Here is a 113673-nt window from a genome sequence, read left to right as displayed (position 1 = left end):
GCACTGGCGATCCTCGGCAGCTCGTCCTCCTACCTCTGATCGCCGCCGCACGGGCGGTATCCGACCGGGCAGAGGCGGGCCGGCGCCCTACGTGGTGACGCGTCACGGCGCTGCGCCAGGTGGGAACCGCTCTCATCGCTCCTTCACTCGCCTCGGCGTTGCGACATCGGCCGCGCCATCCGGGTTTCGGAGCAGGCCCGCGCGGGCCGACGAAAAAGGCGGTGAACCCTAGGGTTCACCGCCTGTCCTCGATCTCTTCTCGCCTTTCCGGTCAGCGGACGCGGATGACGGCGCCGCTGTCGCGGTCGATGTCGACCCTGATCCGATGGCCACGGCGGTCGGTGCCCGCCACGCGGTAGGTCTGCCGGGTCTTCGTCACCGCTCCGACGTCGCGCATTCCCTGGCGGCGGGCGATGCGGATCGCCTCGCGTTCGGAGACGCCCTCGCGCACGTCGCGGCGATGGTCCCGGCGATAATAGTCGTCGCGGTCGCCGCGGCGCCGCATGTCTTCCTGCGGAACGATCCTGACGCCGTCACGGCCGATCTGGATCTGCTGTGACAGTGCCGGCGTCGCCATCGCGAGAGCCGATGCCACGATCACGCCGTGGGCCCAATAAGATCTGCGCATGCTCAGTCTCCTCCGCCGACGGTCCAGTCGGCTCACGATGGATGAAAGTGGAGGATAAACTGCTGATTTTGCGAATGGTTCCGCTGCGAAATGTCGCATGACAGCCACAGTTTCGCGGTCGTGCCGGCAGGATCGGAATTCTCCGTCGCGGGTCGCAGGAGGAGGCGCAGGCGGCATCGGACGAACCCGGGGGCGACCGGTTGAAACTGGGGCCGGACTGCGATGGGCCTGATCTCTCCCCTCGCGGGGGAGATGCCGGCAGGCAGAGGGGTGCGAATCCGCACCAAACGGTTCGAAGATGGCGCGTCACCCCCCTCTGGGTTGCCACCCATCTCCCCCGCAAAGGGGGAGATCGAAGCGTCGCCGAGGGCGCTTCCTTCAAGCGCTTACCCTGCGGACGAGACGGCACCGCCTGCGCCGGGCTTCAGGCCAGATACTGTCCGCCGTTTGCCGACAGCGTCGCGCCGGTGATGAAGCCGGCGTCGTCCGAGACGAGGAAGACGACGCAGCGCGCGATCTCCTCCGGCTCGCCGAGTCGTCCGACCGGGATGTTGGCGACGATCTGCTTTTCCATGACGTCGGGCGGAATCGTCGCCATCATGTCGGTGTTGATGTAGCCGGGGCAGATGGCGTTGACGGTGATGTTCTTGCGCGCGCCTTCCTGGGCCAAGGCCTTGGTGAAGCCGATGTCGCCGGCCTTGGCGGCGGAATAGTTCGCCTGGCCCATCTGGCCCTTCTGGCCGTTGATCGAGGAGATGTTGACGATCCGGCCGAAGGAGCGGGCGCGCATCCCCTCCCAGACCGGCCGCGTCATGTTGAAGAGGCCGTTGAGATTGGTGTTGATCACCGCCTGCCAGTGGTCCGGCGTCATCTTGTGGAACATCGCGTCGCGGGTGATGCCGGCGTTGTTCACCAGGATGTCGACGGGGCCGAGATGTGCCTCGACCTTGGCGATGCCTTCGACGCAGGCGTCGTAGGACGCGACGTCCCACTTGTAGACCGAAATGCCGGTCTCCTCCTTGAAGGCGTTCGCCCGCTCGTCGTTGCCGGCATAGGTGGCGGCGACGTTGTGGCCGGCGGCCTTCAGAGCCTTCGAGATTGCCGCGCCGATGCCGCGCGAACCACCCGTGACGATTGCAGTTCTGGCCATTGGTCCTCCCTTTCGATGGACCCGCCGGGCGATTGATCGATGCCGACGGTAACCTTCGTGGGAGAGACTAGGGGCGACGAGCGGCCGTGGCTAGCCGCAATTCGCGGGATTTGCGCGCATGGTCCGGGAATCGGCCGCAACCAGATGAGCGGTCGCGCCGAAGGCTTGGCGAAACGCCTTTCCGTCCTCGACGCCCGCGTCCCAGGTGGCGAGGATCTTGCCGTGATCGGTGAAATCGATCTTGTCCGCCGGCACGGCCCGGGACGGCTCGACATAGACGCGGTGCGGATGCTCCGGCATGTTGCGGAACTTGCGGGTGAGGAGCACGAGCGTGCGACCGCGATTGCCGCTCGGCATCGGCGCCTTCGACGTCATGCCCCCGTCGATCACCTTCCGGCCGTTCCAGCCTTGCAGGTTGAACACCGGCGGGATGACGGCGGCGTTGCAGATGAGGTCGATCAGCATGCCGTCGCGGGCCGCCTGCCGCGCGTCGACGAGTTCCTGATGGGCGCCGAGCTTTTCGGGAAAGACCACATGCGGGGTCGAGCGGATGGCGAGATCGGCGAGATAGGCCGCCATCATCGGGAAGGTGGTCAGTTTCGGAAAGCCGCTGTGCGGCGGATGGGCGAGCAGCACCTCGAAACAGGGGCCGTCGGCGATCCGTGCCACCGCCTCGTCGTCGAGGGTCTCGCGCACCACTTCGCGATACATCTGCTGGTGTGGCGTGAGACCGTTCTTCTCAAACTCGTTCCAGTCGATCGAGACGTTGGAGTCGCGCTCGTCGAAGGCGGCGCCCATCACCTCCAGCAGCTTTTCGTCCCGGTCGCCGATGAAGCAGGCGGCCGACAACGCGCCGCCGGAAACGCCCGCGATGCGCTCCGGCTTCAGATCAAGCGGCCGGCGCACCGTTTCCAGGAAGCCGCCATGCCAGAAGCATCGCGTGCCGCCGCCGGAAAAGACGAGCTGTTCGAAGGGGGCTTCGAGCAGATCAGCACTCCTTTCAAGTTTCTCTGCCGGCGACCTGGCGCCAGATCACACCCTCTCGAAGCACATGGCGACACCCATGCCGCCGCCGATGCAGAGCGTCGCGAGGCCCTTCTTGGCGTTGCGGCGCTGCATCTCGAAGAGCAGGGTGTTGAGGATGCGGTTGCCGGAGGCGCCGATCGGGTGGCCGATGGCGATGGCGCCGCCATTGACGTTGACGATGTCCGGGTTCCAGCCGAGATCCTTGTTGACCGCGCAGGCCTGGGCCGCGAAGGCTTCGTTCGCCTCGACGAGATCGAGGTCGTCGACCGACCAGCCGGCCTTTTCCAGGGCCTTCTTCGAGGCCGGGATCGGGCCGGTGCCCATGATCGCCGGGTCGACGCCGGCGGTCGCCCAGGAAACGATGCGGACCATCGGGGTCAGGCCGCGCTTTTCGGCCTCGGCTTCGCTCATCAGCACGGTTGCGGCGGCGCCGTCATTGATGCCCGAGGCGTTGGCGGCGGTCACCGAGCCTTCCTTGTCGAAGGCGGGGCGCAGCTTGCCGACCGAATCCATCGTCACGCCGTGCTTGATGTATTCGTCCTTGTCGACGACGGTGTCGCCCTTGCGGCCCTTGACCGTGAAGGGGACGATCTCGTCCTGGAACTTGCCCGCCTTCTGGGCGGCCTCGGCCTTGTTCTGGCTCTTCACCGCGAACTCGTCCTGGATCTCGCGGGTGAGCTGCCACTGGCGGGCGACGTTTTCCGCCGTGTTGCCCATGTGATAGCCGTTGAAGGCGTCGATCAGACCGTCCTTCAGCATGGTGTCGACCATCTTCAGGTCGCCCATCTTCTGCCCGGCCCGGAGATAGGCGGCGTGGGGCGCCATCGACATCGATTCCTGGCCGCCGGCGACGATCACCTTGGCATCGCCCATGGCAATCTGCTGCATGCCGATGGCGACGGTGCGAAGGCCCGAGCCGCAGAGCTGGTTGAGCGCCCAAGCGGTGGTCTCCTTGGGGCAGCCGGCAGCCATCGCCGCCTGACGGGCCGGATTCTGGCCCTCGGCGGCGGTGAGGATCTGGCCCATGATGACCTCGTCCACCTCGCCCGCGTCGACCTTGGCCCGCGACAGCGCTTCCTTGATGGCGGCCGCGCCGAGTTCGTGGGCGGGAACCTGCGCGAAGGCGCCGTTGAACGAACCGACCGGCGTACGCGCGGCGCCGACGATCACCACGGATTGCGTATTGCTCATTGTCATTTCCTCCGCCGTTCGCGTCTTCGCCCTTCAGATAGGGCTCGGCCACGAAGGCAAAAGGGGCTGCATTCGTCAAGCCGGGGTCGGAAGGGCGACGCGCGTCGCTCGTGCCGCAATCCCTCCGGGGGCCGGTCCGGGGCGGGCGAAGCCTCGTCCGTCCGGCCATTCGCCCTTTCGAGCCCACGGCAAGGCTCGACTGCCCTTCCGACAGGGGACCGCTCTCCGGAGAGCCGTTGCGGCAGGGCTCGGCGGTTTCGCGTCTGCGAAGCAGCCGCGAACCATAGAACCATTTGGAATATACGCCGAATTGTGCCTATCATTTATGCGGCGCACATGAGCGTCCGCACAAAAGCGCGGCGCTTTGCGAAGTCGGCGGGTTCGAAGGAGTTGCCAATGGCCAGAAGCGACGAAGTGACGGTCATCAAGAAATACGCCAACCGGCGGCTCTACAACACCGGAACCAGCACCTACGTGACCCTCGAAAACCTGGCCGTCATGGTCAAGAACAACGAGGACTTCGTCGTTCAGGACGCCAAGACCGGCGAGGACATCACCCGCTCGGTGCTGACCCAGATCATCTTCGAGCAGGAGAACAAGGGCGGCCAGAACATGATGCCGATCGCCTTCCTCCGGCAGCTGATCCGCTTTTACGGCGACCAGATGCAGATGGTCATCCCCGGCTATCTCGAACACTCGATGTCGGCCTTCGCCAAGGAGCAGGAGGCGTTTCGCGATCAGATGTCCGGCGCCATGACCCAGACGCCGATGAAGATCATGGAAGCGCAGGTCCGGCGGAACACCGAGATGTTCCGCAAGGCGATGACGATGTTCAACCCCTTCGTCGCCAGCGCGATGGGCGAGCCCGAGCCTGGAACGGGCGAGCACAGCGCCAACGGCCTCGGCGGTCAGACCCGCGACGACGATCTCAAGGCGATGCGCGAGCAGCTCCAGCGCATGCAGGAGCGGCTCGAGGCGCTGGACGACAAGAAGGACGCCTGAGGCCCGGGCGGCGCCTCCCGAGAGCTTGCCGGCGGGTCGCGCTCGGACCCGCTCAGGGCCCTTCCTCCGCGAAGGCCTTGATGAGATGATGGGCGATGGCGTAGGGCTTCGGCACCATCAGCCCGTCCGGATGGGCGCCTGAAAGCATCGCCCGGACCTCGTCGCGGGAGAACCAGCGGCAGGCCTCGAGTTCCGTCGTGTCGAAGGTGATGTCGCGGCTGGTCGCCAGCCCCAGGCAACCGATCATCAGATTGCTCGGAAACGGCCAGGGCTGCGAGGCGAGGAAGGTGATCTCGCCGACGGCGACGCCTGCCTCTTCCATGGTCTCGCGGCGCACCGCGTCCTCCAGCGTTTCGCCCGGTTCGACGAAGCCGGCGAGGCAGGACCAGAAGTTTTCCGCAAAGCGCGGCTGGCGGCCGAGGATGCAGCGGCCGGCGCCGTCGTGGACGAGCATGATCGTCACCGGGTCGGTGCGCGGGAAGACGACGTTGTCGCAGGCCGTGCATTCGCGCCGATAACCTGCCGCGGCCGAACGCGTCGGCCGTCCGCAGACGCCGCAGAATTGGGTCTTGGCGTGCCAGCCGATGAGATGGGCTGCCTGCGCGAGCCGGCCTTCCGTGTCGGGATCGAGCCGCCCTTCCATGGCGATGCCGCGAAGGTCCATGGCCGCGATGCCGGCCCCGTCCTCGTCGGCGGTGGCTGCGACGAGCGCGGCGAGGGCCGGTCGGCCGGCCGCATCGAAGCCGAGCAGGATCGCCTCGTTGAGGTCCGCGGCGAGCGCCTGCGCCTCGGAAACCGAAAATCGCGCGTCGAGTGCCGGCCCTTCGGTCTTCACCAGCCATTTACCGCCGGCCGAGAGGTAAAGGCCGGCCCCGTCGTCGGCGAGGGCGGCGGCAAGGCTCTCCGCCGTCCGCAACTCGCCGTCCCGGCGCAGCGAATTGCGGGAAAAGCCGGTCCGCGTGCTGATCTCCGAAACGGCGGATTGTCCTTCGTTCTCGCTCATCCGTGGTCTCCGCTCGTGGCGTGAATGCGTCATGTGATACCGTCCGCGACATCCAGCGGCTGGAAGGCCGAATTCGGCGTGACGACGGAAATCGTCTCGTCGGGATGCCGTTCCGGCGTTCGGGCGGCTGCTTGGCAGCGGAAATCCCATGCCGGAGCGAATCGCGATGCTGTCCCGTGCCGCTGCTATCGGCTCGAAAGCACCGTCTCCGCAAGCCCGTCGCGCATCGTCGCGAGCGCCTGGTCGTCATAGGGCTCGGCCTGCCCGAAGCCCCAGACGGGGCCGGGCCAGCCCGGATCCCCGGCGCGTCTGGCGATCACGTGGACGTGCAGCATCGACACCATGTTGCCGAGCGAGCCGACGTTGATCTTGTCGGCGCCGGCGTAGCCTTTCAACGCCTTGGCGACCATGCAGGTCTCGAAGGTCAGCGTCGTCTGGTCGAGGGGCGTGAGATCGTGCAGTTCGCTGACGCCGCTCCGTTGCGGAACGAGGATCAGCCACGGCCAGCGGCGATCCTTCATCAGGCGGACCGTGCAGAGGCCGAGCGTGGCGACCTCCACGGTATCGGCCGCAAGTCGCGGGTCGAGTTGGAACTGGTGCATCGGGTCGGTTGCCTCCCGTCGGTCCTTTTCGGTAGCCCCGCTTGCAATTAGGCGTCTTTTCGCCGATATGGAGCCCCGGGAGGTTGGTGGTGGACGAGCCACTCGCCAACCGGGTCAGGTCCGGAAGGAAGCAGCCCCAACGAGCTATGGCACGGGTCATCGTGCCAGCCTCCCACCTTCTTTTCCAGCCGCGATCTATTCCTCTGCGCCGACGGTCCGTCCTTCGCCGTGCAGAGGCGCGGCGGGTCAGGTTCGGTTGGGAGCGATCGAAGCCTCGCGGTCTATTTCGTTCTATCCCGTTCTTCCCCACCCGATCGCTGCAGGAATGGCCGAGCCACGACGCCATTGCTTTCGACTGACAAAGACCAGTCCGAACCTTCAAAATCCCCGCCCTCGTTCGAACTTCAGGAGATGCCGGTCGCTCGCCGGGCCGCTCTCGCGACGCCAAAATTCCCCAGTCGCGGCGCAGCGGTCGACCCGGGCGCAATCTTCGCGTAAGTTTGGCGGCGCAGGAGAAGCCGCTCATGGCGTGCGGCGCGACGAAGATGCGGCATGCGGCAGTTTCGGCGCCCTGTCGGACGGCTCCGAACGGATCGCCTCCGGCCGTGAAAGGGCCTATCTCCCGAAGAGGGTGTGAGCCCTTCAACATCTGGCACGAAGAAGCGGATCACACGATGTACACTCGCCTCACCGTCCTGACGATTCTGATCGCGCTGTTCGGTCTCGGCATGAGCTACCTCGCCCAGCGGACGACCCAGGCAACCTCCACCAGTTTCGTCGCCTCGGTCTCGGGCGGCACCTGCGACTATTCCTCGGGAACGCTCTGCCGCATCAATCGCGCGGGACCCGGCGCCCAGGCGAAATTTTGAGGCATCCGCCGTCTTACCGGCGCCATCGACCGGCATTACAACTCGGGCCATGACAGCCTTCGACACTCCGACCGAACATTTCCCCATCGTATCCCCCGAAGTGGCGCCCCCGCGACCGTTCGCCAACGCCGACGACGCGGTGGCGGAGCTGCGGCGTCTCTACGATCGGTCGGTCGCCTTCCTTGCGAAAAGCTTCGACGACGTTCTGGCGAGCGCCAGCGCTTCGCGGCGCTACAGGGCCTTCTATCCGGAAGTCTCCGTGACCACCCGCACCCATGCCCGGGTGGATTCGCGGCTCGCCTTCGGCCACGTGCCGCTGCCGGGCGACTATGCCGCGACGATCACCCGGCCCGATCTCTTCGATCGCTATCTCGTCGAGCAACTCGATCTCATCCTGAAGAACCACGGCCAGCCCGTGCATGTCGGCGATTCGTCGACGCCGATCCCTTTGCATTTCGCCTTGCCGGAAGGTGCCTATGTCGACGGCGGCATGGCCGAGAAGCTCGATCACCCCTTGCGGGACGTCTTCGACGTTCCCGATCTCGGCGCCACCGACGACCGGATCGTCAACGGCACCTTCGAACCGTATCCCGGCGAACGTCTGCCGCTCGCCCCCTTCACGGCCCAGCGCGTCGACTATTCGCTGCACCGCCTCGCCCACTACACCGCGACGCGGCCGCGGCATTTCCAGAACTTCGTCCTGTTCACCAACTACCAGTTCTATGTCGACGAGTTCTGCCTGCGGGCGCGCGAGATGATGCGCGGCGGTGGCGAGGGCTATCAGGAGTTCGTCGAGCCCGGCGACGTCGTGACGCCGGCCGGCTTCGAGCTGCCGGTATCGGGAACCGCGCCGCTCCGCCTGCCGCAGATGCCGGCCTACCATCTCAAGCGCGCCGACGGCCACGGCATCACCATGATCAACATCGGCGTCGGGCCGTCCAACGCCAAGACCATCACCGATCACGTCGCGGTGCTGCGCCCGCATGCCTGGCTGATGCTCGGCCACTGTGCCGGCCTCAGGAACAGCCAGGCGCTCGGCGACTACGTCCTCGCCCATGCCTATGTGCGCGAGGATCACGTCCTCGATGCCGACCTGCCGCTCTGGGTGCCGATCCCGGCGCTGGCCGAGGTGCAGGTGGCGCTGGAAAAGGCGGTGGAGGAGGTGACCGGCCTGTCGGGATATGATCTGAAGAAGATCATGCGCACGGGCACCGTCGCCACCATCGACAACCGCAACTGGGAGCTTCGCGACCAGCGCGAGCCGGTGCAGCGGCTGTCGCAGTCGCGGGCGATCGCCCTCGACATGGAATCGGCGACGATCGCCGCCAACGGCTTCCGCTTCCGCGTTCCCTACGGCACGCTGCTCTGCGTTTCCGACAAGCCGCTGCATGGCGAGCTGAAGCTGCCCGGCATGGCGACGGAGTTCTACAAGCGGCAGGTCGCCCAGCATCTGGAGATCGGCATGCGGGCGCTGGAACTGATGAGCGAGCTGCCGTCGGAGCGGGTGCATTCGCGCAAGCTGCGCTCCTTCTTCGAGACGGCGTTCCAATGACGGTGGATCGACCCCGTTGACGACGTCGCTGTCCCGCATCACGACCAGCCTCCTCCTCGGCGCGTCGCTGATCGTCGCGGCCGCGCTCGTCGCCGGCTTCTTCGGCAGGGCGGTGCCGTTCTTCGATTCGCTCGCCCAGTTCCGGGCTCATCTGACCGTCGCACTGTTCGGGCTCGCCCTTTGCCTGATCGTCCTCAGGAGCGTCGCGGCGGCGACGATCGCGGCCATCGTGGCGGCCTATGCGGCGGTCTCCGTTTCGCCCTTCCTGGTGCCGCGGCCGGCGGCCGAGCCGGCTCGGCCGGGGCCCGACGAAACGGCGCTGGTCGGGCGCGGCCCGCTGAAGCTCCTGCAGATGAACCTTCGCTACGACGCCGACCCCGTTCGCGCGGTGACCACCATCGCGCGGCTCGATCCGGACGTCCTGACGCTGCAGGAGATCAACCGGCGGTGGGTCGAGGCGCTGGAGCCGCTGCGCTCCGGCTATCCCTACAGCGCCTTCTGCGGCGTCACCGGGGCCGCCGGCGGGCTCGCGATCCTGTCGCGCATCCCGTTCGCCCGGGAGGATGCGGTCTGCCGCGACGGCGACGGCTTCCTCGCCCGCCGCCTCGATCTCGGCAACGGCGCCGGGCTCACGGTCGTTTCGGAGCATCTCGAGTGGCCGTGGCCGTTCCGCCAGGGTCGGCAGGTCGCGGCCCTCGGAACGGAGGTGCTGCCGAAACTCCGGATGCCGGTGCTCATCGCCGGGGACTTCAACGCCGCGCCGTGGAGCGCCACGGTTCAGCGTTACGCCGAGGCGTCGCGCACGAGGCCCGCGACCGGCATCGGCCCGACCTGGCTGACGGGCGCACTGCCCGATCCGCTGCGGCCACTCGTCGGGCTGCCGCTCGACAACGTCCTCGCCTCGCACGGCGTGCGCCTCCTCTCCCTGACGCGCCAGGAGGCGACCGCCTCCGACCATCTTCCCATCCTCGTCGCCTTCGACGTCCCGGCAGCGTCTGGCGGCGACGTCGCTCCGGCGCGTTTCGTCGGTCGGGACGCCGCCCGCTGAGGGGGCGCCACCTTTCGCCGGGCCTTCCGCGGCGCACAACGAAAGGCCACTGGACACCATTTGTCATATAATAGTATTCATGCCCGTCCGGTGAGGAGGCCGGCTGTTTTCGGGAGGAATTCATGACGTTGTTCAAGACGCTTGCCGGTGCCGTGGCGATCGCCGGCCTCATGGCAGGTTCGGCATCGGCCGCCGACATGACGGTCGGCTTCTCGCAGATCGGATCGGAATCGGGCTGGCGCGCCGCCGAGACGACGCTGACCAAGGAGCAGGCCGAAAAGCGCGGCATCGACCTCAAATTCGCCGACGCCCAGCAGAAGCAGGAAAACCAGATCAAGGCGATCCGCTCCTTCGTCGCGCAAGGGGTGGACGCGATCCTGCTCGCGCCGGTCGTCGCGACCGGTTGGGACCAGGTGCTGGAAGAGGCCAAGGACGCCGAGATCCCGGTGGTGCTGCTCGACCGCCAGGTGGATTCGTCGGACGATCTCTACCTCACCGCCGTCGGCTCGGATCTCGAGCATGAGGGCGAGGTCGCGGGCGACTGGCTGGTGAAGGAGGTCGGCGACAAGGATTGCAACGTCGTCGAGCTGCAGGGCACCACCGGTTCCTCGCCGGCGATCAAGCGCAAGGCGGGCTTCGAAAAGGCGATCTCCGGCCACGACAACGTCAAGATCGTCCGCTCGCAGACCGGCGACTTCACCCGCACCAAGGGCAAGGAAGTCATGGAAAGCTTCCTGAAGGCGGAGAACGGCGGCAAGGACATCTGCGCCCTCTACGCCCACAACGACGACATGGCCGTCGGCGCGATCCAGGCGATCAAGGAAGCCGGCTTGAAGCCGGGCTCCGACATTCTCGTCGTCTCGATCGACGCGGTGCCGGACATCTTCCTCGCCATGGCGAACGGCGAGGCCAACGCCACGGTCGAGCTGACCCCGAACATGGCGGGCCCGGCCTTCGACGCGCTGGAAGCCTACAAGAAGGACGGCAAGGAGCCGCCGAAGTTCATCCAGACGGAATCGAAGCTCTACACCCAGTCCGACGATCCGAAGGCCATCTACGAAGAGAAGAAGAACCAGGGCTACTGAGCCGGAATCGGTTCCGTCGGCCGGCCGGCTTTCTGGACATAGGCCGGTCGACGTCTTTTCTCGGCGCGTTTCCGGGCGGAAGCCGGTTTTGCGGGCTCCGGCCGGAAGCGCGGATATTGCAGCGGGCGCTCCGCCACCGCCGGTCATGACGCGGGAACGATCCGAATTCCGGAAAATCGTGTCCGCCGAGGTTCGCCGCATCCATCATGACGGGATCGGCCCGACCGAACCCTGGATGCGGCGATCCGGGTGGTGGAGTACCGCTTCCTCACATCCGCGTTGGGACAGGCTGATGATCGGACGCGAGCCACTGCTGAGGGCAGACGGCGTCACCAAGGAGTTCTTCGGCGTCACCGCGCTGTCGAACGTCGATTTCGAACTCGCCGCCGGCGAAATCCACGCCCTCGTCGGCGAAAACGGCGCCGGCAAGTCGACCCTCATCAAGATCCTGACCGGCGCCTATCGTCGCGATCGCGGCAGAATCGCGCTCGAAGGCGAGTCCATCGATCCCGCCGACGTCATGGACGCGCAGAAGCTCGGCATCGGCACCGTCTATCAGGAGGTCAACCTCCTGCCCAATCTGACCGTCGCCGAGAACCTGTTTCTCGGCCGCGAGCCGAAGCGCTTCGGCCTGACGAGCCCCCGCGAGGCGAACCGCCGCTCGCGGGAGATCCTTTCGCAATACGGGCTCGACATCGACGTGACCGCGGTGCTCGCGACCTATTCCGTCGCGGTTCGCCAGATCGTCGCCATCGCGCGGGCGGTCGATCTGTCCGGAAAGGTGCTGATCCTCGACGAGCCGACGGCCAGCCTCGACGCGGCCGAGGTGTCGCGGCTGTTTTCGATTCTCGAAGACCTGAAGGCGCGCGGTCTCGGCATCGTCTTCATCACCCACTTCTTCGACCAGGTCTACCGCATCGCCGACCGCGTCACGATCCTCAGAAACGGCCAGAAGGTGGCGACGCGCCCGATCGCCGGCCTGGAGCGGATCGAACTCGTCTCGATGATGCTCGGCCGGGAACTGCAGGAGCAGGAAGCGCACGGCGCCGAACCGGTGGACTATTCCAAAAAGCCGGTCGTCGCCTCCTTCGAGGGCGTCGGCAAGCGGGGGCGGATCGCGCCCTTCGATCTGACGATGCACGCCGGCGAGGTGGTCGGGGTGGCGGGCCTGCTCGGTTCGGGTCGCACCGAGACGGCCGAGCTGATGTTCGGCATCGCCCAGCCGGACGAGGGCCGCATCGCGGTGGACGGACGCCCGGCAAGCTTTTCCTCCCCCCGCGAGGCCATCCACCACGGCTTCGGCTTCTGCCCGGAAGACCGCAAGCTGGACGGGATCGTCGACGACCTGTCGGTCCGCGAGAACGTCATCCTCGCCCTGCAGGCCCGGCGCGGCTGGGCGAAGCCGCTCTCGCGCAAGGAGCAGGAAGAGATCGCCGATCGCTACATCGCCGCCCTCGACATCCGCACGAGCGATCGGGAAAAGCCGATCAAGTTCCTCTCCGGCGGCAACCAGCAGAAGGTCATTCTCGCCCGCTGGCTCGCCACCGACCCGCGGCTCCTGATCCTCGACGAGCCGACGCGCGGCATCGACGTCGGCGCCCATGCCGAGATCATCCGTCTGATCGGGGAACTGCGCGAACGGGGCATGTCGCTGCTGGTCATCTCCTCCGAACTCGAGGAACTCGTGGCCTATGCGACGCGGGTACGGGTGCTCGCCGACCGCCGCCATACCGGCGAACTCGAGGCCGGCGCGATCACTCCCGACACGATCATGCGGGCGATCGCCGCCGGGGAGGATGAGACGCCGGGCGATCGGGGCGGTAAGGGCCGCGCCGCCGAAATCCTCGCGGAGGGCGCCGCGTGACCATGCCCGCCACCATCAAGCGGGTGCTGCCGCAGCTCGCCGCCCTCGTCGTCATCCTGGCGCTCAACACCGCGATCGCCCCCGGTTTCCTCGACATCGCCTATGCCAACGGCCGGCTCTACGGCAGCCTGATCGACATTCTCAACCGCGGCGCGCCGGTGGCGCTGCTCGCCATCGGCATGACCCTCGTCATCGCCACCCGCGGCATCGACCTGTCGGTCGGCGCGGTCATGGCGATCTGCGGCGCGGTCGCCGCGGCGCTGATTACCGGCGACCATTCGCTGGCCGCGACGATCCTCATGACGCTCGGCGTCGGCATTCTGTGCGGCCTGTGGAACGGCGCACTGGTCGCGTTCCTCGGCATTCAGCCGATCATCGCGACGCTGATCCTGATGGTCGCCGGCCGCGGCATCGCCCAGCTGATCACCGAAGGGGTCATCCTCACCTTCAACGACCCGGGGCTGATCTTCGTCGGCTCGGGCTCGGTCTTCGGCATGCCCTTTCCGGTGATCCTGTGGATCGTCATCGGCATCGCCGCCTCGCTCATCTTCCGCACCACCGCTCTGGGGCTGCTGGTCGAGGCGATCGGCATCAACCGCCGGGCCTCCGCGCTCGCCGGCATCGGCACCTCGGCGCTGCTTCTCGCCGTCTACGCCGCCTCCGGCCTCTGCGCCGCGGTTGCCGGCATCGTCGCGGCCGCCGACATCCGCGGCGCCGACGCCAACAATGCCGGCCTGTGGCTGGAACTCGACGCCATCCTCGCCGTCGTCGTCGGCGGAAATTCGCTGATGGGCGGGCGGTTCTCGATCGCCGGATCGCTGATCGGCGCGATGATCATCCAGTCGGTCAATACCGGCATCCTGCTCGCCGGCTTTCCGCCGGAGTTCAACCTCGTCATCAAGGCGGCGATCATCGTCGTCATCCTCGTCGTCCAGTCGCCGGCGAGCCACACGCTCTTTGCCTTCTTCAAGCACCGGCCCGGCAGGGCAGCCGAGACGCCGGCCGGCGCCGCCAAGCCCGAAGAGGGGGGCGCGCGATGACCTCGTCGAGACTGTTTCCGCTGGCGACGACCTTCGTCATCTTCCTCATCGCCTACGGCCTGTGCATCGCCGAATTCCCCAACATGCTGTCGACGCGGGTGGTGGGCAATCTCCTCACCGACAACGCGTTTCTCGGCATCGCCGCGGTCGGCATGACCTTCGTCATCCTGTCCGGCGGCATCGACCTGTCGATCGGCTCGGTGATCGCCTTCACCGGCGTGTTCCTCGCCGTCGCGATGGGCGACTGGGGCGTGCCGCCGGTGCTGGCGCTGGTGATCGTCCTCGCGCTGACCACCGCCTTCGGCGCGCTGATGGGGGCGATGATCCACTATCTCGCCATGCCGCCCTTCATCGTGACGCTGGCGGGCATGTTCTTCGCCAGAGGGATGGCCTTCCTGATCTCGATCGATTCCGTGCCGATCACCGCCGATCTCTACGACACGCTGCAGGGCCTCTATTACCGCATGCCGGGCGGCGGCAGGCTGACCTTCATCGGCGTCGCGATGCTCGCCGTCGTCCTCCTCGGCATCGTCCTCGCCCACTTCACCTCCTTCGGGCGCAACGTCTACGCCATCGGCGGCAACCGGCAGTCGGCGGAGCTGATGGGCGTGCCGATCGCCCGCACCACCATCCTCATCTATGCGCTGTCGAGCTTCCTCGCCGGTCTCGCCGGGATCGCCTTCTCGCTCTATACGTCGGCCGGGTATTCGCTGGCCGCGGTCGGCGTCGAACTCGACGCGATTGCCGCCGTCGTCATCGGCGGGACGCTTCTGACGGGCGGGTCGGGTTATGTCGCCGGGACGCTTCTGGGGATTTTGATCATGGGCCTGATCCAGACCTACATCGTCTTCGACGGGACGCTTTCGAGCTGGTGGACGAAGATCGTCATCGGCCTGCTGCTGTTCAGCTTCATCGCGCTGCAGCGCGGCCTCGTCTGGCTCAGCGCGCGGCGCCGCGGCGCGGCGATGCCGGCATGACCGGGCTGCTCGCCATTCCCGATGCCGGGCGGACCATCCGTTCGAGCCACGGCCATGTGGTGGCGACGCTCGGCCGCGAGATCGTCGGCGGCCGCTTTCCGCCGGGCCAGATCCTGCCGGGCGACAAGGAACTCGGCGAGATCTTCGGCGTCTCGCGCACCGTGTTGCGCGAAGCGATGAAGACGCTTGCCGCAAAACGTCTCATCGAGGCCAAGACCCGGGTCGGCACGCGCGTGCTCGAACGCGAGCAGTGGAACCTTCTCGATCCGGACGTCCTGCGCTGGCGGGTGGAGACCGGCCTCGACGCCCGCTTCATCGAGGATCTGGCGACGATGCGTCTCGCCTTCGAGCCCGAGGCGGCGGCGCTCGCCTGCCGAAGGGCGGGGCCGGCGGACGTCGAACGACTCGGGCGGATCGTCGAGGAACTCGGCGACCCCGGTCACGACCGCACCTCGATCGCCCAGGTGGATCTGAAATTCCACCTCGCCGTCGCCGACATTGCGCAGAACCCCTTCATGCGGGCGACGAGCGGCCTGATCGAGGCGGCGCTCGCCTGCGTGCTGCGGCTGTCCTCGCCCGCCGAGGATGCCGAGATGATCCGCGAATGCGCCGACAATCACCGCCTGATCGTCGACGCCATCGCCTCGGGTGACGAGGACCGCGCCCGCGCGACGATGCGGGCCGTCATCGAACTCGGCGCGACGCGAACGCAGGCGGCGCTGGGGGATGGGGTGAGGTGAGGGGGGAGAGTGGACGTGATTGCCGGATGCTTAGTTGTTTTTTTCCGGCTCACTGCGATGGAATGAAGGCGCGCATACAGTAAAGCCTCGTCATCCTCGGGCTCGTCCCGAGGATCTGTTGCGGTTTGAGTGTCGGGCTCTCCGCGGGCGGAAGGGCATCCGGTAAGGCTTTTGGTGCGGCGACGGCAGTCGATCCTCGGGACAAGCCCGAGGATGACGCGATTTCAACGGGTTCGGCTGATTCTCGTCCGCCGGTTTGAGCGAAAACGGGCGATCCGGCGGAGTTCCTTTATCCCGATAGGCAAATCCCGTCGGGGATGAGCCCTCAAAGGAAGCCGCCTCAGGGTCGCCCACCATACCCCAGCCCCGCGATCACCCCGCGCAGCTCCGCGAGGCCCTTCAGCCGGCCGATCGCCGGATAGCCCGGCTGCGCCTTTCGCGACAGGTCGTCGAGAATGTCCTGGCCGTGGTCCGGCCGGAACGGGATCGAGACGTCCGCTCGTCCCGCCGCCTTACGCTTCGCCTCTTCCTTCAGAGCCGCGGCGACGAGCGCCACCATGTCGGTGTCGCCGGCAAGATGCTCGGCCTCGTAGAAGGAGGCGGGCAGGGCCTCGCCTTCGCGGATGGTGTTGCGCAGGTGGAGGAAATGCACCCGGTCTCCCAGCCGTTCCATCATGCCGGGCAGGTCGTTGTCGGGCCGAACGCCGAGCGAGCCGGAGCACAGGGTGATGCCGTTCGCTGGAACGTCGACCGCGTCCATGATCGTCCGGTAATGGGCTTCCGTCGACATGATGCGCGGCAGGCCGAGGAGCGGGAAGGGCGGATCGTCGGGATGGCAGCAGAGCCGGATGCCGAGTTCCTCGGCCATCGGCGCGACCTCGGACAGGAAGTCGACGAAATGCCGCCGAAGGCCCTCCTCGCCGATGGGCCCGTATTCGGCGAGATGGTCGCGCACGTCGGCGAGGGTGAAATGCTCCGCCGCGCCGGGCAGGCCGAAGACGACGTTCTCGGCGAGCCTGGCCTTGCGGGCCTCGTCCATCGCCGCGAAGCGCTCTTCGGCCTTCGCCGCGACCTCTTCGGAAAAGCTCTCGCGGGCGCCGGAACGCTCCAGGATGAAGATGTCGAAGGCGGCGAAGTCGACGAGGTCGAAGCGCATCGCCGTGCCGCCGTGGGCAACCCGGTAGGCGAGGTCGGTGCGGGTCCAGTCGAGGACGGGCATGAAGTTGTAGCAGACCACCTCGATGCCGGCGGCCTTCAGGTGCTTCAGGCTGGTCTTGTAATTCTCGACATGGGCGCGAAAATCGCCGGTCTGCTTCTTGATGGCCTCGGAGACGGGCAGGCTCTCGACGACTTCCCAGGCGATGCCGGACGGGGTTCCGTCCCGGCGCGTCGCGATTTCGCGCTGGCGCATCTCGATCGCCTCCGGCGTCCAGACGTCGCCGGTGGGGACGTGGTGGAGCGCCGAGACGACGCCCTCGACGCCGGCCTGCAGCATGTCGTCGACGGTCACGAGATCGCCGGGGCCGAACCAACGCCAGGTCTGCCGCATCTTTTCTCCTCATTCGGGTCGGGTTGAAAGCCGAAATTCAGCCGGCTTACATCAGAAGGTTCGGCAGCAGAAGCACGAGCCCGGGCAGCAAGGCGAGGATCACCACGACGAGGAGGATGGCCGCCACGAAGGGCAGCGATTCCTTGACGTAGTCCTCGATCGGGCAGTCGAGGATCGAGCAGACGGCATACATGGCGACGCCGACCGGCGGGGTCATGCCGCCGAGGGTGACGATGGTCATCATCAGGATGCCGAAATGCACCGGATCGACGCCGAGCGGCTGGACGATCGGCAGGACGATCGGGGTCAGCAGCAGGACCAGCACCGTCGCCTCGATGAACAGGCCGCAGAGGAAGACGAAGACGAGGATCAGGAAGACGACGACGATCGGCTCGCTCGACAGGCCGAGAAGCAGTTCGGCGATCGTCTGGGGCGCGCGCTCGAAGACGATGGCATAGCCGACCATGCCGGAGAACAGGATGATGAGCGTGATGACGCCGACGTCGACGACGGTCTCGCCCAGGGCCTCCTGGAAGCCCTCCCAGGTCAGCTCGCGATGGAGAAGGACGCCGACGACGACGGCATAGACGACGGCGAAGGCGCCGACCTCGGACGCGGTGAAGACGCCGCTGCGGATCGAGACGAGCAGGGCGACCGGAAAGAGCAGCGCCCAGATCGCGTCCCTCAGCGTCGCGAGGACGGTGCGCCAGCTCGGCAGTTCCTTCGTCTTGGCGCCGTAGCCTCTCTTGCGGGCGACGATCCAGACGGTCGTCATCAGCGCGACCATCATCATCAGGCCGGGGATGACGCCGGCGAGAAACAGGCGGCCGATCGAGACGTTGCCGACGAAGCCGTAGAGGATGAGGCCGAGGCTCGGCGGGATCGTCGCGGTGATCAGCGAGCCGACGGCGATGGTGGCGGCGGTGAAGCCCTTGGCGTAGCCCGAGCGGATCATTTCCGGCCCGAGGATGCGCGCTTCCATCGCCGCGTCCGCGACGGCGGAACCGGAGACCCCGCCCATGAAGGTCGAGAGCAGGATGCAGACCTGGGCGAGGCCGCCGGCCATCCATGAGACGAGGGCGTTCGAGCAGCCGATCAGCCGGCGGGTGATGCCGGTCTTGTTCATCATGTGGCCGGCGAGCAGGAAGAGCGGCACGGCGAGCAGCGGAAAGCTCTGCGAGGCCGTGGCGACCTGCTGGATGCCGATCGAGACCGGGATGAACTGGCTGGTCAGGAAGAACGAGAAGCCCGCGATGCCGATCGCGAAGGCGATCGGCATGCCGAGGAGCATCAGCGCGAAGAACAGGATGGTCGGCAGAAGCATCGGTCGTCGCTCACAGTTCGCCGGCGGTGCGAACGCCCGGGGCGGGATCGCCATCCGGCGTTTCGCCGCGCGGCTCGGGCGAGTAGACGAGGCCGCCGGAGCGGAGCGCCCGGACGAGCTGGGCGAGAAGGATGAGGGCGAGGGCGAGGCAGCCTGCGGGCACGGCGGCGGTCACCCAGGCGTAGGAGATGCCGCTGTCGCCGAAGATGCGCGCCGTGTTGAGCAGCGTCAGCTTGATGCCGAACCAGCCCATGGTGGCGAGGAAGGCGAGAACGAGGGCGGCGAGCAGGATCTCGATCGTGCGGCGGGCGGCGACGGGCAGCTTGGCGACGAAATAGTCGACGCCGATATGGGCCTTGCGGCGCATCGCCTTCAGCGCCCCGAAGAAGCACAGCCAGACGAAGGCGGCCTGGGCCATGTCCACCGACCAGATGATCGGATGCCCGACGAAGCGCGACGCCGCGCCGGTGAAGACGAGGACGACGACGGCGGCGAGAAGGATGCGGCCGACGGCATCTTCCAGGCGGGGGACGATTGCGGACATGGAAATGGACATTCGCCGGTTCGGTGAAGGCGGTCCGGCGCCGTCGAAGACGCCGCCGGACCGGACGCTGCTGTGCGGCTCAGTTGCCGGCGAGAACCGCGTCGACCTGCTTCTTCAGATCGCCATAGCCGAGCGTCTCGTAGACGCCGGCCGTCGCTTCCTTGAAGGGCGCGACGTCGATCTCGTCGATCGACATGCCGGCCTTCTCCATCTCCGCGTCGACCCTGGAGATGGCGTCCTCCGTGCCCTTCGAAGCCACGTCGCCGGCGGCGAGCGCCTCTTCGGAGACGATGGTCTTCAGGTCGTCGGGCAGCGAATCGAACCACTGGCCGGACGTCACGAGGCCGGTGAGCAGGCCGATATGGCCGGTCTTGGTCAGATGCTTGGCGACTTCGAACAGCTTGGCGCCGTAGACTGCGGTATCCTGCGCCTCGGCAGCGTCGATGGCGTTCTGCTGCAGTGCCGGATAGACCTCGGTCCAGCCGAGCGGGGTCGGCGTCGCGCCCATTGCCTTGATCGTCTCGATCCAGACCGGCGCGCCGGGGGTTCGCATGCGCACGCCGGCGAGATCGGCGGGTTTCGACACGGGATTCTGGGTGACGAGATGGCGGGCGCCCTGCCACCAGTTGAAGGAGAGAACCTTGAGGCCCGCCGTCGAGTTCAGCTCCTCGGCCCAGCCCTCGAAGAGATCGGAGGTGGTAATCTTGCGATACTGATCGAAGCCGTCGGCGAGATAGGGCCCGCCGAGGACGCCGATGTCCTTGACGAAGACCGCCAGCCGACCCGGATCGACGAGCACGGCGACGTTGGCCCCGGCGCGGGCCTGTTCGAGCACGTCTTCGTCCTTGCCGAGCTGCGAACTCGGGAAGATGCGGATCTCGACCTTGCCGTCCGTGCGTTCCTTGACCTTGTCGCGGAACGTCTCAAGACCCTTGTAGATCGGGTCCTCCTGGGTCAGCGCGGTGTTGACGTTGAGCTGGTAGTCCTGGGCGCGGGCGCTCTGCCCGGCGCCGACGATGAGGCAGCCGGCGAGGGCCGCGGCGGCGAAAGCCGTTCGAAACATGGTGAGAACCTCCCGATTCGAGGCAGCGGCGGACTTCTCCCATCCGGTCGCTTGCCTGATCTGGCTAGTATGGTAGTGTGATGCATGCATTTGCAAGTGGAATTTTCGCCATGCTGAAGATCGACGAGAGGGCGGCCGTCGCGCCGCAGATCTACGGCGCGCTCCGCCAGGCGATCATCACCATGGCCCTGAAGCCGGGCCAGGCGCTATCGGAAAAGGAAATCGCGGCGAGCTTCGGCTCCAGCCGGCAGCCGGCGCGCGAGGCGTTCATCAAGCTCGCCGAGGCCGGCCTCGTGCGCGTCCTGCCGCAGCGCGGCACCTTCGTCGTCAAGGTCTCGCCGCGCCAGGTGGCCGATGCGCGCTTCGTGCGCGAGGCGGTCGAGGTGGCGGTGGCAAGGCACTGCTGCCTGTCCGCCAGCCCGGAGGCGCTCGAAGCGCTGGATCAGGTGATCGGGGGCCAGGAGGAGGCAGCGGCGATAAACGACCACGCCGGCTTTCTCGCCCTCGACGAGAAGTTCCACAAGGGTCTGGCCGAGGCGATCGGCTGCAGCGAGGCCTGGCGGGTGATCGAGATGGGCAAGGCGCAGATGGACCGGGTGCGCTACCTCTCGCTTCCCGAGGCCTCGCCGATGTCGCTGCTGATCGACCAGCATCGCGACATTCTTCGCGCCATCCGGGCGGGGGATGCGGATGCGGCGGCGGCGGCCGTCCGGGTGCATCTGCGCGAGATCCTGCTCGCCCTGCCGCGGCTCGCCAGGGCCTTTCCCGAACTGTTCGAGGACGAAGAGCTGCCGGGCCATGCAGCCGACCTGCAGCCCGGACTGAGGGTCGGGGCGGCGGAAACGCCCTGAAATCCGACGACGGCGGCGGCCCATGGGCCGCCCGGTCAGTCGGCCGGCCGGACCCGTCGTTTCGGCGCCGAGGCGATCGCTTCGTGGCCGCGTATCCGGATCATGCGCCGAGTGCGGCCTCGCAGGGCTCGCCGAGGGTGATCGATCCGGCGGCGCGGCGGCGCAGGGGCCTTGCGACCGGATCGCGATCGCTTCCGCCGAAGACGCGCACGGTTCCCCGGCCCACGGCTTTGGCCGCGTAGAGTGCGGCGTCGGCCCGGCCGTAGAGCGTATCGCCCGACCCGCCGGTGGAAAAGGCGATCCCGACGGAGGCACCGAGCGGGATGCTCCGGCCGGCGACGCGGTGCGATCGCCGCATCAGCCGTACCACCATCGCGCCCAGACGCAGCACCGTCTCCTTCGGCGTCTGCGGATCGAAGACGGCGGCAAACTCGTCGCCGCCGATGCGTGCGACGCATTTGCTCCAGGGGGCGAGCAGGGAGAGCCGGCGCCCGACGTCCTTCAGGCAATCGTCTCCGACCAGATGTCCGTGGTCGTCGTTGATTTCCTTGAACCGGTCGAGATCGATCAGCATCACCGCGCCGACGGGCGACGGCGCGCTCCCGTCCGCGGCTTCGCCGGCGATCAGCGCCTGGAAGCGGCTGCGATTGGCGAGGCCGGTGAGCGAATCGATTTCCGCCATGGTGCGCAGACGCAGCGTCGCGGTCTTCTCGGCCGTGATGTCCTGCTTCATGCCGAAGATGCGGACGGGTTCTTTGTCGACGCATTCGACCGTGGCGGTGATGCGGATCCAGCGTTTGGTGCCGCGTGCCGTGACGATCTCGGCATCGAGGGAGAAGCCGGTCCGTTCGGCGATCGCCTTCGCGCGGATTTCACTCAGTTCGCGGCGCGTCGCTTCCGGATAGAGCTCCAGGATCTTTTCCCGTTCCAGCGGGAAATCCCGATCGAGTTCGAAGATGTCGTAGACGACGTCGCTCCAGCGCAGGCTCGAATCGTGCAGCCGGCACTCCCACACCCCGATCTGCGCAGCAGCGGAGGCCTGTTCGAAGGTCCTTCGGCTGTGGGCGACTTCCGCCTCGAGTTGCCGGATCACGGCATCCTGCTCGGCAATCCTGGCTTCCAGCCGGGCGATTTGCGGGTCGGCATGCGCAGCCGCCGGCGGGCCGGCTCCGGCCGCCTCTGCGTCCCTTATCTGCTGGTCGGTGTGGTTGGGCACGGCAAGCTTTCGTTTTGGACGAAACGAGCGGCAGAACTTTAGGAAGCGCGGGTTGCCGGAGCGTAAACGTCGCCCGACAACCGCGCTGAGCGTCCGACCGCCGTCATCGGGTGGCTCCGTCGCCGTCGCGGCCAAGGGCTGGTTCGAGGGGGCTTGGGGCCGGAGGAAGCAGCCGGAGCCGTGCCGCATCGGCATTCACACCGGGGCTTCGGCGCATCGCCAGATGTTTTCGAAGAATTCTAAAACTGTTGCAAATCTGCCGCATCCCAATTGCGGCTCAAAAACGGCGGACAGGATTTGTTGACTCCCTTGGTCATGATAAATAGCAGTGACCCCGAATAGCCGTTCGGGTGGGCCCCATCTCATTGGAATGCCTGTAAAAACGGCCACTGCTTTCATCCATGGCCCAGCCGTCCCCGCCATCGCGGATGGCGATCGGCCGTCGCCGTCAATGGGCCGTCACCATGCGTTTCATCGCCCCGACCCTTCGCCTTGCCCTGTCCCGGTCGTCCGCCCTCGCGGCCCTTGCCGTAGGCGCGATGGCGGCACCGGCCGCCGCCCAGGAGGAAGGGGAGACGATCTCGCTCGAGACCGTGGTCATCACCGGCTCGCGGGCGCCGCAGCGCATCTCTGAAATCGCCAACACGATCACCGTCGTCGACGAGGCGACGATCCAGGACGAGGCGCGGGCCGGCCTTTCGCTGAAGGACATTCTGGGCCAGGAAGTGCCGGCCTTCGACCCCGGCAGCCGTGGCACCCGCACCAATTACGGCCAGAATCTCCGCGGCCGCAGCGCTCTGGTGCTCATCGACGGCGTCTCGCTGAATTCGGCCCGGGCGATCAGCCGCCAGCTGGATTCGATCGACCCGTTCAACATCGCCCGCATCGAGGTGCTTTCCGGCGCGACGTCGCTCTATGGCGGCAATGCCTCGGGCGGCATCATCAACATCATCACCAAGAAGGGCAGGGACGCCGGGCCCGGCCTGCACGGCGAGGTCCGGGCGGGCATCGGCTCCGGCTTCAATTCCAGCGAGGACCGCGACCTCAACGGCGCGGCGGCCGTGACCTACAACGACGAGACCTGGGACATGCGCCTGTCGATCGCCGGGGCCGATACCAAGGCCTTCTTCGACGGCGATGGCGACATGATCGTCCCCGACATCACCCAGACCTCGACCCAGTTCAACACCGTCGTCGACGTCTTCGGCAATGTCGGCCTGCAGATCGACGCCAACCAGCGGCTGGAACTGACGGCGCAATATTACGATAGCCAGCAGGACAGCCCCTACGGCCTCTATTTCGGCACCAACTATTCCGGCCTCACCGGCAATCCGGGCGACATCGAGATCCGCGACGGCTACGCTTCCGACGTCGATCCGGCGACCGAGCGCAAGATGGTGACGGCGAATTATTCCAACGAGGATCTGTTCGGCCAGCAGCTCATCCTGCAGGGTTTCTGGCGCTCCGAAACCCTCGACTTCAACCCGTTTCCGGATTCGAGCGCCCGCTTCTTCTCCGCATCCAGTCAGGAGACCGATTTCTACGGCTACAAGGCGGCGCTCGTCACCCAGCCGCTCGACGGGCTGAAGCTGACCTTCGGCACCGACGGCGACGTCGACGACTTCTTCGCCGGCCAGACGATCTTCGATCCGGTCCTCTCGGCCTCCACCGGCGCGATGGAACTCGAAGAGTTCGCCTCGATCGGCCGCTATCCCGGCATCGAGGTCTCGACGCTGTCGGGCTTCGCCCAGGCGAGCTGGGAGGCGACGGACTGGCTGACGATCTCCGGCGGCTATCGCCATCAATACGCCAAGACGAAGGTCGACGACTTCGTCGCCACCACCCAGCAGGCCGCGATCGCGCTCGGTCTCGCCACCGGCGCCGACAGCATTCCGGGCGGATCGGTCGACTATTCCGCCGATCTCTTCAACATCGGCGCGACCGTCGACGTCGGCGGCGGCAGCCAAGTCTACGGCAATTTCAGCCAAGGCTTCGAGTTGCCGGACCCGGCGAAGTATTACGGCCAGGGCAGATATGCCCTTTCCGGCGGCCGCTACGTCCTCCTGTCGTCGGTGAACGTCGACGAATCCGCCCTCGGCGCGATTAAGACCGACTCCTACGAACTCGGCTACCGCTACGGCGACGAGACGATCGACGCCCAGATCGCCGGCTATTATTCGCTCTCCGACAAGACAGTCGAATACGACAGGACTTCGCTGCTGATCTCGCTCGCCGATCGGGATCGCCGGGTCTACGGCGTCGAAGGCAAGCTCGACGTCGAGCTGCCCCACGGCTTCGATGCCGGCGTCCTCGGCCACTATGTCCGTTCCGAAGTGAAGGACGGCGGCGACTGGGTCGCTTCGGCGGTGACCGACGCCAGCACCTCGACGCTCGGCGGTCACGTCGGCTGGTCGAACGAGATCTTCAAGGTCGCCCTCAACGGCCAGCACGTCTTCGACTACGAGGACGACGACGGCCTCGAACTGGAAGGCTATACGCTGTTCGACCTCGTCGGCTCCTACGAATACGAGCCGGCGGACCTCACCGTGAACTTCGGCGTCCTCAACCTCTTCGACAAGGACTACACGACGATCTGGGGCCAGCGGGCCAAGATCTTCTACGGCGCCTACGCCAGCGAGGAGGTCTTCGACTACAAGGGCCGCGGCCGCACCTTCACCGTCTCGATGACGAAGGAGTTCTGACCGGAAATGGCCATTGCTCCCATCGGTGGCGGCGCGGCGCTCGCGGGGCCTCCAGCCGCGGGCGCCGCGCTGTTCGCGTTGAAGGCGGTCGGCTACGCCGTCGGCGGCACGCGAATTCTCTCGCCCCTCGATCTGGAGATTCCGGCCGGGCGCTTCGTCGCCCTTCTCGGCCACAACGGGTCGGGCAAGTCGACGCTCCTGTCGCTCCTGGCCCGCCAGCTCGCGCCGAGCGAAGGAGAACTGGTCTTTGCCGGCGCGCCGGCTGCGAGCTACGGGACGCGGGATTTCGCCCGCCGTGTCGGCTGGCTGCCGCAGCATCCGCCCGAGGCGGCGAACATGACGGTCGCCGAGGTCGCCCGGCTCGGCCGCTATCCCTGGCGAGGCGCCTTCGCCCGGCATCGCGACGACGATCGCCGCGCCGTCGCCGATGCCTTCGAACAGGTCGGCCTCGCCCACATGGCCGAACGGGCGATGGCCAGCCTGTCCGGCGGCGAGCGCCAGCGCGCCTGGCTCGCCATGCTGCTTGCCCAGGAGCCGTCCTGCCTTTTGCTCGACGAGCCGACCGCCGCCCTCGACCTGAGGCACCAGATCGAGGTGCTGCGACTGCTCCGGGCCCTGAAGGAGCGGCGCCGGCTGACCATCGTCATGGCGATCCACGACGTCGGCATGGCGATCCGCTTCGCCGACCATCTGATCGCGCTGAAACATGGCCGGGCGGCCTTCGCCGGCCCGCCCGAGGATCTCCTCGAGCCTGGCATCCTCTCCGACATCTTCGACCTTCCGATCGCGACGGTCCGCCCGCAGGAAAGCGGGCCGACCGTCGTCTATCCGCTTTAGCCACGGCTGGACCCGACCATCATGCTCTTTCTGCCTTCGATCCGCCGCACCGTCCTCGCCCTCTTCGTCGCGGCCCTCGCCGCCGCGCCCGTTGCCGCCGGCGCTCAGGAACCAGCGACCGGCACGGCATCTTCGCAAAGGATCGTCGTCATGGAGTGGGCCGCGCTCGAAACGCTGCTCGCCCTCGGCCGTCCGCCGGTCGGCGCCGCCGATGCTGAGGGCTACCGCGAATGGGTGGGCGAACCTGCCCTTCCCGAGACCGTCGCCGGCGTCGGCTCGCGGCAGGAACCCAATCTGGAGGAGATCGCCCGGCTGAAGCCCGATCTCGTCCTCTCCCACGCGCATCTGAGGCCGTTGAAGGAGAAGCTCGCGGCGCTCGCCCCGGTGGAAGAGATCACGTTCAACGGCACCGGCGGCGACGCCTATGCGACCGTCGTCGAATGCACCCGCAGGATAGGCGATCTGCTCGGCGAAACCGGCAAGGCCGAGGCGTTGATCGCCTCCGCCGACGAGACCTTCGGGCAAGAGGCGAAGGCGCTGCAGTCGGCCGGGCTTGCGGGGCGCCACGTCTATTTCGTCCGGATCATCGGGCCGAACGCCCTTCGCGTCCATGGCAAGGGCTCGATCGCCGACACCGTGCTCTCCCGGCTCGGCCTGACCAACGCCTATCCCGGCGACGTCAACGAATGGGGCTTCGCCCTGACCGAGCCGAGCGTGCTCGCCGAGGACCCGGATGCCGCCATCGTCGTCGCCGGGCCGGTGACCGACGAAGCGATGGCCTCGGTCTTCGCCACGCCGCTCGGCAAGGCCCTGCCGGCGGTCCGGGCGGGCAGGGTGCACGCCTTGCCGATCACCTGGACCTTCGGCGGCATCGATTCGGCGAAAACCATGGCACATGCGATCGCCGCGGCACTGACGGGGACGGACCGCTGACGACCTCCGTCTCCTCCGCGCCTGCGGCAAGGCTCACCGGCGTCGCCCTGGCGCTGGCGTTGCTGGGCGCGGCGACGCTGGCGGCCGGCTGGGACCCGCGACTGACGTTTCACGTCGTGCGGCTCGGCCTGTTCGACCCGCCGGGGGACGTCTTCGCGGCGGTGATGTTCCACTATGCGACGCTGCCGCGGCTCGTCGTCTCGCTGCTCGCCGGTGCTTCGCTCGGGCTCGCCGGCGCGGCGATGCAGACGGTGCTGCGGAACCCGCTGGCGTCGCCGACGACGCTCGGCGTTGCGACCGGCGCGCAGTTCGCGCTGGCGCTCGCCGCGCTCGCAGGGCCCTCGGCGGCGTTCCTGCCGCGCGAGGCCTGGAGCTTTCTCGGCGCCCTCGGTGCGGCCGGCCTCGTCCATCTGATCGGCAAGCGGCACGATTTCGAGCCGGCGAAACTCGCCCTTGCCGGCATGGCGATCAGCCTGTTTCTCTCGGCGGCCTCCGCCGCGCTCGTCCTGTTCAACGAGCAGCAGCTCGCCTTTCTGTTCCTCTGGGGTTCAGGCCACCTCGCCCAGTCGGACTGGACGGGCGCCGTCGTCCTCAGTCTCGCCTTCGTCGTCGCAGCCGCTGTCCTCGTGGCTTCGGCCCGGGTGATCGGATTGCTCGCCGTCGGCGACGGCCTCGCCGAGAGCCTCGGGCTCAGGACCGAGACCGCGCGCGTGGCGGTCCTTCTCGTCGCCGTCGCGCTGACCGCCGCGGTCGTCGCGCGGGTCGGCATCGTCGGCTTCGTCGGCCTTGCGATCCCGGCGGTCGTGCGGCTCTGCCGGCCGCGCTCGGTCGCCGTGACGCTGCTCGCTTCGGCCGGCCTCGGCGCGCTCGCTCTGTTCGCCGCCGACGCACTCGCCCAGCTTCTGTCCGGGGCGAGCGGCAGGCTCGTCCCCGCCGGCGCGGTGACGGCGCTGTTCGGCGCGCCGGTCCTGTTCCTGCTTTTGGCACGCACGCGTCTTCAGACCCGCCCGAAGCCGTCGGCGCTTCGCTCCGCCGGGACCTTCGAAGATGCCGGTCCCGGCCTGTTCCTGAAGCTCGGCCTCCTCCTCGGTCTCGTCGCCGCGGCCGCCCTGACGATCGGGCGGACCGGCGCCGGCTGGGAGCTGCTCGATCCGGCCGGAGACGGGACGCTGCTTCTCGCCCGGCTGCCGCGGGTGCTCGGTGCGGGCCTCGCCGGCGCTGCGATCGCGCTCTCCGGCCTGCTCGTCCAGAAGATCGTCGGCAACGACCTTGCGAGCCCCGAGCTTCTGGGCATCAGCAACGGCGCGGCCGCCGCCATCGTGCTGGTCGCCCTGATCTTCGGCGTCGTCTCGCGGACGCTGCTGCTCCTTTCCGGTTTTCTCGGTGCGATCGGCGCCACCCTGATCGTCCTGTGGTTCGCCCGTCGGCACCGGGACCAGATCGCCGCCGTGCTCCTCGCCGGCATCGCGCTCGGCGTGTTTCTCGATTCCATCGTCCGGATCGCGCTGGCCAACGCCTCGATGCAGGCGGCGACGCTGCTGACCTGGCTGTCCGGCTCGACGGTGCTCGTCTCGCTGCCGGAAACGCTCTGGCTCGCCGTCTTCCTCGCTGCCTCCCTCGGCCTCGTCCTGGCCTGCCGCCGGCCGATCGGGCTGCTCGATCTCGGCGCCGAACTGCCGCAGGCCCTCGGCCTGAAAGTCCGCGCGGTCCAGGCGGCGACGCTGTTTCTCGCCGCGCTCCTTGCCAGTGCGGCGACGATGATCATCGGACCGCTCAGCTTCGTCGGGCTCATCGCGCCGCATCTGGCGCGGCTGTTCGGGACCCGGCTGCTCGCCGCGCATGTCGCCGCGACGGCACTCTTCGGCGCCGTCGTCATGGTCGCGTCCGACTTCGTCGGCCGTGTCGCGATGAGCCCGTGGCAGCTGCCGGGGGGCCTCGTCGCCGGGCTTTTCGGCAGCCTCGGCTTCATCCTTCTCACCGGGCGCCGCCGCAGCGGAGCGGGCGCCGCATGAGCCGATCTCGTGACTTGAAACCGGACCCGGCACCTTTGAAGACGCTTGCGTCGGGCCGCGCCGATGTTCGAAGGAAGAGCAGATGACGTTTTCCGCCCATGCCACAGGCCTCGCGACGCGGCCCTTCGCCGACACCCTGATCGCCGATCTGGCCGACGAAATCGCCGGGCACGGCTATCCCGTCACCCGGCAGGAGAATGCCCTTGCGGTCGCCTTGCCGGTCGGGTGGATCGAAGCCAAGATCGCCGGCGAAGGCTTCGCCGTCACGATCGCGGCCCGCGACGTCGGCAAGATCCACGAGATGCGCGAGGCGCTCCTGCATCTCCTCGACCATGTCGCTCCGCAGCTCTCCGACCGCATGTCGTGGCAAGGTGATCTGCCGACCAGCGGCATCTTCCCGCCGAACTTCCGCCTGGCGCGTTTCATCTCCAGAGAGCGGATCTCGCCGAATTTCCTGCGGCTGACGCTCGGTTGCGAAGCCGCGTCAAGCCTTCTGGAGGGCGGCATGCATTTCCGGCTCGCGATCCCGCCCGAGGGCCGTACGCCCGTCTGGCCGCGCCTCGACGCGAGCGGCCGAAGCATCTGGCCGAAGGGCGAGGATGCGCTGCACCGGCCTGCCTACACCTTCGTCGAGGTCGACCCGGAGAAGGGCCGCTTCTCCTTCGATCTCTATCTTCACGAAGGCGGGCTCGCGACGACATGGGCGGCGTCCGTCCGGCCGGGCGAGGAGGTCGGCGTCGCCGGACCGGGCGGCGGCGAGCTGCCGCCGGGCGCGTTTATGGTGATCGCCGGGGACGAGACGGCGCTGCCGGCGATCCGCCGCATCGTCGAGACGTCGCGGCCCGACCGGCGCGGGCATGCCTTCATCGAACTCGGCGATCCGGCCGACAGGGTCGAGATGGCCGCGCCGGCCGGCATGACGGTGACGTGGCTGATCCGCGGCGAGGGGCCGGGCCTGTGGGACGCGATCCTCTCGGTTCCGTTTCCCCCGGCGGGAGAGAGCCGCTTCGTCTGGATCGCCGCCGAGCGGGACCTCGCGCGCGAGGCGCGCAAGCATTTCCGCGACGGGCTCGGCGTCTCTCTCGAGGAAACCTACATCTCGGCCTACTGGACCCGGTGAGCGGGGCCGGCGAACCCGCCAGCCTCACTGCATGAATTGCAGGAGGACGTGCGAGATCTCCGGGAACGCGGCGATTATCGCCAGGCCGACGAGGCTGGTGAGAAGGAAGGGCAGGGCGCCGAGCGCGATCTTCTCCAGCGACAGACGGGTGATGTTCGCCGCGACGAAGAGGTTGATCCCGACCGGCGGCGTGAACAGGCCGATGGCGAGATTGACCATCAGGGCGACGCCGAACCAGACCGGGTCCCAGCCGAGTTCGCGCACCACCGGCAGGAAGATCGGCAGGGCGATGAACATGATCGTGATCGCGTCCATGAACATGCCGGCGATCAGCACCACCACCATGATGACGGCGAGGATGACCCACTGGTTGTCGCTCATCGCCAGGAGGGCGCCGGAATATTTGCCGACGAGATCGTCGACCGTCACCACCCAGCCGAACAGGCTGGCGAAGGTGACGACCAGCATGACGACGGCCGAGGAGGCGCTCGCCTCGACCAGCGCCAAATAGAGCGTCTTCACCGTCAGGCTGCGATAGATGACGAGCCCGACGAACAGGGCGTATACGGTCGCGACGATCGCCGCTTCGGTGGGCGTGAAGACGCCGGCATAGATGCCGCCGAGGATCACCACGGGGGTGAGCAGGCCCCAGAAGGCGTCGACGAAGGCGCGGCCGAGCCGGGCGGGGTAGGAAAACCCCGCATAGGGCTTTGGCGCGAGCGCGGCGAGGCCGCCGCCGGAAGCCGCCGTCGCGGCGGCATGCCGCGCCTTGCCGGCAAAGGGCAGCGTCGCGATCATCAAAAGACCCATGACGAGGCCGGGAATGATCGCAGCGATGAAGAGCTGGGCGATCGAGGTTTCGGCGATGACGCCGTAGATGACGAGACCGATCGACGGCGGAATGACGATGGACAAGGCCGCCCCGGTGCAGACGAGGGCGGCGGCGAAGGGCTTCGGATAGCCGTCCTCTTCCATGCCGCGGATGATCAGCGGGCCGATCGCCGCCACCGAGGCCGGGCCGGAGCCGGACACGGCGCCCCAGAAGAGGCACACCACGGTGCCCACGACGCCCATGCCGCCGGGCAAATCGCCGACCAGCACCCGGAAGAAGCGGATCATCCGTTCGGCGATGCCGACCGTGCCCATCAGCGCCCCGGCGAGGATGAAGAACGGGATGGCGAGCAGCGAGAACTTGGCGATGCCGCTCGACAGGAGGTCGCCGACGAGATCGAGGCCGAAACCGATCTGCCACATGGCGTAGAGCGAGGAGAGGCCGAGGGCAAAGGCGACCGGCACGCGCAGGGCCAGCAGCACGAAGAACAGGACGACCATCGCCGTGCCGGGATCGAGATCGAGCATGGTCAGATCTCTCCCTTGCCGTCACCGCGTCCGTATTCGCCGGCGGCGCCCGCCGCCCGCCATTCGGCGATCCCGGCCTGGACCAGGCGGATGGCGATCAGCGCGAAGCCGACCGGCAGGCCGAGCGACACGTACCATTCGGGGATCTGCATGCCCGAGGAGGTGACGCCGCTCTGGAACTGGTTCTGGACGAGATCGAACGTGTACCAGGCCGACAAGGCGAGGAGCAGGATCGACAGCGCCGCCGAAAAGGCCACCGCCACCCGCCGGCCGCCCGGGGGCAGAAGGTCGGTGACGAGCGTCACCGCGAGATGCTCGCCGCGCCGCGCCGCGATCGCCGCGCCGAAGACGGTGAGAAGCAGGAAGCCGTCGAGCAGCAGCTCCTGCGTCGCGGCGAAGGAATAGCTCGTCAGATAGCGCACCACGACATTGACGAATCCGAGCGCCGTCATGGCGAGGAAGATGACGGCGCAGACGATCTTTTCCGCCTCGTCGAGGAGGTGACGCATGATGCTTCTCGGGTTGATGGAATGTCGCCCTGCCGGCCGCCGATGGGCGTCGGCGCGGGCCATCGGGCCGCGATGGCCGAAGGGACGGCGGCCGGACCGCCGCCCCGCCCGGCGTCAGTTCGCGGGCTTCTCGCCGGCCGAAATCGTCTCCTGGAAGAGCGAGACGAGATCCGGACCGACCTTTTCGGCCCAGGTGTCGAAGGCGGGCTTGGTCGCCTGGCGGAACGCGTCGATCTCCTCGGCGCTCGGCTCGTAGACTTCCATGCCCTTTTCCTTGAGGAATTCGAGGCCCTTGGCGGTGTCCTCGCGGGTGATCTGCTTCTGGTAGGTCATCGCCTGCTCGGCCGCGTCGCGCACCATCGCCTGCTTCTCGGCGTCCCAGGAATCCCACAGCTTCTGGCTGACGCCGATGAAGATCGGGTCGTAGGAATAGTGCCAGGGGGTGATGTACTTCTGCACTTCGTAAACGCGCTGCGGGATGATCACCGCGCCGATCGGGTTTTCCTGGCCGTCGACGACGCCCTGCTGCAGGGCCGAGAAGGTCTCCGTCCACTGCATCTGCTGCGGATTGGCGCCGAGAGCGTTCATCACGTCGATGTACATCGGCCCGGCGACGCGCATCTTCAGGCCCTTCAGATCGGCCGGCGCCTTGATCGGATGGACGTTGTTGGTGACCTCGCGAAAGCCGTTCTCGCCCCAGGCGAGGACGACGATCCCCTTCTTCGCCAGGATCTCGGTCATGCGCTCGCCCGGCTTGCCGGAGGTGGTCGCATCGACGTCGTCGTAGTCCGTGTAGAGATAGGGCAGCGAGAACACCGCCATCTCGGGCACCAGCGGGGTGACGTTGATCGCCGAGGTGACGACGAAGTCGAGAGCGCCGCGGCCGACCATCTCGGCCTGCTTCATCTGATCGCCGCCGGTCAGCTGGGCGTTCGGGAAGATGCGAACCTCCATCTCGTCGTTCGAGCCCGCTTTCAGCAACTCGTTGAACTTCTCGGCGCCCTTCTGCCAGGTCGTGGTGTCGTTGGTGTTGTGGGACAGGCGGAACGTCTCGGCGTTCGCCGGCGTCAATGCGGTGGCCGCGACGGCGGCGACGAAGGCCGCTGCGGTGGCGAGATGCTTCAGTTTCATGGTGCTTCCTCCCAGATTGATCCCCGGCGTGAACGAGGCCCCGCCGGCCCGGATGCGGATTGCGGGTCCGGCTAGCTCCCTCCCGAGGTCCACATTGTGGATGGCCTCACCCGCCAAGGAGGCGCAAGGTGCCATCACGGCTCGGTGCTTGCAAGTTCATTTCGGTTCCGCGACAATGATCTCGACGAATGGATGTCCACAATCTGGACGGTGAAGGCTTGGATACGCTGGAAAAGGCCACGGCGGAAAACGGTGGAGCGCAGAGCGTCGACCGGGCGCTGACGTTGCTCTCGCTGATCGGCCGCCACTGCGAGAAGGGCGCGACGCTGGCCGCCATCGTCGAGGAGAGCGGCCTGAACCGTCCGACGGCGCGCCGGCTCGTGCTCGCCTTGATCCGCTCGCGCCTCGTCGAGCAGGATCCGGTCACCCGGCGCTATTTCCTCGGCGAGGAGGCCTATGTCCTCGGCGTTCTGGCGTCCCACCGCTTCGGCTTTCTCGACTGCGCGCTGGAAAGCCTCGCAACCCTGTCGAGGATCAGCGGCGACACGAGCTTCGCCTGCGTCCGCCGCGGCGACTTTTCGGTCTGCCTGCACCGCGAGGAAGGCGCCTTTCCAATCCGCACCCATGCGCTTCTGCCCGGGCAGCGGCATCCGCTGGGTGTCGGCGCCGGGGCCATGGCGATGCTGGCGGCGCTTTCCGACGCCGAGATCGAGCGCATCCTCGCAGCCAATGCCGCAGCGCTCGCCGAGCGCTATCCCGCCTATACGCCGGAGGCGATTTCGGCGGACGTCGCCTTCGCCCGGGACCGCGGCTATGCCCTCAATCCGGGGCGGGTCCTGACGAATTCCTGGGCGATCGGCATGGCCGTCCGTTATCCCGACGGCCACGTCGCCGGCGCCCTGTCCATCGCCGCGATCGACGGGCGGATGGGCGAGCCGCGCCAGGATGAACTCTTTCGGCATCTTTCGGCCGAGGCCGCCAAGGTCGAGACGCGGCTGCGACGGCGCTTTACCGCGCCTGCGGCGAGCGGCCGGCCGGTGGCCGGGATCACCCCCGCCGAGGCGCCCCGCCAAACCGTTTTTCTGGGAGGTATCGGATCATGAGCAAGGCACGCATCGTCGGCTGGTCGCACGGCCGTTTCGGCAAGGTCGAGGCCCCCTCGACCCAGGCCCTGATGGGCGAGGTCGTCGGCCCCGCCATCGCCCATGCCGGCATCGAGACGAGCGACGTCGACGGCATCTTCGTCGGCGTCATGAACAACGGCTTTTCCAAGCAGGACTTCCAGGGCGCTCTCGTCGGCATGGCCCATGACGGGCTCGGCCAGGTGCCGGCGGTCCGCATGGAAAACGCCTGCGCCACCGGCTCGGCCGCTCTCTACACGGCGATGGACTTCATCGAATCCGGCCGCGGCCGGATCGCCCTCGTCGTCGGCGCCGAGAAGATGACCGCGATCCCGACCGTCGAGGTCGGCGACATCCTCCTCGGCGCCAGCTACCGCGAGGAAGAGGCGGAGGTCGAGGGCGGCTTTGCCGGCATCTTCGGCCGCATCGCCCAGACCTATTTCCAGAAGTTCGGCGACCGCTCGGAGGAACTCGCGATGATCGCCGCGAAGAACCATTCCAACGGCATGGCGAACCCCTTCGCCCACATGCGCAAGGATTTCGGCTTCGACTTCTGCAACACCGTCTCCGACAAGAACCCCTATGTCGCGGGGCCGCTGAGGCGCACCGACTGTTCGCTGGTCTCCGACGGGGCGGCGGCGATCGTCCTCGCCGACGAGGAGACCGCCGAGACGCTGGAGCGGGCGATCGCCTTCCGGGCGCGCCAGCACGCCAACGACGTCCTCGCCATCTCGCGGCGCGACCCGACCGAATTCGCCGGCGCCCGCACGGCCTGGGCGAAGGCGCTGGAAGAGGCGGGGCTGACCCTCGACGATCTCGACTTCGTCGAGACCCACGACTGCTTCACCATCGCCGAGATGATCGAATACGAGGCGATGGGGCTGGCAAAGCGGGGCGAAGGCTACAAGGTCGTGCGCGAGGGACTGACGCGCAAGGACGGCAAGCTGCCGGTGAACCCGTCCGGGGGCCTCAAGTCCAAGGGCCATCCGATCGGCGCGACCGGCGTCTCCATGCATGTCATGGCCGCGATGCAGCTCATGGACGAGGCCGGCGACATGCAGATCGAGGGCGCCAGGATCGCCGGCGTGTTCAACATGGGCGGCGCCGCCGTCGCCAACTACGTGTCGATCCTCGAGCGGGTGAAGTAATGGCCGAGGCTCCAGGGGCCGGCGCGCCGAAGGGAGGCGTCGCGCCGCAATCGACCCGCGTCTCCAACCTCGCCCATCTCGTCACCCGGGCGGCGCGCCGGCTGGGCGATCGGCCGGCCCTCGTATGGGGCGAGCGCCGCTGGAGCTGGCGGGACTTCGACGCCCGCGTCGGCGCCATGGCGGCTGCCCTGAGGGATCGATTCGGCGTGACGAAGGGCGACCGGATCCTCGTCCAGTCGCAGAACTGCAACCAGATGTTCGAGGCGATGTTCGCCTGCTTCCGGCTGGGGGCGGTCTATGTGCCGACCAATTTCCGCCAGACGCCGGAGGAAGTCGCCTATCTCCTTGCCGCCAGCGGGGCGAGCGGCCTGATCTGCAATGCCAGCTTTCCGGCTCATGCCGAGACCTGCCAGCGTTCGGAGCGCGCGCCGGATTTCACCATCGCCATCGGCGAGGCAGCGTTCGGCGAGGATTACGACGCGCTGGTCGAGGCCCATCTCGGGCAAGACGTCGCCAATGTCGACGTCGACCGGGACGATCCCTGCTGGTTCTTCTTCACCTCCGGTACCACGGGGCGGCCCAAGGCGGCGGTGCTGACCCATGGCCAGATGGCCTTCGTCGCCGTCAATCATCTCAACGACCTGATGCCGGGCACCGGGTCGGACGATGTCTCGCTGGTCGTCGCGCCGCTGTCCCACGGGGCGGGCGTCCACCAGCTCACCCAGGTGGCGGCGGGGGCGACGACCGTGCTACTGCCGTCGGAGCGCTTCGACGTTGCAGAGGCCTGGGGGCTCGTCGAGCGCTACAAGGTCTCCAACATGTTCACCGTGCCGACCATCGTGAAGCGGCTGGTCGAGCATCCGGCGGTGGACGATTTCGATCACTCCTCCCTGCGTTACGTCATCTATGCCGGCGCGCCGATGTACCGGGCGGACCAGAAGCGGGCGCTGGAAAAGCTCGGCCCCGTCATCGTCCAGTATTTCGGCCTCGGCGAGGTGACCGGCAACATCACCGTCCTGCCGCCGGCCGAGCACAGCCTCGACGACGAAACGGCAAGGGTCGGCACATGCGGCTACGAGCGCACGGGCATCGAGATTTCGATCCAGGACGAGGCCGGCAACGAGCTGCCGCTCGGCCAGTCGGGCGAGATCTGCGTTGCCGGGCCGGCGGTCTTTGCCGGCTATTACGACAACCCGGAGGCGAATCTAAAGGCCTTCCGCAATGGCTGGTTCTGCACCGGCGATCTCGGACACCGGGACGCGGCGGGCTATCTCTACATCACCGGCCGAGCCTCCGACATGTACATTTCCGGCGGCTCGAACGTCTATCCGCGGGAGATCGAGGAGAAGATCCTCGCCCATCCGAAGATCTCGGAAGCCGCGATCGTCGGCGTGCCGGATCCCGACTGGGGCGAGGTCGGCATCGCCGTCCTCGTCGCGGTCTCGGGCGAGACGGTCACGGAGGCCGAGGTCGGCGCATTCCTCGCCGACAAGATCTCCCGCTACAAGATGCCGAAGCGCTTCGTCTTTTTCGACGAGATGCCGAAATCGGCCTATGGCAAGATCACCAAGAAGCTGGTGCGCCAGGCGCTGGAAGAGCGCGGCGTCCTGACCGCGGGGGCGGCCGCCTGAGATGGCCGGGGCGATGCGAACGATCCGCCATCCGGGCCCGGCCGCGGCGACCCGTCATGCGAAGGCCTGGGGCGAGGCGGTGGCGCTCGACTTCGTCGTCGAGCCTGGCGAAGCCATGGAGGCGGGTCTCGGCCGCGGCGTCGCGGAGGCCGGTTGCGATGCCGCCTATGTGAGCCTTGCCGGCGCGAAGCTCATGCCGTTCCGCTATGTCATGCCGGCGGGTTCTCCGAGGCCGAGCCATGCGGCGTGGTATTCCGAGACCTTCGCACCGCAGGGCGTGGTGACCGTGGAAGAGGCCGGCGCCATCGTCGGTCGGCGCGACGGCGCGCCCTTCGTCCATTGCCACGGAGCTTGGCGGCCGGCGGGCGGAGCGCTCGCCATGGGGCACATGCTGCCGCCCGACAGCTTCGCCGCCGAGCCGGTTCGGGTGACGGGAATCGGCCTGCGTGGGGCGGCATTCGAGTCGCGCGAGGACCCGGAGACGAATTTCCGCCTGTTCGCCGCCGAGCCGCTCAAACGCAAGCCGAACAACGCCGCTCGCCCGGCCTCGGACGCTCCCCAAGGCCTTGCTCTGACGCTCAGGCCGAACCAGGACGTCTGCCTCGCGATCGAGGCCGTCTGCCGGGACGAGGGCATCACCCGGGCCCGCATCCACGGTATCGGCAGCCTCAACGAGGCGCGGTTCGAGGAAGGACCGCCGATGAATTCATACGCATCCGAACTGCTGATCCGCGACGGGCGACTGGATGACGGACGCGTGCGGCTCGACGTCGCCGTCGTCGCCATGGACGGCACGATATTCGAGGGCGTGCTGGTGCGCGGCGACAATCCGGTCTGCGTGACGTTCGAGCTGGTGGTGGTGCCGGAGGGATAAGGGCGTCGTTGCCGCAAGACCGGTTGGCGGCGTGCCGTGGCACCCCCCTTTGGCTTGCCAGCCATCTTTCCCTCAAGGGGGGAGATTGGCAGCTTCGCCCTTGGCAAACCGCAGTCAAGGCTGCTGGCCGTTGGCGTGAGGATTGGATGCGCGGACATGCCGTGTCCGACAAACGCGTTCGATCTCCCCCCTTGCGGGGGAGATGCCGGCAGGCAGAGGGGGGTAGCCGGATGCGCGACGCGTCCGGACTGCTATCAAACGACGGAGAACGAAACGAATGACCGAACAGCAGAAGGTCGCGCTGGTCACCGGCGCGGCGCGGGGCATCGGCCTCGCGACGGCGAAGCGTTTTCTGGAGGAGGGCTGGCGGGTCGCGCTGCTCGACGTCGACGGCGCGGCGCAGGAGGCGGCCGTCGCGGCGCTGGAACGGCCCGACGATACCTTGGCAATCACCGCCGACGTCGCCGATCCCGGTGCCGTGATGCGCTCGGTCGCAGCGGTCGAGGCGTCGTTCGGGCGGCTGGATGCGCTGGTCAACAATGCCGGCACCGCCGTCTTCAAGCCTCTGCTCGAGACCACCCACGACGAGTGGCAGCGGGTGCTCGCCGTCAATCTCGGGGGGCCGTTCCTGATGACAAACGCTTGTGCGCCTGTGATGGCCAAGACCGGCGGCGGGGCGATCGTCAACATCACCTCGATCTCCGGCTTCCGCGCCTCCACCCTGCGCGTCGCCTACGGCACCTCCAAGGCCGGTCTGAAGCACCTGACCAAGCAGCAGGCGGTGGAGCTCGCCCATCTCGGTATCCGCGTCAACGCCGTCGCGCCCGGCCCGGTCGAGACGGCGATGGCGAAAGCGGTCCACAGCGACGCCATCCGCGCCGACTATCGCGATACGATCCCGCTGGAACGCTACGGCCTCGAAGAGGAGCTCGCCGACGCGATCTTCTATCTCTGCTCGCCGCGCGCGAGCTACGTCACCGGCCAGATCCTCGGCGTGGACGGCGGCTTCGATGCCGCCGGCATCGGCCTGCCGACCATGCGGCGCGAAATGCGGGGCGCCTGACCCGCGGGGGGCGGGATGCGCCGCTCCTTGCGCCTACGGTGATCACGTCAGCGACGTCTTTCGCTCCGTCTGCGGCAGGATCGACGACGCAGAAGTTGCGAAGCCGGATGTTGCGCGTCATGAATTGGGCGAGGGCAGAAGCAGCGCCGCGTCCCAGCCCGCGGACCGCGGAGGATGAGCCACCGCGGCCGAGGCAACGGCTTTGCCCTCGAAGGAGTGACGGATATGTGGATGATTCCGCTGACCGTCGTGCTTAGGGTCGAGAGGACCCGGACCGGCTGGGCTGTCGAGATCCGGGTCCAACTTCTCCACTAAGCACAGGGGGTCGGAGTTAGCGCTCCGGCTCCCGCTCCCCGAATATAATCCAACTCTGCCGGATCGACAACTCGGGGTTCGCCTTCAGCTTGCACTTGGGGTCGCTTCCCGTGCGGACGATCGCGCAGCGACGCCCCACGCGACGAGCGCCTGCCGCATTCTTCTGATAGTCTCGCCCGATGACCGACGCATCTTCCGACGGCTCGCCGGAGCCGGAATTCACCACCGCCTTCGACCCCCGATATGGCCGCGCCGTCGAGGTTTCGCCCGGCATCCTGCGGGTGACGGCGAACAATCCCTCGCCTTTCACCTTCGCCGGGACGAACAGCTATGTCGTCGGGGACGATGGCCGCTGCTTCGTCGTCGATCCGGGGCCGCCGGACGATGCGCATCTCGCCGCTTTGATCGCCGCCGTCGGTGGCAGGCCGGTCGATGCCGTCGTGCTCACCCACGCCCATGCCGACCATTCGGCGCTGGCGAACGAATTCTCCTCGCGGGTCTCCGCGCCGCTCTACGGCGCGCGGCCGGCCGCCGTCGCCGAGGACGGTGCGGTCACCCGTGTCGATGCGCCTGTCGAAGGCGGCATCGCCTATCGCCGCCATCTCGAAGACGGCGAGACGCTGCGCCTCGGCGGCTTTGACGTCGAGGTCGTGGCGACGCCCGGACACGCCTCGGATCACGTGGCGCTGGCGCTCACCGGCTCGGACGTCCTCCTGTCAGGCGATCACGTCATGGCCTGGTCGACCAGCGTCGTCGCGCCGCCGGACGGGGCGATGGGCGACTACATGGCCTCCCTGCAGAAGCTGCTCGGCCGGCCGGAGAGCCGGTATCTGCCGGGGCATGGCGGGCCGGTGGAGCGGCCGGGCCGGTTCGTCCGGGGGCTGATCCACCATCGGCGCATGCGCGAGGCGGCGATCGTCGGACGGCTCGAGGCCGGCGACGAGACGATCCCGGCCATCGTCGCGGCGATTTATCCCGGCCTGGATGCGCGGCTGTCCGGCGCCGCCAGCCTGTCGGTGCTGGCGCATCTCATGGAACTCGAAAGGCAGGGGACGGTGAGGGAAGACACTGCCGGCCCGGGCGCAGCAGGCGAGCGCGTCTACCGTCTCGCCGCCGGGGAATGACGAAGCCGCCCGAACGCGTGACGTGCTCGAAGGGTCCGTGCGCCGGCGCCTTGCCCGGCATGGCCGGAGCTGCCTGGTTCAGGGGGAGGTCGACACCTGGCCGGTGAGGGCCTCGTCGAGATCGGCGAACAGGCCTTCCAGGAAGCGGCGGTTCTGGCCGAAGTCGACCTCCATCTCCCGCGACGTCGAGCGGGCGTCGACAAAGGTCTCGTTGCCGTCCTCGACCACGCGGATGGTCACCGTGCTCGGCAGGCCGAGGAGGAAATCGCGCGCCGTCGCCTCGATCGTGTACTGGTCGCTGTCGCGCGTTCCGACGAGATCGGCGGCGCTGAGCTGCTCGGCCTGTTCGCGGAAGGTCGGGAGCGGCACGTCCACCGTCCCGCTGACGCCGAGATCGCCGGTTTCCTTCACGCTTTCCTGGTCGTTCGGATCACCGAGGGCGACGTCGTCGACCTTCCACTTCTTGTCGGCGAGGACGAGGCGGACGGCCTTGTAGATTTCCGGCGCGGCGGCGAGATAGCGCCGGCCTGTGACGACGCTCGGCGGATCCTCGGCGCTGATCGCCCGCTGCCAGCGCGGCGCCGGGTGGCTCGGCGAATTGATCACGCCGGCGACGGCGTCGGGTTCCATGCCCTCCGTATAGGCGAGATTGGCCCGGGGATTTTCGGCCGCGAGCCAGGCGGCGAGGGCGAAGGGCGCGAGGGCGACGAGCGAGAGCGCGAAGGCCGCGATCGCCCGGCCGCCGCCGATAAGACCCGAGAACCAGACCCGCACGAGGCCGTAGACGGCGATCAGGAAGGCTGCCGCCGCCATCACGGCCGCGACGAGCAGGAGGCCCGCCAGGCCCTGCGGGTCGATGCCGCCGAGGCGGAAGACGGCAAAGCCGGCGGCGACGACGACGATCGCGAGCAGCGCCAGCCAGCGGGCGAAGCCAGCCAGCTTCAGCCGCTTGTGGAGATAATGGCCGCTGACCGGCAGATTGCCGAATGCCATCGTCATCGGATGAGCCCGTCGAATTTCATGACGGCCATCTTAGGGCATGATCCCGATCGGTGGGAACCGGTTTTTCCGTCGCGGCTGCGCGCCGATGCCGAGACGGTTCCGGCGACGATGCGGCCTCGTCCGGCCGGGTGCCGCCGGAACCCTCGAAGCGACCGGCCAACCGGCATCACGAGACCCGGCTCGCCGAAGCTCAGGCGGTCGGCAGGACGTAGTTCCGGAAGTCTTCCCGGAGCGCCGTCTTGCGGATCTTGCCGGCCGCCGTGTGGGGGATCTCGTCGACGAAGACGACGTCGTCCGGCATCCACCATTTGGCGATCTTGCCGTCGAGAAAGCCGAGCACGTCGTCCCTCGTCGGGTCGCGGCCCTCCCGCCTGACGCAGACGAGCAGCGGCCGCTCGTCCCATTTGGGGTGGGACAGGCCGATGACCGCCGCCTCGGCGACGTCCGGATGGCCGACGGCGACGTTCTCGATCTCGATCGAGGAGATCCACTCGCCGCCGGACTTGATGACGTCCTTCGCCCGGTCGGTGATCTTCATGTAGCCGTGCTGGTCGATATGGGCGACGTCGCCGGTGTCGAACCACCCTTCGCCGTCGAAGAGTTCGGCCCCCTGGTCCTTGTAGTAGGCCTTCGCCACGGCGGGGCCGCGCACCTTCAGCCGGCCGAAGGTCTTGCCGTCGCGCGGCAGCGTCCGGTTCTCGTCGTCGGTCACCTTCATCTCGACGCCGAAAGGCGGGAAGCCCTGCGTCTCCTCGACGGCGAGGAGATCGTCGCCGGTGAGGTCGGCATATTCGGGCTTGATGGCACAGAGCGTTCCGAGCGGGCTCATCTCGGTCATGCCCCAGGCGTGGACCACCTGCGCGCCATAGCGGTTCTGGAAGGCCTCGATCACCCGGCGCGGGCAGGCCGAGCCGCCGATGATGACGCGCTGAAGGTCCGGCAGTTCGCCCCCGTGTGCCTCGAGATGCTGGAGCAGCATCAGCCAGACGGTCGGCACCGCCGCGGTGCAGGTCACCCGCTCTTCTGTGAGCAGCTGATAGACCGAGGCGCCATCCATCCTCGGGCCGGGCATGACCAGAGCCGCGCCGGTCATCGGCGTCGTCAGGGCGATGCCCCAGCCATTGGCATGGAAGAACGGCACGATCGGCAGCATGCGCGAGGCGGAGGCGATGTTCATCGCGTCCGGCGCCTGGGCCATCATCGAATGCAGGACGTTGGAGCGATGAGAATAGACGACGCCCTTCGGATTGCCCGTCGTGCCGGAGGTGTAGCACATGCCGGCGGCGGTGTTCTCGTCGAACTCCTTCCAGGCGAAGTCGCCGTCGGCCTCCTTCAGCCATTCCTCGTAGGCGACGGCCCCGGGAAGCTTCGTCTCGGGCATGTGCTCGGCATCGGTGAGAACGACGACCTTCTTCAGGCTCGGAACGTTCGGCGCCAGCGCCTCGACCAGCGGCAGGAAGGTCAGGTCGACGAAGAGCAGCCTGTCCTCGGCATCGTTCATGATCCAGGCGAGCTGCTCCGGGAAAAGGCGCGGATTGAGGGTGTGATAGATCGCGCCGACGCCCATGATGCCGTACCAGCATTCCAGATGGCGCCAGGTGTTCCAGGCCATGGTGGCGATGCGGTCGCCGAGGCCGTAGCCTTCGCGCTCCAGCAACTGGGCGATCTTCAGCGCCCGCTGGCGCACCTCGCGATAGTTGGTCCGGTGCATCGGCCCTTCGACCGAGCGGCTGACGACCTCGCGCAGCGGATGCTCGTTCGCCGCATGGTCGATCACCTTCGAGCAGAGGAGCGGCCAGTCCTGCATCAGTCCGCGCATCCGTAAGTCCTCCCCGTTCGGTGCGGGGCTCTCCCGGCCCCGCTTCTCCTTCCGGCAGAGTGGGGGCAATTGCAGCGCCTTGTAAAGTCGCGCTCCGGTGGACAAAGTTTGGACACCTCCCGCCGTCACAACCGCGTCAAGGGTCGAAAAACACGAGGGGTTCGACATGCAGATGAATCAAGCCGTCGAGACCGATCCGTTCGAGGCCGGCGAAGGCGTCGAGGCGGTCGAGTTCGAGCTGGCACTCGGGACGAGCGACCTCGGCGAGGTCGCATTTGCCGACTGCGTCCGGCAAGCCGCGGAGATGATCGGCGGCGAATTCCTCTTCGCCATGCCGACGGACGGGTCCTTCGAGGACGCCATCGAGATCGCCGCGATCCACATGGGCGAGGCGGGCGAAAGCCGGGGGCGGGTGTTCTTCGCCGTGCTCAACGCCGAAGGCGACGCGATCCGGGTGGCCGATCGCGAGGAAGTCGGCGATCGCTTCCACGGCTTCGCGCGGGCCTTCGTCGGCGTCCTGTCGCGCATCCGCGACGAGATGCCGTCCTTCGGCCAGATGGAGCCGGAAGGCGAGGCCTGAGGCGAGCTGGTCGTTCCGGGCGGCGATTGCCGTCCGGCGACGCTACCAGCGCAGGAGCCGGCTGCCGACGCCGGCCCCGCCGACGACGAGGATCGCCGTCGCCAGCGGATACCAGACGGCGACGAAGAGTGGCGAATCGTCGGGACAGTGGGCGGCGTAGAAGATGGCGGAAATCCCTGCGGCAGCGAGTCCGGCGACGGCGCCAGAGAGGGCCGGCCGGGTCGGCGCCTGATCAGAGAGCGCATACAGGAACAGGGCGAGGACGGGCGCTCCCATCGTCGGAATGGCGATCAGACAGTTCCGCGCATTCTGGCCGACGGCTCGCTCCGCCCATGCGGCTTCGGGCACCACGAGAAGTTCGACGACGACCGCGGCGAGAAGCATCAGCGTCGGCAATGCCAGCCACTTCAGCCGGTACGCGACCGGGCGTGCCGGCCGGGCGAGGGCGGCGAGAAGGGCGAGCGCGGTCACCGCGAGAAGCCCCGTCACGACGAACTTCATGTCGAAGCGGACCGTCGCGAGCGATGCCACGAAATTCGCCCGCGGGCCGAGCATCGGCATGAAGACCGCAAGGGCGACGAACGGTGCCAGCGCGACCGCGAGCCAGAGCGGCAACGTGAATTGGTTTTTGGGGCGGGTCGCCTGGCTCGCCAGATCCGCGATCAACTGATCCGTCTGCATCAATCTCTTCCGAATTTCCTGGCGATCGCCGAGAGCCCCCGGTGAAACGCCACCCTGACCGCCCCCTCGCTCATATCGAGTTCGCGGGCGGTCTGGCTGATCGACTTGCCCTCGACCGACAGTGCCGAGACCACAGCCCGCTGCCGTCCGCCGAGCGAGGCGACCGCCCGGCTGACGTCCTGGGCGATCGCGGTCGGCGCGCCAGCGGGATCCTCGAACACGTCGCCCATCCCGGCGATGTCGATCTCGATCCGCTTGCCCCGCCGCCGATAGGCGTCGATCGCCTTGTAACGCGCGATGGCGAAGAGCCACGGTCCCACCGGCTCGCCCGGTCGCCAGGTGTGGCGCTTGGCGTGGACCGCCAGGAGGATCTCCTGGACGAGATCTTCCAGGTCGAAACCCGCCGAATGGCGCGGCATGCGCTGCGCCGCAAAGCGGCGGACGATCGTCGCCGCATCGGTCAGGAAGGCTCGATAGGCACGCTCGTCACCCGCCAGCGCGCGCCGCAGGAGGTCGTCGAGCCCCTGAAGCTTTGACGGAGAGGCAGGCTGCATGGGGTTTCTTTCGAAGCAGTCCGGGTCTTCGTTTCAACCATGCAGAAATTTTTTCGCCGCGACATCTCGGCGCGTTCACATGGGCGTGAGTTCGCGCGGCGTCGCAGGCGCCGTGCCGAACCGGGGTGCCACAGCCGTCGCGGGCCGGCGGAAACCGACCGCGCGAACGACCGACGGCTCGACCCGGCCGCCGGGCTGCGCCGGCGGCCCGTGAGAGATGGTTTTCAGAGAAGCTTCTTCGGATCCCAGCCGACGGCCTCGAGGCTGCTCTTTGCCGGGGTCGGATCCGACGTGAGCATCAGTCCGTGCAGATCGGCGGTGACGTCGGCCTTGCCGCGGCCGAGGGCGGCAATCACCTTGTCGTCCTTGACGTAGAAGGCGGTGTAGCTGCCCGCCGCCAGATCCCCCTCGATGTGGCATTCGTCGTAGACCTTGGCGTGGCCGACATAGTGGATCGGGCCGTATTGCGCGGACCAGAAGAACGGCACGCCGGTGAAGGGGGTGGTGTCGCCCAGCATCGCGCGGGCGGCGTGGCGCCCGTGCTGCTCGGCGACCCGCCAATGTTCGATCCGGGTGGCATAGCCCCGCCCGTGCAGCGGGACCTTCGCGACGTCCCCGCCGGCGAAGAGGCTCGCATCGACGGACAGGTCTGGGCCGACCTCGACGCCGCCCGCGGCCTCTGCCGCCTCGCCGAAGATCGACAGCCGCGGCCTGGCGCCGACGGCGATCAGCACCATGTCGGCCGGCACTTCCTCGCCGCTCGAAAGATGCACCGCGCTCACATGGCCGCGCTTTTCCTCGATCGCCGCGACGCCGGTGTTGGTCTTGACGGTGACGCCCTTGGCGCGGTGCTGGCCGACGATCTGCCCGGCGACGGCCTCGCCCCACTTGCTCTCGAAGGGCAGCGTCTCCTGCGAGACGACCGTCACGGTCTTGCCGTTCGAAACGAAGCCGGCGGCCGCTTCCATGCCGATGAAGCCCGAGCCGACGATGACGACGTTCTGCGCGGCTTCGGCCGCCTTCTTCAACCGCCTGGCATCGTCGTGGGTGCGCAGCGTATGGACGTTCGGTAGATCGGCGTTGTCGAGGGGAAGAGTGGCGGAGGCGCTGCCCGGCGCGGCGAAGCAGCGGTCGTAGACGAGGCCCTCGCCGACGCCGTCCTTGCCGGCAAAATGGATCGTCCGGTTCGCCGCATCGATCCGCTCGACCCGTTCGGTGATCCGCTCGACGCCGATCGCATCGAGGCCGCCGGCGCCGACGAGGGGAAGATCGTCGTCGGAGGTCTTGCCCGCCAGATAGGTCTTCGACAGGGCCGTGCGGTCGTAGGGCGTCTCGCCGTCGTCGGAAAACATCACGATGCGCCCGTCGAAGCCTCGGCGCACCAGTTCCTGCGCACAGGCGAGCCCGGCCGCGCCGCCGCCGACGATGGCGAAGATCCGGTTGCCGCCCGCCTTGCGCGCTGCCGGCTCGACCTCCGGCCGGTGTTCGCCGGCCCCTTCCGGCAGTTCCACGAGGACGCGGCCATCGACGACGGCGGTTTCGAAGCGGGCGAGGCAGCCCTGACCGGGCGGTTCGATGTGATCGCCCGTCGACAGATCGAAATTGGCGTGATGCCAGGGACAGATGATGCGGTTTCCGATGCGCGTGCCGTTCTTGAGCGGCGCGCCCTTGTGGGTGCAGTGGGCCCCGGTGGCGAGCACCCGGTCGCCATCGCGGGCGAGGAGGATCTTCAGCCCTCCGGCCTCGACCTCGTGAAGGCCGTTCTCGGAAAGGTCGGAAAAAGCGGCGACGTCGTGTTGCATCGAACCGGTCCTGTCTGTCTGGAATGGTTCGAAGCCAACGGCGCCGATGCAAGGGAGTTCCACCGACCGGGATGCACCGCGGCGCATGAAAAAGGCGAGCCGCCGAAGCCACTCGCCTTTCGGTCTCGACCTTCGAATGTGCCTCAGACGTAGGCGCCCGCGCGCACCAGCACCGGGGTGCCGACCTTGACCCGACCGTAGAGGTCGATGATGTCCTGATTCATGAAGCGGATGCAGCCCGACGAATCGTTGGTGCCGATCGTCCAGTATTCCGGCGATCCGTGCAGGCGGTAGAGGGTGTCGCGATTGCCCTGATAGAGATACATCGCCCGCGCGCCGAGCGGGTTCATGATGCCGCCGGGCATGCCGCCGGCATATTCCGCGAGATCGGGCTTTCGTTCGATCATCTCGCGCGGCGGGGTCCAGGTCGGCCAGATCTTCTTGGCCCGGACGTCCGCGCGGCCGCTCCAGCCGAAGCCCTCGCGACCGACGCCGACGCCGTAGCGCATCGCACGCCCGCCGGGCATCACGTAGTAGGCGAATTTCGCGTCGGTATCGACGACGATCGTGCCGGGCTTTTCGCCGGTCGGATCGGCGACTTCGCGGCGGAGAAACTGTTCGGGAACGCGGTTGAGGTTGACGGCCGGGATCACCTCGCCATTGTCGACCATCTGGCCGTACATGGTCCTGTAATGCGGGCTTCCGTAGCTACCGCCACCCGAAAATGCGGTGAGAGATGCGATGCGGGCCCTCGATGAACTCGAACAGCCGGAGGCCGCGGCCAGTGCCCCGACGCCGGCGATCGAAAGGAAGCCGCGCCGCGACAGGGCACGATCGTTGTTTGCGCTCATTCTTCCAGCCTGATTCTTCTTGTTGGGATCTCGGCCATCGTAGGACCGAGCCGTTAGGAATTCATTGTACACCAACGGTCGTCGAGCCGGGGCGGTTCCACGATCACAGACCGTTGAAATCGCAGGCTTTGGCGCAGTGTGGCATGAATGCCATGACGGCGGGCAGGGTCGGCATCCGCAGGACCGACGACGCGCCTTCCGGAGCGAGTGGAACGCGCTGCTTTCGCTCGCAGCATCAGATCCGGGCGGACAGGGTTTTGAGGTCGGGCAGGATCGCGTCGGGCGCAAGGTCGAGATATTCGTCCGGCTCGCCCCTGCGGTTGATCCAGACGCTGTGGAAGCCGAAGCGTCTCGCGCCGGCGACGTCCCAGCGGTTCGACGACTGGAACGAGACGGCATCCGGATAGATGCGGAAATGCGTCGTCACCATCTCGTAGACGGCGGGCGCCGTCTTGTAGGTGCCGCAGTCCTCGGCCGAGAATATCTCGTCGACCAGGGTTTCGAGCCCGGCGGAGCGGACCGCCCTCGACAGCATGTCGCGCGAACCGTTGGAGAGGATCGCGACGCGCGCCTCGCGTTCCTTCAGCGCCCGCAGCGTCGCGGGGACTTCCTCGTAGCAGTCGAGATCGCGATAGGCCTCGATGAGCGGCTCGCGAAGTTTCGGATCGACCCCGGCGACCTTTTCGAACGCGTAGTCGAGGGCGTCCTCGGTCAGCTGCCAGAAATTCCGGCTGTCGTCGCCCATCAGCCCACGGACCCAGGAATATTCGAGCTGCTTGCGCCGCCACACCTCGGCGAGCTCTCTGCCGGCCGGGCCGATGCGCCCGGCATGCTTGGCGACGGCCGCGCCGGTGTCGAACAGGGTTCCGTAGGCATCGAAGACATAGACCGAATGCAAGGCGACGTCCCTTTTCGGGGTGGCGGCGGGAGATACGGCCCGAAAGATGGTGCAGGCGCCGCCCGTCGCCTAGGCATCGTGATTGAAAAGTCTCGCCGCCGGCGCTAGGCCGGGCCATGGCCCCGGCGCCCATCGTCGCCGACGCGGTCTTGCGCGCGACGCCTTCTCGACGTTAGCGCCGCCGCGTGATGGGCCGAGAGGAGAAATTTCGATGTCGCATGCGTCCAACGCCGCGGAGCTTCGCACCCGCACCTTCGTCGACGGTACATGGCACGAGGGCAGCCCGGCGCTGGTCGGGCCGAAGAGCCACGTCATGTGGATGGCCTCTTCGGTGTTCGACGGGGCCCGCTGGTTCGACGGCGTCGCCCCCGATCTCGACCGGCATTGCCGGCGCGTCAACCGTTCGGCCGAGGCGCTCGGCCTCAAGGCCACGGTCGCGGCCGAGGAGATCGAGGCGCTGGCGCGGCAGGGTCTCGAAGGCTTTTCCGGCGAGACGGCGGTCTACATCCGGCCGATGTACTGGGCCGAGGCCGGCGGCTACATGGGCGTCTCCGCCGATCCGGAGTCGACGCGCTTCTGCCTCTGCCTCTACGAGACGCCGATGCTCGAGCCGGCCGGCTTTTCGGTCACCGTCTCGCCGTTCCGCCGGCCGACGCCGGAGACGATGCCGACCCTCGCCAAGGCCGGCTGCCTCTACCCGAACAACGCCCGGGCGATCCTCGAAGCCAGGGATCGCGGTTTCGACAATGCCCTCGTACTCGACATGCTCGGCAACGTCGCCGAGACCGGCACGTCGAACGTCTTCTGCGTCAAGGACGGCATCGTTTATACTCCCGTCCCGAACGGCTGCTTCCTGAACGGCATCACCCGCCAGCGGGTGATCGCGCTGCTGCGCGAGGCCGGCCGCGAGGTGGTCGAGAAAAGCCTCAGCGTCGCCGAGTTCATGGCCGCCGACGAAATCTTCTCGACGGGCAATCATTCCAAGGTCGTGCCGATCAGCCGCATCGAGGGCCGCGAACTGCAGCCCGGGTCGGTCTATCGGCAAGCACGCGAGGCCTACATGGCCTTTGCGCGCAAAGGCGCCTGAAGCGTTTGCGGGCGGACGTCCGGTCCTCGACGACGCGACGTCCGAAGTGCTCACGGCCGGCCGGTGGGCGGTGGACGGACAGGCATCGCCACCTATGTTTTCCTTCAAAGCGGATGGCCGTCGGCGACGGTGCTCCGCCAGGACCAATCACATCAGAAGGAGACGACGATGGCTTTCGAATTGCCCGAGCTTCCCTATGCCTATGACGCGCTGGGCCCGTACATGTCGAAGGAAACTCTCGAGTTCCACCACGACAAGCATCACCAGGCCTATGTCACGAAGGGCAACGAGCTGGCGGAAAAGGCCGGCATGGCCGATCTTCCGCTGGAGGAGATCGTCAAGAAGTCCTACGGCACCGACCAGGCGCTGTTCAACAACGCCGGCCAGCACTACAACCACATCCACTTCTGGAAGTGGATGAAGCCGAATGGCGGCGGCAAGAGCCTGCCCGGCAAGCTGCAGACCGCCTTCGACAGCGATCTCGGCGGCTACGACAAGTTCAAGGCGGATTTCGAGGCGGCCGGGGCCGGCCAGTTCGGCTCGGGCTGGGCCTGGGTCGCGGTCAAGAACGGCAAGCTCGAAATCATGAAGACGCCGAACGGCGAAAACCCGCTCGTCCACGGGGCGACGCCCATCCTCGGCGTCGACGTGTGGGAGCACTCCTATTACATCGACTATCGCAACGCCCGTCCGAAGTACCTGTCGGCCTTCGTCGACAGTCTCGTCAACTGGGACTATGTCCTCGAATGCTACGAGAAGGCGGCCGGCTGACCGGCGCCCTCGGCCCTTCCCGCGGCGCCAGCCGCTGCGGGGACGCGAAATGCGATGAGACCCGATCCGCCCCGGCAGCCGTGCCGGGGCGGTTTTCGTTCGTCCCGCTGATAAAACGGCTCTCTGATAAACCTGTTTGTGACCGTCGGATCGTCGTCAGGCCGTTGCCCGAGACTGGAACTGTTCCAGCTTCAACCGGGTCCGCGCCGATTGCGGCGATCTATCAAGGAGCCTCCACATGACCGACTGCCGCCCCTTGGGCCTTGCCGTTCTCGCCCTTTGTGGCGCAGCACTCGTCGCCGGGCCCGCCCTTGCCCAGAATCTCGAGGCGATCAAGGCGCGCCAGGAGCTGATGGAAGACAACGGCAAGGCCGCCAAGGCCGCCGGCGCGATCCTCAAGGGCGAGGCGGAATTCTCGGCCGAAAAGGCGACCGAGATCTTCACGCAGATGCACGAGGTCTCGGTGAAATTCGGTGACTACTTCCCCGAGGATTCCAAGACCGGCGGCAAGACCGAGGCGGCCCCCGCCATCTGGGAGAAGCCGGATGAGTTCGAGGCCGCCCTCGCCAAGTATCAGGAAGACACGAAAGCCGCGATGGACGCGGCTCCGCAAGACGTCGACGCCTTCAAGCAGGCCTTCGGCAAGGTCGCCCAGAACTGCAAGGGCTGCCACGAGGACTTCCGCATCGACGACGATTGAGGTCGAGACCCTCTGCGCGGAAGCCCCTCTTCGGGCCGGTCATCAGCCGGCCCGCTTTCGTCTCGATGACCCTTGCCCGTGGGGGGGCGACCTTCGGCCGCCCGGTCCGGTGTGCAAACACCACTCGTGGCTGGCCCCGCGCCTCTCGTCGACGGACTCAGCCGCAGCGGACGCCGGTGATCCGGTTCTCGGCGTTGGTCATGAGATTCAGCCGCCCGGCGACGAATTCCTGGGTGATCGGCTGGTTGGGGAAAAGGACGCGAACTTCCTCGGCGCCCGTCGCTTCCTTGGCCTGATCCGATGCGACGCTGGTGGCGAGCTGGCCGACCACGAAGCTGGCGGCCGAGGCGTTGCAGCTGCCGCCGGTGCCGGCCACCGGGGTGCCCACGCCGGGCTGCGGTCCCGCCGGCGTCAGACTCGGTTGTCCGCCGAGCGTCCCGACGCCGGCCGCAGGCAGCGCCGTTCCCGCCGCCGGCAGCGGCGTCGGTCGCCGCTCCGTGCTCGTGCAGGCGCCGCCCGCAAGGGCGATCGTGATGATGGCGGCGGTGGCAAGTGGTTTCGGCATGATGCCTCTCCTGTCGCGTCGCTTTCGGGTCGTATGGGTCTCTATCCGTTTCGTCTCGCGTCCGGCGACAGCAGGATCTGCGGCGCCGGCAGCGGTGCTTCGCCGTCATCTTCCAGGCGGAGCGGCGTCCGCCGGCGATAGGTCGCCTGGCCGTTGACCATCCTGACCTCGCCGTCGAGCACCATCTTCAGAGCGTGCGGATAAAGCCGGTGCTCGGCCCGCAGCAGCCGCTCGGCGAGCTTCTCCGCGGTATCCCCCGGCTCGACGGCGATCGCCGCCTGGGCGATGATCGGCCCCTCATCCATGCGCTCGGTGACGTAGTGAACCGTGCAGCCATGGATGCGCATGCCGGCGGAAAGCGCCCGCGCGTGGGTGTCGAGACCTGGAAACAGCGGCAGCAGGGACGGGTGGATGTTGATCATCCGGCCCTCGAAACGGCGCACGAAGTCGTCGGTCAGGAGCCGCATGTAGCCAGCGAGGCAGACGACGTCCGGCTGCGCCGCCTCGAGCACGTCGAGGACGGCCCGCTCGTGGGCTTCGCGGCTGTCATAGGCCTTCTGGTCGATGGCGTGGGCGGGGATGCCGTAGCGCCTCGCCGTCTCGAGGCCCGCGGCGTCCGGCCGGTTGGCGATCACCAGCTTCACCTCGCCGGGAAAATCCGGATCCATGCAGGCGGCGATGATCGCCCCCATGTTGGAACCGCGCCCCGAGATCAGCACCGCGATGCGTTTGCGCCCGGCCCGGCTCATCGTGCTGACGGCTCGCCGACGAAGGTGACGCCCTCGCCATGGCGCGGCACGAGGCGGCCGAGCGAGACGAGGCTCTCGCCCGCGCTTTGCAGCATGGCGGCGACGGAGGCCGCGTCGGCCTCGGCGACGACGACGATCATGCCGACGCCGCAATTGAAGGTGCGCAGCATCTCCGGCGTCGCGATGCCGCCGGTTCGCTGCAGCCAGGAAAACACCGGCGGCAGGGCGAGGGCGGAAAGATCGATTTCCGCGGCGAGATGATCGGGCAGGACGCGCGGGATGTTTTCGGGGAAGCCGCCGCCGGTGATGTGGGCGAGGGCCTTGATGCCGGCACCGCCGCGGATCGCCTGGAGCAGCGGCTTGACGTAGATCCGGGTGGGCTCGAGCAGCGCCTCGCCGAGGCTGCGACCGTCCTCGAAGGGAGCCGGATCGTCATAGGACAGGCCCGAGGTCTCGACGATGCGCCGGACCAGCGAGTAGCCGTTGGAGTGAACGCCGGAGGAGGCGAGGCCGAGGATCACGTCGCCGGCAGCCAGCAGCTCCGTCTGCGGCAGCAGGCCGCCGCGCTCGGCGGCGCCGACGGCAAAGCCGGCGAGATCGTAGTCGCCTTTCGCGTAGAGCCCCGGCATCTCCGCCGTCTCGCCGCCCAGAAGCGCGCAGCCGGCGATCCGGCAGCCCTCCGCGATACCTTTCACGACCGCCGCGCCCTCGGCCGGATCGAGATGGCCGGTGGCGTAATAGTCGAGGAACAGCAGCGGTTCGGCCCCCTGGACGACCAGGTCGTTCACGCACATGGCGACGAGATCGATGCCGATCGTCTCGTGCCGGCCGGTCTCGATGGCGATCTTCACCTTGGTGCCGACGCCGTCGTTCGCCGCCACGAGGATCGGATCCGAAAAGCCCGCCGCCCGAAGGTCGAACAGTCCGCCGAACCCGCCGATCTCGCCGTCCGCGCCGGACCGCGCCGTCGAACGCACGAGGGGTTTGATCCGCCGGACCATGTCGTTGCCCGCATCGATGTCGACGCCGGCGTCGCGATAGGTCAATGAATTGCGCTCGTCTGCCATCTCGTTCCGCGCCCCTTTCGACGGGAGTTGACACGATCGAAAGCTGCGAGCAAGACCCGCAGAATGGTCCAGGCATTCGCAAGCGGCGTTTCGGCAGCGGCCCATGGGGCCCGCTTCATGTCCCGGGGAGCGGAAAAGCTCGATCCGAAGGGGCGTCCGGCCTTCCCGTCGGCGATCGGTCGGGAGGCGGGAGGCGGGCGGTTTTCCCGGCGCGCCCGATGACCATCCCGAACCTCATCTCGATCGCCCGGCTGTTCGCCGTCCCGGTGATGATCTGGGCGCTGATCGACGGACGATTCGGCCTCGCCTTCGCGATTTTCGTCGTCGCCGGCATATCCGACGCGATCGACGGCGCGATCGCCCGGCATTTCGACCAGCAGTCGACGCTCGGCCTCTATCTCGATCCGATCGCCGACAAGGCCCTGCTCGCCGCCGTCTTCATCAGCCTCGGCGTCCTCGGGCGGCTGCCGGACTGGCTGGCGATCGCGGTCGTCAGCCGCGACGTCCTCATCGTCTCGGCCTTTCTGCTCTCCTACGTCATGGGATGGCCGATGGAGGTGCGCCCGCTCTTCGTCTCGAAGGCGACCACGGCGGCGCAGATCGTGCTCGCCGCGACCGTTCTCGGGGAAGCGGCGTTCGGGCTCGACCTCGGACTTGTCACCGATATTCTCCTCGCCGTGACGGTGATCTTGACCGTCGCCTCCGCGGCTGCCTATCTCCTCGACTGGCTCAGGCACATGGCCTCGCCGGGCGGGCCGGAGCGCCGGGACGGCTAGCGGGTCGGATGCGGCGTTCGCCGCGATCGCGAGGCAAGGCCGGGAGACGACCCTCGACTTCGAAAGCCGTGCCCGATTTCATACCCGGCGGATGTCCTCGGCATCGGACGTTCGCCGATCGGCGCATCCACTCCTTTGACGAACCCGAGCAGGACACGAGGGCCCATGACCGACCAGAGCGCGCTGATCAAGCGTCAGGTTCTGTTCTGGAGTATCGCGGCCTTCGTGGCGGTGCTGCTGCTCTGGCTGTTCTCCGGCATTCTCCTGCCCTTCGTCCTCGGCATGGTGATCGCCTATTTCCTCGATCCGGTGGCCGACTGGCTGGAGCGGCGGGGCTTCTCCCGGCTCTGGGCCTCGGTGCTCATCCTCGGCCTCTTCGCCGTGATCTTCGTCGGCGTCCTCGTCATTCTCGTGCCGGTCATCGCCGATCAGATCGGCGGCCTCGCCAGCCGCGTTCCCGAATATGTCGACCGGATCCAGTCGATCGTCGAGGGCGTCCGCTCCAGTTCGATCGGCTGGCTCCTGCCGCAGGGCGAGGCGAATCTGAAGCAGGATCTCGGAAAGCTGGTGAGCGAGGGATCGGGGATCATCACGTCCTTCATTTCCTCGCTCTGGTCGTCGTCGCTCGCCGTCGTCAATTTCGTCTCGCTCTTCGTCGTTACACCGGTCGTCGCCTTCTACATGCTGCTCGACTGGGACCGGATGGTCGAAAAGATCGACGACTGGGTGCCGCGCCAGCATGTCGGCACGGTGCGGCGGCTCTTCCGCGACATCGACCGCTCGGTCGCCGGTTTCCTGCGGGGGCAGGGGAGTCTCTGCCTCATCCTCGGCACCTTCTACGGCGTCGGCCTGTCGCTCGTCGGGCTGAATTTCGGCCTGCTCATCGGCCTTTTCGCCGGTCTCGTCTCCTTCATTCCCTATATCGGCTCGATCTCGGGACTGCTGCTTTCGGTCGGTGTCGCGCTGGTTCAGTTCTGGCCCGACTGGCCGTGGATCGTCGCCGTCGCGGCGATCTTCTTCATCGGCCAGTTTATCGAGGGCAACATCCTGCAGCCCAAGCTCGTCGGCGCCTCCGTCGGGCTGCATCCGGTCTGGCTGATGTTCGCACTTCTCGCCTTCGGCGCGATGTTCGGTTTCGTCGGACTGCTGATCGCGGTTCCCTCGGCCGCCGCCGTCGGCGTCCTCGTCCGTTTCGCACTCACCCAGTATCTGCAGAGCGCGATGTATTTCGGCCGCGAACCGACCCATGAGGAGGCCGTGATGATCGACAACGACATCGTGCCGCCGGCGCTTCCCCCGAGGCCGGGGCCCGGCGGAGCGGTTCGAGGCGGGTGATGGCGAGGCAGCTGCCGCTCGATCTTCCGCACCGCCCGTCCCATTCGCGGGACGACCTCGTCGTCTCGGGGGCGAACCGCCTGGCGGTCGAGGCGGTGGATGCCTGGCCCTCATGGCCCCACCCGGTGCTCTTCGTCTCGGGTCCGCCGGGGTCGGGCAAGAGCCATCTCGCCGCGGTCTGGGCGGGGCAGGCGGGCGCCGTCCGGGCGGACCGCGTCGGCGTCGGGTCGATCCTTTCGGAAAGCGGCTTTCGCGCCGTCGTCGACGACGCCGATCGCGGCGCCCTCGACGAACCCGCGCTGTTCGCTCTGGTTAACGCCGCCCGGCTCGGCGGCGGGTCGCTGCTCCTGACCGGCCGGATCGCGCCCGCGGCGATCCCCTTCGCGACGCCGGACCTGCGCTCGCGCCTTGCCGCCGCGACGACCGTCAGCCTCGGGGCGCCCGACGACGCGCTGCTCACCGGCGTTTTGGCAAAGCTCTTCGCCGACCGGCAGATCGAGGTCGAGGCGGCGGCGCTCGGCTACCTGGTCGCCCGGATGGAGCGCTCGCTCGACGCGGCCCGGCGCATCGTCGCGGCGATCGACCGGGAGGCGCTGGCCGAAAAGCGGCGGGTCTCGCGGCCGCTGCTTCGCCGCGTTCTGGGCGAGGAGGGCTGGCTTTCGGATTGAAGATCCCATGTCATCATGATGTCTTTCGCCGTCGCTAGGCGAGGAAGGTATCACGGAGACGAGGCGATGAACGAACACGGCGGTAGCGGGACGTCCGGCGGCAAGGCGGCGGCCGGCAACGGCAACGGCGGCGCCCCGGCGCAGGCGGCGCCGGCGAACGGCGCCGCCGCGGCCGATGTGGTGGACACAGCCGAGGCCCTCGTCGCCGAGGCGGCGATGATCCTCGCCGACGTTCCGCCGAGCGATCAGCCTGCACGTATCACCGAGGTGGCTCCGGACCTGCCGGCCGACCGCTACATCAACCGCGAACTCTCCTGGCTGCAGTTCAACCGCCGCGTTCTCGAGGAATCGCAGAACGAGAACCATCCGCTGCTGGAGCGCGTGCGGTTCCTGTCGATCTCGGCCGACAATCTCGACGAATTCTTCATGGTGCGCGTCGCCGGCCTCGCCGGCCAGGTGCGCGAAAAACTGCCCGTGCGCTCGATCGACGGGCTGACGCCGCAGGAACAGCTCGATCGCATCCTGGAGGAGGTCAGCCGGCTGCAGAGCGAGCAGCAGGCCTCGCTGGCGGATCTGGTGAAGGCGCTGCGGACCGAGAAGATCATGATCGTCGGCGCCGGCGATCTGAAGGGCAAGGATCGCGCCTGGCTGCAGAAGCTCTTCGAGGAGCGGATCTTCCCCATCCTGACCCCGCTGTCGGTCGATCCGGCCCATCCGTTTCCCTTCATCCCGAATCTCGGCTTCTCGATCGCCCTGTCTCTGGTGCGCGAACGCGATTCCGCCGGCATGAACGCATTGTTGCGCCTGCCGGTCGCCCTGCAGCGCTTCATCGAGATGCCGGTGACGGATGCGGGCGTCGCGCGGCTCGTGCCAATCGAGAGCGTCGTCGCCCTGTTCATCGGCAAGCTCTTCCCCGGTTACCGGGTGAAGGGATCCGGCACCTTCCGCATCATCCGCGACAGCGACATCGAGGTCGAGGAAGAGGCCGAAGATCTCGTCCGGCTGTTCGAGAGCGCCCTGAAGCGGCGCCGGCGCGGCTCGGTGATCCGCATCGAGTTCGATTCGGTGATGCCGGAGACCCTGCGCAATTTCGTCGCCGCCGAGCTGGAGGTGCCGGAATCACGTATCTCGGTGATGGACGGCATGCTCGCCCTCGATTCGATGTCGCAGCTCACCAAGCTGCCGCGCGACGATCTGAAGTTCTCCCCATACATTCCGCGCTTTCCCGAACGGATACGGGAGCACAACGGCGACTGCTTCGCGGCGATCCGGGAAAAGGACATCATCGTCCACCACCCCTACGAGTCCTTCGACGTGGTGGTCCAGTTCGTGCGCCAGGCGGCGGCCGATCCCAACGTCATCGCCATCAAGCAGACGCTCTACCGCACCTCGAACGACTCGCCGATCGTGCGCGCCCTGATCGACGCGGCGGAGGCCGGCAAGTCGGTGACGGCGCTGATCGAACTGAAGGCGCGCTTCGACGAGGAGGCGAACATCCGCTGGGCCCGCGACATGGAACGGGCGGGCGTGCAGGTGGTGTTCGGCTTCATCGAGAAGAAGACCCACGCCAAGCTGTCGCTGATCATCCGCCGGGAAGAAGGCCGGCTGGTCAGCTTCTGCCACATCGGCACCGGCAACTACCATCCGATCACCGCGAAGATCTACACGGACCTGTCCTACTTCACCGCCGACCCGGCGATCGCCCACGACGTCGGCCTCGTCTTCAACTACATCACCGGCTATGCCGAGCCGTCCGAGGTGAAGCGGCTCGCCGTCTCGCCGGTGACGATGCGCTCGAAGATCGTCGGCCACATCGAGGACGAGATCGCCCATGTGAAGGCCGGGCGGCCCGGCCAGATCTGGATGAAGATGAACTCGCTGGTCGACGGCGCGGTGATCGACGCGCTCTATCGGGCGAGCCAGGCGGGCGTCGAGATCGATCTCGTGGTGCGCGGCATCTGCTGCCTGATGCCGCGGGTGCCCGGCCTTTCGGACAACATCCGCGTCAAGTCGATCGTCGGCCGCTTTCTGGAGCACAGCCGGATCTTCTGCTACGGCAACGGCCACGGCCTGCCGTCGGAGCAGGCGATCGTCTATCTCGGCTCGGCCGACATGATGCCGCGCAATCTCGATCGGCGCGTCGAGGTGCTCGTGCCGATCACCAACGCGACCGTCCACAGCCAGGTCCTTTCGCAGATCATGCTGGGCAATATTCTTGACAACCAGCAGAGCTGGTCGGTAGCTGCGGACGGGTCTTCGCGTCGCATCGTCGCGTCGCCGGGGGAACACCCTTTCAATGCCCAACGTTACTTCATGACCAACCCCAGCTTGTCGGGCCGGGGCAAAGCGCTGAAGACGGATGCTCCAAGACTCATCGCAAGACAAAAGGCCGAGCACGGCCGCTTCGACTGAGCTTCCCGCTCTCGGCCGCCTGCCTGGAGCAAAGCCCGTCGCCGTCATCGACATCGGTTCGAATTCGGTTCGTCTGGTGATCTACGAGGGCCTGGCGCGTTCGCTCACCGTGCTGTTCAACGAGAAGGTCCTGAGCGGTCTCGGCAAGGGGCTGGCCCAGACCGGCCGGCTCGACGGCCCGGCGGTGGAGAGCGCGCTGGCGGCGTTGCGCCGCTTCGCCCTCCTCGCCAAGCAGGCGGGGGTGGAGGACGTCTATCCCATCGCCACGGCTGCCGCCCGCGAAGCGCAGAACGGGCCGGAGTTCATCCGGGCCGCCGAGGCCGCGCTCGGCCGCGAAATCACCATCCTTTCGGGATCCGACGAGGCCAATGGGGCGGCACACGGGGTGCTCGCCGGCTTCCACAGGCCGGAAGGCATCGTCGGCGATCTCGGCGGCGGCAGCCTCGAACTGATCGAGTTGACGGGCGGGGGGCTCGGCGTCGGCATCACCACGCCGCTCGGCGGGCTCCGTCTGCGCGACCTCTCCGGCGGCGATCTCGCCAAGGCCCAGAGCATCGCCGACAGCCACGTCTCCTCCTCGAGCCTTGCCGGCAGAGGAGAGGGCAAGCCGTTCTACGCCGTCGGCGGCACCTGGCGGAACCTCGCCAAGCTGCACATGGAGCAGCAGGGCTATCCGCTGCACGTGATGCACGCCTACGAGATCCCGACCGCGGGGCTCGACGGCTTCCTCGATGCCGTCGTGAAATCCGATCCGGAAAAGCTGCCCGGCATCGCGGCGGTGTCGAAATCCCGGCGGGCGCTCCTCGCCTTCGGCGCCGTGGCCCTGCGAAGCGTCGTCCGCTTCGTCAAGCCGGAGAAGATCGTGCTGTCGGCTCTCGGCCTGCGGGAAGGCTTTCTCTACGACAAGCTGAGCGACGAGGAGCGCGCCAAGGATCCGCTGCTGGAAAGCGCCCTCGAACTCGCGATCCTGCGCTCGCGCTCGCCCCAGCATGCGCGCGAGATGGTCGACTGGAGCCGCCGCAGCTTCGAGGCGCTCGGCATCGACGAGACGCCGGAGGAGGAGCGCCTGCGCGTCGCCGCTTGCCTTCTCGCCGACATCGGCTGGCGCGCCCATCCGGACTATCGCGGCAAACAGGCGCTGTCGATCATCGCCCATGCGGCGATGCCGGCGGTGGACCACCGGGGCCGGGCCTTTCTCGGCCTCACCAATTTCTACCGCCACGAGGGCAGCCTCGAACAGCAGCACATCCCCGAGCTCGAAAGCCTCGCCGGCGAACGCCTGCTCAAGCGCGCCCAGATCCTCGCACTCCTGTTCCGCGTGACCTACCTTCTGACCGCGTCGATGCCGGGCGTCCTCGATCAGTTCAAATGGCTGCAGGATCCGCGCGGCGGCTTCACCCTGGCGATCCCGGCGGCTCTCGCCGATCTCATCGGCGAACGGCCGGAGGGCCGGCTGCAGCAGTTCGCCAAGGTCGTCGGCCAGGCGCTGCGCATCGAGGCGCGGTGACGCCGAGCGTCTGCGCGGGCGCCGGGCGGGCACGGGAACGAAAGGCGATGCCATGAAGACGATCGAGCTGTCCCCGACGGACACGATCCCCAACGGCCCGCTGCCGCTTCTCGTCCTGCCGGGGGCGATCGCGGCAGACGAGACCGAGCCCGACGCGGTGATGGCGCGGCTCGAGGCGAACGGCTGGCAGGGCACCTGGGTCTACACGGTCTTCGACTACTGGCACTATCACGTCGAGGGCCACGAGGTTCTCGCCTGCGTTTCGGGCGAGGCGACGGTCGGCTTCGGCGGCGAGGGTGGGGCGGAGATCGCGATGAAGCCCGGCGACGTCGTGATCATTCCGGCCGGCGTCGGCCACAAGCGGCTTTCCGGCGATGCCGGTTTTCAGGTCGTCGGCGCCTATCCTCCCGGTCAGAACGGCGCCGTCACCAGGGCGGGCGACATGGCGATCGACGCGGCCGAGCGGGCGATCGCCCGCCTGTCGCTGCCCGACCGCGACCCCGTCAGCGGCGAGGCGCCGGGCGCGATTGCCGCCTGGCGGGGCTGAGGGCCGGACGCAGGAGGGTGGGCGGGCCGAGAGCGGCGCTGCCGGCAAGGTCTCGCTCGTTCGGCAAAAGGCGCGATGGTGCGTCCGCCTTCGCGGCATCGCGCGCCGCGACTGTCCGGTCGGGAAAAAACATGCGGGAGAAGGGCAGTTTTTGCCGCTTCGCCCTTCCGCTCGGCAGCGAAGAGTGAAATAGAAGGGGCCTTCCCGAACTCCCAGCCGTAAAGTCAGTCCAGTCCATGTCCGTCGTCGATCCGTCCGTTTCTTCCGCTGCGACCACCGCATCGGAGGCGGAGGCGCCGCCGGAACGGGAAGTGACTCTGAAGGTCATGCTGGTTCTGGCGCTCGTCGTCGGCATCGTCGCCGGCATCGGCGCGATCTTCTTCAAATATCTGATCGCCGTCATCTACAACCTCGCCTTCTACGGCATCTTCACCCTCCATCTCGATCCGAACGCCTACGGCCCGCCGAGCCCCTGGGGTGCCGGCATCGTCCTCGTTCCGGTGATCGGCGGGCTCGTCGTCGTCTGGCTGGTGCGCAGCTTCGCGCCGGAGGCCAAGGGGCACGGCGTGCCGGAGGTGATGTTCGCCATCTATCACCAGAACGGCAACGTCCGCGGCATCGTCGCCTTGGTGAAGTCGTTGGCCTCGGCGATCTCGATCGGTACCGGCGCCTCCGTCGGGCGCGAGGGGCCGATCATCCAGATCGGCTCGTCCTTCGGCTCGACCTTCGCGCGCGCGCTGCGGCTGGTGCAGCACCAGAAGATCACGCTGCTTTCGGCCGGCGCCGGCGCCGGCATCGCGGCGACCTTCAACACGCCGCTCGGCGGCGTCTTGTTCGCCTCGGAAGTGCTGCTTCCGGAAGTCTCCACCCGCACCTTCCTGCCCGTCGTGGTGGCCACCGCGACGTCCACCTACGTCTATCGCGCGGTGATGGGCGTCGAATCGGCCTTCGTCGTGCCCTTCGACGGGCTCGCCCAGGGGCATGTCGTCAATGGCGCGGAACTCATTCTCGCGGCGCTTCTCGGCGTCCTGATGGGGCTGGCGGCCTGGGCCTTCGTGAAGGCGCTCGCCAGGGCCGAGGACCTGTTCGAGGAATCGGGCATCAATCCCTATCTGCAGAACGTCATGGGCATGCTCTCCGTCGGGCTTCTCGGCTACGGCTTCATGCTCTTCACCGGCCACTACCACGTCTACAGCGTCGGCTATTCCACCATCCAGGACGTCCTCAACGGCGGCCTGACGACGGCCGGGCTGCTGCTTCTGCTGTTCGCCGGCAAGCTCATCGCCACCTGCGTCAGCCTTGGCGCCGGCGCGTCCGGCGGCATCTTCTCGCCCAGCCTGTTCATGGGCGCGACGCTCGGCGGCGCCGTCGGGGTGATCGGCGAGGCGCTGTTTCCGGGCGCCGGCATCACGCCGACGACCTTCGCCATCATCGGTATGGGCGCCATGGTCGGCGGCGCCACCTCGGCGGCGATGACGGCGATCGTGATGATCTTCGAAATGACCCGCGACTACGAGATCATCCTGCCGCTGGTCCTGTCCGTCGCGCTGGCGATCGGCGTGCGCCGGGCGCTGACCACCGCCGACATCTACACGATCAAGCTGCGCAATCGCGGCAAGCCCATCCCGGTCGACCGGACCACCAACATGTTTCTGGTGCGTCAGGCTAGCGAGGTGATGTATCGCGACTTCGTCGTTCTGCCGGGCTCGATGACCGTCACGGACGCGCTGAAGCAGATCGAGGTGCACAAGACCCGCGTCATCACCACCGACGGCAACCGCATCACCGGCTACGTCCGCTTCGGCACGATCCCCTACCAGGCCGACCGCTTCGCCAAGCAGACGCTCGGCGACATCGCCTCGACCGAGTACATCATCGCGTCCAACGGCAACAACCTCAACACGGTGATCACCCGGATGAACCGCCGCAACCGCACCTATGCGATCGTCGTCCGCGAGACCCGCGGCCTGCCGCGGCCGGAGGACATCGTCGGGATCATCGGTCGCGAGGAGATCGCCAACGCGCTGGTGCGCAACCATTACGGTTGACGGCGGCAGAGCCCGAAACGGCAGGTGCCGGTTTCGGGACCGGCGAAACGTCGCTGACGCCTGCATCGAAAAGGCCCCGGAGATCGTCGCCGATCTTCGGGGCCTTTTCATTTTCATCGCCGGGAACGAAGCCGATCTTTTGCATCGCGCCGCAGCCGGGCGGGGGGAGGCGGTGAGACGGTCGGCCGGCGCTTTCCCGGCGACGTCTACCGACTCCGGAGCGTCATTTCCGGCGCAGCGTTCCGTAGACGATGTTGCGGTTCTCGCCGTACCAGACGTCGCAATCGAACTGGTTGCGATCGACGCTCATGTTGATGATCTCCCACATGTCGTCGGCCGAGCGCAGGATCAGCTGCCAGTCCATGAAGGTTTCCATGTAGCCGTCGGAGGCGACCTCGTCGCTGAAGTTGGCGAACAGGAACTGGCCGCCCGGGCGCAGGAATTCCGTCAGGCGTTGCACGAGCTTCACCGCGATCTTCTGCTGCAGGTAGTCGTAGAGCCCGGAGGCGTAGACGAGATCGAACTGGCCGAGATCGTATGATCGCTTGAGCAGGCCGAGCACCGAGCCGATCATCGGATCGACGACCGATCCGCCGAGGTCGCGGGTCATCATGCCGACGCTGACCGGATCCTGATCGAGCGCCACCCACCGCTTGATCCGATTGGCCGGAAGGCTCTTGCAGATCTGCGCTTCGCGCAGATGGCCGGCGGCGACCGCCAGGATCTCGGCGGTTCCGTCCGTGCGCTCGGCGGTCTCGTCGACGGTACGGGCGAGGATCTCGCAGCGCTCGCGGCCGGCCGCGCAGGCCGGATCGTTAACCGTGCAGTCATAGATCTGCTTGCCGAGCGCCGACGCTTCGCTCACATGCTCGTTCATGCTCGGATGCTTGTAGTAGATGTCGAGAAGGCTGGCGTCTCCGGAATAGCCCCGCGGCTTGGTGAACGACCAGTGGGTCAAGGGGTCCTGGAACAGGAATCGGCCGACGGCGTGATTTTGGACGAATGGCACCAGCTTCTGCCAAACTGCCGTAGAGGAGGACCCGCGGACGCGGTGCAAATCGGCGACGAGTTTGGGGACGATTTTCGCGGCCGGAACGTTGTTTTCGAAGTTTTGACGAGCGACTTCAAGAATAATCTGAAGTTGTCCTGCCGTCTCGCGAAGTTCAGCATCCCCGGCGGAGTCGACTGCATCAAGGGAATGTCGGTTGAAAAGCTCGTTTGTAATGAGGCTGTGTTCGTCGATATTGATCAGGGACCTGGTTGCGGTCATGGCGGCTCTCCAAAGCGACAACGCGCCATCGATTAAAACTTAAATTGTATATTTAAGGAAGCATTAAGATCGAGAATGGTTAAAATCTTACGAATCGAGCCAAAAACCGACCCTGCCGTTCAACGGTCGGTAAGGTTCGCTGGTTATGGTCGGCCGGGACTGGTGACAGTCGTCGCTCGCGCGGGCGGTCGCGCCGATATCGGCCTTTGCGACTTTCCTCAATGGAAGACAAAAGGCGATCTTATGGTCCAGGATCAGGAGGAACTTCGCAGCCGAGTGGAATTGGCTCTCTCACATCGGCGGTGGGGGCGGGCCCATCCGATCCTCTATCGGGAGTTCGAGGAGAGCAACGACCTCGTCGACCGCAAATCCGTCCGGTTCGGCATGCGGGCGGCCGTCGCCTGCTTCTTTTTGTTCGGCTGTTTCGATTTATGGCTGTTCCCGGACGTCGGTCTCTACGGCGTCCTGACGCGGATCGCCGTCGGTCTGCTGTTTCTGGCCATCGTCGAGTGGCAAGTCTCGCACGAGTGCAGCATGCGCGTCATCAACGCGACCTGCGCGTTGAGTCTCGCGGTCGCGGCGTTGTGCTGGTTGCTGGTCGTCAGTCACACCCGCTATCAGACGAACTTTGCGACGTTCATGATATTCGGCACGGTGTTCGTCCTCAGTTCCAGCTTGTTCTTCCGCATCCGCTTCTCCGTCGGTGCCTCGAGTTCGACCCTGATCACCCTGATGTTCGCCTATGCGGCGGTCGATGCCAATGTCGACATCAGGTTCAAAGTCATTCTCGTCGTATTCTTCTTCAGTTTCCTCGGGCTTGCCCTCTATCTTTCCTGGCAGCTGGCAGCCGAGCGTTACGTCACGTTCCTCAATGCGACGCGCGCGCAACTCAACGAGATGGCCGACCGCGAGAAGGGGCTGCAGCTCGCCCGCATCGCCAATACCGATCATCTAACGGGGCTGAAGAACCGTCGTGCCGCCGTCGAGGAATACGACGCGTTCCGCGAACGCTGGCTGCGGGACGGCAAGGCGATCGGCGTGCTCCTCATCGACGTCGATCACTTCAAGGCCTACAACGACCATTACGGCCACCAGTCGGGCGACCGCTGTCTGATCGACGTCGGCCACGCTCTGCAGGCCGCGGCCTCCAACGCGGGCGGCATTCTCGGGCGCTACGGCGGCGAAGAGTTCCTCGCCTTCACCCATGTTGCCGATCCGGATGCGCTGTATCGCTTCGCCGAGTCGCTTCGCAAAGCCGTCGAGGCGCTCGCCCTGCCGCATTCCCAGCGTCGCGACAGCAGCAGCGTCGTGACCGTCAGCATCGGTGCGAGCATTACCCGCAGCGACGCCAATTCCCATCTCGACCGGATGTGCAGCGAGGCCGACAATGCGCTCTACACGGCCAAGGCGAATGGTCGGAACGGCACCCACGTCTTCGATGCGCAGGCCTCGCTGACCGACAATGAGGATCGCAATCTGGCGGTCATTCTCGAACAGGCGGTGGAGCGCGATCACCTCTCGCTCGTCTACCAGCCGATCGTCGACGTCGAACGGGGCGGCGTGCACGCGTTGGAAACGTTGATGCGGTTGCGTGGCCCCGATGGGGTGGCGATCTCGCCGGCGATCTTCATCCCCGTCGCCGAGCGGACAGGCGCGATCATTCAGCTTGGTCGCTGGGCGATCCGTACCGCCTGTTCAGAAATCCTCGCGGCGGGGGTCGCCAAGAAAGTCTCGGTGAACGTCTCGCCCGTCCAGCTTCGCGAGGCGAGCTTCGCCCTGTTCGTCGCCGGCGTGCTCAGCGAAATGAAGCTCGCCCCCTCGGCTCTCGCTCTCGAGATCACCGAAGGCTTCGACATCTCGTCCGATTCGAAGGTCCTGCAAACCGTGTCGGCGCTGCAGAAGATCGGCATCGAGATCTGGTTGGACGACTTCGGCACCGGCTATGCGGGCCTGTCGTGGCTGCAGGCGGTCGAATTCACCCTGGTGAAGATCGACCAGCGCTTCCTGCACAATTGCGAGACCGAGGAGGGCGCCAAGTTCCTGCAGGACATTCTGCAGCTCGTCAGGAATCGGGGCCTTTCCGTCGTCCTCGAGGGCGTCGAGACGTCGGAGCAGATGGATTTCCTGAAGAAGGCGCACGTTCCCCTGGCTCAAGGGTTCTACCTCGGCCGGCCGGCACCCGTCGCCACCGCGCGCGAAGCCGCGGCAGCCGCCCGCTCGACCAAGGTGGGCTGACCGGTATCGGCTTCACGATTTCGGCGGCTGCACCGACGAGCACCGAGGCGAAGACTATCGGGGCGCAGACCACCGCTGCGCCCGCAGCATGGCATCGGTGTCGATACCTCCCTGGACCATTCCGTCCGAAGCCCGAGAGCTGGGCATGCGCTCCTGCGGGGAACGGGATTTCGCACGGCGGGAAAGACCGGGGCAGAGCCCGGGGGCGCCCGGTTTGCTGTGGCCCGGATACGTCGCGAGGTTCGCCGACGGGCCTGCGGTTCGACGAGATCGGACCTTGAAAAAGGGCGGAGGCTTTCGGTGTGTCGCGGGAGACGCTGCCCTCCGGCGGCGGCGAGCGGAACGCCGGGCCTCCATGCACGATCGCCGCGCCGACCGAAACGGTCTTCGATCACGTCGCGGCGGACGAAGCGGATCCTCGAATTCGTCAGCGCGAAGCGACGCCTCCGCCAGTCGGGAAGGAGGCGCCGCCGCCATTCCTCGTTAGGTCAGGAACCGGAAACGCGTCAGAACGCTTCCCAGCTCTCCTCGTCGTTGGCCGGGGCCGGGGCTGCTGCCTTGGCCGAAGTGCCGCTGCGGATCTGGGCGACGGCCTTCGGCTTCGTGGCGGGCGACCCGCGAACGGCATCCGAGGTTCGGTCGTCACGGATCTGGAACTTCGCGACGATCGCCACGAGCCTGTCGGTGTCGCTCCCGAGCGACCGACAGGCCGCCGTCGCCTGTTCGACCATCGCGGCGTTCTGCTGGGTGATCTTGTCCATCTGGTCGGCCGCCGACGAGACCTCCTTGAGGCTCGTCGCCTGCTCGCCGGCGCTCGCCGCGATGTCGGCGATGATGCGGCTGACGGCGGCGACCTCGGCCACGATCTCGTCCAAGGACCGTCCGGAAGCCGTTACCAGCTTGACGCCCCGATCCACTTGTTCCGACGAGGCGTTGATCAGCCCCTTGATCTCCTTGGCAGCCTCCGCCGAACGCTGGGCCAGCGCCCGCACCTCCTGGGCGACGACGGCAAAGCCCTTGCCGGCCTCGCCCGCCCGCGCCGCCTCGACGCCGGCGTTCAGGGCGAGGAGGTTGGTCTGGAAGGCGATCTCGTCGATCACGCCGATGATCTGGTTGATCTGCTGCGAGGAGCCCTCGATGGCGCTCATCGCGGTGATCGCCTCGGCGACGACGGCGCCGCCGGTCTGCGCCTTCTGGCGCGCCGTCTCGGCCGTCTTTCGGGCATGGCTGGCACCGTCGGCCGTATGGTTGACGGCGCCCGTCACTTCGCCGAGGGCGGCGACGGTCTCCTCCAGGCTCGCGGCCTGCTGTTCGGTCCGTTGAGCGATGTCGTTGGTCGCGACGATCATTTCGGCGATGCCGGTGCGGTTGGACGCGATCAGCCGCATGACCTCCTCGAAGGCCGCTTCGAGAGCGGCGGCACTGTCGTTGAAGAGCTTGCGGACGCCCTCGTAGTCGACGGAGAAGGCCTTGTCGAGGCGAACCGTGAGGTCGCCGCCGGCAAGCCTGCCGAAGCCCGCCTTGATTTCCGACATGAAGAATTCGTGCGCCTTGACGTATTCTTCGCCCATCTCGTCCTGGCGGCGGCGTTCGATCTCCTTCTGCGCGGCCGCGTCGATCGCATCCTGCCTGAGGGCCTGCTGGTCGATGACGGCGTGGCGCAGCCTTTCCACCGAGCGAGCCATCTTGCCGATCTCGTCGCTCCGCTCCAGACCTTCGACAGGCCCTTCCGTGCGTCCCTCGGCGACGTCGGTGATGGTTCCTTCGAGGCTCTGGAGCGGCTTGAACATACGGCGGGAGAGGACGAGAGCCAGAAGGCCGACGACCATCGCGACGAGAACGGCGATCAGGCCGAAGCGCAGCTGCAAGGCGTCGACCGACGAGAGGAATTCGGCCTTCGGAACACCGACGTAGAGAATGCCGATGGTCGCGCCATCCTTGTCCTTGATCGGGTCGTAGGCGGTGAAGAACGGTGTTCCGAGGATGTCGGCTTCACCGCGATAGGGCTTTCCCTCGGTGATGACGGTATCGTAGACCGGACCTCTCGCCAGCGTCGTCCCGATCGCGCGGCCGCCGTCGGGTTTCGTGACGTTCGTCGCCACGCGCGTGTCGCCCATGAAGATCGTCGCCGTTCCGCCGACGAGTTCCTTGATCCTGTCGACGGGGGTGTTGAAGTCGTTCAGCGGCTGAAAGCCCGCATAGAGCGTCTGTCCGTCGACCTTGAAGAAGCTTCCGTAGCGGCCGATCACGTCCCAGGCGACGCGCATGTTGGCTTCCTGCCGCTCGGCCGCTCGCTGCAACCCGTCGTTACGCACCTCCATCAGGGCGACGATCGAGAGAATCGTGGCAACGATCGCGATGGCGCCGAGAACCATGGCGGAGACTTTCGCCGAGAGGCTGGATTTGAACATTGCGGAAACCTGTCGACCGGATGAGACGATTGCGAGCGGGGTTTTTCATGCTTCTGCCACGTCACGTTGAGCGCCGCCGCGGCAGATGATCCCTGTAACGTTTGCCTACAGGACTAAATATTTCGTTTCTTTCCGTTCACTGTGGGTTCCCTCGATGAAAAGCACCACGCGATGCGCAAAACGAATATGATTGTATCTGCAACCAGTCACGTATTCTTCGCTTGGCAGTATTCGTTTGCCGCCGCCCCTCGGTGAAACCGATCGCATCTCCGTCTCTTTTCCGGATGCGATGCCGATGCGGTGGGAGGCATGCGGCCTCCGGCAATGCAGGATTGTGCGGACGTTTCGGTCCGCCTGGTCCGAAACTGGGCGTCGAAGCCGCGTCACCGGCTGCTTGCCGCTAGCGAGGTTGCGGGTGAAGAGCCTCGTCCCGGGAGGAGTCGACATGCGCCAGGCCGGCCGCGGCCGGAATTCGGATGTCAAGTTCGATCCACTAGCGTATCCAAGGCGACGAAACAGCCAGAGCCAGCGGGGAAGAATTCCATGAGCGCCAATCGCAGCGGCAACCGGGCCGAGCCATTCGAGGTCGTCGCGCCGAGGCTGGTGGACGTCGCCATGGGCCGCGCCCCGGCGGATCTCGTGCTGCGCAATGCCCGCTGGGTGAACGTCCACTCCGGCGAGATCATCCCCGAGACCGACATCGCCGTCGTCGCCGGTCGCTTCGCCTATTGCGGGCCGGACGCTTCCCACGCGATCGGGGCCGGCACCGAGGTCGTCGATGTGGCGGGGCGCTACGTCGTGCCGGGGCTCTGCGACGCGCACATGCATGTCGAGAGCGGCATGGTGACGGTGACCGAGTTCTGCCGGGCGGTGATCCCCCACGGCACGACGTCGATGTTCGTCGACCCGCACGAGATCGCCAACGTGCTCGGCCTCGAAGGGGTGCGGCTGATGCATGACGAGGCGCTGGAGCAGCCGGTCAACGTCTTCGTGCAGATGCCCTCCTGCGTGCCCTCGGCGCCGGGTCTGGAGGAGGGCGGGGCGGTGCTCGGGCCGGCCGAGGTCGCCGAGGCGATGACCTGGCCGCTGATCGTCGGCCTCGGCGAGGTGATGAATTTCCCAGGCGTCGCCGCCAACGACCCGACCATGGTCGGCGAGATCGCCGCGACCAGGGCGGCGGGAAAGACCGTCGGCGGTCACTTTGCCTCGCCCGATCTCGGCCTCGCCTTCCACGGCTATGTCGCGGGCGGCGCCGAGGACGACCACGAAGGCACGCGCATGGAAGATGCGGCCGCACGGGTGCGCCAGGGCATGAAGGCGATGCTGCGGCTCGGCTCGGCCTGGTACGACGTCGCGGCGCAGGTCAAGGCGATCACCGAGATGGGTCTCGATTCCCGCCACTTCATTCTTTGCACGGACGACTGCCATTCCGGCACGCTGGTGCGCGACGGCCATATGAACCGGGTCGTGCGCCATGCGATCGCGCAGGGGCTGAAGCCGATGACGGCGATCCAGATGGCGACGATCAACACCGCCGAACATTTCAAGCTGGAGCGCGAGATCGGCTCGGTGACGCCGGGCCGCCGGGCCGATTTCCTGATCGTTTCCGATCTCGCGGAATTCGCCATCGATTCCGTCTACGGCCGCGGGGTGCGCATCGCCTCGCAGGGGAGACTCGAGGCCGACATGCCGGCCCATGCCTATCCGGAGAGCGCGGTCGACACGGTGAAGCTCGGGCGCCCGCTCGTCGCCGACGACTTCCGGGTGAAGGCACCGGACGGGGCGGCCGAGAGCGCGACGGTGCGTGTCATCGGCGTCGTCGAGAACCAGGCGCCGACGCGTGCGCTGACGGCGCGTCTGCCGGTCGAGAACGGCATCGTCGTGCCCGATCTGGACGCCGACGTCTGCCGCATCGCCCTCGTCGAGCGGCATCGGGCGAGCGGAACGCTCACCAACGGCTTCGTCTCGGGCTTCAACTATCGCGGCCGGGTCGCCATGGCATCGACGGTCGCCCATGACTGCCATCACATGATCGTCGTCGGCACCAGCGAGGCGGACATGGCGCTCGCCGCCAATCGCCTCGGCGAGGTCGGGGGCGGCGTCGCGTTCTTTGCCGATGGCGAGGAGAAGGCGCTGATCGAGATGCCCATCGCCGGCCTCATGTCGAACGAGCGGGCCGAAATCGTCGCCGAAAAGGCCGACAGGCTGATCGCCGCGATGCGCGACGCCGGCTGCGGTCTCAACAACGCCTATATGCAGCACTCGCTGCTGGCGCTCGCGGTCATCCCGGCCCTGCGCATCTCGGACAAGGGCATCGTCGACAGCGAGACCTTCCGCATCGTCGATCTGTTCGTGTGAGATCTGCGGCTCGCGGCGTCCCTGTCCCGCTATCCGTTCGCGGCTCCGACCGGGCGCATCGTATCGGCTGCGGCGATGCGCGAAGGCAAACACGACTTTGGGGGAAGAAAGGCGGCGGCTCCGACGATTTGGGGCGTTGATCGTCGGAGCCGTCCATTCCCGGAGCACAGCGGCATGTGCGCCGGGGAGATTTGTGCAGCCTTGTCGAGATCTTCGAGACTGTGATCTTCGGGACATCGTCGCCGATGTCGTTGCTGCGATGACCTGAAGGTTAGAGGGGCATTGTTTCCTGGCGATGGCGTCCCCGGCTTGCCAATGTTTCGTCATCGTTTCGACATCGTTTGCGGTCCGCGGAAGCCGGAGCGCCTTGCGGGGAGATGGGTGGCACACCAGAGGGGGTGTCGCGCCACTCTCCAGCAGTCCGGCGCGATGTCACCCCCCTCTGCCTACCGGCATCTCCCCCGCAAGGGGGAGATCAGGCCAATCGCCAGCCCGGCCACAGGTTCGAGCGATTGCCCTGGCCGCCGGCAGGCCGGCTTTGACAAATCGGCCGCGCTGGCGCATCAACCGCCGCGACGATGTTCGGCTTTTGCCCGAGGAAAGGAGCGCCTGCGATGACGGTTGGTCGGTTCGCGAACGAGGTTTCGCTCCAGATCATCATCGCGCCGTGCCGCATTTCGATTATCGGCGCCGGCGCTGCCCGGGCCGACGGTTCCTCCGCGAACTGATCGCCCCGCCGCGACCGGCCGTCCCGCGCAGCGTCTCAGGCCGCTTCGCCGACGATTCTCAGTGAATTTTTCCGCTGCGCCCCGCGCGGCATCGTTCCGGCCCCGGCGCGGTTCCAGCGCCGGCCCCACCAGAGCGGCGTGAGGCGCCGATCGAGCGGGGCGGAGCCTCCGACCGGACGAGACGAGAGACGAGACGACCATGACCGATTTTACCGCCCGCGTCGCCGAAGCCGAAGATGCGCTGCGCGACCTCTTTCCTGCCACGCCGCTGCAACTCAACGAGCATCTGTCGAAGAAGTACGGCGCCCGCATCTTCCTGAAGCGCGAAGACTTGACGCCGGTGCGCTCCTACAAGATCCGCGGCGCCTTCAACTTCATGCGCAAGACGATGGCGGCGGGGACGGCGGGCAGCAAGTTCTGCTGCGCCTCGGCCGGCAATCACGCCCAGGGCTTCGCCTTCGCCTGCAAGCATTTCGGTGTGAAGGGGCGGGTGTTCATGCCGGTGACGACGCCGCAGCAGAAGATCGAAAAGACCAGGGTCTTCGGCGGGGCGGCCATCGAGATCGAACTCACCGGCGACTTCTTCGACGACTGCTATGCGGCGGCGAAGACCTATTCGCAGACCGAGGGCGCCGAATTCGTGCCGCCCTTCGATCACGAGGACATCGTCGAGGGCCAGGCGAGCGTCGCACGCGAGATCCGCGAGCAGCTGGCGGGCGAGACTCTCGACCTCGTCGTCATGCCGGTCGGCGGCGGCGGCCTCGCCTCGGGCATGACGCGCTTTTTCGATGAGGAGGCGGGTGGCTCGCCGGCCTTCAGATTCGTCGAACCGCTCGGAGCGCCGAGCCTGCGCACCAGCCTCGAGAACGGCGAACTCGTCCGCATGCCGCAGGTCGACGGTTTCGTCGATGGCGCCGCGGTCGCGCAGATCGGCGCGATCCCCTTCGAAGCCCTGAAGCGCTTTCGCCCCGAGGACGTCGTTCTGGCGCCGGAGGGCCGGCTCTGCAACACCATGCTCGACATGCTCAACCTCGAGGGCATCGTCCTCGAGCCGGCGGGAGCCCTGGCGATCGACGCCCTCGAAAGCCTGAAGGACGAGGTTGCCGGAAAGACGGTCGTCCTCGTCGTCTCGGGCGGCAATTTCGACTTCGAGCGCCTGCCGGACGTCAAGGAGCGGGCGCTGCGCTTCACCGGCCTGAAGAAGTACTTCATCCTGCGGCTTGCCCAGCGCCCGGGCGCACTGAAGGACTTCCTCAACCTGCTCGGCCCGGACGACGACATCGCCCGCTTCGAATATCTGAAGAAGTCCGCCCGCGATTTCGGCTCGATCCTGCTCGGCATCGAGACCCGGGATCCGGCGAACTTCCCGGCGCTGCTCGCGCGGTTCGAGGAGGGCGGTATCCGATATCAGGACATCACCGACGATCAGATCGTCGCCGATCTCCTGATCTGACGTCCGGCGGCGCTTTCCGGCTCCGGTCCGAAAAACTCCTCGCCGGGCAGCATCCGGAACACCGCATAGGGGTCTTTCGAACTCGGATCGACCGCATCGGCGACGTGGTTGCGACCGAGCCGCTTGGCCGTGTAGAGCGCCCGGTCCGCCGCCGTGACCAGCTCGGTCGCGGTGTGAAAGCGTTCGTCGCGGCCGGCCTCGAAGGTCACGTGCCCGAAGCTGGCGGTGACGGTGCCCCAGTCGGCATTGCCGGGATGATCGATGGCGAGGTGCTGGATGGCGGCACGCGCCGCCTCGGCGACCCGTGCCGTTTCGTGGCGGGTGGTGTTCGGCAGCAGGACGGCGAATTCCTCGCCGCCATAGCGGGCGACCAGGCTCTCCGGACGACGCACGCTGCGCTCGATCGCCTTCGCCACCCTGCGCAGGCAGCGGTCGCCGATCTGATGGCCATAGATGTCGTTGAACGGCTTGAAGTGATCGACGTCCAGGAGAATGAGGGAGATCGGCTCGACCCCTTTTCGGAAGTCCTCCAGCGCCGCGCCGAGGGCCAGATCGAAACCCCGCCGGTTCGAGATGCCCGTCAGCGGATCCAGCAGTGCGAGACGATTGGCCTCTGCGCTCTCCTGCATCCGCTCGGTGATGTCGGTGGCGATCTTCACGACCTTCGTCGGCCGGCCGGTGGCGGTGTCGACGACGGGGTTGTAGGTCGCCTGCAGCCAGATCGTTCGGCCGGATCTGGCAAGACGGGGAAATTCCGCCTGGACGAATTCGCCGGCTCGCAGGCGGTTCCAGAACGCGCCGTAGGCCGGACTGTCGACGATCTCGGCGGCGACGAATTCGCGATGATTGCGGCCGAGAAGCTCCTCGACGTCGTAGCCGAGCAGGGAGGCGAAATTGGCGTTGGCGGCGATGATCGTACCGTCCAGGGCAAATTCGACCATCGCCGTCGAGCGCGAGATGGCCGCAAGGATGTTCTCGTGATTGGCGGCCTGTCGCCGCTTCGCCGTGACGTCGGTGGCGATCAGCCGGATCGCCGTCACCTCGCCCTCTTCCGACAGGACGGGATCGTAGCTCGCCTGCAGCCAGATTTCTCGGCCGTCCCGGGTCATCCGGCGCAAGTCCCGCTGCACCACTTCGCCCGAGCGCAGAAGCTCCCAGAGGGCCCGATGCTGCGGGTCGTCGTGATCTTCGGGCCAGAGCAGGATCGCCTCGGCGCGGCCGAGGATCTCGTTGCGTTCATACCGGGTCAGCCGAAGAAACTCGTCGCAGGCGGAGAGAAACGTGCCGTCCGGAGCGAACTCGGCCTGGGCGGTCGGCCGGGCCCGAAGGTCGTGCGACAGGCCGTCCTGCGGGGCCGCTACGTCCCCGGCGCTCAGATCGTTGTCCATGTCCACGCACCCTCGCTGTCCTCAGCAAAAAGCCGGTTGCGCTCCAGAAGGTTGCGCCGCGAGACCGGAGATTGATCGCCCGCGGTCAATGAAAGGTAAAGAAATTCGTCCCGAAGCAGTCCTTCCGCCACGACCATGATCTCGCTGATGCGACGCGGCCATACTGCCTTGAAGATCAATGACTTCCCTGAGGATCACTCGCCGAGGGCGACACCCTCCCGGCGCGGGTCCGCGCCGCCTTCGAGGCCCTGCGGCGTTAACGCTACGGCATGGATGCCGGAGTTGAGATCGGTCTCCTTGACGGTGAAGCCGAGCTCCCGAAGCGGTTCCGACAATTGCGTCGCACTGGTGCCGGCTTCGATCTCGAAGGTTCCGAAGCGGTTGAGGAGATGCGGCAGGTTCGCCGCCTCCTGAACGTTCATGTTCCAGTCGAGGACGGCGATCAGCGCGCCTGCGACATAGCCGATGATCTGGCTGCCGCCGGGCGAGCCGATGGCAAGGACGGGCTTGCCCTCGCGCATGACGATCGTCGGCGACATGGAGGAGCGCGGCCGCTTGCCCGGGGCGACCGCATTGGCGATGACGTTTCCGTCGTCGTCGTGGGTCTCGAAGGAAAAGTCGGTGAGCTCGTTGTTGAGCAGGAAACCGCCGACCATCAACCGCGAGCCGAAGCCGTTCTCGATCGTCGTCGTCATCGAGACGACGTTGCCGGCGCCGTCGACGATGGAAAAATGGCTGGTCGAGGGAAGCTCGATGGCAACGTCGTCGCCGAGAAGCATCGCGTGGTCCCAGGGCGGCGTCCCGGGCTGGACCTCGTCTTTCGTCAGCGCCTCGTCGCCCTCGAGCAACTTGGAGCGATCGGCGAGATAGTCCGCGTCGAGAAGGCCCTTCATCGGCATCGGCACGTAGTCGGTATCGGCCATGTAGCGGCCGCGATCGGCGAAGGCGAGGCGCGATGCGTCGCCGATCAGCCGCCAGGCCTTCGCGCTTTCCGGCCCAAGGGCGGCGATGTCGAAGGGCTGGAGCAGGCCGAGGATCTGGCCGACGGTGAGCGCGCCGGAGGAGGGCGGGCCCATGCCGCAGACCTCGCTCACCCGGTATGCGATGCAGACCGGTTCCCGCTCGACGATGCGGTAGTTCTGGAGGTCCGACAGAGCCAGGCGACCGGGATTTCCCTCCGCCTCCTGCACGGTGGCGACGATCGCCTCGGCGAGCGGGCCCTCGTAGAAGCCCTCCGCTCCCTCTTCGGAGATTGCCTGCAGCGTCTGCGCGAAGGCCTCGTTCTTCAGGACGGACCCGGCCTTCAGCGGCTCGCCTTCGGCGTCGAAGAAATAGCCGCGTGTGCCGGCGAAACGCTTCAGCCGCTGGGCGTCCTCGGCGACGAGCTGGTGAAGTCGCGGCGACACTTCGAAACCACCCCGGGCGAGATCGATCGCCGGCTGGACGACCGTTTCCCAGTCGAGCGCGCCGAAACGCTCGTGGGTGTCGTAGAGGAGACGCAGCGTTCCCGGGGTGCCCACCGAGCGCCCGCCCACCACCGCGTCGTAGAACGTCAGCGGATCGCCCGCTTCGTCGAGGAAGAGTGTCGGATCGGCGGCGGCCGGCGCCGTCTCGCGGCCGTCGAAAGTGGTGAGATGGCCGGCCTTGGCGTCGAAATAGACCAGGAACGCGCCGCCGCCGATGCCCGACGACTGCGGCTCGACGAGATTGAGCACGAGCTGCACCGTCACCATCGCGTCGATGGCGTTGCCGCCCTTCTTCAGGATGGCGGCGCCGGCCTCCGCGGCGAGCGGATTGGCCGCCGCGACCATGAACTTCTTCGCCTTGACGGGCTCGGCCGCCGCGGGCCGCAGACCGCTCGCGGCCTCCGGCGCAACGCCGTCGGCCCGCTGCTGGGCGAAAGCGGTGGTGGTGACGAGAGAGCCGGCGAGGACGGCGGCGAGGGTCGAGCGAATTGGCGTCACGGGCGGCTCCTTCGCGGGTTTCGGGAAGAAGCTAGGGCCGGACGGCGCGGGCGGAAGGAAGTTCGCCGTGGCGTTGGTCTCCGCAGGCAGCCCATCCGATCATGAGCCGCGCCGGTTCAGCCATTCGCGAAGGGCGCCGGCAGCTTCCGATTGCCAATCGGGGCCGGTGGCACGCAAGGCTTCGGCGAGATCCTGATCGACATTCAGGCTGATCTCTTCGCGAGCACCGGCCGCGGCATAGTCCCGAGTGAGGGTTCCCCGCGCGGGTCGGACGATCCTGTCGCCGACGGCATATTCTGCGCGGTCGAGTTGCTCCTCCGTCAGCTCCACGCCGTCATCAGGGTCGATCCAGTCGCGGTCGGACTTTTCGGGCTTCCCGTTCATGGCAATGCCTCATCGAAATCACATGGCGCGCAGGGGGCCGCGGGGTCCAGACGATCATGACGAGACGGTTCTCGAACAGACCATAAGTCTGGAATCGCGGCTCGCCATAGTCGCGTCTGTCGTCCGCGATCGTCAGCGTCGGCCCTTCGAAGATCTGAGCCGCATCTTCGAAGTCCAGTCCGCGAAGGTTTAAGGTCAGCGACCGCTTCGCGGCATCATACGAAACCTTCATTCGAGCCGCTTGCCGCGTCCGTTGGGACAGGCAGCGTAGACGCGCCTTCCTCCCGCGGCAAGAGCCTGCCGAGCCAGCGGCCGAGCACCCGCTCCAGATCGTCCATGATCGTATAGACCACCGGCACGTAGACAAGCGAGAGCAGCGTCGAGGAGACGAGGCCGCCGATCACCGCGATCGCCATCGGCGCCCGCGTCTCGGCGTCGGCGCCGAGGCCGAGCGCCAGCGGCGCCATGCCGGCGCCCATGGCGATCGAGGTCATGACGATCGGCCGGGCGCGCTTCTTCGCCGCGTCCATCAGGGCGCCGAACCGGTCCTGTCCGCCGCGCCGGGCGACGATGGCGTATTCGACCAGAAGGATCGAGTTCTTCGCCGCGATGCCCATCAGCAGAAGCACGCCGATCAGCACCGAAATCGCCACGGACGAACCCGTCAGCCAGAGGAAGCCGAAGGCGCCGCCGATCGACAGCGGCAAAGCGGTGAGGATGGTGACCGGCTGCAGGAAGGAGTTGAACAGCAGCGCCAGCGTCGCGAACATCAGCAGGACGCCGGTCGCCATCGCCATTTCGAAGCCGGAGAACATCTCGTTCATCCGCTTGGTGTCGCCCTGGGCCTTTTCGTAGATCCCATCGGGCAGGTTCTTCATGGCGGGAAGGGCGGCGATCGCCCGTTGCGCCTCGCCGAGCGTCAGGCCGGAGAGTTCGGCCTCGATGCTGGCCGTGCGGTCGCCGCCGTAATGGGTGATCGTCGTCGGGCCGGCGCCGAATTCGAAGCGCGCGATGGCGCCGAGCGGCACCGTGCCGAAGCTGCCCGCGATCTTCAGCGCCTCGATCCGGTCGAGGTCGCCCCTGGCATCGTCGGTCAGCGTCGGGACGATGTAGACCTGCCGATCGCCGAGGCCGTATTTGGCGAGCGCGGCGTCGTTGGCGCCGATGGTGGCGACCGACAAAAGCCTGGCGACGTCGCTCGCCGTGATGCCGAGTTCGGCCATGCGCTGCTTGTCCGGCCTGACGACGAGTTCGGGCTTGGCGGCGGCCGCGTCGGAGATCGGATTGAGGAGGCCCGGCACCGCGCGCATATCGGCGGCGAGTTCGTTGGCGGTATCCGACAGTTTCTCGCTGTCGGCTCCGGCAAGCGTGATCTTGACCTTCGAGCCCGACTGGTTGTCGGCGCCGAACTGGATCCGCGCGCCGGCAATGCCGTCGAAGGCGCCGGCGAGCCGTTTCTCGAATTCCTGCTGGGAGCCGTCGCGCGCGTCGCGGGCGACGAGATTGGCGGTCACCGTCGCCGAATTGACGCTTGCCGTCGTCGTTCGCTGCGGGCCGCCGCCGCCTTCGGAGGCCGTGCCGATCGAGGCGAAGACGCTTTTGACCTCCGGCTGCTTCTGCAGGATGGCGCCGACCCGTTTTACCACGGCGTCGGTCTCTTCGAGCGTCGAGCCGGGGACGAGTTCGACCGAGACGAGGGACCGGCCGCGGTCGGAGGCGGGCATGAACTCGGTCGGCAGCCCGATCGCCACATAGACCGAGCCGGCGAAGAAGGCGATGCCGAGAAGCGCCGTCAGCCAGCGGAACCGCAGGGCCTGCCGCAACACGGCGAGATAGGCCGGAACCCAGCGCGGCGCGTCGTCTTCGCCGTGGCCGCTGCCGGCCTTCACCAGATAGGCGCCCATCAGCGGCGTCAGCAGCCGGGCGACGATCAGCGAGAAGGCGACCGAGACGCAGACGGCGATGGCGAAGGAGACGAACAGCTTGCCCGGAATGCCCGGCATGAAGGCGACGGGCAGGAACACCGCGACGATGGTCGCCGTCGTCGCGACGACCGCGAGGCCGATCTCGTCGGCCGCCTCGATCGCCGCCTCATAGGCGCTCTTGCCGCTTTCGCGCATGTGCCGGACGATGTTCTCGATCTCGACGATGGCGTCGTCGACGAGAATGCCGACGACCAGCGAAAGGGCGAGGAGGGTGATGTTGTTGAGCGACAGGTCGAGCCAGGCCATCACGAAGAAGGTCGGGATCAGCGACATCGGCAGGGCCGTCGCGGCGACGATGGTGGCGCGCAGATCGCGCAGGAACAGGAAGACGACGCCGACGGCCAGCAGTGCGCCGAGCCACAGGGCTTCCAGTGCCGCGTCGTAGCTCTCCTCGACGAAGTCGGAGGACGACGTGACCTCCGAAAAGCTCACGTCCCGGTTCTTCGCGTCGATCGCCTTCACCGCGGCGCGCACCGCCTTCGTCACGCCGATCTGGCTCGAACCCTTGGCGCTGTAGACCTGGAAGCTGACGACCTCCTTGCCGTCCAGCCGGGCGCGGTTGCGCGGCTCTTCCCAGCCGTCGACGATCTGGCCGAGATCGGAGAGGCGGACCGACTTGCCGGAGCCGATGGCGATGGGCGTCTCGGCGAGTTCGGCGATCGAGCCGGCGCTGCCGAGGGTGCGCACCGACTGTTCGGTGCCGCCGATCACCGTGCGGCCGCCGGCCTGGTTGAGGTTCTGTGCCGCGAGCGTCGTCGTCACCGCGCCGACGGTGGTGCCGTAGGCATCGATCCGGGCCGGATCGAGCTTGACCAGGATCGCCCGGTTGACGCCGCCCGAGCGTTCGATCTTCGAGACGCCGTCGACGGCGAGCAGCGCTTTCGAGAGGGCGTCGTCGACATACCAGGACAAATCGTCGGGCTTCATGCCGGGCGCATCGACGACATAGGTCAGGATGGCGTTGTCGCCGGCCTGGACACGGGAGACGATCGGCGTCTCGGCCGCGTCGGGGAGCTGGCTCCGGATGCCGTCGATGGCGTTCTGGACGTCGTCCGTCGCCTCGATGAGTTCGGTGCCGAGTTCGAATTCGATCGCCGTGACCGACGAGCCTTCGCTGATCGTCGAGGTGACGCTCTCGACGTTGGAGATCGAGGCGACGGCGTTTTCGACGAGGTCGGTGACCTGGGTCTCGATTTCCGTCGGCGAGGCGCCGGTCTGGGTGATCGTCACCCGGACCATCGGAAAGTCGATGTCCGGCATGTTGTTGACGCGAAGCTGCATGAAGCCCCAGGCGCCGGAGATCGCCAACGCCAGGAACAAGACGATGGTCGGCAGCGGATGGCGGATCGCCCAGGCGGAAATGTTCTTCACCGGGGCTCCCCCTCGCTCGAAGCCTGCCCCTCGCTCGAGGCCTGCCCCTCGCTTGAGGCCTGCTTCGTGACGAGCCGCACCTTGTTGCCGTCCTGCAGGAAGCCGGCGCCGCTGGTCACGACCCGGTCGCCGGGGGCGAGATCGCCGGCAACGGCGACTCGGCCTTCGCTGCGTGGGCCCACCTCGACGGGCACGGCTGCGACCGTATCGTCGGCGCCGACGCGGAAGACCGCGGTCCTGCCTTCCTGCCAGGTGAGCGCCCGATCGGCGACCGTCAGGCTCTCGGCGCCGCCGGCGGCGATCGTCGCGGTGACGAACATGCCGGCCTTCAGTCCGGCTTCCGCCGGCAGCGGGATGACGACGAGGGCGAGGTGGGTGTCGGTGTCGAGGACTTCGTCGATCGAGCCGAGCGTCGCGGCGATCCGGCTGCCGTCGGGGGCGGTGACGACCGCGTCGCTGCCCGGCCGGAGGGTGGAGACGGTGTGTTCGGGCAGGTCGATCCGCGCCTCCAGCGCGCCGTTCTCCTGGATCTGGGCGATCTCGGTCGACGCCTGGACGATGATGCCGGGGACTGCGGGGCGCGCCGAGACGATGCCGGCGAAGGGCGCGCGGATTTCGGTGCGGCCGCGCTGGACGTCGAGGGTCTTCCGGGCGGCTTCGGCCTGGGCGAGGGCGGCGCGGGCGGTGGCGACGGTGGTGGCGTTCTGCTCGGCCGTCTCCTTCGAAATGGTGCCGGATTTCACCAGCCGCTGGCTGCGCTCGCTGGTCGAGACGGCATTGGCGAGCGTCGCCCTGGCGCTGTCGATCGCAGCGTCCTGTTCGGCGATCTGGGCGTCAAGGAGGGCGCCGTCGAGCCGCGCGATCACCTGTCCCGCTTCGACATGATCGCCCTGCTTCACCAGGACGTCGGTGAGGCGGAGGCCCGTCGCCTCCGATCCGACGACGACCTCGCGATGAGCGGCGACGATGCCGTTGCCGACGACCGTCTGGCCGAGCGCGTCACGGCGCACCGTGTCGGTGGTGACGGTGAGGCTCGCCGGCTGGGCATCGGCGCTGGCGGCAATCGCCGGCGTGTCGGCGGCGGCTTCCCGGTCGCCGTGCTTTCGGGAAAAGTCGATCGAGCCGGCAACGACCACGACGCTCGCCAGGGCCACGACGGACAAAAGGCTCCATCTGCTCGCAAGGAATCTCATCGGCGCGCACACACTCGTCGGCATCTTCGGGACGACCGGAAAGATAGACGTTCGCGCCGATCGCTTCCATGCGCGGCTGGTATCGATCTGTAACGAACCGTGTCAGCGGGACGAGCGCCCGCGGCCGCCGCGACGATAGCCTGAAAGAGCGACGACCGTGCCTCGCCCCTGGGGGCGCTCGCGCCTCAGAACAGGGAGCCCTGGCCTTCGGCCGGGGGCTTTGCGCGGGGTTTGCGCGGCTTCGGCCGAGCCGGCACCGGGGCCGCGGAGCGCGGCGAGGACGGCGGCGCGGCCTCGCCGTCGGTGACCACGGCGCCGCGACGCTGACGACCGGCAAATTCCAGCGTCACCGCCATGCCGGCGGAAAGCTCGTCCGCCCGCGTCAAGGCGTGCTCCGCCTCGTCGCGGACGATCGCGTAACCCCGCTCCAGTACATTGAGGGGCGACAGGCTCGACGCCAGCCGCCAGGCATTGTCCACCCGCTGGCGGCGACGGGCGCGCTCCTGCGCCTCGGTCCGTTCGAGGCGCTCGGACAGTTGGACGAGCGACAGCCGGGCCGCTTCGCTTCGCGCCTTCAGCGTGTGAGGCTTCAGATCCGCCGCCACACGGTCGAAGCGCCGCCGCGCCGCGTCGAGCCGCACCCGCATGCCGTGATCGGCATGGACGGCATGATGGCGCAGCGTCGACCGTTTGTCCCGGAGCGAGGCCTCCAGCGTCGCGGGCACGAGCCTCGCCGAAGCGCCGGCGAACAGCCGCCGCTTTTCGCCGACCGCGTGGCGGAGATTGCCGGCGAGCCCCGTCGTCGCCTCGTCGAGCCGCCGGCGCGGCTGTTCGAGCAGCGCGTCGATGCCGGGCATCGCCCGGGCGAGCGCGGCAAGACCCTTCTTCTCCTGGTCGAGCCGGCGCGAGATCGCCCCCGAGAGCCGCGCATTGTGGCTGGCGATCTGCGCCAACAATTCGGCGCGCACCGGCACCGCCATTTCGGCGGCGCCCGTCGGGGTCGGCGCGCGGACGTCGGCGGCATGGTCGATCAGCGTCCAGTCGGTCTCGTGGCCGACCGCCGAGATCAGCGGAATTTCCGAGCCTGCGGCGGCGCGCACCACCGCCTCGTCGTTGAAGCCCCAGAGGTCTTCGAGGCTGCCGCCGCCGCGCGCGACGATGAGGACGTCCGGTCGCGGCACTTTGCCGCCGGCCGCGATGGCGTTGAAACCTTCGATCGCCGCCGACACCTCAGCGCCGCTCGTCTCCCCCTGCACCCGCACAGGCCAGACCAGCACATGCACCGGGAAGCGGTCGGAGATGCGATGGACGATGTCGCGGATGACGGCGCCGGTCGGCGAGGTGACGACGCCGATGACCCGTGGCAGGAAGGGCAGGCGGCGCTTGCGCTCGCCGGCGAAGAGGCCTTCGGCTTCGAGCTTCAGCCGCCGCTCGTTGAGGAGCGCCATCAGGGCGCCGGCGCCGGCCGGCTCGATCGCCTCGATGACCACCTGGTATTTCGACGAGTTCGGATAGGTGGTGAGCCTTCCCGTGGCGATGACCTCGAGGCCTTCCTCCGGCTTGAAGGCGAGCTTGGAAAAGCTCGTCCGCCAGATCACCGCGTCGATCCGCGCCCGGTCGTCCTTCAGGCAGAAATAGGCGTGGCCGGAGGAGTGCGGCCCGCGATAGCCGGAGACCTCGCCGCGGATGCGCACATGGCCGAAGGTCTCCTCGACGGTGCGCTTCAGCGCGCCGGAGATCTCCGACACCGTGTATTCGCCGACATTGCTCTGCGGGATCGATTCGGTGAGGAGGCTCATGGCCGTCAGTGTGGGGTCGGGGCGCGGCGCCGGCAAGTCTCCGCGCGCGCAAAGCCGCGGCATGGGCGCTGCGCGAGGAGATCACGGCGTCGCGTTGTTCCCGGGCGCGGCCGCGATAGTCAGGAGGAAACCCTCGGAGGGAGGTTCGACGGAGCCAATGGCGAGGATGCCGATTTCGCCGACGCCGAGCTTCGCTCGGCGGTGCTGGGCTGTCTCCTCGGCACCCGGAGCATCTTCGGGCCGGCACGAAGTGGTCCACGGCCGTGAGTGCCGATAGCCGTCGCGCCTCCGCTACTCCGCGGCGACGCCCATCCGGGCCGGCCTCGGCCGCTGCGGCCGGACCAGTCGCGTGTCGGGAAGGTGCGAGGGCTTGGCCGCCATCTCCGACGGCGGCAGGTTGGCGAGGCTGTCGCGGATGTGGTCGACGAGGGCGGTGACGACCTGGCTTTCGGCGTTGCGGGCGCGAATGACGCCGATCTCGTTGTCTTTGAGCAGCGGAAAGCCGTCCGACGCGCCGAGCACCCGCATGCCCGGCCGCAGCGCGCATTCGGGCAGGACGCCGACGGCGAGCCCGGCGAGGACGGCCGAGGCGACGATCTGCGCCGACCACGACGAGAACAGCACCTTGTAGCGCCGGCCCGCATCGTCGAGCGCCTTCAACCCCTCGGCGCGCCAACAGCAGTTCGGCCGGCCGAGGGCCAGCGGCAGCACCTCCTCCTCATGCACGTCGTGGGCCGCCGAGGTCATGAAATGCAGGGGCTCGCGCCGGACGATCTCGGGCACCACCTGGCTGATCGTGCAGTCGGCGACGAGGGCGACGTCGAGCCGTCCCTTGTCGACGTGGTCGGCGAGATTGGACGACGGCTCGCAGGCGATCTGCAGTTCGACGAGGGGATTGGAGCGGGTGAAGCGGGCGAGGATCTCCGGCAGGAAGCGCTCGGCGTAATCGTCCGGCAGGCCGATCCGCACCTGGCCCTGCATGGCCTGCTGGTCGAAGGCCGACAGCGTCTCCTGGCTGAGGGTCAGCATCCGCCGCGCATAGGCGAGCAGGCGCGAGCCGGCGTCGGTCAGAAGGATCGACCGCCCGTTGCGCTCGAACAGCGAGGCGCCGAGCCGCTCCTCCAGCCGGCGGATCTGCATCGACACGGCGGACTGGGTCTTGAACACGTCCTCGGCCGCCTTGGTGAAGCTGCCGGTGTCGACGATGGCGACGAAGGTGCGGAGCTGGTCGAGGTCGAGCGGAGAGACCATGCGGGGTAACCTATGAAGAAAACTGATCCCATACATTACGAACATTCGTTGGTGTGATCAATATCGCAGACGTATGGTGATCAAGTCAGGAACAATTCGGGGGTCGCTGCTGCCCGTCGCTTCACGCGGCGGAAGGCGCGGCCCCGCTTTTTCCCGACTTATGGCTGCGAAAGGAGATCAAGCCATGACGATCACTGCGAGACAGACGACCACCCATTCCGCCGCCGGCCGCTTCGTCGCCGGAACCCGCGTCTTCGCCACCGCCGCCCGTGCGATCGTCAAAACCATGATCAATCGTCGCCGGGTCCATCGGCTCGCCGACATGCCGGATTACGTGCTGAAGGACATCGGCATCCGCCGTGACGACATCGCCCTCGCCCTCGATGCCGAGTGGCGCGAGGACCCGAGCTACAAGCTGGCGCTGATCGCCGCGCAGCGCCGCCGCGGCACTCTGGAAGGCTGACCCCGCGGGCCGGCGGCAGGTCCGCCCCGCCGGCAACCGAAGCCCTTCCACGCGGCCGGCCACTCCCCCTGGCCGGCCGCAACCGTTTCAGGCTGCAGATCCGGCGGTGCTTCGCCGCCGAACGGCGTCCGGCCGGGCCGTCACGCCCCGGTTTCGGCCGCATCCTCGTTTTCGTCTTCCGGCCGGGTCAGCCGGGTGAACAGCAGCTTGTCGATGCGGCGGCCGTCGAGATCGACGACCTCGATCTCGAAATCGGCATATTGGATCCGCTCGCCGATGTCGGGAATGTGCCCGAACTGGTCGAGCACCAGGCCTGCCACGGTCTCGTATTCGCGCTCGGCCGGGAACGACAGCTCGTCGATCTTCAGCGCCAGCCGGTCGACCGTCATCGATCCGTCGACCAGCCAAGATCCATCCTTGCGCAGCACCGCTTCGGGCACCTCGTCCTCGCCGCCCTCGGGCAGCGAACCGGCGATGGCGGCCAGAATGTCCTGGGGCGTCGCGATGCCCTCGAAGGCGCCGTATTCGTCGAGGACGATCGCCATGTGCACCCCATGGGCGCGAAAGCGTTCGAGCAGCTTGAGGATCGGCATGCTCTCGTTGACGTAGAGCGGCTGACGGATGATCTCGGCGAGCGCGACCTTGCCGCCGACATGCTGCTGCTCGAGAATGTCCTTGGTCTGCACGATGCCGACCACCGCATCCTCGTCGGTGTCGAGCACCGGGTAGCGCGAGTGGCCGGTCTTGACCATTTCGTCGAGCGATTCGTCCGGCGCATCGTCGACGGCCACCCAGTCGACGTCCGGCCGGGGTACCATGATCGAGCGGACGTTGCGGTCGGCGATGGAGATCACGCCTTCCAGCATCTCCCGCTCCTTCGCCTTGAAGACGCCGGTCTCCGTCCCCTCGGCGATCATCGCCCTGACGTCCTCCTCGGTCACCTTGTCGCTCTCGTCCCCGGTCAGGCCGAAGACCGCCGTCAGCGTTCGCGTCGAGATTTCGAGCAGGGCGACCAGCGGGCGGCCGACCATCGCCACCAGGCGCATCGTCGGCGCGACGAAGCAGGCGACGGCTTCCGGCCGCGACAGGGCGAAGCGCTTCGGCACCAGTTCGCCGACGACCAGCGAGAAATAGGTGATGACGACGACGACGAGGACGAAGGCGGCGTCGTCCGCGACGGGGCCGACCACGGGCCAGTCCCGCATGAGCTCGGCCAGCGGGCTGGCGAAGACCGAGCCGCCGAAGGCGCCGGCGAAGATTCCGACGAGAGTGATGCCGATCTGCACCGAGGAGAGGAAGGTGGTCGGGCTTTCGGCGAGCTTCAGGGCCGCTTTCGCCCCGTGCCGGCCTTCTCTGGCAAGCTGCTCCAGCCGCCTCCGCTTCGCCGAGACCACGGCGAGTTCCGACATGGCGAAAAAGCCGTTCAACAGAATGAGGGCGAAGATGATGGCGGCGTTGAGGAGGAGCAACGAAAGTCCCGGATCTTGTTGCAGCTCGGAATGCCCACCACGGTTTGCACCGCGGGGATCCGAGAAAAGGAAAGCGGATATAGGGGCAGGATCGGGGAGGCGAAAGGGCGGCTGCCCTCGGCACGTGCCCGCCGCCGTTCCGCCGGTCCGGCAATGTCCCGGCCGGCTCTGCCGAGGCTGCCACCCGGCGAGACGGCCTTTCGTCAGTTCTTCTCCGGCTCGTCGTTGCGCAGCGCCGGCTTGGGCGCGAAGAGTTCCAGCATTCGCCGCGCATAGTCCTGCTGAAAGGCGAGCGCCGTCTCGGCGAGGCTTTCGGCCGGCGCTCCGGCGCGTGCCTCGACCTCCTCGCGCTTCGGTGCCGGTGGCGCGCTCGGAGCGGGGGGTGGAGGCGGCGACCCGGCTCCGGCAGACGGCGCCTCGCCCATCGGCGGAAAGAGGCGGAAGCCGCGGAAGAACTCCTCCATCGCCGCCGGATGGGGCGGCGGCAGCCTGTCCGCCGGCGCGGCGGCCGGTTTTTGGGGAGCGCGCGTTTCGCTGCGCCCCTCGCCGGTCTCCGGCGGCAGCCAGGGCAGGGTCCCGGTCAGGGCGTTGGAAAACATCTGGTTCAGATAGTCCGATCCCGGCATCGGCATCGGCAGTCGCCGGCCGGGCGGCGGCTGATCGGACGGCCGGCCCATCGCCTCGACGGCGTTGGCGCTGCGCCTCAGCATCTCGGCCATGGCGCCCGGATAGTCGCCCTCGGCGAGCCCTTTCGGCTGGCTGCGGGTCAGATTGGCCATCATCATCTGCAGCATGGTGCCGATGGTCATCACCGCGACGTTCCGGATCATCATTTCGACGGTGTCGGGAGCGACGCCGCTCGCCACCGACACGTGACGCGCCACGCTGGAGACGAGATCCTTCGAGCCGAACAGCGCGTTGGACAGGTCCCGGCCGAGCGGGCTGTTGGTGGCGCCGACCGGAAAATCGGAAGCCTCGCTCTGGACGAAGGGCTGGTAGTGGCGGGCGATGTCGCTCCAGGCGCCGGGCACGATCATCGCCCGTTGCAGGGCGAGCGCGAAGGCGGGCGCGAGCGCCGTCATCGTCTTGCGCAGTTCTTCGTGGCTGAGTTTGAACGTGTCGGCGAGCCGGTCGGCCGCGACGCCCGAGTCGCTCGCCGTCAGCCAGTCGAAAAAGTCCGTCATGGTCCGCCCTGCCGGCTGGATGCCCATCCACTCGACGAATCGATGCTACAGCATCTCCGCCGAAAGCAAAATCAGTGCGTCACTGATCGCTGGACAATAGCGCGCCCGACAGGAATGCGTAGTGAGGCGAAGACGATTTCGCGCCGGAAACCCGTGTCCGCTCATCCGGCCGTCCCGCAGCGACGGCCGGGGTGGGAAGCGGCTGCGGCGGGACGGCGCGCCGACGGGGAGTTTGGCGGTCTCGAACCGCCATTGCCGCGGCCGGGCCGGCAATCGGTTCAGTAGGACAGATGCTTGAACAGCCGCGGCATCGAGCGCTCCCACTGCCCTTCGTAGAGCCGCACCAGCTCTTCGGCCGAGGTGGTGCCGCGGGCGACGACCTCCTCCAGCGGGGCGAGGAAGAAGCTCTCGTCGTTGCCCTCCTCGTTCAGCCGCCCGCGCGCCTTCAGACCCTTGCCGGCCATCTCGACGGTCGCCCGGGCGAGTTCGAGCACCGCGCCGTCGCGGAACTTCGTCCGGAAACCGTCGCGCGGGACCGCGTCGCGCATCGCCTGCACCTCTTCGAAGGTCCAGTCGGCGGTCATCGCGTCGACCGCGGCGAGCGTCGCCGGATCGTAGAGGAGGCCCACCCAATAGGCCGGCAGGGCGCAGATCCGCCGCCACGGCCCGCCGTCGGCGCCGCGCATTTCGAGGAAGCGCTTCAGCCGCACGTCCGGAAAGAGCGTCGACAGATGGTTGGTCCAGTCGCCCATCTGCGGCTCGGGATCGTCGATCTCGCCCTTCAGCGCGCCGTCCATGAACTGCCGGAAAGTGACGTGGGTGGCGTCGTGATAGCGCCCGTTCCGGGTGACGAAATACATCGGCACGTCGAGGGCCCATTCGACGTAGTGGCGATAGGTGAAGTCCTCTTCGAAGACGAAGGGGAGGAGCCCCGAGCGCTGGTTGTCGACGTCGTGCCAGACTTCCGAGCGCCAGGAGACGAGGCCGTTCGGCTTGCCTTCGGTGAAGGGGGAGTGGGCGAACAGCGCCGAGGCGACCGGCTGCAGCTTCATGCCGACGCGCATCTTGCGGCGCATGTCGGCCTCGTCGGAGAAGTCGAGATTGACCTGGATGGTCGCCGTCCGCAGCATCATGTCGAGTCCGCGCATGCCGACCTTCGGCATGTAGCGGCGCATGATGTCGTAGCGCGACTTCGGCATGATCGGCGTCTCGGCGAGCGTCCACAGCGGCGAGGAGCCGATGCCGAGAAAGCCGATGCCGAGCTCCTTGGCGACGGCCCGGACTTCGGCGAGATGGGCGTTCGATTCCCGGCAGGTCGCGTGGATCGTTTCCAGCGGCGCACCGGACAGTTCGAACTGGCCGCCCGGCTCCAGCGAGATGGCGCCCATGCCCTCGGCGCTGTAGAGGCCGATCAGCCGTCCGTCGTCGAGGATCGGCTCCCATCCCGACAGCGAGCGCATGCCGTCGAGAATCGCGCGGATGCCGCGTTCGCCGTCGTAGGGGACCGGCGAGAGGTCGTCGACGTAGTAGCCGAATTTCTCGTGCTCGGTGCCGATGCGGAAATCCTCCGCCGGCTTTTCGCCGTCCTTCAGATGCGAAATCAGCTCTTCGAGCGTCGACACCGGGGTCAGATCGGTCGTATCGCGCGCCATTCTTCTCGTTCCATTCGTTGCGCAAGCGCCGTCGTTCCGGCGCGCGGAACCGGCCATTCCACGAATGGCGTGGTGCCTCGAATCCGCGCAAGGCGCAAGATTGGATCGGTTGACGGTGCGGCCATCGGGATGGCGCGTCGCCTCAGGAGGCGCTTCGCCAGTCCCCGACGCAAGCCTGCACCACCGCCAGCGCCGCGACGGCGGCGGTGTCGGCCCTGAGGATCCGCGGCCCGAGCGAGATCGCCGTGACGCCGGCCTCGGCCATAAGACGCGCCCGCTCCTCAGTCGAAAAGCCGCCCTCGGGCCCGATCAGCAGCGACAGCGGTCCTTTCGGCAGCTTGCCGAGGGTCTCGACCGGGCTTTCGGCATCCTCGCGCTCGTCGCAGAAGATCAACGGACCGCGCGGCAGATAGGCTTGAAGGGCCGCGTCGAACTTCAGCGGTTCGAGGCATTCGGGGATCGACAGGATGCCGCACTGCTCGGCCGCCTCGACGGCGTTCGCCCGCATGCGCTCGACATTCACCCGGCTCGCCTGGACGTGCTGGGTCATCACCGGCTGCAGGATGCCGGCGCCCATCTCGACGGCTTTCTGCACCATGTAGTCGAGCCGGGCGTGCTTCAGCGGCGCGAAGAGATAGGCGAGCGTCGGGGCGGGTGTCGGCGCCCGGACCCGCTCTTCGGCGACGAGGTCGGCCTTCTTCTTCGCCGTCCTGGCGATCCGGCAGCGCCATTCGCCGTCTCGGCCGTTGAAGGCGAGGACGGTTTCCCCGTCCGCAAGCCGCATGACGGACAGGAGATAGTTGGCCTGGGACGGATCGAGCGGAACCGTGCCGTTTTCGGCGAGGTCGGCTCCGACGAAGAGGCGCGGGCTCTGGAAGTCGTAGTCGGGCATGTCGCGTCCTTTCGCCGGCAACCTAAGGCGCGGCGCGCCGTTGTCGCCGCAAATCATCCATTCATCCGAAAGGGACGTTTCATGGATTTGCAGATCAGAGACAAGGTCGCGCTGATCACCGGCGCGACCGGGGGCATGGGCTTTGCCACCGCGAAGATCCTCGCCGAGGAGGGGGTGAAACTCGTCCTCTCCGACCTGAAGATCGACCGGCTGGAAAAGGATGCCAAGGCGCTGGCGACCGACGTCCTGTGCATCGCCGCCGACGTCACCGACCAGGCCGCCGTCGACACGCTGGCCCGCGAGGGGCGGGAGAGATTCGGCGCGATCGACATCGTCGTCCACACCTCGGGCATCACCGGCGCCAAGGGCGATCCGTTGGAAATGACCGACGAGGACTATCTGGAAGCCTGGCAGATCGACTTCATGTCGGCCGTGCGCGTCGCCCGGGCGACCTTCCCGGCGATGCGCCAGAAGGGCTGGGGCCGCTTCGTCTGCATCACCTCGGAAAACGCCGTCCAGCCCTATTGGGAGGAGGCCACCTACAACACCGCCAAGGCGGCGCTCGCCGCTTTCGTCAAGAACCTGTCCTATGAAGAGGCCAAGCACGGCATCCTCTGCAACACCGTCTCGCCGGCCTTCATCGAGACCGACATGACCGACGGCATGATGGAAAAGCGCGCCAAGGAAATGGGCGTCTCCTTCGACGAGGCCGTCGAGAGCTTTTTGGAAGAAGAGCGGCCCGGCATCGTTCTCAAACGCCGCGGCCGCGTCGAGGAAGTCGCGGCGGCCATCGCCCTCGTCGTCTCCGAGCGCGGCTCCTTCATCAACGGCGCCAACCTGCGCGTCGACGGCGGCTCGGTCCAGGCCGTGCAGAACTGAGGGGGTCTCGGCGATCTCCCGAAGCCCGCGCTGCGCGTCGCCTTTCGCGAGGCGAACGCCCCGCCGCGTCCCCGGTCGTCTCGGCGCCGAAGCCGCAGTCCCCGCGGCGGCGGAGGCGATGCCATCCGCCGGCCGCAATCGCCCGGCACCTGCCGCCGCCCTGGCCATCGGCGGGACATTGAGACGCCAAGGCAGTCGACGAACGTCAGTTACTGCCATCGGTCGAGATGGTCGTGATCCGGCTTGGCAGAGAAGGCGTCGCCATCGGCGACGTGCGTCAGACTTGAGATCGCTTCACGTTTCGGGCCATCTGCCGCCGATGTCTCCGGGTCGGACAACTGCAGAAGTGGCGGTGAGAGAGGGATTCGAACCCTCGATACGGTTTCCCGTATACACGCGTTCCAGGCGTGCGCCTTCAACCACTCGGCCACCTCACCATCGTCCGAATCTGACCGGATCGGCCCGGCTGCGGCCGTTAAGGGCCGTCGTCGGGTCGAAACTTGACGCTCGCCATTGCGGAAGAAGCGCCCGGGTCCGGCGTGCCGGACCATCTTCGAACGGCGGGGGAATATGACAGAACGCGCTTGGCTTCAAGCCCCGATTTCCGGGCCCGCCTCGGGCCGCTTTCGAAAATGGGGGCGAGGGGGGCCGGGAGCGAGCCGTTGGCCGCTCGGCGAATGTCTTGCGCGGTTCCCCGTGGCTGGCCGGCGCACCGCTCCTCGCGCTCCCTCCCGGCGCCGATTCCGCTCCGGCCCGGCCCGGCGCGGCCGGTGACGCTGCCGGGGCAGAGCGGGCGGGGGAGGCGGGACGGCTTCGTGCCGTCAGGTCCGCCCCGGTGCCGGACCGGTCGCCTCGTCGTCGTCCCTTCGGTCCTCGTCGAGTTCCTTGACGATGTCGGCAAAGCCGCGGAACAGCTTCTGCATCCGCTCGATGGCCATGTCGGTCTCGTCGCTGCCGGTGAGGGCCGAGCCGCCCCGCGCGCGTTCGGCCTCGAGCGCCGAGACCCGCCGTTCCAGCGCGCGGATCCGAGCGTCCGAAGGAGTCACCGCATCGGGGCCGTCCTCGCCGCAGCCGATCGTCTCGCCGACGACGCGGCACGGGGCAAGCCGTCCGGTCGCCGTGTCGAGGCGGGCGACGACGCCGTCGATACTGACGATCTGGTAGCGGCCGGCGCTCTCCCCGGCCTCGATCCGGCCGAGACCGGACTGGGCGTTCGCGGCCGGCGTGGCGAGCAGCGCCGGTGCGAGGGCGATCGCTGCCGCCCGGACGAAGATTGCTGGTGCCATGCTCTTCCCTCGCGTGATGTTGCCGGCTCAGGCCCCGGTCGGCCCTGTCGCTTCGCCGCGGACGCCGAAAGCGATCGGCCGGCGCGCGGGTCTTTGCCGGGCGGTCAGACCTTGCAGCTTTCGGTGGCCTCGATGTGACGGCGGAATTGATTTTTTCCCGATTGTTTGGCACCGAGATGCCATGACCCAGACGATCTACAAAATCCTGCCCCGCCCCCTGTGGGAAGAGGCCAGGGCGAAGGGCAGGCTCGACGGTGCGCCGGTCGATCTCGCCGACGGCTTCATCCATTTTTCGACCAGCGCCCAGGTGCGGGAGACGGCGGCAAAGCATTTCGCCGGGGTCGACGATCTGGTGCTCGTCGCGGTCGATCCGGCGCCGCTAGGTGATGCGCTGAAATACGAAAAATCCCGCGGCGGCGCGCTGTTCCCGCATCTTTACGCCAGCCTGCCGGCCGATGCCGCGCTGTGGGTCGAGGACCTGCCGATCGGCCCGGACGGCCATCACCTGTTTCCGGGATCGATGCGGTGACGAACGTCCCCGCCGTCGCGCGCTCGTCCCGGCCATGAGCCTGCTCTACCGGCTGGCGCGGCCGGCGCTGTTCCGGCTGGAGGCCGAGCGCGCCCACGGGCTGTCGCTCGAGGCGCTGAAGCGGGGCCTCGTCCGCGATCTCGACATTCCGGTGGATGGCCGCCTGCACGTCGAGGTCGCCGGCATCCGCTTTCCCAACCCGATCGGGCTCGCCGCCGGCTACGACAAGAACGCCGAGGTACCGGACGAGGCCCTGCGGCTCGGTTTCGGCTTCGTCGAGGTCGGCACGCTGACGCCCCGGCCGCAGGAGGGCAACCCGCAGCCCCGGATTTTCCGGCTGCCCGGGGCCCATGCCGTCATCAACCGGCTCGGCTTCAACAACGACGGCCATGCCGATGCCGCCGAAAGGCTGGCGGCGCGGGCCGGCAAGATGGGCATCGTCGGGGTCAATATCGGGGCCAACAAGGATTCGGCCGACCGGATCGCCGACTATGTCGAGGGCGTGAACGTCTTCGAGAGCTTCGCGAGCTATCTGGCGGTCAACATCTCCTCGCCGAACACGCCGGGCCTGCGGAGCTTCCAGTCCGGCGACGAACTCGGCAAGCTGCTCAAGGCGGTGGTGGCGGCGCGCAACGGCTATGCGGCGATCACCGCGACCAACCGCAAGCCGATCTTCGTCAAGGTCGCCCCCGACCTTTCCGAAGACCAGATCGAGGAGATCGCCGACGCGGCGCGGGATCGCGGGATCGACGGTCTGATCGTCTCCAACACGACGCTCGCGCGGGACGGCGTCGAAAAACACAAAGCGGCGGCGGAGGCCGGCGGACTGTCCGGCCGGCCTCTGATGCGCCGCTCCACCTGGGTGCTCGCCCGCTTCCGCCGCGCCGTCGGGCCGGATTTCCCGCTGATCGGCGTCGGCGGCGTCGAGGATGCCCGCACCGCGATCATGAAGATCGAGGCGGGAGCCGATCTCGTCCAGCTCTATACCGGCCTCGTCTATGGCGGCCCGCATCTGCCGGCCCGCATCCTGAAGGGCATGTTGCGCGTCCTCGACATTGCCGACGTCGACAACGTCGCCGAGCTTCGCGACCGCCGCGTCGACGACCTTCTGGCGGCGCCGCCACCCGTCTGACGAAGCCGCGAAAGGCCCTCAGCGGCCGGCCGTCGACGGGACTCGCGCAAGGCGCGGCTGGCCGGTCTTCCGATCGGTATCGATCGCCGCCGCCAGCAGCAGGCCGAGCGTCACCGCATTGAGGAGATGCCAGAGCGGGTGGGTGCCGAGCGGCCAGAGCCCGCAGAGCGGCGTATCGAGCATGCGGAAGGTCAGGGAGACGAGAAACGTCGCGCCCGCCGCGAGGACGAGGCCGCCGGGCTCCTGCTTGCGGGAAACGAGAATGCCGCCGATGACCAGCATGGCGAAGAGCGCCGGCAGGTAGCCCGCCGACGATCCGACCAGCGTCGAGAAGACGGGCTCGGCGAGGAACGAGGCGGCCATGAAGCCGGCGGTGCAAAAGCCCGAAATCAGCGCCGAAAGGCCGAAGAAGCGACTGAGGGCGAGGGCGAAATAGCCGTAGATGAAGACGGCGATGGGCAGGACGTCGGCAAGGCTCGCCCAGCGCGTCGCGAAGGTGTGGAAAAGGAACGAGCCGATCCCGATCACCAGCACGAGGACGCAGAGCGCTTGTGAGGGAAGATCGCGGCCGCCGCGCATCTTCCACAGGCTGAGGCCGACGAGGCCGACTGCGATGAAGGCGAGGTTGGACCAGGCGTTCAGGGGCTCGGCCCAGAACTGCGCGCTGGTGCGTTCGCAATAAGCGTCGATCGAGGCCGACCAATCCATACTCTGGTTCCGCTTCAGCCGTTCGCGCAGGCGTCAGTCGTCACGCGCCGGTCCGCCACGGATCATATGTCCCGAAGTTCCAAAGGTGACCTTCCGGATCGCGGCAGGAGAATTCGCGCGAGCCGTAGTCCTTGTCCTCGAGGTCCATCACCACGGTCGCCCCGGCCGCTTGCACCGCGGCGTAGAGCTGGTCGATGTCCTCAACGACGACATAGGGGCTCTGGGTCACCTTGGCGTCGTCCGGCGGCGCCTGAAAGGCGCCGAACGCGTCGTTTCGGGCATCGCCGATCATCACCATGCCGTCCCCGTGGACGAGTTCGGCATGGAGTACGCCGCCGTCCTCGCTCTCGTGCACGGCGCGGCGCTCGAAGCCGAAGACCGAGCACAGCCAGCCGATCATCGCACCGGCATTGGCGTATCTGAGGGTCGGGATGATGGTCGAATTCATGAGGGCCCGGGACGAACGAACAGACGAAAGAGGCCGCAGTCCGTCGCCGCGACCTCCCGGATTATGGTGATCTCGTCGGCCCTGTCCATCGCTCCTGCGACGAAATGGTGCGGCGGGTCCAGGTTCTCGAAGCGGACGGACCCGGTTTTTGCCCCGTCCCATGCAGCCGGCGAAGAAAGGACGACGAGGCAGGCCCGAAACCCGGTGCACTGCCGGTGCTGGCCGGCAATCGCCATCCTCGCCGTCCTGATGCTTCCGCCGCCGACGAGGACGGGCGCCCGGCCTCGCGACGATCCGCGCGGCGAGCCTTTGCCGAAATCGGCGTTCGGTCGGTCGATTTTCGCGCGAAAACCATTGAACGGCGAAAAATCTCTCACCATCTGTTTGTCATCGAAAACAAACGAGAGGTTGCTCTCCCGCGATGCTTTCTGTCGCGGCCATATTCGAAAGGAACGTGACTGCGATGACTTCACAAGCCCTGATCCGCCCGGCCTGGACGCCGGTGACGATTGCCGTGATGGTCGGCGGGTTCTTCGTGTGGTGGCCCCTCGGTCTGGCGATGCTGGCCTACATCCTTTGGGGTGAGCGGCTCGAAGGCTTCAAGCGCGACGTCAACACAACGACGGACAAGTTCATGTCTTCGATGAAACGCTCGGGCTTCAAGCAGCCCTTCGCCGCCGAACGCACCGGCAACGTCGCCTTCGACGACTGGCGCGATACGGAGCTTCGCCGGCTCGACGAGGAGCGCCGCAGGCTGAACGAGGCGGCCGCCGAATTCGAGGCTTATGCCCGCGAACTTCGCCGGGCCAAGGACCAGGAAGAGTTCGACAGGTTCATGCGGGACCGCAGGAGCCGCGAGAGCGGCCGCAACGACGGCCCGATCGTCGACGGCCATCCGGCCTGATCTGCCGGCCGAAGACGGTGCGAAGTCGCACCGGACATGCACGGCCGACGCGGTCGTCGCCGACCGTCATCACCGTCGACGGCGCCTGTTGATCGAACTGCGCGGCGGCATCCTCCGGGGTGCCGCCGCTTCGCGTTATGGGCTAGACTGGGCCGGTCGGCGAATGGAAGGGGTGCAAGCCGCGCGAGCGGCTTCCGCCACACGTCGCCGGCGGGAGACACAAGCCGGATCGCCTTGCTCGATGCCTCAGCTTCTGCGACGCAAACCAGAACCGCCATTGCCCGAGACGATCGACGTCGCGGGTAGCCCGCTGCCGCTCACCGTCCGGCAGAATCCGCGCGCCAAGCGCATGATCATGCGCATCGCGCCGGGCGGCGGCGGTCTGATCGTCACCGTGCCGCGCGGCATGTCGGCCCGCAAGATCCGGGGGTTTCTCGACCGCCACCGCGGCTGGGTCGAGGAGCGGCTCGCGCGCGTGCCGGACCGAGTCGTCATCGCGCCGGGTGCGATCATCCCGCTGCGCGGCGAGCCGACGCTGCTGACCCATCGCGGCGGCCGGCTGGTGACGCGGCTGGAAGCGCTTGGCGATCAGGCCGCGTCCAGCGCGGGAAAACCCGCAGAGATCGAAACGAGGGCTTCCCGGTCGGGTTCGTCCGACGTCGCGGGTGCGAACGGCGATCTGTTTTCGGCTGCGGGAATGGAACTCGCGGTTTCACCGGTCTCGCCGGCAGCCGGCGCGAAGAGAGCGTCGGGCAGGGCCGCTGCCACGCGGGACGCCGGCAGCCTGGATGGTCCGGGCGATCTCGGCGAGGATGCCGCAGCCGTGACGAGCGCCGATGCGGCCGTGGCCGGAGTCAGCCAGCAGCTTCTCGTCGGCGGCGAAGAAAGGCATTTCTCCCGCCGGGTCCTCGACTTTCTCTGCCGCGAGGCAGGCCGCGATCTCGCCGACAGGGTGAAGTGTCATTCAGCGGCGGTCGGTCTCGAACCCCGCGCCATCACCATCAAGGACACGACCAGCCGCTGGGGCTCCTGCACCCACGACCGGCGCCTCGCCTTTTCCTGGCGCATCGTCATGGCCCCGCCCTCCGTTCTCGACTATCTCGCCGCCCACGAGGTCGCGCATTTTCGCGAGATGAACCACGGTCCGAAATTCTGGGCGCTGTGCCGGCAGCTCTGCCCTGAGATGGAGGCGGGGAAGAGCTGGCTGAAGCAGCACGGGTCGGGGCTGCATGCGGTTAGTATTTAAGTTCGCTATCTGTTCGTGAATCCTAGTATTTGATATAAATAATGAATCACGGAGGTAGCCATGCCAACACAAATGCATTTTGCAACTTTTTTGAAGTTCCTTACCCAGGATATCGGCAACAATATCAAAGATTTATCACGATACGGAGGCGGTGGTGGAAAAGACTTCTACGGACCATCACGGCGTGGTGTTTCTGAACTGCTTTCCGCGGAGTGCGATCTAAATTTACTGATAAAAAAAGTCCAACAAGCCTCGTTACCGAACGCCGTCGAAACAAATGCGAGCGTTATAGCGGAGGTTTCTTCGTGGCTATCCGCTCAAAAAGGTGAGCGGTTCGAGCCCGAAAAGGCAGTATGGAAATCCCCAAACGGCTATTTTTCTTTGTCAATTGAACCGGAAATAGGTCTTACGAAGGGTGCGGAAACGAAGATCATTGCCGTTTATCCACGGCGAAACGGTAGGCTGAATCGAGAGAAGGCAGGCGCTGGAATCATCTTATTGCAAGAGGCCTTCCCGCACCTCGGGGGTGTCCGATTTGGGATTTTGGACTCATCCGCAGGTAAGGCATTTTGGAGTGGGACAAATTCTTCAGCAGGCGTCTTGCGTCATCATGTGCGAATGGTGGAGGACGAGTTGGGCGCGTTGGTCATTTAGCTCGCTCTGTTAAAATCGTCAGGGCTCCACATTATGCGTCCGGAAGCAAAAATCTGCGGGCTCTCCACGCCCGAGACGCTCGAAGTCGCGCTTTCGCGCGGTGCCAGCCATGTCGGCTTCGTGCATTTCGCCAAAAGCCCGCGGCATCTGGATGTCGAGCCGATGGCCGAACTGGTGCGCCTCGTTGCGGGCCGGGCGGAGACCGTTATCGTTACCGTTGATCCCGACGACGAACTGATCGCCCGCTTCGCCGAGGAGGTGCGGCCGGACTGGCTGCAGCTTCACGGCAGGGAGACGCCGGAGCGGGTTGCCGAAATCAAGGCACACACCGGGCTGCGTGTCATGAAGGCGCTGCCGGTCGCGGAAGCCGCCGATCTCGATGCCGTCGCGGCCTATCGCGGCGTCGCCGATCGCATCCTGCTCGATTCCAAGCGCCCCAAGGGATCGAACCTGCCGGGCGGCAACGGCGTCTCCTTCGACTGGCGGCTCCTCGCTGCCCTTGACCCGGATCTCGCCTACATGCTTTCCGGAGGGATCGACGCCGGAAACGTCGCCGAGGCGCTGCGTGTCGCAAGGCCCTCCGGCATCGACGTTTCTTCCGGGGTCGAAAGCGCGCCGGGGATCAAGGACGTCGGCCGCATCGCCACCTTCTTCGACGAGCTGGACCGGATCGCCAGCGAGAAAGGCCCAACGCCGTGAACCAGCAACTGCCCAATTCCTTCCGCGCCGGCCCCGACGAGGAAGGCCGCTTCGGCATCTTCGGCGGGCGCTTCGTCGCAGAGACGCTGATGCCGCTGATCCTCGATCTGCAGGAGCACTGGAATGCGGCGCGGGTGGACCCGGCGTTCAAGGCCGAACTCGACGGGCTGAACAGGCACTACACCGGCCGGCCGTCGCCGCTCTATTTCGCCGAGCGGCTGACGGAGGAACTGGGCGGCGCCAGGATCTACTTCAAGCGCGACGAGCTGAACCACACCGGCTCGCACAAGATCAACAATTGCCTCGGGCAGATCCTGCTCGCCCGCAAGATGGGCAAGACGCGCATCATCGCCGAGACCGGCGCCGGCCAGCACGGCGTCGCGACGGCGACGGTCTGCGCGAGGTTCGGCCTTCCCTGCGTCGTCTACATGGGCGCGACCGACGTCGAGCGGCAGGCGCCAAACGTCTTCCGCATGAAGCTCCTCGGCGCCGAGGTGCGGCCCGTCACCGCCGGCCACGGCACGCTGAAGGACGCGATGAACGAGGCGCTGCGGGACTGGGTGACGAATGTCGATTCCACCTACTATCTAATCGGCACCGCCGCCGGCCCGCATCCCTATCCGGAGCTCGTCAGGGAATTCCAGAGCGTCATCGGCAAGGAGGCGCGCGAGCAGATCCTGGAGGCCGAGGGCCGGCTGCCGGACATGCTGGTCGCTGCCGTCGGCGGCGGCTCGAACGCCATCGGCCTGTTCCACCCCTTCCTCGACGACAAGGACGTTGCGATCGTCGGCGTCGAGGCGGGCGGCAAGGGGCTTGAGGGCGAAGAACACTGCGCCTCGCTGACGGCCGGTTCGCCGGGCGTCCTCCACGGCAACCGCACCTATCTCCTGCAGGACGGGGACGGCCAGATCAAGGAAGGCCACTCGATCTCGGCCGGCCTCGACTATCCCGGCATCGGCCCGGAGCATTCCTGGTTGAAGGATTCCGGCCGCGTCGAATACGTCCCGATCATGGACAAGGAGGCGCTCGCCGCCTTCCAGATGCTGACCCGGACCGAGGGCATCATCCCGGCGCTGGAGCCGGCCCACGCGCTGGCCGAGGTGATCAAGCGCGCCCCCAAGATGGGCAGGGACCAGATCATCGTCATGAATCTCTGCGGGCGAGGGGACAAGGACGTCCACACGGTGGCGAAGCATCTCGGGATGGAGCTGTAGGAGGGGCGAACCTCGCGCACCGCATCCGTTGCGCCGGCTCGATCTGCATTTGGAAGGAGCTGCTCGATGGCATTAGTCGACTTATCCGTTCCGCTCGAGCCTTCCGTGAAGGCGGATCTCGAAGCGGAAGCGCGGCTGTCCAACCAGACGCCGGCCGAAGTCGCCGAAGAGGCGATTGCGCAATATCTTTCGGGTCGCAAGCTCAAGCGCGAAGCCATCCGCCAGGCATTGAAGGAGGCCGACGACGGCGTCTTCATCTCCGAGGCGGCCGTCTTGCGGTGGGTCGAAAGCTGGGGAACGGCGGACGAACTTCCGTCCCCGGAGCCTGATGTCTTTCCGCGCTGATGGACGTCGTTTTCCTGCCGCGCGCACTTGCCGATCTCGGCTGGTTTCGGCGGTACTACGAGCAGATTTTTCCGGATGGGGCCCTCAAGGCCCGCCTTCAGTTCGAAAAGACGCATCAGACGCTGAGGGATCATCCGTTCGCTGGCCGGCAGGCTGAAGAAAACACCCGCGAGATCGTTCTCGGGCGGACGCCGTTCATGTTCGTCTACGTCGTGCGCAACGACAGGGTCGAGATCATTCGCGTGTGGGACCAGCGCGCCGGCCGGTCCGAGGACTGGCCGTAAAACCACGCAGGAAACCCGTTCCGGGAGTGCACTTTGACCGACATCGTCGAAATCCACGTCACCTGTCCCTCGCTGCTCGATGCGCGGGAGATCGCCAGCAAGCTGCTCGACGAGAAGCTCGCGGCCTGCTGCAACATTCCGGTCAAGGAAGTGGACAGCCGCTTCTGGTGGAAGGGCAAGCGCGAGCGTCAGGACGAGTGGCGGTTGATCGTCAAGACGCGGGCCGGCCTGTTCGACGCCTGCGCCAGCGTGATCCGCGAGGCGCATCCCTACGAGACGCCGGCGATCTTCGGCTTCAGGGTCGATTTCGCCGACGCGGCGACTGCGGCCTGGGTGGCGGACAGCTGCCGGGCGGGCTGATCGTCGGGCAGGCTTCGGCGCCCGGCAAACGACCGTAAGGCGCTTCCGCCGGCACCACTTGTCGGCAGCATCGCCGGGTGGAGCGCCCAGAGCCGGCCGGCCCGGCTTGGCAGGGCCTTGCCGGATGGCGTAAGAACCCCTTCACATCCAGCGCGATTTTCAAAATGTCGGGTGCCCGGCGATCGCCGCTGCCGGACGCCCTCTTCGAAAGTTTCCCATGACGACCCGCATCGAAGCCCGTTTCGCCAAGCTGAAAGAGGAAGCCCGGCCCGCCCTCGTCACCTTCGTCATGGCGGGCGATCCGGATCACGAGACGGCGCTCGAAGTCGTCCGGGGGCTTCCCGGCGCCGGCGCCGACGTGATCGAACTCGGCATGCCGTTTTCCGATCCGATGGCTGACGGGCCGGCGATCCAGAAGGCCGGCCTGCGCGCGCTCAAGGCCGGCGAGAGCCTGAAGAAGACGCTGTCGCTGGTGAAGGACTTCCGGCAGGGCGACGCAGAGACCCCGATCATCCTGATGGGCTATTTCAACCCGATCTACATCTACGGCGTCGACGCCTTCGTGGCGGATGCGCTCGCGGCCGGCGTCGACGGGCTGATCGTCGTCGACCTGCCGCCGGAGATGGACGACGAACTGTGCCTGCCGGCCCTCGACGCCGGGCTCAACTTCATCCGGCTGGCGACGCCGACAACCGACGACAAGCGCCTGCCGGCCGTTCTCAAAAACACCTCCGGCTTCGTCTACTACGTCTCGATCACCGGCATCACCGGCTCGGCCGCGCCCGATGCGGCCAAGGTCGCGGCGGCGGTCGAGCGGATCAAGCGGCATACCGATCTGCCGGTCTGCGTCGGTTTCGGTGTCCGAAGCGCCGAACAGGCGGCCGAGATCGGACGCGGCGCAGACGGCGTCGTCGTCGGCTCGGCCCTGGTTTCGGCGATCGAGGCCTCGCTTCAGCCGGGCGGCACGCCGGCGGTGCAGGCCGTCACCGACATCGTCGCGCGGCTTGCGGAAGGCGTCAGGACCTCCCGCCTTGCCAAGGCCTGACCTAACGGCCATCTGAAGGGGCCATGCCCCTTTGTCGTTTCAAGTCCCGAATGACGGATCATCGCCCGTGAACTGGATCACCAACTACGTCCGCCCGAAGATCTCCAGCCTTCTGGCCACGCGTCAGGTACCGGAAAATCTGTGGATCAAATGTCCCGAGACCGGCGAGATGGTCTTCCACAAGGATCTCGAAGCCAATCAGTGGGTGGTGCCGTCCTCCGGTTTCCACATGCGCATCAGGGCCAAGGACCGGCTCGCCCACTTCTTCGACGACGGCGTCTACGACCTCGTCGAGCTGCCGACGGCGGCGGTCGATCCTCTGAAGTTCCGCGACCAGAAGCGTTACGTCGACCGGCTGAAGGAAAACCGCGCGAAGGCCGAGATGGACGACGCCGTCATCGTCGGCAAGGGCTCGATCGAGGGCCTGCCGGTCGTCGCGACGGTGCAGGATTTCGCCTTCATGGGCGGTTCGCTCGGCATGGTCGCCGGCGAGGCGATCATCAGGGGCTTCGAGACGGCCATCGCCGAGAAGCGGCCTCTGGTGCTGTTCTCCGCGTCCGGCGGCGCGCGCATGCAGGAGGGCATCCTGTCCTTGATGCAGCTGCCGCGTACCACCGTCGCGGTGGAGATGCTGAAGGAGGCGGGGCTTCCCTACATCGTCGTCCTGACCAATCCGACGGCGGGCGGCGTTTCGGCCTCCTATGCCATGCTGGGGGACGTGCACATTGCGGAGCCGGGCGCGGTGATCGGCTTTGCCGGCGCCCGGGTGATCGAGCAGACGATCCGCGAGAAGCTTCCCGACGGCTTCCAGCGGGCGGAATATCTGATGGAACACGGCATGGTCGACATGGTGGTGCCGCGCCAGCAGCTGAAGAGCCGCATCGCGACGCTGCTGAAGCTTCTCACCCGGACCCCCGCGCCGGAGGTCGCCCGCCTCATCGGGAACGACGCCGACGAGGCTGAGACGTTCGCGGGCGACGGCGGGGAACAGCGGGGCGAGACGGAGCAGCGCGAAAACGCCGCAGCGCACTGAACCTATCCTTTTGCATCGACGGAAGGGCTGGCGTAACACGCCGCGATGACCACGACTTCACTCGCCGCAGCCGAAATCGAAACGCTTCTCGGTCGCCATCCCAAGGGCTTCGACCTCACGCTGGAGCGTATCGCCCGGCTTCTGACGGCGCTCGGCGATCCGCATCTGCGGCTGCCGCCGACCATCCACGTGGCGGGCACGAACGGCAAGGGTTCCGTCACGGCCTTTGCGCGGGCGATCCTCGAAGCCGGCGGCCGGGGCGTCCACACACACACCTCGCCGCATCTCGTCAACTGGCACGAGCGCTATCGTCTCGCCGCCCCGCAGGGCGGCTCGCGCCTCGTCGACGACCAAGTGCTGGCAGAAGCGGTGAGGGTCGCGGCGAAGGCCAATGACGGCAAGCCGATCACCGTGTTCGAGATCCTGACGGCCGTCACCTTCCTGCTCTTCTCCGAACATCCGGCCGACGTCGCCATCGTCGAGGTGGGGCTCGGCGGGCGCTTCGACGCCACCAACGTCATCGCCAGACCCGCCGTCAGCGTGATCACCCCCATCTCGCTCGACCACCAGTCCTTTCTCGGCGACCGTGTGGAACTCATCGCCGCCGAAAAGGGCGGGATCATCAAGCCTGGCATCCCCCTGGTCATCGGCCAGCAGGCCGAAGAGGTTGCGCTCGAAGTCCTCACCAGCATCGCCGATCGCGTCGGCGCGCCGGTCTCCGTCTACGGTCAGGATTTCTTCGCCTACGAAGAGCATGGCCGGATGGTCTATCAGGACGAGATCGGCCTTCTCGACCTGCCGCTGCCGCGTCTGCCGGGCCGCCACCAGATCGGCAATGCCGCGACCGCGATCGCCGCGCTGCGCAAGAGCCCGTTCCCGCCCTCCGACGCCGCGGTGGAAGAAGGGCTGTCGAACGTCGAATGGTTCGGCCGGATGCAGCGCATCACCGAGGGGCCGCTCCTCGAAATCGCTGCTGCCGGCGCCGAAATCTGGATCGACGGCGGTCACAATCCCGGCGCGGGCGTTGCCATCGCCGAAACCCTCGCCGACATGGAAGAGCGGGTGCAGCGGCCGCTGTTCCTGATCGCGGGGATGATCAACACCAAGGAGCCGGTGGGCTTCTTCTCGGCCTTCGCGGGCATGGCGCGGCGGGTCTTCACCGTGCCGATCACGGTGAGCGAAGCGGGCATCGATCCGGACGAACTCGCCGACGCGGCGATCGAGGCCGGCCTCGACGCCGAGCCCGCCAATTCCGTCGAGGAGGCGATCCGGCTCGTCTCGGCCAATTGGCAGGCCTCGCCCGCGCCGCGCTTCCTGATCTGCGGCTCGCTCTATCTCGTCGGCGAAGTGCTCGGAAGCAACGGCATGGCGCCTCGGTAGAATGCGACGCGACGTCCTCGATGTCGGAGTGATCGCGGCGTTTGCCGATCGGAGCCGTCCGTCCGCTGTCGGAGATCTCGCCTCACCGGCAGGCCGCGCCATTCCCGTCACTCGATGATGTCGGCCTTCGCGTCGTGCCCCCCCGGGCGCCGTCTTTCCCGGCGGCGCGTGGCCATCGCCACGGCGCCGTGGGCGCCGCCACCGCAGGCCCAGCCGGCGAGAAAACCGGCGAGGGCGAGCATGATGCCGTCGCCGCTGGCCGGAATGGCCGGGCGATAGTCCTCGGCCGCCCGTCCGGCGATCGACCAGTCCGGATCGACGACGATCTCGAAGGGCCGGAACAGCGGCGTGGTGGAAACGAGGGCGCGGTAGCGTCGCTCCAACTCGGCGAAGCGTTCGCGGTTCGCCTCGGCGTCGGTGCCCTGCCGCACGGCGACGTCGTCGGCATTCTGCTTCAGCCGCTCGATCGCCGCCTCGGGGGCGAGGTCGGATGCCCGCGCGCTTTCCTCGAACCGCTCGACGACGACCTGCAACTCGTCCGCCGCCCCACCGAGCCGCTGCAGATACTGCTGGGTGAACTCCGCCGACTGGCTGAACAGGAGGCCGCCGACGAGGGCGGCGAAGACGCGGGCGAGAAAGCCGGACAGCGTGTCTCCTCCTATCGCTCTGCCGCAAGGCTCGCGCCGCGCTCGAGAAGCGCGTCGATCGTCGAGCCCTTGGCGGCTTTCAGGAGCGGCGTGAAGTCACCATCCTCCAGTGCCGCGTCCGCGGCTTCGAGGATGGCGGCATGGGTGAGGCGGGCGATCGCCGAGCCGACCGAAATGCGGCGGATGCCGATGGCCGCGAAGTCGGTCTTGCGGAACTTCGCGAACGGCCCGGCGGCGAGAGCGTTGACGGGCTTCGTGAGGCTCTGGACGATCCGCCCGAGGTCGTCGAGGCTGGTGGGCATCGGCACGTAGAGAAGGTCCGCACCGGCCGCCTCGAAGGCGCGAACCCGGCGGATGGCTTCGGCGAGGTCGTAGTGGCCGTTCATGATTCCGTCGGCCCGGGCGCAAAGGACGAAGGGCCGTCCGAGGCTTCGGGCGGCGCCCGCCGCGGCGCGAATGCGATCGACGGCGAGATCGAAATCATAGGGGGCGTGGCCCTCGGCCATCGCGGTGTCCTCGATCGAGCAGCCCGACAGGCCGACCTCGCCGGCCAGGCGGACCGTTTCGGCAACGTCCTCCGGTGCGTCGGCGAAGCCGTTCTCGAAATCGCCCGAGACGGGCAGGGGCGTCGCTGCCAGGATCTCGGCGGCATGGGCGAGCGCCTCGTCGCGGCTGACCGTGCCCATGTCCGGGCGTCCCATGGTGAAGGCGAAGCCGGCGCTCGTCGTCGCCAGGGCCTTTGCGCCCTTCGCGGCCATCAATCGCGCCGAACCGGCATCCCAGGGATTGGGGATGACGAAGCAGCCGGATCGATGCAGCGCCTCGAAGCGCTCGTGCCTTTCGGCGGCCATTGCAGAGCTTTCTTTCCGTAAAGTCATTCGATCATACGAAAAAGGCCCGCGCCTGTCGCGCGAGCCTTTTCGTCACCCACCGAAATGTCTCGGGCGATTACGCCGCGCCCTTGATCCAGTCGACCAGCTTCGACTTCGACTGGGCGCCGACCTGCACGGCCGCCGGCTCGCCGTTCTTGAACAGAAGCAGCGTCGGGATCGAGCGGACGCCGTATTTCGCGGCAAGATCGGGGTTCTCGTCGATATTGACCTTGGCGACCTCGATGTCGGCCATCTCCTCTGAAATCTCCTCGAGGCTCGGCCCGATCATCTTACAAGGTCCGCACCATTCGGCCCAGAAGTCGACGACCACCGGCTTGCCGTTGTCGAGGACGTCGCTCTGAAAACTCTGGGTATCGACTTTCTTCGTCGCCATGTTCGGCTCCTGTAAAACGTTTCATCGCCTAGGTAGCCCTCACGGAAGGGCAATTCAAGCAAGGTCCGCGTTCGGCGAACGCGGTGTCGTCGCATCGGAAACGTCGGCGGTGCGCCCGGCAAGGGCGGCGTCGAGCCGCTCGGCGGGAACGGCGATCAACCGCGGCGCCTCGGTGAAGATCAGCGCCGCCTCGACGCGCCGTCCCGGATAGAGCGGCGCGATCATCGCGCGGTAGAGCGCGAGCTGCAGGACATAGGGCTGCGGCACGGCGGAGAGATCCTCCGGCGGCGGCCGGTTGGTCTTGTAGTCGACGATCAGCACCCGGTCCTCGGTGACGGCGAGGCGGTCGATCGTGCCGTTGACGGTGTAGCTCTTGCCGCGCAGCTCCACCTCGCCGGCGACCGCCACCTCGGCCCGGCTGCCGGCGGAAAAGATCGGCGCGAAGGCCGGCTCGGCCATGACCGCGAGGACCGATTCGGCCAGCCGGTCGCACTCCTTCGGCGGAAGGTCATGAGCGAGCGCGGAGAGGATCAGCCGGGCGGCGGTCGCACGTTCTGCCGGCGGAACGTCGGGCAGAAGCTCCAGCATGCGGTGCGCCGCCAAGCCGCGGCGGATCGCGAAGGACGGCGCGGCGCCTGCCGAAAGGACCGGCGAGGGCGTCGATGCCGGTTGCGTCTCGCCGGCTTCCTCGCCGGGCGTTGCGCCGGCCTCGGGGCCCATTTCCGGCTCGGGCAGGAGCTCGGCAGCCGTGCCGGCCACCGACGGCGAGAGCGGGCGCGGCGGCAGAACCTCCGCCGGCAGCTTCGACAGCGGCAGGTCCGGAGCGGGCGGGGCAGCCTGTCGCTCTGGCGCGAGCTTTTCGCCGCCGGGCGCCGCGCCGAGCCGCAGGGCGCTCGTCTCGCCGGAGGCGTCGGTGACGGTTTCCGCCTCGCCCTCCAGCGCCGATGCGACGCGCTGCAGCCAGGTCGCCTCGTTCGGCCCGCGCTGGGGGGCGAGGCCGCAGACGACGAGACGATCGGCGGCCCGTGTCATGCCGACATAGAGAAGCCGGCGATACTCGTCCTCGGCGCGATCCTTTTCCGTCGCCTTCAACGCGTCGACCGCGGCGTTGCGCAGCTCCTTGGTCGGGCACCAGAGAAAACCGGGCGCCCCACCGTGATGGATCCCCGGCATCGCCTCCCAGGCGATCAGGCTGGCGCCATGGCTGGCGGAAAACGGCGCCGAGCCCGGATCGACCAGGAAGACCACGGGCGCCTCCAGCCCCTTCGAGGCATGCACCGTCAGGATGCGCACCTCGCCGCGACCGTGGCCGAGTTCGCGCTTGAGGATCGGCGGGCTGTCGGAGAGTTCGGCAAGGAAGGCGTCGAGGCCGGCGACGCCGGCCTCCTCCTTGGCGAGAGCGAGATCGAGAAAGGCGTCGATGACCTCGCCGGCATCGCGGCCGAGCCGCGAGACCAGCGCCTTGCGCCCCCCTTCCGGCCCCAGAATGCGGGCGTAGAATTCGAAGACGCCCTGAAAGCCCGCCCGGGCGCGCAGCTCGTCCAGCCGGGCGATCGCCGACCGCGCCTTTGCCAGCAGCGCCGTCGCCGCCGCGCCGTCCGGCACGAAGCCGGGCAGGCGGGTCGGCCCCTTGTCTTCGTCGGCGAGAAGACGCAAGGCCAGGGACAGCGGCTGCGAGCCGTCGCGGGAGAGAGCCAGCGCCATCAGCTCGTCGTCGGAAAAGTCGAAGAGCGGGCTCTTCAGCACCGCGGCCAGCGACAGGTCGTCGTCGAAATTCGCTGCCACCCGGCCGAGAGCCATCAGATCCTCGATGGCGATGTGATCGGTGATGGCGAGCCGATCGGTGCCGGCGACGGCGATGTGCCGGTCCCTGAGCGCCGCTGCCAGCGCCGCGCCGAAGCCGGAGCGCTTCCTCACCAGAACCATGACGTCGCCGGGTGTGAGCGCGCGCCGCTCGCCCTTGACGGTGATCGGATCGCCCAGCCAGGCCGCGATCTGGTCGGCGATCCGGCCGGCGAGGCGGTGGGCCGGCGAACTCTCCGGCTCGACGTCGAGGGGCTTCGTCCAGTCGTCGGGCTCTTCCTGCGTCCTCGCCTGAAACGCCGGCCAGACCTCGACGAGGCCTGGTCCGTCGCGTCGTGCGGCCGAATGGACTGGCGCCTCGTCGCCGGCCGAGAGCCCCTTGCGGTTGGCGGGATCGGCGAACACCCGGTCGACGGCGGAGAGCACCGTCTCGACCGTGCGGAAGGAGCGGTTGAGCTGGATCGCCTCGAAGGGAATGCCGGCGCCGCCGGCTCGCCTCTCGACCCGCCGGCGCTCCTCGTCGAACATGTGCGGCGAGGCGCCCTGGAAGGAGTAGATCGACTGCTTTTCGTCGCCGACGGCAAAGAGGGTGCGCTGGCGATTGTGGCTGCCCTGGCCGGCGAAGAACTCCTCGGCGAGCTCGCGCATCACCTGCCACTGGCGCGGGCTGGTATCCTGCGCCTCGTCGATGAGGATGTGGTCGATGCCCTTGTCGAGCTTGTAGTGGACCCAGCTCGCCGCTTCCGAGCGCAGCAGGAGATCGGCGGTGTGGGCGATGAGATCGGTGAAGTCGAGCCGGCCGCGACGCCGCTTCAGGGTCGCATAGTCCCGCTCGAAGGCGTCGGTGATCACGAGCGCCGCGCGGCTGGCGCGATAAAGCCGGAGCGTCGCCAGGCGTTCTTCCACGGCTCTCGCCCGCTCGCCCGCCGCCTGGACGCGCTCCAGGAAATCGGGAACGAATTCGGCGACGCCCTTGGTGACGAGGCCTCGCAGCGACCCGCGGATCTCCCCCTTGGAATCGAGGCCGAAGGCGCGATAGGCGGCAAACCGATCCTGCGGCGCGGCGTTCGCGTCGGCGAAGAGCGCCAGCCGTTCGGCGAACTTGCCGTCCGACGACCCTTTCGAGGCGAGTGCCGCGACCCTGAGGATCTCGCACGTGTCGGGATCGAGATGCGGGCAGTCGAGCGCCGCAAGCAGGATCGGCTCTTCGGCCTCTCCGTCGTCGACGTCGAACGCGTCGGCGAGCAGCGCGATTGCTTCGTCGAGCCCGCCGGCCTCCTCCAGATGCCGGGCGAGATCGTCGCGCTTGAAGGCGATATCGGCGAGCAGCCTGTCGAGGCCGAACTCGCCCCCGGTCTGAAGCGCCTCGGCAAAGGCGTCGGCGAGCCGCCGCGCCTCCGGCTGCGGCATCCTGGCCGAACCCGTCAGAAGACGCTTGCGCGTTTCGGCGAGAAGCCGCACGGTCTCGGCCTCCTCCATCACGGCGAAATGGCCGGGAACGTCCGCCTCCAGCGGAAACTGGTGGAGGATCGCCTCGCAGAAGGCGTGGATCGTCTGAATCTTCAGCCCGCCCGGCGTCTCGAGCGCGCGGGCGAAGAGCTGGCGCGCCTCTGCGAGCCGTCTTGCGTCCGGCCGCCGGCCGTCTTCGAGCTTCGCCAGAACCTCGGCGAGCGCCTCGCCGGGCATGGTCGCCCATTCGCCGAGGCGGGCGAAGACGCGGGCCGACATTTCCGCCGCCGCCGCCTTGGTGAAGGTGAGGCAGAGGATCTTCGACGGGTCGACGCCGGCCAGAAGCAGCCGCACCACCCGCTCGGTGAGGACGTGGGTCTTGCCCGAGCCGGCATTGGCCGAGACGAAGACCGAGCGCTCCGGATCGGAGGCGATCGCCTGACGGCGCTTCGTCTCGGCATCGACGTAGAAGCCGAGAGAGGCGTTCGCGGAACCGGTCATTCGGCCTCTCCCTCGTCGTCGTCCCCGCCCGAGACCGACCATTCCTTGACCCTTGCGAGATGGTCGTAGTCGCCGGAAAAGTCGCCCGCGAGGACGGGGCGCGTGCGCGAGGCGAAGGCGGTCTCTTCTCGCAGGAACAAGGCCGCCAGCCCTTCGAAGCGCCGCATCGCCTTGTCGGACAGCTCCGTCGGAACGCAGGGCAGCGTGGTCTTCGTGCCGGGCGTCTCCAGGCCCTCGCTCTTCAGTTCGCGCTCGCGCAGCCTGACATAGACGAGGTCGGCGATGGTCTCGCCGGGGCTCGTCCCTTCGAAGTCGCCGCGCATCGCCATGCCGCCTTCCAGCGCCAGCTGCGGGGACAGGAGCGTGCGGGCCTGTTTCACCGAGGGCTTCGTGCCGGTCTTGAAGTCGAGGATGACGATCGATCCGTCGGACAGGCGGTCGATGCGGTCCGAGCGGCCGGAAAGCGTCACGCCGATGGCGGGAAACTCGCTCGAACCGGAACGTTCCGCGAGGCGTTCGCGCACCATGGCGTTCCGCTCCCGTTCCCAGGCGAGAAACCGCGCCGTGGTGCCGAGGATCCGCGGCCACCACACCGCCGCGACGTCGCCGGGCAGGGCCGCGCGGGCAAAATGCTCCTCGGCGATCAGCCGCAGTTCCTCGGCCGCCTCCGGCTCGTCCGGATCGATCCCTTTGATGACGAAATCGGCGACGATGGCGTGGATCAGCTCGCCCCGCTCCCGGGCATGCGGCGCCCGCATCAGCGGCGGCAGGGCGTCGAGCTTCATGATGCGCTTCGCGTGGATGGCATAGGGGTCGCGGATCAGCGTCTCGACCTCGGTGACCGAATAGCGCTTCGGCCGCGTCTCGACCGGCGGGCGTGGCTGCGGCCGGGCGATGCGCGGCCGGTCGTCTGCGGTCTCCAGCGCTTCGGCCGCCGCGACATAGACCTCGCCGCGCTCGGTCATCGCGCGGGTGGCTTCCGTGCCGGCGAGCGTCGTCACCCGCTGCAACAGGCGCGAGGCGATGGTCGGCGCCCCGTCCATGCGACGCGACCGGGTGAGGACGACGCGCTCCGCGCCCATCGCCATCCAGAAGTCGTGGGCGGCGAGGCCCACCCGTCGCTCCGGCGGATCGAGGGCGATCTCCCGCCGCATCAGCCGCGACAGGAACGCGCCGCTCGTCGCCCCGGCCGGCCACACCCCCTCGTTCAGCGAGCCGAGGATCGCGACGTCGACGCTTTCCAGCCGCGCCTCCAGCGTGCCGAGGACGAAGGCCCGCGCCGAGAGGCCGCCGCGCGGCTTGACCGTGACACCCGAGATCAGCGTCTCCACCGCATCGGGTAGCTCCTCGGCCGGGAAGGCGAAGCCGGTCTGCGGCGCGGCGACGAGCTTGGCCAGAAACTCGGCCAGGGCCGCGCCGTTCTCGCCCGCGTAGAGTTCGCTCGAACCGCCCTTTTCGTCCCGCGCCAGAGCCTCGAGAGCCTCGGTGAGCGGCACGGCATAGTCGGCGATCTCGCGCGGCTCGGTCCCGCGAAGCGCCGCCAGCGGCCTCAGCGCCGCGGCGAAATCCTCGGCGAAGCTGCGCGCGGCCACGTATTCGCCGGCTTTGACGTTGCGGGCAGGGCGGGTCAGAAGCCGGCCGATCTCCCCGGCGGGAAGCGCTTCGATCGCCTCGATGCGGCGCCGGACGATCTCGCCGAGCCTTGCGCCGTCGGCGACGTCGACGGTGCCGCGAATGGCGATCAGTTCGATGGCGCGGGCGGCGTTGCGGGCCTCGATCGCCTTGCGGCCGAGGCGGCAGAGCGGATGCTTGAGGAGGCCGAGCAGGGCGACGGGATCGCCAGGTTCCAGCGCCACCGCGAGGGCGGCCGACAGGAGCGTTCCGGGGGCCGTCGTGCCGAGGGGCCGGCCGGCGGAATCGTTGGCGGTGATGCCGAAGCGTTCGAGTTCGGCAAGGACGCGCCGCGCCAGCCGCCGGTCCGGTGTGATCAGCGCGACGGTGGCTTCGGGGCGCTCCAGGGCTTCGCGCATGGCGGCGGCGATGGCGAGCGCCTCGATCCGCGATTCGCCCGCCTCGATCAGCGCGACGTCTTCCAGCACGTCCCGACCGAGAGCGTCCGGACCGAAGGCGGGCGCCTCCTCGGCCCAGAGCGCCGTCGTCTCGGCGGGGCGCAGCGCGCTTGCCAGAAACCGTTCGCGCTCGGCCAGCGCCGGCGACAGGTCGCCGTCGAGATGTCGGACCGATTCGGGCGGCAGGGCGAATCGCGTCAAGATCCGTTTCAGGCCGTATTGCGGATGGCCGGGCGCGGCGATCGACAGGTCACGATCGATGGCCGCGAAACCCGCTTCGCCGATGTGCCTATCGAGGCCGGGCAGGACCAGCGCACCTTCGGGCAGGGTCGCCACCGCATGCATCAGGTCGAGCGTCGCCGGCGCGGTCGCCGTCGAGCCGGCGAGGATCACCGGGCCTTTCGCCCCGCCGGACAGGAGCCGGGCTGCCTCCGAGCGCAGCCAGACGTTCTTGGCGGCGGCCTCGCTGGTGACGCCGCGCTCCTTCAGGTGTTGCGGCCAGTGCTCGGTGACGATTTCGAGAAAGGACAGGGTCGTCTGCCACCATGCGGCGAGCGCGTCCGGCGCAAGCCCGGCGAGCTTGGCGAAGGAGGTGCCCTCGGTCTCGATCTCGTCGAGAAGGGCGCCGAGATCGCCGGCCAGCGCCAGCGCCTCCGCCGCGGAGGCCTCACGCCCGGGCAATGTCTCCGCTTCGCCGCCCGGCAGCGCCGCGCCGGCGGCGCGCTCGGCGAGCCGGCGCCACTCGCGGGCGAGCCTTGCGAGAGCGAGCCGGCGTTCCAGCTCGGGCATCGCCGGCAGCATCGTGCCGGCCGAACTCTCCTTCGTGGCGAAGATCGCCGCCTCGTCGCCCTCGCCGATCGGCCGGATCGTCGGCAGGATCGCCGAGCGAACGCCGAATCTCTCCCCGAGCACCTGGGTGAACGCCGCCCCGAGGCTCCGCGCCGCGCGCCGGCTGGGCACGTAGACGATGACGCCGGCCAGCGCCAGCGGATCGCCGTCATAGCGAAAAGTCTCGACGATCCGCCCGGAAAGCAGCCCCGCCGCCAGGGTCTTCAGGAACGGCCGGCCGGGCGGGATCGAGAGAAGGTTGGGTGCCATCCGGGCAGCCTAATGCGATACGGGCCGATTCGCATCGGCCCGTATCGGGCATTGCCTGACGGTGCCGACGCGAGCCGCCTTGAAAGGGCAGGCGCTGCGAATCGGAACGGACACCGTCGCTCGATTTGCTTTCGGCCTCAGAAGATGAAGTCGTTCGCGTCGAGGTCTGCGATGAGGACGTTGTTCAGGGTGATGGTGTTCGCCCCGTCCGTGATCACGGCATTGGCGCCGACCTGCGTGAGGTGGTTTGCCTGGAGATCGGCAAAGGAGGTGATGGCGGTCACCGCCGACAGGTCGATCTTCTCGAAGCTGTTGAACTCGTCGAAGTCGGTGATCGTGTCCTTGCCGAAGCCGTTGACGAAAATGAACGTGTCGGCGTCGGCTCCACCTTCCAGTAAGTCGTTGCCCGCGCCGCCATCGAGGACGTCCTTCCCGCCTAGTCCGAAAAGCTTGTCGTTGCCGATGCCGCCGGAAAGCCTGGTGTTTCCGGACCCGCCGTACAAGGTGTCTTCGCCGTCATATCCGAAGATGAGCCAAGTCGCGAAATTGGCGTGAATCACGTCGTTGCCGGTTCCGCCCATCACCCGTTCGACGCTGATCAGCGTGTCGGTGCCGATTTGGG

101 protein-coding genes, 1 tRNA gene and 1 other RNA gene (1 of these 103 only partly in view) are annotated in these 113673 nt (G+C 67.5%); 53 read left to right on the top strand and 50 right to left on the bottom strand.

The window, feature by feature from the left end:
- Positions 1-39 carry the 3' end of a DUF1217 domain-containing protein gene (locus LZD57_RS14085; protein ID WP_233720116.1) on the top strand. It extends 2460 nt beyond the left edge of the window, so 39 of the gene's 2499 nt are visible here — the last part of the coding sequence; its start codon lies off the left edge, out of view; it ends in the stop codon at positions 37-39.
- A 232-nt stretch (positions 40-271) separates the two neighbouring features.
- Here the strand turns inward: LZD57_RS14085 and LZD57_RS14080 are convergent, their stop codons facing one another.
- The 4 genes from LZD57_RS14080 to LZD57_RS14065 form a co-directional block, all read right to left on the bottom strand.
- Positions 272-628: a PepSY domain-containing protein gene (locus LZD57_RS14080; RefSeq protein ID WP_233720115.1), complete on the bottom strand. Its 357-nt coding sequence runs from the start codon at positions 626-628 to the stop codon at positions 272-274.
- Between the two features lie 424 nt (positions 629-1052).
- Complete coding sequence (gene phbB, locus LZD57_RS14075; RefSeq protein WP_233720114.1) at positions 1053-1778, bottom strand: acetoacetyl-CoA reductase; 726 nt, start codon at positions 1776-1778, stop codon at positions 1053-1055.
- Between the two features lie 90 nt (positions 1779-1868).
- Positions 1869-2765, bottom strand: a complete 897-nt coding sequence (locus LZD57_RS14070) for a patatin-like phospholipase family protein (RefSeq protein ID WP_255699959.1) — start codon at positions 2763-2765, stop codon at positions 1869-1871.
- A gap of 45 nt (positions 2766-2810) precedes the next feature.
- Entirely contained in the window at positions 2811-3995 is a 1185-nt protein-coding gene (locus tag LZD57_RS14065; RefSeq protein WP_233720112.1) for an acetyl-CoA C-acetyltransferase, read from the bottom strand.
- Positions 3996-4391: 396 nt separating this feature from the next.
- On the opposite strand from LZD57_RS14065, the gene phaR reads away from it, so the two are divergent.
- Positions 4392-4997: a polyhydroxyalkanoate synthesis repressor PhaR gene (gene phaR, locus LZD57_RS14060; protein ID WP_233720111.1), complete on the top strand. Its 606-nt coding sequence runs from the start codon at positions 4392-4394 to the stop codon at positions 4995-4997.
- A 52-nt stretch (positions 4998-5049) separates the two neighbouring features.
- Here phaR and nudC read toward each other — a convergent pair whose 3' ends face one another.
- Both nudC and LZD57_RS14050 read right to left on the bottom strand, forming a co-directional pair.
- Positions 5050-6000 carry an NAD(+) diphosphatase gene (gene nudC / locus LZD57_RS14055; RefSeq protein WP_233720110.1) on the bottom strand — a complete coding sequence of 317 codons (951 nt, stop codon included), beginning with the start codon at positions 5998-6000 and terminating at the stop codon, positions 5050-5052.
- Positions 6001-6185: 185 nt separating this feature from the next.
- Positions 6186-6602: an HIT domain-containing protein gene (locus LZD57_RS14050; RefSeq protein ID WP_233720109.1), complete on the bottom strand. Its 417-nt coding sequence runs from the start codon at positions 6600-6602 to the stop codon at positions 6186-6188.
- A gap of 78 nt (positions 6603-6680) precedes the next feature.
- Here LZD57_RS14050 and ffs point away from each other — a divergent pair.
- The 9 genes from ffs to LZD57_RS14005 all read left to right on the top strand — a co-directional run bounded on the left by ffs (position 6681) and on the right by LZD57_RS14005 (position 15777).
- Positions 6681-6778, top strand: an RNA gene (ffs, locus tag LZD57_RS14045) — signal recognition particle sRNA small type.
- Between the two features lie 498 nt (positions 6779-7276).
- Positions 7277-7471, top strand: a complete 195-nt coding sequence (locus LZD57_RS14040) for a hypothetical protein (protein ID WP_233720108.1) — start codon at positions 7277-7279, stop codon at positions 7469-7471.
- A gap of 34 nt (positions 7472-7505) precedes the next feature.
- Positions 7506-9023, top strand: coding sequence for an AMP nucleosidase (locus LZD57_RS14035; RefSeq protein WP_420844815.1), 1518 nt, complete (start codon positions 7506-7508; stop codon positions 9021-9023).
- Between the two features lie 16 nt (positions 9024-9039).
- Positions 9040-10071 carry an endonuclease/exonuclease/phosphatase family protein gene (locus LZD57_RS14030; protein ID WP_233720106.1) on the top strand — a complete coding sequence of 344 codons (1032 nt, stop codon included), beginning with the start codon at positions 9040-9042 and terminating at the stop codon, positions 10069-10071.
- A 122-nt stretch (positions 10072-10193) separates the two neighbouring features.
- Positions 10194-11156 (top strand): galactofuranose ABC transporter, galactofuranose-binding protein YtfQ, encoded by a 963-nt coding sequence (gene ytfQ, locus LZD57_RS14025; RefSeq protein ID WP_233720105.1) that lies wholly within the window; start codon positions 10194-10196, stop codon positions 11154-11156.
- Positions 11157-11448: 292 nt separating this feature from the next.
- Positions 11449-13020 carry a sugar ABC transporter ATP-binding protein gene (locus LZD57_RS14020; protein ID WP_420844811.1) on the top strand — a complete coding sequence of 524 codons (1572 nt, stop codon included), beginning with the start codon at positions 11449-11451 and terminating at the stop codon, positions 13018-13020.
- 2 nt (positions 13021-13022) lie between these two features.
- Complete coding sequence (locus LZD57_RS14015; RefSeq protein WP_233720178.1) at positions 13023-14060, top strand: ABC transporter permease; 1038 nt, start codon at positions 13023-13025, stop codon at positions 14058-14060.
- The gene (gene yjfF / locus LZD57_RS14010; RefSeq protein WP_233720104.1) at positions 14057-15037 is read left to right on the top strand and encodes a galactofuranose ABC transporter, permease protein YjfF; all 981 of its coding nucleotides are present in this window, start codon (positions 14057-14059) and stop codon (positions 15035-15037) included. The genes LZD57_RS14015 and yjfF overlap by 4 nt, the downstream gene beginning before the upstream one ends.
- Positions 15034-15777: a FadR/GntR family transcriptional regulator gene (locus tag LZD57_RS14005; protein ID WP_233720103.1), complete on the top strand. Its 744-nt coding sequence runs from the start codon at positions 15034-15036 to the stop codon at positions 15775-15777. The genes yjfF and LZD57_RS14005 overlap by 4 nt, the downstream gene beginning before the upstream one ends.
- Before the next feature lie 340 nt (positions 15778-16117).
- Here the strand turns inward: LZD57_RS14005 and uxuA are convergent, their stop codons facing one another.
- The 4 genes from uxuA to LZD57_RS13985 all read right to left on the bottom strand — a co-directional run bounded on the left by uxuA (position 16118) and on the right by LZD57_RS13985 (position 20257).
- Complete coding sequence (gene uxuA / locus LZD57_RS14000) at positions 16118-17326, bottom strand: mannonate dehydratase (protein ID WP_233720102.1); 1209 nt, start codon at positions 17324-17326, stop codon at positions 16118-16120.
- 46 nt (positions 17327-17372) lie between these two features.
- Positions 17373-18650 carry a TRAP transporter large permease gene (locus LZD57_RS13995; RefSeq protein WP_233720101.1) on the bottom strand — a complete coding sequence of 426 codons (1278 nt, stop codon included), beginning with the start codon at positions 18648-18650 and terminating at the stop codon, positions 17373-17375.
- Positions 18651-18660: 10 nt separating this feature from the next.
- Entirely contained in the window at positions 18661-19206 is a 546-nt protein-coding gene (locus LZD57_RS13990) for a TRAP transporter small permease (RefSeq protein WP_233720100.1), read from the bottom strand.
- Positions 19207-19273: 67 nt separating this feature from the next.
- On the bottom strand, positions 19274-20257 hold the full coding sequence (locus LZD57_RS13985) for a C4-dicarboxylate TRAP transporter substrate-binding protein (RefSeq protein ID WP_233720099.1): 984 nt from the start codon (positions 20255-20257) through the stop codon (positions 19274-19276).
- 110 nt (positions 20258-20367) lie between these two features.
- On the opposite strand from LZD57_RS13985, the gene LZD57_RS13980 reads away from it, so the two are divergent.
- Positions 20368-21108 (top strand): GntR family transcriptional regulator, encoded by a 741-nt coding sequence (locus tag LZD57_RS13980; protein WP_233720098.1) that lies wholly within the window; start codon positions 20368-20370, stop codon positions 21106-21108.
- 100 nt (positions 21109-21208) lie between these two features.
- On the opposite strand, the gene LZD57_RS13975 is transcribed toward LZD57_RS13980, so the two are convergent.
- Entirely contained in the window at positions 21209-22324 is a 1116-nt protein-coding gene (locus LZD57_RS13975; protein ID WP_233720097.1) for a diguanylate cyclase domain-containing protein, read from the bottom strand.
- A 464-nt stretch (positions 22325-22788) separates the two neighbouring features.
- Here LZD57_RS13975 and rhtA point away from each other — a divergent pair, with 464 nt between their 5' ends.
- The 5 genes from rhtA to LZD57_RS13950 all read left to right on the top strand — a co-directional run bounded on the left by rhtA (position 22789) and on the right by LZD57_RS13950 (position 29928).
- Positions 22789-25026 (top strand): TonB-dependent siderophore receptor RhtA, encoded by a 2238-nt coding sequence (gene rhtA, locus LZD57_RS13970; protein ID WP_233720096.1) that lies wholly within the window; start codon positions 22789-22791, stop codon positions 25024-25026.
- A 6-nt stretch (positions 25027-25032) separates the two neighbouring features.
- Positions 25033-25863 (top strand): ABC transporter ATP-binding protein, encoded by an 831-nt coding sequence (locus tag LZD57_RS13965; RefSeq protein ID WP_233720095.1) that lies wholly within the window; start codon positions 25033-25035, stop codon positions 25861-25863.
- A 21-nt stretch (positions 25864-25884) separates the two neighbouring features.
- Positions 25885-26796: an iron-siderophore ABC transporter substrate-binding protein gene (locus LZD57_RS13960; RefSeq protein WP_233720094.1), complete on the top strand. Its 912-nt coding sequence runs from the start codon at positions 25885-25887 to the stop codon at positions 26794-26796.
- Positions 26718-28808: a Fe(3+)-hydroxamate ABC transporter permease FhuB gene (gene fhuB, locus LZD57_RS13955; protein ID WP_255699957.1), complete on the top strand. Its 2091-nt coding sequence runs from the start codon at positions 26718-26720 to the stop codon at positions 28806-28808. Before LZD57_RS13960 ends, fhuB begins: the two co-directional genes overlap by 79 nt.
- An 82-nt stretch (positions 28809-28890) precedes the next feature.
- Positions 28891-29928, top strand: coding sequence for a siderophore-interacting protein (locus LZD57_RS13950; protein WP_233720092.1), 1038 nt, complete (start codon positions 28891-28893; stop codon positions 29926-29928).
- Between the two features lie 24 nt (positions 29929-29952).
- Here the strand turns inward: LZD57_RS13950 and LZD57_RS13945 are convergent, their stop codons facing one another.
- The 3 genes from LZD57_RS13945 to LZD57_RS13935 form a co-directional block, all read right to left on the bottom strand.
- Complete coding sequence (locus LZD57_RS13945) at positions 29953-31287, bottom strand: TRAP transporter large permease (protein ID WP_233720091.1); 1335 nt, start codon at positions 31285-31287, stop codon at positions 29953-29955.
- Positions 31288-31289: 2 nt separating this feature from the next.
- Positions 31290-31796 carry a TRAP transporter small permease gene (locus tag LZD57_RS13940; RefSeq protein ID WP_233720090.1) on the bottom strand — a complete coding sequence of 169 codons (507 nt, stop codon included), beginning with the start codon at positions 31794-31796 and terminating at the stop codon, positions 31290-31292.
- A gap of 114 nt (positions 31797-31910) precedes the next feature.
- Positions 31911-32927 (bottom strand): DctP family TRAP transporter solute-binding subunit, encoded by a 1017-nt coding sequence (locus LZD57_RS13935; RefSeq protein WP_233720089.1) that lies wholly within the window; start codon positions 32925-32927, stop codon positions 31911-31913.
- 188 nt (positions 32928-33115) lie between these two features.
- On the opposite strand from LZD57_RS13935, the gene LZD57_RS13930 reads away from it, so the two are divergent.
- The 6 genes from LZD57_RS13930 (at position 33116) to LZD57_RS13905 (ending at position 40203) form a co-directional block, all read left to right on the top strand.
- Positions 33116-34030 (top strand): IclR family transcriptional regulator, encoded by a 915-nt coding sequence (locus LZD57_RS13930; RefSeq protein WP_233720088.1) that lies wholly within the window; start codon positions 33116-33118, stop codon positions 34028-34030.
- A complete protein-coding gene (locus tag LZD57_RS13925) occupies positions 34027-35196 on the top strand; it encodes an acetyl-CoA acetyltransferase (RefSeq protein ID WP_233720087.1) in 1170 nt (389 codons plus the stop codon). Before LZD57_RS13930 ends, LZD57_RS13925 begins: the two co-directional genes overlap by 4 nt.
- The gene (locus LZD57_RS13920; RefSeq protein ID WP_233720086.1) at positions 35196-36827 is read left to right on the top strand and encodes an acyl-CoA synthetase; all 1632 of its coding nucleotides are present in this window, start codon (positions 35196-35198) and stop codon (positions 36825-36827) included. The genes LZD57_RS13925 and LZD57_RS13920 overlap by 1 nt, the downstream gene beginning before the upstream one ends.
- Positions 36828-36840: 13 nt before the next feature.
- Positions 36841-37701 carry a PCC domain-containing protein gene (locus tag LZD57_RS13915; RefSeq protein ID WP_233720085.1) on the top strand — a complete coding sequence of 287 codons (861 nt, stop codon included), beginning with the start codon at positions 36841-36843 and terminating at the stop codon, positions 37699-37701.
- 277 nt (positions 37702-37978) lie between these two features.
- A complete protein-coding gene (locus LZD57_RS13910; RefSeq protein ID WP_233720084.1) occupies positions 37979-38764 on the top strand; it encodes an SDR family NAD(P)-dependent oxidoreductase in 786 nt (261 codons plus the stop codon).
- Between the two features lie 494 nt (positions 38765-39258).
- Positions 39259-40203 carry an MBL fold metallo-hydrolase gene (locus tag LZD57_RS13905; RefSeq protein ID WP_233720083.1) on the top strand — a complete coding sequence of 315 codons (945 nt, stop codon included), beginning with the start codon at positions 39259-39261 and terminating at the stop codon, positions 40201-40203.
- Positions 40204-40281: 78 nt separating this feature from the next.
- On the opposite strand, the gene LZD57_RS13900 is transcribed toward LZD57_RS13905, so the two are convergent.
- Positions 40282-41202: a DUF1499 domain-containing protein gene (locus LZD57_RS13900; RefSeq protein WP_233720082.1), complete on the bottom strand. Its 921-nt coding sequence runs from the start codon at positions 41200-41202 to the stop codon at positions 40282-40284.
- Between the two features lie 193 nt (positions 41203-41395).
- The gene (locus LZD57_RS13895; protein WP_233720081.1) at positions 41396-43024 is read right to left on the bottom strand and encodes a long-chain-fatty-acid--CoA ligase; all 1629 of its coding nucleotides are present in this window, start codon (positions 43022-43024) and stop codon (positions 41396-41398) included.
- Positions 43025-43190: 166 nt separating this feature from the next.
- Between LZD57_RS13895 and LZD57_RS13890 the strand changes: the two genes are divergently transcribed.
- The gene (locus LZD57_RS13890; protein WP_233720080.1) at positions 43191-43604 is read left to right on the top strand and encodes a hypothetical protein; all 414 of its coding nucleotides are present in this window, start codon (positions 43191-43193) and stop codon (positions 43602-43604) included.
- 42 nt (positions 43605-43646) lie between these two features.
- Here the strand turns inward: LZD57_RS13890 and LZD57_RS13885 are convergent, their stop codons facing one another.
- From LZD57_RS13885 to LZD57_RS13865, 5 genes are all read right to left on the bottom strand, one after another.
- Positions 43647-44285 carry an NrsF family protein gene (locus tag LZD57_RS13885; RefSeq protein WP_233720079.1) on the bottom strand — a complete coding sequence of 213 codons (639 nt, stop codon included), beginning with the start codon at positions 44283-44285 and terminating at the stop codon, positions 43647-43649.
- The gene (locus LZD57_RS13880) at positions 44285-44839 is read right to left on the bottom strand and encodes a sigma-70 family RNA polymerase sigma factor (RefSeq protein WP_233720078.1); all 555 of its coding nucleotides are present in this window, start codon (positions 44837-44839) and stop codon (positions 44285-44287) included. Before LZD57_RS13880 ends, LZD57_RS13885 begins: the two co-directional genes overlap by 1 nt.
- Positions 44840-45063: 224 nt before the next feature.
- Positions 45064-46641 carry an FAD-dependent oxidoreductase gene (locus LZD57_RS13875; RefSeq protein WP_233720077.1) on the bottom strand — a complete coding sequence of 526 codons (1578 nt, stop codon included), beginning with the start codon at positions 46639-46641 and terminating at the stop codon, positions 45064-45066.
- A gap of 143 nt (positions 46642-46784) precedes the next feature.
- On the bottom strand, positions 46785-47492 hold the full coding sequence (locus tag LZD57_RS13870; protein WP_233720076.1) for a L,D-transpeptidase: 708 nt from the start codon (positions 47490-47492) through the stop codon (positions 46785-46787).
- Positions 47493-47727: 235 nt separating this feature from the next.
- Positions 47728-48390 (bottom strand): haloacid dehalogenase type II, encoded by a 663-nt coding sequence (locus tag LZD57_RS13865; RefSeq protein WP_233720075.1) that lies wholly within the window; start codon positions 48388-48390, stop codon positions 47728-47730.
- A gap of 211 nt (positions 48391-48601) precedes the next feature.
- Between LZD57_RS13865 and LZD57_RS13860 the strand changes: the two genes are divergently transcribed.
- From LZD57_RS13860 to LZD57_RS13850, 3 genes are all read left to right on the top strand, one after another.
- Positions 48602-49477, top strand: coding sequence for a branched-chain amino acid aminotransferase (locus LZD57_RS13860; RefSeq protein ID WP_233720074.1), 876 nt, complete (start codon positions 48602-48604; stop codon positions 49475-49477).
- A 168-nt stretch (positions 49478-49645) separates the two neighbouring features.
- On the top strand, positions 49646-50248 hold the full coding sequence (locus tag LZD57_RS13855; protein WP_233720073.1) for a superoxide dismutase: 603 nt from the start codon (positions 49646-49648) through the stop codon (positions 50246-50248).
- Positions 50249-50486: 238 nt separating this feature from the next.
- Complete coding sequence (locus LZD57_RS13850; protein WP_233720072.1) at positions 50487-50948, top strand: c-type cytochrome; 462 nt, start codon at positions 50487-50489, stop codon at positions 50946-50948.
- Positions 50949-51105: 157 nt separating this feature from the next.
- Here the strand turns inward: LZD57_RS13850 and LZD57_RS13845 are convergent, their stop codons facing one another.
- From LZD57_RS13845 to purM, 3 genes are read right to left on the bottom strand one after another with little or no spacing between them, the layout of a single operon-like run.
- On the bottom strand, positions 51106-51513 hold the full coding sequence (locus LZD57_RS13845) for an I78 family peptidase inhibitor (RefSeq protein ID WP_233720071.1): 408 nt from the start codon (positions 51511-51513) through the stop codon (positions 51106-51108).
- A gap of 41 nt (positions 51514-51554) precedes the next feature.
- Entirely contained in the window at positions 51555-52262 is a 708-nt protein-coding gene (gene purN / locus LZD57_RS13840; RefSeq protein ID WP_233720070.1) for a phosphoribosylglycinamide formyltransferase, read from the bottom strand.
- Positions 52259-53329 carry a phosphoribosylformylglycinamidine cyclo-ligase gene (purM, locus tag LZD57_RS13835; protein ID WP_233720069.1) on the bottom strand — a complete coding sequence of 357 codons (1071 nt, stop codon included), beginning with the start codon at positions 53327-53329 and terminating at the stop codon, positions 52259-52261. The genes purN and purM overlap by 4 nt, the downstream gene beginning before the upstream one ends.
- Positions 53330-53547: 218 nt before the next feature.
- Between purM and LZD57_RS13830 the strand changes: the two genes are divergently transcribed.
- The 7 genes from LZD57_RS13830 (at position 53548) to LZD57_RS13800 (ending at position 62622) form a co-directional block, all read left to right on the top strand.
- Positions 53548-54105, top strand: a complete 558-nt coding sequence (locus LZD57_RS13830; protein ID WP_233720068.1) for a CDP-alcohol phosphatidyltransferase family protein — start codon at positions 53548-53550, stop codon at positions 54103-54105.
- A gap of 165 nt (positions 54106-54270) precedes the next feature.
- A complete protein-coding gene (locus LZD57_RS13825; protein ID WP_233720067.1) occupies positions 54271-55440 on the top strand; it encodes an AI-2E family transporter in 1170 nt (389 codons plus the stop codon).
- Positions 55440-56108, top strand: a complete 669-nt coding sequence (locus LZD57_RS13820) for an HdaA/DnaA family protein (RefSeq protein WP_233720066.1) — start codon at positions 55440-55442, stop codon at positions 56106-56108. Before LZD57_RS13825 ends, LZD57_RS13820 begins: the two co-directional genes overlap by 1 nt.
- A 216-nt stretch (positions 56109-56324) precedes the next feature.
- Positions 56325-58520: an RNA degradosome polyphosphate kinase gene (locus LZD57_RS13815; protein ID WP_420844813.1), complete on the top strand. Its 2196-nt coding sequence runs from the start codon at positions 56325-56327 to the stop codon at positions 58518-58520.
- A complete protein-coding gene (locus tag LZD57_RS13810; RefSeq protein WP_233720064.1) occupies positions 58468-60027 on the top strand; it encodes a Ppx/GppA family phosphatase in 1560 nt (519 codons plus the stop codon). The genes LZD57_RS13815 and LZD57_RS13810 overlap by 53 nt, the downstream gene beginning before the upstream one ends.
- Before the next feature lie 52 nt (positions 60028-60079).
- Positions 60080-60574: a cupin domain-containing protein gene (locus tag LZD57_RS13805; protein WP_233720063.1), complete on the top strand. Its 495-nt coding sequence runs from the start codon at positions 60080-60082 to the stop codon at positions 60572-60574.
- A 311-nt stretch (positions 60575-60885) separates the two neighbouring features.
- Positions 60886-62622 (top strand): chloride channel protein, encoded by a 1737-nt coding sequence (locus tag LZD57_RS13800; RefSeq protein ID WP_233720062.1) that lies wholly within the window; start codon positions 60886-60888, stop codon positions 62620-62622.
- Positions 62623-62845: 223 nt separating this feature from the next.
- Here LZD57_RS13800 and LZD57_RS13795 read toward each other — a convergent pair whose 3' ends face one another.
- The gene (locus LZD57_RS13795; RefSeq protein ID WP_233720061.1) at positions 62846-63631 is read right to left on the bottom strand and encodes a class I SAM-dependent methyltransferase; all 786 of its coding nucleotides are present in this window, start codon (positions 63629-63631) and stop codon (positions 62846-62848) included.
- Positions 63632-63673: 42 nt separating this feature from the next.
- Here LZD57_RS13795 and LZD57_RS13790 point away from each other — a divergent pair, with 42 nt between their 5' ends.
- The gene (locus LZD57_RS13790; protein WP_233720060.1) at positions 63674-63928 is read left to right on the top strand and encodes a hypothetical protein; all 255 of its coding nucleotides are present in this window, start codon (positions 63674-63676) and stop codon (positions 63926-63928) included.
- A 246-nt stretch (positions 63929-64174) separates the two neighbouring features.
- The gene (locus LZD57_RS13785) at positions 64175-66127 is read left to right on the top strand and encodes a putative bifunctional diguanylate cyclase/phosphodiesterase (RefSeq protein WP_233720059.1); all 1953 of its coding nucleotides are present in this window, start codon (positions 64175-64177) and stop codon (positions 66125-66127) included.
- 506 nt (positions 66128-66633) lie between these two features.
- On the opposite strand, the gene LZD57_RS13780 is transcribed toward LZD57_RS13785, so the two are convergent.
- Complete coding sequence (locus LZD57_RS13780; RefSeq protein WP_233720058.1) at positions 66634-68538, bottom strand: methyl-accepting chemotaxis protein; 1905 nt, start codon at positions 68536-68538, stop codon at positions 66634-66636.
- Positions 68539-69081: 543 nt separating this feature from the next.
- Between LZD57_RS13780 and ade the strand changes: the two genes are divergently transcribed.
- Together ade and ilvA are read left to right on the top strand one after the other, a co-directional pair.
- The gene (gene ade, locus LZD57_RS13775; RefSeq protein WP_233720057.1) at positions 69082-70896 is read left to right on the top strand and encodes an adenine deaminase; all 1815 of its coding nucleotides are present in this window, start codon (positions 69082-69084) and stop codon (positions 70894-70896) included.
- A gap of 927 nt (positions 70897-71823) precedes the next feature.
- On the top strand, positions 71824-73077 hold the full coding sequence (gene ilvA, locus LZD57_RS13770; RefSeq protein WP_233720056.1) for a threonine ammonia-lyase IlvA: 1254 nt from the start codon (positions 71824-71826) through the stop codon (positions 73075-73077).
- Here the strand turns inward: ilvA and LZD57_RS13765 are convergent.
- From LZD57_RS13765 to LZD57_RS13725, 9 genes are all read right to left on the bottom strand, one after another.
- Positions 73050-74465 carry a sensor domain-containing diguanylate cyclase gene (locus tag LZD57_RS13765; RefSeq protein WP_233720055.1) on the bottom strand — a complete coding sequence of 472 codons (1416 nt, stop codon included), beginning with the start codon at positions 74463-74465 and terminating at the stop codon, positions 73050-73052. The genes ilvA and LZD57_RS13765 overlap by 28 nt on opposite strands.
- On the bottom strand, positions 74450-74644 hold the full coding sequence (locus LZD57_RS13760; RefSeq protein ID WP_233720054.1) for a hypothetical protein: 195 nt from the start codon (positions 74642-74644) through the stop codon (positions 74450-74452). The genes LZD57_RS13765 and LZD57_RS13760 overlap by 16 nt, the downstream gene beginning before the upstream one ends.
- A 15-nt stretch (positions 74645-74659) precedes the next feature.
- Complete coding sequence (gene ggt / locus LZD57_RS13755) at positions 74660-76429, bottom strand: gamma-glutamyltransferase (RefSeq protein ID WP_420844809.1); 1770 nt, start codon at positions 76427-76429, stop codon at positions 74660-74662.
- Between the two features lie 99 nt (positions 76430-76528).
- Entirely contained in the window at positions 76529-76813 is a 285-nt protein-coding gene (locus tag LZD57_RS13750; RefSeq protein ID WP_233720053.1) for a BrnA antitoxin family protein, read from the bottom strand.
- Entirely contained in the window at positions 76767-77045 is a 279-nt protein-coding gene (locus tag LZD57_RS13745) for a BrnT family toxin (protein ID WP_233720052.1), read from the bottom strand. Before LZD57_RS13745 ends, LZD57_RS13750 begins: the two co-directional genes overlap by 47 nt.
- Positions 77029-80169: an efflux RND transporter permease subunit gene (locus LZD57_RS13740; RefSeq protein WP_233720051.1), complete on the bottom strand. Its 3141-nt coding sequence runs from the start codon at positions 80167-80169 to the stop codon at positions 77029-77031. Before LZD57_RS13740 ends, LZD57_RS13745 begins: the two co-directional genes overlap by 17 nt.
- A complete protein-coding gene (locus tag LZD57_RS13735; protein WP_233720176.1) occupies positions 80166-81323 on the bottom strand; it encodes an efflux RND transporter periplasmic adaptor subunit in 1158 nt (385 codons plus the stop codon). The genes LZD57_RS13740 and LZD57_RS13735 overlap by 4 nt, the downstream gene beginning before the upstream one ends.
- 224 nt (positions 81324-81547) lie before the next feature.
- Positions 81548-83161 carry an exodeoxyribonuclease VII large subunit gene (gene xseA, locus LZD57_RS13730; protein ID WP_233720050.1) on the bottom strand — a complete coding sequence of 538 codons (1614 nt, stop codon included), beginning with the start codon at positions 83159-83161 and terminating at the stop codon, positions 81548-81550.
- A 291-nt stretch (positions 83162-83452) separates the two neighbouring features.
- Positions 83453-84412, bottom strand: coding sequence for a LysR family transcriptional regulator (locus LZD57_RS13725; RefSeq protein WP_233720049.1), 960 nt, complete (start codon positions 84410-84412; stop codon positions 83453-83455).
- Positions 84413-84596: 184 nt separating this feature from the next.
- On the opposite strand from LZD57_RS13725, the gene LZD57_RS13720 reads away from it, so the two are divergent.
- Positions 84597-84875 (top strand): YjiS-like domain-containing protein, encoded by a 279-nt coding sequence (locus tag LZD57_RS13720; RefSeq protein WP_233720048.1) that lies wholly within the window; start codon positions 84597-84599, stop codon positions 84873-84875.
- 140 nt (positions 84876-85015) lie between these two features.
- On the opposite strand, the gene LZD57_RS13715 is transcribed toward LZD57_RS13720, so the two are convergent.
- From LZD57_RS13715 to LZD57_RS13700, 4 genes are all read right to left on the bottom strand, one after another.
- Entirely contained in the window at positions 85016-86344 is a 1329-nt protein-coding gene (locus LZD57_RS13715) for a hemolysin family protein (RefSeq protein ID WP_233720047.1), read from the bottom strand.
- Between the two features lie 203 nt (positions 86345-86547).
- Positions 86548-87528 carry a hypothetical protein gene (locus LZD57_RS13710; protein WP_233720046.1) on the bottom strand — a complete coding sequence of 327 codons (981 nt, stop codon included), beginning with the start codon at positions 87526-87528 and terminating at the stop codon, positions 86548-86550.
- 278 nt (positions 87529-87806) lie between these two features.
- Positions 87807-89180, bottom strand: coding sequence for a glutamate--cysteine ligase (locus LZD57_RS13705; RefSeq protein WP_233720045.1), 1374 nt, complete (start codon positions 89178-89180; stop codon positions 87807-87809).
- 142 nt (positions 89181-89322) lie between these two features.
- Complete coding sequence (locus tag LZD57_RS13700) at positions 89323-90072, bottom strand: 16S rRNA (uracil(1498)-N(3))-methyltransferase (protein ID WP_233720044.1); 750 nt, start codon at positions 90070-90072, stop codon at positions 89323-89325.
- Positions 90073-90153: 81 nt separating this feature from the next.
- Here LZD57_RS13700 and LZD57_RS13695 point away from each other — a divergent pair, with 81 nt between their 5' ends.
- Positions 90154-90951, top strand: coding sequence for an SDR family NAD(P)-dependent oxidoreductase (locus tag LZD57_RS13695; protein WP_233720043.1), 798 nt, complete (start codon positions 90154-90156; stop codon positions 90949-90951).
- Between the two features lie 347 nt (positions 90952-91298).
- Here the strand turns inward: LZD57_RS13695 and LZD57_RS13690 are convergent.
- Both LZD57_RS13690 and LZD57_RS13685 read right to left on the bottom strand, forming a co-directional pair.
- Positions 91299-91388: transfer RNA gene (locus tag LZD57_RS13690), tRNA-Ser, on the bottom strand.
- 384 nt (positions 91389-91772) lie between these two features.
- Positions 91773-92237 (bottom strand): hypothetical protein, encoded by a 465-nt coding sequence (locus LZD57_RS13685; protein ID WP_233720042.1) that lies wholly within the window; start codon positions 92235-92237, stop codon positions 91773-91775.
- Positions 92238-92418: 181 nt separating this feature from the next.
- Between LZD57_RS13685 and LZD57_RS13680 the strand changes: the two genes are divergently transcribed.
- Positions 92419-92766, top strand: coding sequence for a DUF952 domain-containing protein (locus LZD57_RS13680; RefSeq protein WP_233720041.1), 348 nt, complete (start codon positions 92419-92421; stop codon positions 92764-92766).
- Positions 92767-92800: 34 nt separating this feature from the next.
- Complete coding sequence (locus LZD57_RS13675) at positions 92801-93898, top strand: quinone-dependent dihydroorotate dehydrogenase (RefSeq protein WP_233720040.1); 1098 nt, start codon at positions 92801-92803, stop codon at positions 93896-93898.
- Between the two features lie 18 nt (positions 93899-93916).
- Here the strand turns inward: LZD57_RS13675 and LZD57_RS13670 are convergent, their stop codons facing one another.
- Genes LZD57_RS13670 through LZD57_RS13660 form a run of 3 tightly spaced genes read right to left on the bottom strand, consistent with a single transcriptional unit; the run spans position 93917 to position 95527 of the window.
- Complete coding sequence (locus LZD57_RS13670; RefSeq protein WP_233720039.1) at positions 93917-94606, bottom strand: ceramidase domain-containing protein; 690 nt, start codon at positions 94604-94606, stop codon at positions 93917-93919.
- 40 nt (positions 94607-94646) lie between these two features.
- Positions 94647-95054 carry a VOC family protein gene (locus tag LZD57_RS13665; RefSeq protein WP_233720038.1) on the bottom strand — a complete coding sequence of 136 codons (408 nt, stop codon included), beginning with the start codon at positions 95052-95054 and terminating at the stop codon, positions 94647-94649.
- Positions 95051-95527, bottom strand: coding sequence for a hypothetical protein (locus LZD57_RS13660; protein WP_233720037.1), 477 nt, complete (start codon positions 95525-95527; stop codon positions 95051-95053). The genes LZD57_RS13665 and LZD57_RS13660 overlap by 4 nt, the downstream gene beginning before the upstream one ends.
- Here LZD57_RS13660 and LZD57_RS13655 point away from each other — a divergent pair.
- From LZD57_RS13655 to LZD57_RS13605, 11 genes are all read left to right on the top strand, one after another.
- The gene (locus tag LZD57_RS13655) at positions 95518-95958 is read left to right on the top strand and encodes a DUF2852 domain-containing protein (protein WP_233720036.1); all 441 of its coding nucleotides are present in this window, start codon (positions 95518-95520) and stop codon (positions 95956-95958) included. The genes LZD57_RS13660 and LZD57_RS13655 overlap by 10 nt on opposite strands.
- Before the next feature lie 277 nt (positions 95959-96235).
- The gene (locus LZD57_RS13650) at positions 96236-97204 is read left to right on the top strand and encodes a M48 family metallopeptidase (RefSeq protein ID WP_233720035.1); all 969 of its coding nucleotides are present in this window, start codon (positions 96236-96238) and stop codon (positions 97202-97204) included.
- 60 nt (positions 97205-97264) lie between these two features.
- Positions 97265-97858 carry a hypothetical protein gene (locus LZD57_RS13645; RefSeq protein WP_233720034.1) on the top strand — a complete coding sequence of 198 codons (594 nt, stop codon included), beginning with the start codon at positions 97265-97267 and terminating at the stop codon, positions 97856-97858.
- A 33-nt stretch (positions 97859-97891) separates the two neighbouring features.
- Entirely contained in the window at positions 97892-98557 is a 666-nt protein-coding gene (locus tag LZD57_RS13640; RefSeq protein WP_233720033.1) for a phosphoribosylanthranilate isomerase, read from the top strand.
- A complete protein-coding gene (gene trpB / locus LZD57_RS13635) occupies positions 98554-99771 on the top strand; it encodes a tryptophan synthase subunit beta (protein ID WP_233720032.1) in 1218 nt (405 codons plus the stop codon). Before LZD57_RS13640 ends, trpB begins: the two co-directional genes overlap by 4 nt.
- A gap of 66 nt (positions 99772-99837) precedes the next feature.
- Positions 99838-100116, top strand: a complete 279-nt coding sequence (locus LZD57_RS13630) for a CopG family ribbon-helix-helix protein (RefSeq protein ID WP_233720031.1) — start codon at positions 99838-99840, stop codon at positions 100114-100116.
- The gene (locus LZD57_RS13625; RefSeq protein ID WP_233720030.1) at positions 100116-100400 is read left to right on the top strand and encodes a type II toxin-antitoxin system RelE/ParE family toxin; all 285 of its coding nucleotides are present in this window, start codon (positions 100116-100118) and stop codon (positions 100398-100400) included. The genes LZD57_RS13630 and LZD57_RS13625 overlap by 1 nt, the downstream gene beginning before the upstream one ends.
- A gap of 33 nt (positions 100401-100433) precedes the next feature.
- On the top strand, positions 100434-100760 hold the full coding sequence (cutA, locus tag LZD57_RS13620; protein ID WP_233720029.1) for a divalent-cation tolerance protein CutA: 327 nt from the start codon (positions 100434-100436) through the stop codon (positions 100758-100760).
- A gap of 217 nt (positions 100761-100977) precedes the next feature.
- Positions 100978-101805, top strand: coding sequence for a tryptophan synthase subunit alpha (gene trpA, locus LZD57_RS13615; RefSeq protein WP_233720028.1), 828 nt, complete (start codon positions 100978-100980; stop codon positions 101803-101805).
- Between the two features lie 67 nt (positions 101806-101872).
- Positions 101873-102838, top strand: a complete 966-nt coding sequence (gene accD, locus LZD57_RS13610; RefSeq protein WP_233720027.1) for an acetyl-CoA carboxylase, carboxyltransferase subunit beta — start codon at positions 101873-101875, stop codon at positions 102836-102838.
- A 45-nt stretch (positions 102839-102883) separates the two neighbouring features.
- Positions 102884-104218, top strand: coding sequence for a bifunctional folylpolyglutamate synthase/dihydrofolate synthase (locus tag LZD57_RS13605; RefSeq protein WP_233720026.1), 1335 nt, complete (start codon positions 102884-102886; stop codon positions 104216-104218).
- Between the two features lie 107 nt (positions 104219-104325).
- Here the strand turns inward: LZD57_RS13605 and LZD57_RS13600 are convergent, their stop codons facing one another.
- The 6 genes from LZD57_RS13600 to LZD57_RS13575 form a co-directional block, all read right to left on the bottom strand.
- Positions 104326-104865 (bottom strand): DUF2937 family protein, encoded by a 540-nt coding sequence (locus LZD57_RS13600; protein WP_255699955.1) that lies wholly within the window; start codon positions 104863-104865, stop codon positions 104326-104328.
- Positions 104866-104876: 11 nt separating this feature from the next.
- Positions 104877-105716 carry an isocitrate lyase/PEP mutase family protein gene (locus LZD57_RS13595; RefSeq protein ID WP_233720025.1) on the bottom strand — a complete coding sequence of 280 codons (840 nt, stop codon included), beginning with the start codon at positions 105714-105716 and terminating at the stop codon, positions 104877-104879.
- 97 nt (positions 105717-105813) lie between these two features.
- A complete protein-coding gene (gene trxA / locus LZD57_RS13590) occupies positions 105814-106131 on the bottom strand; it encodes a thioredoxin (RefSeq protein ID WP_233720024.1) in 318 nt (105 codons plus the stop codon).
- Between the two features lie 54 nt (positions 106132-106185).
- Positions 106186-109884, bottom strand: coding sequence for a double-strand break repair helicase AddA (gene addA / locus LZD57_RS13585; protein ID WP_233720023.1), 3699 nt, complete (start codon positions 109882-109884; stop codon positions 106186-106188).
- Positions 109881-113051 (bottom strand): double-strand break repair protein AddB, encoded by a 3171-nt coding sequence (gene addB, locus LZD57_RS13580; protein ID WP_233720022.1) that lies wholly within the window; start codon positions 113049-113051, stop codon positions 109881-109883. The genes addA and addB overlap by 4 nt, the downstream gene beginning before the upstream one ends.
- A gap of 137 nt (positions 113052-113188) precedes the next feature.
- The coding region (locus tag LZD57_RS13575; RefSeq protein ID WP_420844807.1) for a calcium-binding protein at positions 113189-113673 on the bottom strand (485 nt) is incomplete at its 5' end.

It is taken from the genome of Jiella avicenniae (assembly GCF_021390325.1).
Taxonomy (GTDB): domain Bacteria; phylum Pseudomonadota; class Alphaproteobacteria; order Rhizobiales; family Rhizobiaceae; genus Jiella; species Jiella avicenniae.
The sequence above is the reverse complement of the archived record's forward strand: the minus strand, read 5'-3'. Positions and strand labels throughout refer to the sequence as shown.

What these genes read in the sequence shown, in the direction of transcription:
- LZD57_RS13670 (WP_233720039.1), bottom strand. Translation starts at nt 94,606, where the DNA reads ATGGATTGGTCGGCCTCGATCGACGCTTATTGCGAACGCACCAGCGCG.
- LZD57_RS13725 (WP_233720049.1), bottom strand. Translation starts at nt 84,412, where the DNA reads ATGGTCTCTCCGCTCGACCTCGACCAGCTCCGCACCTTCGTCGCCATC.
- LZD57_RS13945 (WP_233720091.1), bottom strand. Translation starts at nt 31,287, where the DNA reads ATGCTCGATCTCGATCCCGGCACGGCGATGGTCGTCCTGTTCTTCGTG.
- ilvA (WP_233720056.1), top strand. Translation starts at nt 71,824, where the DNA reads ATGACCGATTTTACCGCCCGCGTCGCCGAAGCCGAAGATGCGCTGCGC.
- LZD57_RS13810 (WP_233720064.1), top strand. Translation starts at nt 58,468, where the DNA reads ATGCTCCAAGACTCATCGCAAGACAAAAGGCCGAGCACGGCCGCTTCG.
- LZD57_RS14080 (WP_233720115.1), bottom strand. Translation starts at nt 628, where the DNA reads ATGCGCAGATCTTATTGGGCCCACGGCGTGATCGTGGCATCGGCTCTC.
- uxuA (WP_233720102.1), bottom strand. Translation starts at nt 17,326, where the DNA reads ATGCGGCAGACCTGGCGTTGGTTCGGCCCCGGCGATCTCGTGACCGTC.
- LZD57_RS13815 (WP_420844813.1), top strand. Translation starts at nt 56,325, where the DNA reads ATGATCCTCGCCGACGTTCCGCCGAGCGATCAGCCTGCACGTATCACC.
- addA (WP_233720023.1), bottom strand. Translation starts at nt 109,884, where the DNA reads ATGACCGGTTCCGCGAACGCCTCTCTCGGCTTCTACGTCGATGCCGAG.
- LZD57_RS13830 (WP_233720068.1), top strand. Translation starts at nt 53,548, where the DNA reads ATGACCATCCCGAACCTCATCTCGATCGCCCGGCTGTTCGCCGTCCCG.
- LZD57_RS13605 (WP_233720026.1), top strand. Translation starts at nt 102,884, where the DNA reads ATGACCACGACTTCACTCGCCGCAGCCGAAATCGAAACGCTTCTCGGT.
- LZD57_RS13960 (WP_233720094.1), top strand. Translation starts at nt 25,885, where the DNA reads ATGCTCTTTCTGCCTTCGATCCGCCGCACCGTCCTCGCCCTCTTCGTC.
- LZD57_RS14065 (WP_233720112.1), bottom strand. Translation starts at nt 3,995, where the DNA reads ATGAGCAATACGCAATCCGTGGTGATCGTCGGCGCCGCGCGTACGCCG.
- LZD57_RS13980 (WP_233720098.1), top strand. Translation starts at nt 20,368, where the DNA reads ATGCTGAAGATCGACGAGAGGGCGGCCGTCGCGCCGCAGATCTACGGC.
- LZD57_RS13845 (WP_233720071.1), bottom strand. Translation starts at nt 51,513, where the DNA reads ATGCCGAAACCACTTGCCACCGCCGCCATCATCACGATCGCCCTTGCG.
- LZD57_RS13630 (WP_233720031.1), top strand. Translation starts at nt 99,838, where the DNA reads ATGGCATTAGTCGACTTATCCGTTCCGCTCGAGCCTTCCGTGAAGGCG.
- LZD57_RS13990 (WP_233720100.1), bottom strand. Translation starts at nt 19,206, where the DNA reads ATGTCCATTTCCATGTCCGCAATCGTCCCCCGCCTGGAAGATGCCGTC.
- yjfF (WP_233720104.1), top strand. Translation starts at nt 14,057, where the DNA reads ATGACCTCGTCGAGACTGTTTCCGCTGGCGACGACCTTCGTCATCTTC.
- LZD57_RS14015 (WP_233720178.1), top strand. Translation starts at nt 13,023, where the DNA reads ATGCCCGCCACCATCAAGCGGGTGCTGCCGCAGCTCGCCGCCCTCGTC.
- LZD57_RS14020 (WP_420844811.1), top strand. Translation starts at nt 11,449, where the DNA reads ATGATCGGACGCGAGCCACTGCTGAGGGCAGACGGCGTCACCAAGGAG.
- LZD57_RS13855 (WP_233720073.1), top strand. Translation starts at nt 49,646, where the DNA reads ATGGCTTTCGAATTGCCCGAGCTTCCCTATGCCTATGACGCGCTGGGC.
- LZD57_RS13985 (WP_233720099.1), bottom strand. Translation starts at nt 20,257, where the DNA reads ATGTTTCGAACGGCTTTCGCCGCCGCGGCCCTCGCCGGCTGCCTCATC.
- purM (WP_233720069.1), bottom strand. Translation starts at nt 53,329, where the DNA reads ATGGCAGACGAGCGCAATTCATTGACCTATCGCGACGCCGGCGTCGAC.
- LZD57_RS13825 (WP_233720067.1), top strand. Translation starts at nt 54,271, where the DNA reads ATGACCGACCAGAGCGCGCTGATCAAGCGTCAGGTTCTGTTCTGGAGT.
- LZD57_RS13870 (WP_233720076.1), bottom strand. Translation starts at nt 47,492, where the DNA reads ATGAGCGCAAACAACGATCGTGCCCTGTCGCGGCGCGGCTTCCTTTCG.
- LZD57_RS13880 (WP_233720078.1), bottom strand. Translation starts at nt 44,839, where the DNA reads ATGCAGCCTGCCTCTCCGTCAAAGCTTCAGGGGCTCGACGACCTCCTG.
- trxA (WP_233720024.1), bottom strand. Translation starts at nt 106,131, where the DNA reads ATGGCGACGAAGAAAGTCGATACCCAGAGTTTTCAGAGCGACGTCCTC.
- LZD57_RS13805 (WP_233720063.1), top strand. Translation starts at nt 60,080, where the DNA reads ATGAAGACGATCGAGCTGTCCCCGACGGACACGATCCCCAACGGCCCG.
- addB (WP_233720022.1), bottom strand. Translation starts at nt 113,051, where the DNA reads ATGGCACCCAACCTTCTCTCGATCCCGCCCGGCCGGCCGTTCCTGAAG.
- LZD57_RS13930 (WP_233720088.1), top strand. Translation starts at nt 33,116, where the DNA reads ATGGATGTCCACAATCTGGACGGTGAAGGCTTGGATACGCTGGAAAAG.
- LZD57_RS13780 (WP_233720058.1), bottom strand. Translation starts at nt 68,538, where the DNA reads ATGTTCAAATCCAGCCTCTCGGCGAAAGTCTCCGCCATGGTTCTCGGC.
- LZD57_RS13640 (WP_233720033.1), top strand. Translation starts at nt 97,892, where the DNA reads ATGCGTCCGGAAGCAAAAATCTGCGGGCTCTCCACGCCCGAGACGCTC.
- LZD57_RS13750 (WP_233720053.1), bottom strand. Translation starts at nt 76,813, where the DNA reads ATGAACGGGAAGCCCGAAAAGTCCGACCGCGACTGGATCGACCCTGAT.
- LZD57_RS13905 (WP_233720083.1), top strand. Translation starts at nt 39,259, where the DNA reads ATGACCGACGCATCTTCCGACGGCTCGCCGGAGCCGGAATTCACCACC.
- LZD57_RS14050 (WP_233720109.1), bottom strand. Translation starts at nt 6,602, where the DNA reads ATGCACCAGTTCCAACTCGACCCGCGACTTGCGGCCGATACCGTGGAG.
- LZD57_RS13920 (WP_233720086.1), top strand. Translation starts at nt 35,196, where the DNA reads ATGGCCGAGGCTCCAGGGGCCGGCGCGCCGAAGGGAGGCGTCGCGCCG.
- LZD57_RS13910 (WP_233720084.1), top strand. Translation starts at nt 37,979, where the DNA reads ATGACCGAACAGCAGAAGGTCGCGCTGGTCACCGGCGCGGCGCGGGGC.
- LZD57_RS13665 (WP_233720038.1), bottom strand. Translation starts at nt 95,054, where the DNA reads ATGAATTCGACCATCATCCCGACCCTCAGATACGCCAATGCCGGTGCG.
- LZD57_RS13700 (WP_233720044.1), bottom strand. Translation starts at nt 90,072, where the DNA reads ATGCCCGACTACGACTTCCAGAGCCCGCGCCTCTTCGTCGGAGCCGAC.
- LZD57_RS13675 (WP_233720040.1), top strand. Translation starts at nt 92,801, where the DNA reads ATGAGCCTGCTCTACCGGCTGGCGCGGCCGGCGCTGTTCCGGCTGGAG.
- LZD57_RS13895 (WP_233720081.1), bottom strand. Translation starts at nt 43,024, where the DNA reads ATGCGCGGACTGATGCAGGACTGGCCGCTCCTCTGCTCGAAGGTGATC.
- LZD57_RS13680 (WP_233720041.1), top strand. Translation starts at nt 92,419, where the DNA reads ATGACCCAGACGATCTACAAAATCCTGCCCCGCCCCCTGTGGGAAGAG.
- LZD57_RS13890 (WP_233720080.1), top strand. Translation starts at nt 43,191, where the DNA reads ATGCAGATGAATCAAGCCGTCGAGACCGATCCGTTCGAGGCCGGCGAA.
- LZD57_RS13950 (WP_233720092.1), top strand. Translation starts at nt 28,891, where the DNA reads ATGACGTTTTCCGCCCATGCCACAGGCCTCGCGACGCGGCCCTTCGCC.
- LZD57_RS13595 (WP_233720025.1), bottom strand. Translation starts at nt 105,716, where the DNA reads ATGGCCGCCGAAAGGCACGAGCGCTTCGAGGCGCTGCATCGATCCGGC.
- LZD57_RS13710 (WP_233720046.1), bottom strand. Translation starts at nt 87,528, where the DNA reads ATGACGGACTTTTTCGACTGGCTGACGGCGAGCGACTCGGGCGTCGCG.
- LZD57_RS13995 (WP_233720101.1), bottom strand. Translation starts at nt 18,650, where the DNA reads ATGCTTCTGCCGACCATCCTGTTCTTCGCGCTGATGCTCCTCGGCATG.
- nudC (WP_233720110.1), bottom strand. Translation starts at nt 6,000, where the DNA reads ATGAGCGAGAACGAAGGACAATCCGCCGTTTCGGAGATCAGCACGCGG.
- purN (WP_233720070.1), bottom strand. Translation starts at nt 52,262, where the DNA reads ATGAGCCGGGCCGGGCGCAAACGCATCGCGGTGCTGATCTCGGGGCGC.
- LZD57_RS13875 (WP_233720077.1), bottom strand. Translation starts at nt 46,641, where the DNA reads ATGCAACACGACGTCGCCGCTTTTTCCGACCTTTCCGAGAACGGCCTT.
- LZD57_RS13645 (WP_233720034.1), top strand. Translation starts at nt 97,265, where the DNA reads ATGCCAACACAAATGCATTTTGCAACTTTTTTGAAGTTCCTTACCCAG.
- LZD57_RS13765 (WP_233720055.1), bottom strand. Translation starts at nt 74,465, where the DNA reads ATGGACAACGATCTGAGCGCCGGGGACGTAGCGGCCCCGCAGGACGGC.
- LZD57_RS13940 (WP_233720090.1), bottom strand. Translation starts at nt 31,796, where the DNA reads ATGCGTCACCTCCTCGACGAGGCGGAAAAGATCGTCTGCGCCGTCATC.
- LZD57_RS13685 (WP_233720042.1), bottom strand. Translation starts at nt 92,237, where the DNA reads ATGGCACCAGCAATCTTCGTCCGGGCGGCAGCGATCGCCCTCGCACCG.
- ade (WP_233720057.1), top strand. Translation starts at nt 69,082, where the DNA reads ATGAGCGCCAATCGCAGCGGCAACCGGGCCGAGCCATTCGAGGTCGTC.
- phbB (WP_233720114.1), bottom strand. Translation starts at nt 1,778, where the DNA reads ATGGCCAGAACTGCAATCGTCACGGGTGGTTCGCGCGGCATCGGCGCG.
- LZD57_RS13655 (WP_233720036.1), top strand. Translation starts at nt 95,518, where the DNA reads ATGACTTCACAAGCCCTGATCCGCCCGGCCTGGACGCCGGTGACGATT.
- LZD57_RS14040 (WP_233720108.1), top strand. Translation starts at nt 7,277, where the DNA reads ATGTACACTCGCCTCACCGTCCTGACGATTCTGATCGCGCTGTTCGGT.
- LZD57_RS13885 (WP_233720079.1), bottom strand. Translation starts at nt 44,285, where the DNA reads ATGCAGACGGATCAGTTGATCGCGGATCTGGCGAGCCAGGCGACCCGC.
- LZD57_RS13705 (WP_233720045.1), bottom strand. Translation starts at nt 89,180, where the DNA reads ATGGCGCGCGATACGACCGATCTGACCCCGGTGTCGACGCTCGAAGAG.
- LZD57_RS13925 (WP_233720087.1), top strand. Translation starts at nt 34,027, where the DNA reads ATGAGCAAGGCACGCATCGTCGGCTGGTCGCACGGCCGTTTCGGCAAG.
- LZD57_RS13965 (WP_233720095.1), top strand. Translation starts at nt 25,033, where the DNA reads ATGGCCATTGCTCCCATCGGTGGCGGCGCGGCGCTCGCGGGGCCTCCA.
- LZD57_RS13720 (WP_233720048.1), top strand. Translation starts at nt 84,597, where the DNA reads ATGACGATCACTGCGAGACAGACGACCACCCATTCCGCCGCCGGCCGC.
- LZD57_RS13745 (WP_233720052.1), bottom strand. Translation starts at nt 77,045, where the DNA reads ATGAAGGTTTCGTATGATGCCGCGAAGCGGTCGCTGACCTTAAACCTT.
- LZD57_RS13850 (WP_233720072.1), top strand. Translation starts at nt 50,487, where the DNA reads ATGACCGACTGCCGCCCCTTGGGCCTTGCCGTTCTCGCCCTTTGTGGC.
- LZD57_RS13860 (WP_233720074.1), top strand. Translation starts at nt 48,602, where the DNA reads ATGTCGCATGCGTCCAACGCCGCGGAGCTTCGCACCCGCACCTTCGTC.
- LZD57_RS13695 (WP_233720043.1), top strand. Translation starts at nt 90,154, where the DNA reads ATGGATTTGCAGATCAGAGACAAGGTCGCGCTGATCACCGGCGCGACC.
- LZD57_RS14005 (WP_233720103.1), top strand. Translation starts at nt 15,034, where the DNA reads ATGACCGGGCTGCTCGCCATTCCCGATGCCGGGCGGACCATCCGTTCG.
- trpA (WP_233720028.1), top strand. Translation starts at nt 100,978, where the DNA reads ATGACGACCCGCATCGAAGCCCGTTTCGCCAAGCTGAAAGAGGAAGCC.
- phaR (WP_233720111.1), top strand. Translation starts at nt 4,392, where the DNA reads ATGGCCAGAAGCGACGAAGTGACGGTCATCAAGAAATACGCCAACCGG.
- LZD57_RS13915 (WP_233720085.1), top strand. Translation starts at nt 36,841, where the DNA reads ATGCGAACGATCCGCCATCCGGGCCCGGCCGCGGCGACCCGTCATGCG.
- LZD57_RS13935 (WP_233720089.1), bottom strand. Translation starts at nt 32,927, where the DNA reads ATGAAACTGAAGCATCTCGCCACCGCAGCGGCCTTCGTCGCCGCCGTC.
- xseA (WP_233720050.1), bottom strand. Translation starts at nt 83,161, where the DNA reads ATGAGCCTCCTCACCGAATCGATCCCGCAGAGCAATGTCGGCGAATAC.
- rhtA (WP_233720096.1), top strand. Translation starts at nt 22,789, where the DNA reads ATGCGTTTCATCGCCCCGACCCTTCGCCTTGCCCTGTCCCGGTCGTCC.
- LZD57_RS13900 (WP_233720082.1), bottom strand. Translation starts at nt 41,202, where the DNA reads ATGACGATGGCATTCGGCAATCTGCCGGTCAGCGGCCATTATCTCCAC.
- LZD57_RS13625 (WP_233720030.1), top strand. Translation starts at nt 100,116, where the DNA reads ATGGACGTCGTTTTCCTGCCGCGCGCACTTGCCGATCTCGGCTGGTTT.
- ytfQ (WP_233720105.1), top strand. Translation starts at nt 10,194, where the DNA reads ATGACGTTGTTCAAGACGCTTGCCGGTGCCGTGGCGATCGCCGGCCTC.
- LZD57_RS13820 (WP_233720066.1), top strand. Translation starts at nt 55,440, where the DNA reads ATGGCGAGGCAGCTGCCGCTCGATCTTCCGCACCGCCCGTCCCATTCG.